The following is a 115,343-nucleotide window of genomic DNA, read 5'->3' on the forward strand; positions in this document are numbered from 1 at the left end:
TTTTAGTTTTTAATGTTGCACTTTCAGCTTCAGTGATTAATTCCCCGTTGAAACATCTGATTACATTAACATCAACTGATGACTTATCACAGGAAATTTCAAAATCTTCAGATTTCTTTTTGGAAACATCAAAAGTATTTTTGAACTCTATTTCAGCTACATCAAATAAAACATCTTTACCGTCAAAAACACATTCTCCGGCAACATATGTTTTTAAAATATTAAAATCATTTAAATTATCTACAATAACATAATCTGCCTGCATTCCTTTTACAATAGCTCCTGTGTTTAAATTATAATGTGTTGACGGATTAACTGTAACCATTTCAATTGCACTTATAGGGCTGACTTCCAAATCAATGGCTTTTTTAATGGATTCATTTAAATGACCTTTAATTAAGTCAGTGGTGTGCTTATCATCACTTACGATAAAATCAAAAATAGGCAGATGTATTCTTTTTTCCAGAACTTCATTGGGCATTTTTCCAAAACTTTCGTGATTTTTCCAGTATTCTAATCTGTCGCTAAAATCAAAAAGAGCTTCCATATTTTTAGCAGAAGACCCTTCACGAACCATTATTTTCATACCTTTTTCTTTTTTCTCAATAGCTTCTGCAAAATTGCTGCATTCATGGTCAGTAGAGATATGTTCGCCAATATATTTATCCAAATCTTTTCCAGAAAGCAGAGGCCCATGACCGTCTATAGGTTTTCCAAGTTCTTTTGCCTTTTCCAGTTTGGCCAAAACTTCCTCATCCCCATTTATCACACCTGGAAAATTCATCATTTCACCAAGTGCAACAGCTTCATCTTTTTTAAGAAGTTCTCCTATAGTTTCGCTGTCCAAAATAGCTCCTGATGTTTCAAAACAGGTTGCAGGAACACAGGAAGGAATTGAAAAATAAAAATTAAAAGGAACAGATTTTGAATTTTCAATCATGAAATCTATCCCGTCAGTACCTGCAACATTAGCTATTTCATGAGGATCACAAACAACTGAAGTAGTACCGAACCTTACAGCCAGTTTTGCAAACTGTGCAGGAGTAAGCATTGTACTTTCAATATGGATATGGGAATCAATAAATCCCGGAAGAATAATCCCCTGAATATCCAATTCACTGTCATCATTAATGACAATAGGAAGTATCTCTTTAAAAAATCCGTCTTCAACTGAAATACGTGCAGGATAAATTGAATCAGTTATAACATCTAACATATATGCACTGAATTGCATCTAATCACTTTCATGTAGGGATTCATATAAAAGAGGTAAAAATGTACCTATATCTGTTACAATACTAACTACCTGAGCACTTCCCCTGTCAGATAATTTGGTAACAGTAGCCGGATTAATATCTACACAGATACTTTTAACTTTTGAAGGAAGTAAATTACCCATAGCTATTGAATGCAACATGGTAGCTATCATAATTACCATATCCACTTCCTGAGCCTGTTTACGCATTAATTTTTGTGACTCGGCAGTGTCAGTTATTACATCAGGCAGAGGACCGTCATCACGAATAGAACCTGCCAAAACATACGGAATATCCTTTTTAATACATTCATACATGATTCCGCCAGTTAATGTGCCGTCTTCAACAGCCTGTTTAATTGATCCTGAACGGTTAATTTTATTAATGGCCCTCATATGATGAGTATGTCCATGAGCTATAATTTCTCCTGTTTCCACTTCAATACCAAGGGAAGTTCCAAAAATATTGCTTTCAATATCGTGAGTAGCCAGTGCATTACCTGCAAGAAGAGAATCAATATATCCTTCCCTAATTAAAGCCGCCAGATATTTGCCTGATCCTGTATGTACAATAGCCGGACCCCCAACAATAGCTATTTTACCGCCTTTACTTTTGATTTCTTTAATTTCCTTTGCAATTCCCCTGATTAAATTCATCAATGGTTTTTCAGAAGAAACATCACTGTTCATAAATTCAAAAGTTCCGCTTTTTTCTCTGGACCTTTGAGGTGGTGTAACTTTTATTCCGTCACGACCAACAACAATCATGTCTCCTGCCTTAATCTCTGCTATCGGTTTAACTGATGCACGAGAATTCTTTTCATCAACACAGATTAAACAATCCATCTCAATGTTTTCAACAACAATCCAATTACCTTTATAGAGAATATGAGTTGTATGATTTGAAGTAGAATAAAAACCTTCCGGAGCAACTTTATCTTTTGAAGATGCAACTAATTCAACCTCTTTTAATTCAGATATTGATGCACCTAATACTGACAATTCATCTAAAATAGAATTTAAAAGGTCGATAGACTCTGCATAAACAGCCATCTTAACCTTACTAGTATCAGTTTTTCTTTTACCTACATCAAATTCTAAGAAATCAAAATCTCCACCTTTATCCATGATAATATCCAGAGCTTTTGGTAAAGTTAATGAATCAATAACATGACCAGAAAGTTCAATTGTTCTACTATTCATAATTTTTGCTCCTAATTAATTAATTATTAATATTTTAATTTTACTTTAAGCTAATATTTAAATAATTCCATATTAATTTTTTATAAAAAAAGCAGATAATCAACTAAAAATTCTAAAAAAGGATGATGAATAAAATAATAAAAGTCAAATCAGATTAAAAATAAAAACAAGTTATCACAATAATGATAAAAAATCATAAATTATTTTTGAAGCCAGAACTGCAGTAATATCCCCTAATCTGTCACCAGCTGTTTCAACAACATCCATACCAACAACATTTTTTAAAGATAAAGTTTTGAGTATTGCTTCTATATGATCATATAATATTCCACCGGGAGTTGGATTGCCAACAGTTGGAGCAACAGACGGGTCAAAAACATCCATATCGATAGAGAGATAAATTGGAGTGTCCACAGCACTTAAATAATATTCTATATTATCAAGATGACTGAATACTTCATTACTTTTAAATGTCATAATGTTAGAGTGATTTTCAACAAAATTCTCCTCTTCCTTTGAAGCTGACCTGATACCTATCTGAATCAATTCCTTAATGCTCATTTCATGAACCCTTTTCATAACACTGGCATGAGAATATTCCTCTCCAATAAAAGTATCTGCCAGATCCCTATGAGCATCTAAATGGACAACAGTCAAATCATCATATTTTTCAGTTAATGAATTAAGAACACCAATAGTTAAACTATGTTCTCCCCCAATAGTCAATGGTTTGATTTTTAAATCAGACAGTTCGTTAACAGTATCTTCAATTATGTCACATGTTTTTTTACAGTTTCCAAAAACAACATTTACGTCTCCGAAATCGTAAAAAATATTGTCCAATTGTGTATTAAAAATAGTATTATATTTTTCAAACCCATAGGAAGCTTCTCTAACTACTATAGGTCCAAAACGTGAACCCGGATGATAAGATGTCGTACTGTCAAACGGAACACCAATTATTCCCCAAGCACCTTCTTCAAGGTTGTTAAAATCAATTTCTTCCTGGGAAAAAGCAAATTTCCATGGCTCATATGTGTTTAAAAGCATAATAAATCAAAAAAGAACTAAATAAAATTATTTAGTTCTCATAATTTTCATATTTCCTAAAGCTACGATGTAATCTACTTCAATACCTTCAGTAATTTGATCTTTTAATTCTTCAGGCATAGGTAAATCTAAAGTGTCGTAATTTTCCATATCCATTAATTGAACATTGTTACCTTGGATAGATAATACCTGACCAACCCTTTTATCGATAATTGGAATATCTACTTTAGTATCTACAGGTTTTACAATACTTCTTTTTTGGTTATCGAAAATACCTACAGCTTCTAATCTAGCTTTAGCAGCACCATGTTTACCAGGGGATGAAGTAGTTAAACTTGTGATTTTAGATGCTTCCCCACCTAATACGATATATTTACCAACTTTTAATGTTTTAATCTCTACAACTTTTGTTGACATTAATTTTCCTCCATAAATTAAAAAATAGATTTAAATAAGTAATCTATAATAAGAATTATTTTAGATTAATAATAATTCTATCCAACATTTTATATAAATTATTCGTTTTAACAAGTAGGACTTCAATAATAAATATTAAATAGAAATTACAAATTTAAAACAAAGTGATGAAAATGAAAATAGCTATTGTATCAGGAAAAGATGAGGGTCCGACAAGGTTAAATGCATTTGACAATGCATTAACTGATGCCGGAATAGGAGATGTCAATTTAATTAAAGTATCAAGTATGCTTGGAAAAAATACCAGAGTTAAAAAATTGCCAAAACTCAAAGCCGGAGCTATGGTTAATTGTGTGCTTTCTTCAGTTACCTCAAGTAAACCTGGAGATACAATAACTGCAGTTGTTGCAGTAGCTATTGGGGAAAAATTAGGCTGTGTAGTTGAAACAACTGGAACAAACAAAGACAAAGATGATTTAATCGAAGAAGCTAACTTTATGGTAAATTACATGATGGAAAAACGTGGAGTGGAAATTAAAGAGATTATAATTGAGTCAGCCAGCACAACTGTTGAAAATATAGCTTCAGTTGTAGCTTCAGTTGTTTATTTAAATGATGAAATAATTGAGGGATAAAATATGGATGCAAAAGATAAAAAAATAGCTACAGATCTTTGTTACGAGATTATAAAAGAGGTAGGCAGAGCTATTAGACCATATGTTGGAAAACCTGAATCTGGAGAAAAAGTTAAAATGGGGGCTGACGGCACTCCAACATCATATATTGATGTTATAGCTGAAGATCAGGTAATTAACATTTTAAAAAACGCTCCCATAAACTCCTATATCATCAGTGAAGAAATTGGAGAGCTGAAAGTTGGACATGGAAAAAAAGAAAGTGTTGTTATAACTCAGGAACTTAGAAGAACTGATTTAACTCCGGAGCAAAAACCTAAATTCATCTTCTTAATAGATCCGATTGACGGTACAAGCAATGCAATTAAAGAAATACCTGCTTATGGAATTTCAATAGCAGTTGCAAATGTTCCTGATGGCAGATTAGCTACATTAAATGATGTTGAACTAGGTTTTATCAGCAACTTTGGAAACGGTAATTTCTTTGAAGCTGAAAAAGGAAAAGGATGCTGGTTAAATAATGAAGAAGTACACCCTTCCAAAATTGTAAACATCAGTGACATGTCCCTCGGAGGTTTTACTAAAAGTGGAACCAAAGCCGCTTCCAAATTAGTTGATAATGCAAGACGTATGCGTGTTTTAGGTTCTGTTGTTTTAGAACTTTCATATGTGGCCAGTGGAAGATATGATGCATTTCTTGATTTGAGAGGCAGCAGAATAATAGACATTGCAGCATCTAAATTGATTGTTGAAGAAGCCGGGGGAATTATTACCGACAAATACGGTGAAAAGCTGGACAATAAATTAAGTATCTATGAAAGAACAATTGTTGTTGCAGCAAATAACAATATACTCCACAAACAGATAATCGATATCTTAAATGACAATGAAAGTGATGTTATCGGAGAAGTTGGAGTAGTGAGCCGTGTAGATGAATATCATGCAATATTATTCTCTGTAAAAATTATAGATTATCTTTTAAATAACGGTATTGATGTAGTTATTGAAAGATCATTGGCCAGAAAACTTGAAAAGCTTAAAAAAGACCCTAATTTGAAAAATATAATTAACACAACTATAAAAGAACATCCTGAGTTAAAGGACCAGTTAAAAAATTTAAACTTTAATATTGAATTTAAATTGCTCTCACGAACCATACAAGACTTTAAAAGTGATATGGCAATTATTCTCGGCGGAGACGGAACACTTTTAAGAACACAAACTAAAATGACTGAAGAAATACCAATATTCGGAATCAATATGGGTACTGTTGGATTTTTAACTGAAATTGAAGTTAATGAAACATTTGATTCACTTAAAAAAATCTTAAAAGGAGAATATTACCTGGAAAAAAGAACAAAATTAGTTGTTTCACATGAAAACCATCATTATTCTGCACTGAATGAAGTTGTTGTAATGACTGACGAACCTTCAAAAATGCTTCACTTCCAGGTACAGGTAGATGGAGAAATTATTGAAGAATTCAGAGCTGACGGTCTCATCATATCAACTCCAAGCGGATCTACAGCATATTCCATGTCTGCAGGAGGTCCAATTGTTGATCCGAATGTTGGGGGATTTATCATTATCCCAATTTGCCCATATAAACTAGGAGTAAGGCCATTTATTGTATCTGATGAAAGTGAAATTATTGTCAAATTACTTAAAAAAGGTAAAACTGCAGTATTTGTAATGGACGGTCAAATAAATGAAGAAGCAGAATACCAGGAAGAAATCAGATTCAAAAAATCAGACAAACATGTTTACTTCATAAGAAACTCAAATAAATGCTTCTATAAAAAAGTTAAAGACAAGTTAAATGAAGGAGGCATCAACAACTAATGAACAGCCTCGTAATTGACATGACACATGGCGGAGTAAAAATAGCCGTCAGCCTTGCAAAAAAAGACGAAACAGTCTATGCCTACGACATTTACAACACTTTGAAAAGTGTTGATAAAAAAATGCTAGAGGTTTATAATGTTAAAGTCATAGATTTGGACTATTTAAATAACCTAAATGGAAATTTAAGAGTAATCTATCCTGTTCATTTGCCTTTAACTAAAAGAGATATTGAAAAGTATAATCCTTCCCTAAATTATACTTTTTTAACCCATCACGAAATAATTAAAGAACTTCTGAAAAACTGGGGCAATGATATTCCCAAAATTGAAGTTACAGGAGTTAAAGGAAAAACCAGCTGTGTTTTTATGCTTAAAGAAATTTTAATTGATAAAAACCCTCTAATTTTATCCAGCTTAGGTGCATTATTATATGAAAACGGAGTGAAAAAAACATTAAAACAGAATATATCAATTACTCCTGCAAATATTAAAGAAACAATTGACCTTGCATATAAAATAGCCAACCCAATATGTGAAATAGCTGCAGGTAAATGTGATAGCCAAAATCTTAAAAAATATGGCTGTGCTATTTTTGAAAGTTCTCTCGGAGTCAGCGGAATTGGAGATGTAGGTCTTTTAACAAATATCGTTGAAAATTATCCAATAGCTAAAAATAAAAGAACTGCCAGTGCAGCTAAAAGTCAAATATTTAATTGCAGCATCGTAGCTATCCAAAAAGAAACATTAGATAAATTTTACAAAAACATCAACCATAAAAAGATAAATACATTTTCCCTAAAAAACTATGCCGATGTAACGATTAAAGACATAGAATATGATTTAGATAAAACAAAGATTAATGTAAGTTATAACAATATAATAACCACCAATAATGAAGTAATCTCTGGAGAATTTCAGATTGAAACATTTGCTCCTGGAAAACACCATGTGCAAAATGTTTTAGGAGTTATTACAACTTGTTTATCTTTAAATATTCCAAAAGAAAAAATTATTAAAGGATTAGCTAATTATAAAGGAATTAAAGGAAGAACCAATAAAAAAATCATTGAAAATTCAACAATCATAGAAGAAATAAATCCAGGAATCAATACAAAAGCTATTGAAGAGTCTATAAACATGATAAATAATTTAGATGACTATTACATTGCCATTGGTGGAGATTACGGAATAACCTGTGAAGAAATTGATGAATCTAAAGTCAGCGCCTATTTAAACACTCTTGATTACAATATCATTTTAACCGGAGAAGTAGGTGAAGGAATTTTAAAAAAAATGAATAAAAAAGTAGAATATTCAAAAAACTTCCATGATGTTTATAAACAAGCTATACACAATAATAAAAACTTGCTTTTAATTTATCGCTCAGATTATAGAAAACTTAATAAAAGATAGTAAAAAATGTAACATTAGTTTTACATAAAATTGAAACATTTAATAAATATTAGCTAAATATTATAATTTGTAATTTAATGATAGTTATAAGTTAAAATTTATTATTAAATTAGAAATAATACTTTTAAATTGGAGATTATATTTTGAATGTTGGAACAAGAGGAAGTCAATTAGCACTTGCACAAACTAATCAAGTTTGTAAAGATTTAGCATCAATTACTCATGAAAACATTGATGTTAACATAATTAAAACAAAAGGCGACAAAATAACTAATTCTCAATTATACAACATGGATGCAAAAGGTCTTTTTACTAAAGAACTTGATAAAGCATTACTTGAAGAAGAAATAGATTTTGCTGTACATAGTTTTAAAGATTTGCCAACTGAATTAGATGAAGAACTTGAAATAGTTGCAGTTCCAAAACGTGTAGCTCCAAATGAAGTATTAATCTCTAATAAAAACTGGAATGAACTAGGTCCCAAGTCCAAACTTGGAACTAGTAGCCTTAGAAGAGAAGCTTTTTGTAATTACCACAATAAAAACTTCGAACTTAAACCAATTAGAGGTAATATTGAAACCAGAATCAGTAAAGTTAATGATAGTGATTTAGATGCAACAATTATGGCTCAGGCAGGATTAATAAGATTAAATCTTACACAGCACATAAAAACAGTGTTTCCTCTAGATTATATCACTCCTGCTGCAGGTCAAGGAGCACTAGCTATTATAACTAGAAAAGATTCTGATAAAAAAGAAATTATTTCTAAATTAAATGACTATCAGTCCAGGCAAGAAGTGCTTGCTGAAAAACAAGTGCTTGAAGAACTAGGTGTAGGTTGTCAATGGCCAATTGGTGCTATAGCACAAATGAAAGACAAACAATTTTGTATATACTCAATCCTATTAACCAAAGAAGGAGAAGTTCTAAAAGAACATAGTGAAAAAGGATCAATAAGAGATGCCATCCAATTTGGTACAAAAATAGGAAAAATTTTTAAGGATTATGTTTAATTGGAGGAATAAAATTGAGAACAGTTAATGTAGGAGTTATTGGAGTAGGTGCAATGGGATACAACCATGCACGTGTATATTATAAATTAGAAGAAGCTAATTTAGTTGCTGTTAGTGATGTAAGTGAAAGAACATTAAATAAAGTAGCTAAAAAATATGATGCAAAAGGTTTCACTGATTATGAAGACTTACTCAAAGATCCTGAAATAGAAGTAGTTAGTGTATGTGTTCCAACTACCTTCCACCATGATGTTGTAATGGAAGCTATTAAATATGGAAAACATGTATTAGTTGAAAAACCAATAGCTTTTACCCTAAAAGAAGCAGAAGACATGATTTCTGCTGCAAAAGAAGCTGGAGTTATTTTAGCAACTGGACATGTGGAAAGATTCAATCCAGCTGTTCAAAAAGCTAAAGAACTCATTGACAATGATGTTATTGGAGATATTGTATCTGCATCTGCAAAAAGAGTAGGCCCATTCCCTCCAAGAATAAAAGATGTTGGAGTAACTATCGATTTAGCTATTCATGATTTAGATGTAATGAATTATTTATTTGATGAAGAGGTCATTCAAGTTTACGGTACTATGAATAGTATCTTAGAAAAATGTGAATTTGAAGACCATGCAGAAATCATGATTAACTTTAAAAATGAATCTACAGGAATTCTCGAAGTAAACTGGTTAACTCCATACAAAAGGAGACAAATTGAAATTACTGGAACTGACGGAATCATTTCAGTAGACTATATCGAACAAAGTATTGACGTATATGGTAAATTTGCTCAAGATATTGATATTAAACATGAAGAACCATTGAAAGAAGAATTAAGATCATTTTTAACTTCAGTTGTTAATGAAACTGAACCGGAAATTACTGGTGAAGATGGTCTTAAAGCACTTAAAATGGTAATAGCTGCTACTAAATCCTCAAAAGAACATAGGCCTATTAGCTTTAATGAACTTGAATAGGTGGTTTTGATGAAAGAAAAATTAATTAAAAAAGCTCAAGAGCTTAGACAACATGGTTTTACAACTGGAGAGATAGCTGACGAACTTAATGTGAGTATGGATACAGCCAGATGGTTAACTCTTCAAAAACCTGCTGAAGAAAAACCAGAAGCTCCTGTTGACTTTTTTATAAATTGGAAAAGCTTAGGTGGAAATTCAACTCGTTTAAGATATGTTTCAGGAGCTTTAAGTGACATGGCATTATCCCATGGAGAAGCTGAAGTAATACTTGGAATAGCTGTTAGCGGAGTGCCATTTGCAACTATGATGGCTGACTTTTTAGAAGATATGAGTGAAGTTGAAACCTCACTTGCAGTATACCACCCACACAAACACAGAAAAGAAAAAGATGACGGTGAAGGAGCTATAAGTACAAACTTCGGATCTGTTGAAGGTAAAAAAGTTGTAATTGTTGATGATGTTATAACTAGTGGTAAAACTGTAAAAGAAGTTATTCATGCAGTAAAAGATCATGGTGGAGAACCAATAGCTGTTACTGTACTAATTGATAAATCAGGACTTTCTGAAATTGAAGAAGTTCCTATTGAATCTTTAATTAAAGTAGGTAGATTATAAACCTACATTTTTACTATTTTTTATAAAAAAAGAAAAAGAATAGTCAAAAAGACTATTTAAATTTTAAATTATTCTTCGTTTAATTTTCTGCGTTTATATCCAACAAATATTAAGAATGCAACAATTATAATCAATATAATAGAAGCGACAATAGTATTTGAATTATCCTTTATTATATTCTTATCAATCTCATATGCTTTTTTGTTTGAAGATTGTCCGTTGTCTTCACCTACAGAACTTCCAGTACTTTTTGCATTTGATCCAGAAGAGGATTTAGTGCTACTTGCTGGAGATGGATTTCCTTCAAGACTTGGACTATCACTAGATGAAGTACTTGTATTTGTACGTACAGTACCACTATATGAGTTAGATCTTGAATCTCCACTATCTGTATTTGAAGTCAGGAAATTAATCAAAGCATTAAGCAAGCTTAAACCTAATTTGTTAGAATCTTTATCTGTACTACTAGTACCATTAGAAGGATTTTTTGAATTGCCATCATCACCGGACAAATCAGGAACATCTGTATAACCAGAATCACCATCAGGTCTGTCCGGAATATTTGAAGTTTCTTTATCAGTATCCTCATCAGGGGTTACAATAACACTACTTCCATCACCAGGTTTAGGAAGTAAAGGATTCCTATTAGGGAAACTAGGGAACCATGGTTTTATTTTTGAACCATCAACTTTATTTGTCAAATTGTTCACATTAGTAGGGCTCGTATAATTAAATTCAAAACCACCATCAACATGATTGTAAATTTCCGCATAATAATCAAATGCATTAACTACACGATTATTATAATAGGAGGTATTATAAAATTCACCTTTCGTATTGAATGCATCATAACTAGCTTTCGCATCTTTTCTAGTAGATATTAATAAATTATCAACAATAACCGAATTTACAGCACTTATTAGCGAAATTGCATATTTTGCTTCACTAGTAACTGTATTATTTTTAATTATAAAAGTATGGTTACCTTTAGTTGATTGAGAATAACTGATACCGTAAATATTATCATTATCCTTAACTTCTGCAACACTATGAACTTCAATTGTATTATTAACAATAGTATCATTAGAATCTTGAGCTTCTATACCTGCAACAAGTGCCCAACTATGATTACCTGCCAATCCAGTAATATTAATCTTATTATTTGCAATATACAACTGAGTATCACCATAATAATTTTGTGAATAAATTCCTATATTTGGCCCATTAGATACTGAATATAAATCATTATTAGTTATATTAATTCTCTTAGAAGGTCCAGTAATTTGTATAGGGTATGCAGTACCAGCAGCTAACATCCCACCAGTTGTTAAAATAGCTATATTATTAGAATCTAATGTCAAACTATTTACACGCCATACATCAATACCATAAAGATAATTATTAAGACCTGGGAAAGTTACGAAATCTTCCATATACAAAGTGTTATTTTTAATAAGACAATTATTTGAATCAGCAATGATTATGCCATCTAATGTAGGAAAAGAACTTCCTGGTCTTTTATTAACAATACTTGCAACAATATTCCCAATAAATGTTAAATTATTACTATACTCAATACCTACACTTGCTACAAAATCAGAGTCTAAAGTAGCTCCAACTGCACCAAAATTAACATCCCTCAATGGAAGTTGAGTATAAATGCTATTATTTGCAATTAATGCATTAGGACAATTACTTAATTTTAAAGCATAACAATAGGTATTTGTCTTATAATTATGACCTTCAAAATTAATTGTACAGTTAATAACTTGTAAACCACTAATTGGAGCGATTCTTCTTCCAACTGCAGAAATACCATAACCTTCAGTATCGCGAGGAACAGTATAATTTATAACACAATTACGTATACAAGTATTATCAGCCAATGTAAGAATTGAAGCACCGTCAGCATCTTTAAAATCAAATTCATTAATTAATGTGAAATTAGTTAATGTAACATCTTTACCATTAATCAAAAATGCAATATTTGTCAAGGTAAAATTATTACCTACAACAGTTACATTATTTGCTTTAATTTTTAAAAGACCTAAATTATCAAAGTTTTGAGTTAATACAAATTTAGTATTAGAATGCTCAACTCCTAAAGTACCATTAACAAAATACTCATCAATGTTAAATATAGTCAAATTAACCACATCTGAATTATTATCACCAGTTTCCGGATCATCAGGAGTAACAGGAATATCTGGAATATCCGGCACATCTGGAATATCCGGTGCATCACCAACAGTCATATTAGTTACAGTAGTATTTTCACTTAATGTTGATAAATCATTTGCAGAAACGCATCCCATAATCACGAAAAATAACATTAACAAAGACGTAATAATTATTTTTCGACTTAATTTAATCTTTTTCACCTCCTTTTAGTTTTAATAAAATCTTTTAAAACTAAAATAAGCCATCTCATAAGATTAAAAAAAACTTATTTAAAGTTCAAACTAAAAGACAATTAAGTATATGTAAAAAATAGTTTATATATTTATCTAAAAAAAATTCAAAAAGAGATTAATTAAATAACCTCTTTTTTTAAGATATTTTTATAGTATTCCCTGTTTGGAAATCATTCCAGTAGGAAGTTATAATGTATTCACCAGCCATCAGTCTGATTCCTAATTTGGCAATACCGTTATTGTCTGTGAGTTTATGGTAAAATACTCCGTTTACATTAAATGAAACATTTTGGTTAGCTAATGGATTGCCTTGACCATCTAATGTTTGTGCAGTGAAGTTGCTTCCGTCCAGGTATTTCATGTCTAAATTTTTAGTAATTAATGTCGGCAATACATTGACTTTGTTCCCTATACTTAATCCATCGACCATCGTGGTTATAATGTATTCTCCAGGTCTTAAAGAAATTCCTAAGCTTGCAACACCATTGTTATCAGTTTTTTTAGTGTAGAAAACACCATTGATGTTAAATGTTACTTCCTTATTTACAGCTAAAGATCCGTCCTTGTTGTAGATGGTTGTCTGGAATCTGGAAGCATTCAAATAGTATTTTGTTAAATCATTTTGAACAATCAGTGATTTTACAGTAATATTATTACCTGACTGCTCACCAGTAACCATATTGATTGCCGTTATAACATATTTACCGGGATTTAAGTTAATACTCATCATAGCTATTCCCTTATCATTAGTAGTTTTAGTGTAAAAGACACCATTGATATTAAACTGAACATCTTTGTTTTTAAGAGGATTACCCTGTGAATCAGTAAATATGGCATAGTATTGAGTATTGTTTCTAAACATTTTAACAACATCCAATCCTTTAACTGTCGGTTCAATAGTAACTTTCGCCTGCTTGGTTATCGGAGTATAGTTTAATAATCCTTTAAATTTAACAACAACAGAATATATTCCGCTGTCCAAGCTCAGCCCTAAACTTACAACACCTTTTTCATCTGTTGTTTTAGTATAGGTTTTCCCGTTAATTGTTATTTCAATTGCAGCATCTCTTATAGGATTTCCCTGTTTATCAGTTAAAGTAGCTATAAATCTTGTACCATCATGATAAATCATTTTAACATCAGGAGCATTTAAAATAACATTATACTCAACAGCTTTAACCTCAAAAACACCACTATCTATAGCTCTGGAAATTTTATCAGTTCCTTTATATGTTGCAGAATATGTGTACCTGCCCTCCGGAAGCTTATCAATACTTCTCATACCAGTTCCATTAACTACAACAATTTTATAAAATTCATTGTTAACTTCCAAAGTTACATTACCTGTAATTAGTTGATTATCTTCTGTTTTAAGAGTTGCACTAAATACAATGTCATCTTCACCTACTTCAACAGTTACTTTTAAAATACTTGTGGTTTGGTTTAATGAAATAACCTTACTTGTATTTGAACTTAAATAGTTATTATCCCCATTATAAGTAGCTACAACTACATATGAACCGCTGTCTAAAGGTGAGATATACCATGATGCATTACCGCCTATAATAGTTTTATTTCTTGGTGAATATAATCCCAATATTCTAAAAGTAACATTACCGGTTGCATCATCATTTACAACAGCCCAAATCCTAATATTTTTATCAAATAATATTTCACTGGTGACAATTTCAATATGGGAACTAGCTTTATTTATATTAAATGATTTTTCATCAGATGACTTTGAATAAACAGAATTTCCCAAATAATCTGCTTTAACACTATAAGTTCCAGCATTTAATTTATTGAAAGTAGCTACTGCTTTACCATTTATAATTTCAACTGTTTTAGTTAAATTTCCAATGATGAAAGTAACATTACCAGTTGCTCCAGAAGTTACACTAGCCATTACAGTTATATTTTCACCATAAACAGTGTTATTTACCTCAATGACAGTTTTTGAAAGTGAATTCTTAATACTGAATGTTATGTCCGCAGTATTGTTGTTGTAATTATTGTCTCCAGAATATATCACTTTTAAACTATGATTTCCTAAAGATAAATCAGAGATTGTAACTGTAGCTATTCCATTATTAAGTGTTTTTGTATATTTTATTCCATCTACAATAAATGTAACTTCACCTGTTGCATCATTTGGAAGAGTTAATGTGATTACTTCATCTTGTCCTGCAAGAACATCCTTAATATCCACATTTAAGTTTGGAGTAGTTTTAGATACTGTAAATGAAGTTGTTTTTGATAGTTTAGAATTATATATAGCTTCTACAGTATAAGTGCCTAATTTTAATCCACCAAAGCTATAACTAGCATTTCCAGAGATTACCTCAACAGTTTTATTTAAATGATTTTTAATTATAAATGTGATAGTTCCATTAATTAAAGCATTGAAATTAGCCTTAATAACTGCATTTTCACCATATTCAATGTTATCTACAGTCAAATTAAAATCAAGAGGTTTAACTGTAATATTATTGTATATTTTTGTATAGTCATAGGTAGCAGATATTGTGTAATTTCCAGAAGTTAAATTAAGAGGAAGTGAAGCTTTACCGACATTATTTGTAATTACATTGTATTTTTCACCATTAACTTCAATTACAACAACCACATAAGTAAATGGATTGCCCTCCAAGTCAGTTACTTTAACTGTGTATTTAGATCCATCCCCTTCAACCATTATAATATCTTCACCAGTTAAAATACATTTATCAGTTATATTTATCGTTGTATTCCATGATGCTTCATCATAATAGTCATTTCCAGGATAGTATACATAAATGTAATTAGTTCCTTTTGTAAAGTTAACAGAAATATTAGCTATTCCATTAACTAATTTTGCTTGATAAAATACATTGTTTACATAAACTCCAATAAGTCCAGTACAATTTTTAGGATTTGTTTTTATATTAACAATACCTGTAAGATTATCATTTTGAACAACATCAACAGTTAAATTACAACTTTCCTTTAAAACGAAAAATGAAGTTGATGCAGTTGAATTAGCATATTTATTATCTCCCGGATAAATAACAGTCACATTATATTTTCCGCCAGCCAGATCATGTAATGTTACATTAGTTATTTCATCTTTTAAAAATATTTTACTTTCAACACCATTTATAACAAGTATTGCTTCCCCCCTAACATCTTCAGGACTTATTTTAATAGTTATTGTTACATTTTCACCTACCTTAACATCACTAGCATTAACAGTTAAATTTGTTTCATATTTATTTACTTTCAATAATGCACTGGCTGAAGTCATTTCGTAAAGTTGCTCATCAAGTTCACCACCCCATGTTTCAACTGTAATGTTATACACTCCAGCCCCACCATAATTTTTAATTGTAACTGAAGTATTTTCCTTATTTATGACAATCATCTGTACACGTTTACCATTAATACTTAAATATGCCATAATTTGAATTTCTTTAGGAGATGCATGTATATTCATTTTTGCTATTTCTCCAACTTTAATTTCAGGAATTGAAAGGTTCAAATAAATAGGACATTTATTTACAGTGATATTTTTATAAGCAAATGATCTAAAATATTCATTATCCCCCATATAAGCAATATTTAATGTATGGTTTCCGGCAAGCAAATTAGGTATGTTAAAAGTTGATTTACCATTAACTAATCTTTCAGTGTATGTTTTTCCACCAATGATAATTGAAACATTTCCTCCAGGCAGAAGTGAACCTATACCACTTACAGTTACATTAACAACAAGATTTTCAGTATAATAAATATCATTAACACTTACAGTCATATTTGATACAAGTTTACCTACATCAACCAATACTTTCTGAGTAAAATCCCCTAAACTAATTGAAACATCATAGCTTCCTTTCTTTTGAGTCCAATTATAGTTAATAGTAGCACTTCCACCAAATAGTGTTTTTGTTATTGTTTGTGGAGTTCCATTAACCCAAGTATTAAATGAAACATCAAAAACAGGGAATAAATTAATATTAATAGGTTTTCCACTACTGGATTTCCAAATAGCTGAAATATCAGTTGATCCATTTATATCAAGAGCACTATATTCGGGAGATCCAACTAACATTAACCATGACTCCACTTTATTAACATTAGACTTATTAACTGGCTTTTCATTAGATCCCCACCAATTATTATCCAAATAAATGTTTTTACCACCATCTGCAAAGAAATCAGAATAACTTTCAGGTAATGCTTTGTTATTTAAAAATGCAGAGTAACTTATATCTATTTCCCCGACATTGTAAATATTGACAGTACCTTTATAAACCGGAATAGAGCTGTCTTTTACTCCACCATTATTTGTAAAAATACACCCAATAGCTTTTAAATTACCTTCATTATAAACAACGCCAAAAAGAGTATTAAATAAAGCTCTAGTTACAAAAGAATCTTTAATAGTGGAATTTACCATAGTACAATTTCCAGAATTATAAAGAACTGCTCCTTTAACTTGTTGATCAGTTCTACTATCAGACATTACAACCCTAGTTAATGTTAAATTACCATCATTAGAAATTGACCCACCAAATCCAAAATCTCCAATATGTGAACCTTTAAATGTAGAATCAAATATTTTTAAAGAACCATTATTATAAACATCACTTCCATGAGCATAATTCGGTGCATCAGAAGTCATTGAATTGCCAGAAAATCTGGAATTAATAATAGTCATATTACCTAGATTACTAATGGCTCCACCATAATTTGACTTACCTGTAGATTCTATATGCCCCATACGATTATTGTTAAATGTACAATTGTTAATAAAAACTGTTGCTTTTTTAACGTCCAATACTGCACCATATATGCTTTTTTTATCCTGAAGATAATCAAGCTTTTTAAATGCATTAATAAAAGTTATATTGCTAATGCTAACAGTTACACCATCAGAAATCGTGAAAAAATAGTTTTTATTCAATCCATCAAATACCGTGTTAGTAGAACCTACAATATTTACAGACTTATCTATCTTAATTTTTGAATTATCTGAACCCTTATATGTTCCATTATCAATGTAAATAGTAGTATTATCCTTAGCTAAAAACATAGCCCAATCTAATGAATTAGTAGCACTGCTCCAAGAAGTAGCATCAGCATAACTACTGCCTTTTACACTAACATAAAGAGAATTGCCATTATTTTCTTCACTAATTATTGGATTATTATTCTCACCAATAATCAGATTATTATCATCAATTACAGGATTATCCTGCAAATTCCCAATTGTTTCATTAGTTAAATCTGTAGCACTAACACTGGCAAAACTTAGCATACTACATAAGATTAACATTAACATAACAATTAACAATCTACCATGTTTCAATCTTTTCAAACCTCCATTGAATCATAATTTATTTTATATTTTATAAAATATAATTGATTAACGATAATTAAAATTATCAAAAAATAAACAAACATCTAAAAAAATTACCATTAACTAAACATTATATTCATTATATCAATATATTAAAGAATACAATTAAAGATTTAGTATAAAAATTATATAAAATTAACGATAAAAATCATGTTTAAGATTAAGCTTATTATTTTACCTGATTTTAACTAATTATTTTCCAATTTCAAGCTATAATCTTTTTAGATACTGATTTTAACATACTCCAATTTGTTTATATTGCTTGTTAAAAAATAGTTTTGATATATTTTCAACTGACAGAAATAAAAATTCACAATTTCTATTCTACAGCAGCCAAATAGTGTTTTATAAAAAAAGAAAAAAATAAGTAATGATCTATTCAGTTTGAACATTACTTGTATCAATAGACTTGATTAAAATGTTTACAGGATTACTATTATCAGAAACATCCCAATCAGAAGGAGTATTTGCAGCACAAACAATATATTGGATATTATTTACTTCACAAACATATCCATATATAGGCATTCCATCTTTATCATAAGATTGCTCAAATACTTTTATATCACCAAATCCGGAAACATCTTTTTGACTTTTAAAGGTATAACCTTTTGATTCAAGAGTTTTTTTTGCATCTTCCGGACTTTTAGCATCACTAGCTAAAACAATAATTGCAAGATTATCTTTAACTAAAGCAGTATTTCCATCATCATCAGTTTGAACTTCAAATCCATCAGGAACTACATAAGTTGCTCCATCAGGTAACGTGACATCTTCAGCAGCTACTATGCCTATAGTAACTGCAGCTACAACACAAAAAAGTAATGTAACCAATATTTTTGAATTTAATTTCATTTAAATCTATTTCTCCAAATTAATAAGATATAGCTCACTTTCAAAAAAAAGTAATCTATAGTTAATAATTTAAAAATAATACTATTTAAATTTGTATAAAATATTTCAATAAAAATATAAACAATTCAAATCCAGTAAACATTATTAAAGCAAAAATGGAAAAAAATAAATTTACAAACATTATAAATTAACAAAATAAATAAATGTTTATAAAAACCTGCTAAAAATAAACTAAAATTAAAAATAAAATATAGATTATAGTTTACTATGCCCCCAATTATTAAATAAATATGTTTTAAGACATTCTACATAAACTAAAAATATAACTTATTCACATGATTCAACCAAATACCTAAAATTTTTCAATAAAATCCAATAATCAAGTTTTACATAATCCCCCAAAAAACACCCTCATTTAAGCAATGCCAAATATCATCATTACTTTTCAAAAATAATCTCTCCATACCTGACAGACCCCATTAAACAACCATTATAATTTTTTAAATTAAATCATTGCCAAAAACATTTTAATTAGAAAATTTATTAAAAAAAGAAACAGAACAATTTTCAGCAGGATTAACATTATCTAAAAACAATAGCTTTTTTATTTAATCCTAGGAAATAAAAGCTAAATTAAAATAATTAAAAGAGTTAAGTTTAATCCGGTTAAAAACTATAATCCGTCACTTAACTCATTAAAAAAAATAAAACAGCTATGAAAATAGCTACTTAATGTACTAATAAAACATCTTTTTTAAAAGAGTGAATAACCTTTTCAGCCACACTTCCAATAAAGAATTTTGTAACTCTACCTTTACCAGATGATGCAATAGCTATTAATTCAACATCTTCATCTTCTGCAACTCCAACAATAGTTTCTGCAGGAAAACCAACAAGAACTTTAGTTGTAATATTAAGATTTGGATCAAATTTAGCTTTCATTTTATCAACATTAAATTGGGCTTCATCTAAGAAAGACTGATTTAATTTATCAATATCATCTTTACTTTGGAATTGGTGTGGAGTTAATTCAGATGCAACTGATAAAATGATGATTTCACCACCTTCAGCAAGTAAATCTCCAACTTTTTCGACTTCTTTTTCCGCAGCTTCTGATCCATCAGTAGGAACTAAAATTTTTTTATACATAATTTTTCACCTCATGAAAAATGTTTAGTTCAACATATTCAAAATATAGATAAAAATATAATTTAACTATTTAATAAATATTATGAAAATAATTTTTAGCTATAGAAGTAATTTATTATAATAAATAATAAAACCCCAAATTTGTACAATATCACAAATTAAAAGCTGGAAAAATAAAATTTAGTCAATCAAACAGATAAAAAACAATGCTGTAATGAAATTTTTATTAAAAAAAGTTTAATTACATTTCTGTTGTTATAATCCAAATTTTTTTAATGTAAACCATATACTAACCCATTTTTCAAAGAAATAATTAAAAAAAGAATAGTAAACTAAAAAAACTAATGAAATAGTAACTTTCACTATTAGCATGATAATAGCAATATATATTAATTATGTTTAACAAAATGAAAAAAGAGGATTGTTTTAAAACATGATAAATCAACTATCCTCAATATAATCAGATAAGAAAATCTAAAAAACATTGCAAAAGATGATAGCATGAAAATGAAGTTTTTTATATATCTTGGAGTTGTTACAACCATAATTTTAATAATAACTTGTGGATTTGCTTTTGCTAACGAAGATTCTAGCGAAAATAATATAAATTTTAACATTATCGGTAATTTCCCATTTGGTGATGCTATTGAAGTTAAAAATGTAGATGCAAAAGCAACAGTGTCACATATCCAAAAAAAAAGCGAAGCACATGGTATTAAAATCACAATTGAATTAATACCTAAAGAAAATATAGAACATATAAGATCAATGGAATTGCAAAATATAGAAATTCAATATGACAATGGAACAAAAGTCCAATTAAAAAATGATGCATTTACTTATGATTCATCTGATTTAGACAATAGTTATTTTGATACATTAAATAGTCTTAATAAAGATTATGATTATTTATTTACTTACAAAAGTCCAGTTTCTCATTATGATGCAAACCGTGTAGATAACGATCCAAATGCACCATACAAAATAACACATATCAAAGGAGATATTGTTGTTAACACAACAACAGAAGATAACCGTGTAATTGGCCATTTAGACAGCGATATAACTATAAATTAAAATTTTAAATAATATGTTATTATCATGCTAATATCAACATATATTAATCAAAAATAGTAAAATTAAAAATTAAAGGAGAATAAAAAAATGACAAAATGTCCCGTCTGTGGAAGTGAATCCCAAGACAACGAAGAAATTTGTAAAAATTGCGGATCCAAACTTCCAAAAAAGAAAACAGAAACAGCAACCGTTGAACAAAAAGATACAAAATTCTGTCCAAAATGTGGTGCAGAAATAAGTAAAACAGCAAATGCATGTCCAAAATGTGGTGCTAAAAGCCAATCAAATGTCACACAACAAGAACAAAAAAGTCCGTTTATCGCAGGAATACTCTCATTAATTATATTTGGTATAGGACAATTTTACAATGGACAACCTCGAAAAGGAGCTTTATTATTTATTGGAGGCTATTTTATATCAATAATATTAATTTACTTCTTTGGATATATAACATATATCATTATTGCTCTTTTCTCTGCGTATGATGCATATAAAACAGCTGAAGCTATTAATCGTGGTGAAACACCAGAAGATACATTTAACTTAAAAGAAAAACTAGACGGACTCTAAATTTGGGTGATGTAATGATTATTAGAAAATTATCATTTCTATCTCCCCAAAAAGACTTAAAAAAAGTTGAATTAAATATCTACGAAGAAAAAAATTTATCCTTAATTTATGTTGAAAATCAAGGATATGTAGTTTATACAAAAGATAATATAAATGATATGGAAAATGTTTTCTTATTAAAAAGTATATTGACACCTAAAGAATTAACTTTAGAAGAATACAACAATGAAAAAACTGATATTGCCAATATTATAGAATTATTACTAAATAAAATATATGAAAATAGCGAAATAAAAGAATATGAAAAACAACATCCAGATCATGTCCTATTACATCTTTTAGATATGTTAAACAATGAAAAACTTGAAAATATCACCAAAGAATCTCCCATCTATAAAACCATTGAAGATGGATTTATGAAATTAGATTTTGAGTTAATAAAAAATAAAACAAATTCTTAAAAAGAATTTATTTAACCATCACCATCATCCTATTTTTTTAAACTAAATTATCAAAGAATTTCTAAAAACCTAAAACAAAAATCTAACAAATGTATTGAACAATTGGAAATTAAACAATTATGCTCAAATTAAAGTTAAAAATATGAAGAATAATGCTATTATCCTGCTAATAATGTACACATATTAATAAAGATAGATAAAACTAAATTTAAAAGCATGGATGATAAAGACAAACAAAAATTAATTGAGGAAAATGAAAAACTAAAAAAAGAAAATGCCCGATTAAAAGAAATTTTAGAAGGAAAAAAAATAAAAGAGATAAATATTAAATTAAAAAAAGAAAACGAAGAACTAAAAAAAGCAATAAAAAATAATGTTAACATGCCTTTTGATATCCCATTATGTACTATTATTGAGGATGAAGAAATAAGTGATGAAGAACTTGAAAAATTACTTGATGAGCTTGAAGATTTAACTGATGAAAAACAAGATATAGAAATCATTTCTTTATTATCCCGATCTAAAAAAAGATTAGAAGTCCTGGAATCTCTAGAAAATGAAAATAAAATTCCTTCAGTAATTAGTAAAGACATAAATGACAGCAGCCACCACATCTCAAAATATCTAAAAACATTGAAAGAATATGGATTAGTGGTTTGTCTTAATGAAAATGATAAACGATACAGATATTACAGTATAACACCAAAAGGAACTAAATATCTTAATATTGTAAAAAATAAAAAATAAGAAAGCTATAGAATTAACTATAGCTAAATTAAATGAATCTAAACGATTCCTTGAGCATTCATTGCATCTACTACTTTTTCAAAACCAGCTATGTTTGCACCAACTACGTAATTTTTCTCAAATCCGTAGGTTTTAGCTGCTTCATCAACATTAGCAAAGATATTTTCCATAATGACTTTAAGTCTTTTATCAACTTTATCAAAGTCCCATGAGAATCTTTGAGAGTTTTGAGCCATTTCTAATGCAGAAGTAGCTACTCCACCAGCATTGGAAGCTTTTCCTGGTCCAAATAATACATCATTGTCTTGTAAGTATTCAGTAGCTTCAATAGAAGTAGGCATGTTTGCACCTTCAGCAACTGCAACAACACCATTAGCTACTAACTGTTTAGCATCATCTAAAAGTAATTCGTTTTGAGTTGCACATGGAAGAGCAATATCACATTTAACAGACCATACACCTTTACCTTCATGATATTCTGCACTTGGTCTTGCTTCAGCATATTCAGTTAGTCTTGCACGTTTAACTTCTTTTACTTCTTTTAATAATTCTACATCAATTCCTTCAGGATCATAAATCCAACCGGTAGAATCAGAACAGGTTACAGGATTACCACCTAATTGTTGTGCTTTTTCAATAGCATAAATAGCTACATTACCTGCACCAGACACTGCAATAGTTTTTCCTTTAATATCAATGTCATTTGCTTTTAACATTGCATCAGTAAAGTATAATAATCCGTATCCGGTAGCTTCAGTTCTTGCTAATGAACCACCATAAGATAATGCTTTACCAGTTAATACTCCTTCGGATAATCCTTTAATCCTTTTGTATTGACCATATAAGAAACCAATTTCTCTACCACCAACACCAATATCTCCTGCTGGAACATCAGTGTCTGCACCAATGTATTTGAATAATTCAGTCATGAAACTTTGACAGAATGCCATGATTTCCCTGTCAGATTTTCCTTTAGGATCAAAGTCTGAACCTCCTTTACCTCCACCAATTGCAAGGCCAGTTAAGGAGTTTTTGAAAATTTGTTCAAAACCTAAGAATTTAATAATACCTACATTTACGGAAGGGTGGAAACGTAATCCACCTTTGTAAGGTCCAATTGCACTATTGAATTGTACACGATATCCAGTATTTACTTGTACTTGTCCATTGTCATCTACCCATGGAACACGGAATTTTAATTGTCTTTCCGGGTTAACTAACCTTTCAAGAAGTGCATTCTTTTTATATTCTTCTTCATTTGCTTCAATAACAACCCTTAAAGATTCCAATACTTCTTTTACAGCCTGATGGAATTCTGGTTCAGAAGGGTTCTGTTTTACAGTTAATTCTATTACATCATCTACATAAGACATAATATTTCTCCTCCGTTAATTAAAATATATAATTACAGAATTTTCTAGAAATTGATTAAAAAATTCAAAAATCTATTTGAATAAATAATAATATTTTCTAAAAATTTCCAACACTTGTTCAGTGTATATCATTAAATAACATTCAGATTTTGACCTGGAATAACCAAGAATATTTAACAATATGATAATTACTATATATTTTCTATTATTAAAAACTTTCACTTTTCTAAATAAAAATAAAAAAATATTCAATACAATTAATAAATGAATTGGACAAAATCATATCTTTTCAAAAAAACAGTAGGTATTTATATAGTACTTTTTACATAATAATCTACGAAAACAGGTAAAAATCATTTTTTAGTAGACAAAAAATAAAAATAATGAATGATTTTTAAAGTTTTCCAAAAAATATCTTGCTAACTAAAAAAATATTCAAAAATTAAATAAAAAAAGAGAGAATCAAAATGGCTGTATATAAACCAACTGATGAATTAAAAATATCAAAATCCAAATATGACAAATTGAAAGAAGATTATTTAAAAAATCCAAAAACTACTTATTCACTTTATGCTAAATTCAATAAAGAATATCCTATGGATAAAAAAACATTTATTAAAATTATTGACAAAATTAGAATAGATGAAGGTGCAAATGCATTTAATCCAATTAAAAAAACAAAAAGAGCAAATAATCCATTTAGCTATCATGATAAACATCCAGATAGCTATATTTGTATGGAATATTCAAAATAAAACCACATAGTACTTATAATTAAATAGTGATTTTATGGCATTCATTAGATTGGGTGGTGAAAAAGTTGAAGGATTTTATTTTCATAATAACTGGAAAGTTCAAGTTGATTATGGTATGAATATGACAGAAATACCATTTTCAGATTATAATGAAATTGATGAATCATCATTACCTTCTAAAGATGTACTTTATTGTAGAGGAGGTAGATCTAGTGATTATTTTAGAATATTGAAATTATTCAAAGACGGAAAATTAATAAGTGAAGTTATAGAAAAGAATCCTAATTATGTTCCAAGAGATACTCAATTGAAAATGTTGGAAGATCATGTGATTATTGGGGAAGATGTGGAAAGAGTATTTAATTTTCCTAATGGTTATTCCGCTAAAATTGAGTATTGGATTTCACCAACAGAACGTGATTATAAACATGGATTTTACACAGCTAAATATAGAAAATTAATTTTATCGGATGATAAAGATAATATTATTTCTGATATTTTTGAAGATAATCCTAATTACCGTAGTTTTGATAAGATTTGTTGGGATTATTCTGATACTTCAGGCAGATTCTAATACTATTATTTTTTTGAACATTTCCCCCACATAAACCACCATATCTAATTCATAACCATAAAATGAAGGTTCATCATGACTGATGAAGAAGACAGCTATGTTTGTATGGAATATTCAAAATAGAACCATAATGGAATTAAAAATATTTATCCAACATGGTATCTTAAAATAGCTGCAACTCCACCAAATGCTCTTAAGAGTTGCATACCCTCTTCAGTTTCTGTAGAAATAAGTTCCACTGCAGAATTCATTTCTTCAGCTTTTTCAACAAAATCTTCAATTAAAGTTTGTGACGATTCTTCTTTTAAAGTTTCACCACAATTGGAACATGGTTTTTCAAGTTTATCTGCTTCACTCTGGGATTTGACTGTGATTTCCTCTTCACTGCCACAGCTAGGGCATTTGAAAACTTTACGCATTGAAGTTAAATCTTCAGATAACAATAATGTGTCAACTGCACCCATAATTAAGTTAGTTCTAACTTCCCTTTCACCATAAGATGCAAGTCCTTTGTCTTTAACTAGTTCATGCAAGAATTTTTGAACTACTTTTTTCTCCTGCATAACATCCAAATCATTTAGAATATCTGCAGATTTATCTATTACTTCCCTAATACCAAATTCTCCAGTATATGAAGTATCTACAGTAGCTATGATTTTATCTTTAATTTCATAGTTAAGATAATCCCCTTTTACAAATTCTTCTTTTGTAAAACCCGGACCTCCAATAATAACTCCTTCAAGTTCATCTAAAGCAAGGAAATCTTCATTCATGTGTTCCCCGATACGTTTTTTAAACTCGTGAGCAGCTAAATCAATTACACGATCAAACCTTCTTTGTGATTGACCTCCTGCTTTGTGTTTACCTGGAACACCACTAGTTAAATGATTTAAAATATTTACTTTTTTACCTCTTAAAGTAGCTATTGTAGCTTCTTTTCTGTCGATAACTGCCAAACCATAAGTTTCCCTTTCTTCAATCATGTATTCAAGAGGTTCTAAGAAAAACTCATTGTTACACTGATACCAGTAAGTTGTAATAGGTTCCGGAGGTTCAAAAACATAAGTTTCCATTTTTTCAGTTCCCGGACCACCTTTTGGAATCATACCAACAAAAAGAACCAAACCATTTTCAGGAGGTACTTTAAACAGTCTTATTCTTTGTAAAATTACTTCAATAGCCGATTGTACATTCTTTCTTGTTTGTTTACTTTTAATGTTAGCACTCTGACCGAGCTCATCCCTCATCTGTTTACCTACATCACTGAGTTGTTTATCATGAGGAATATAAACGGAAACAAGCTCTGTACCTCTACCTTTTTTCTCTGATAATTCTTTTAAAGTTTTTTTAAATTTATATAATTCTTTTGATGATACATCTGCCATTTTAATCCCTTAAATTAATATAATAATATATTTATGTAATTTCACCTTATAAATAATTAATGAAAGAACTTTAAATAGTATAAATACTAATTATTAATAACGAAGATGATAATATGGTTTTAAGAAGATGTCCAAAATGTCACTCAACATGTGATGACCAATACGGATTTTGTATCAAATGCGGATATGAATTCCCAAAAATAGCAGAAAATGAAAATGCTTGTCCTTACTGTGGATTTGCAAATCCAGATGAAGCTACATTTTGTGTTAAATGTGGTACTCCACTAATTTTCAAAAACCAGTTAAACGGAATTAACACAACATTAAATCCGATAGTTATTAAAAAAGAAATCAGCAAATCCGCCAGAGAACAAAAAGAATATAAACCTACCAGTAAAATAATCATTATTCTCGGTTATATCTTTTCTTTACTTGGGGGAATAATTGGAGTAATATTAGCTCTTTATCTTGCAACAAGAAAAGATCCGGTAGCTAAAAAACATGGATATATTCAATTAACTATTTTAGTATTATATGGAATTTTAATATTGACATTATACCTAACCGGAAATCTTGATTTAACCACTTTTAATAATGCTACACAAATGTTAAGTGGTAATTTAACCGGCATTAATCCATAATTGGCAGATACATTACCATAGCTCCATCACCATTATTGTAATAATGGGGAACTTTCCTATCTACTTCAAAATTAAATTTTTTATAAAATTCAATAGCTCCATGATTATTCTCATTTACTTCCAAAAGTATTTTATTTATTTTAAATAATGATAAAACAGTTATAGCTTTTGATAATAACTTTGTTCCTGCTTTTTTTCTTTGATAATCCTTATCAACAGCTAAAGAGATAATATGACCTTCATTTTCATATTTAATCCAAAATAAGACATAACCTACAACATAACCTTCATCTTCAGCTACCAAAAAACCTGCACCAATATCATGCAACTGTTTAAACATGCTAAGTTCATAAGACTCGTCAAAAGACATCTTTTCTATTTCACAAACACGTTTTAAATCATTCGGAACAAATTCTCTAATTATCATCTATAAACCTATAATTTAAATTAATCTTGAAAGATTATATATCAATAAATAAATATATAATTTTTGAGGTTAAAAAATGTGGAATGATTTCGCAGAGTTCATTTTAACACAGGCAACTGAAAATCCGACAAAAATAGTGGAAATCGCTGTTGGAAAATTTGACGGAGTATACCAGTATTTAAAGAGAAATGAAAATATAGAAATTATCAAAACTGATATTTCACCAGATGATGATGAAGTAATTAAAGATGACATTACAAATCCTAATTTAGAGTTATATAAAAATGCTGATATTATCTACTCTATTCGCCCTCCAAGCGAATTACAGCCACATATAGAAAAATTATCTCAAAAAGTAAAGGGAACTTTCATTATAAAACCATTATGTAATGAAGATTTAAATATACGTTCCAAAAAAGCAAAATTAAAAAATTATAAAAAAGCAAGTTTTTACATATTATAGGTGTCTTTAATGGAAGAATTTTTAAAAAAATACCATACTTCAAAAGAAGGGCTGAATTCTAGTGAAGTAACAAAACGCCAAAATCAGAATGGTCTTAATGAATTAAAAGAAAAAAAGAAAAAAAGTCCAGTTATGCTCTTTTTAGAACAGTTCATTGATGTTTTAATAGCTCTGCTTATTGTTGCGGCTATTGCTGCATATTTTGTTGGAGATGTTATTGATTCATGCGTAATTTTAATAGCTGTACTCTTAAATACAATAATCGGATTCATACAGGAATACCGTTCAGAAAAAGCAATTGAAATGCTTAAAAGTGTTACAACATCCCATGCAGTTGTTAGAAGAGAGGGACAAGTGCAAAAAATTGATGCAAAAGAACTGACTATTGGAGACATTGTAATTCTTGAAGAAGGAGATAAGATTCCCGCAGATTTAGTGCTGATTGAAACCAACAGACTGAAAGTTGACGAATCAAATTTGACCGGAGAATCTGTACCTGTTGAAAAATCTCCAAAAGAAGAAGCATATATGGATTCAAATGTAACTTTAGGAAACGGAGCGGGAATTGTAACTGCCATAGGTATGGATACATCAATAGGAAAAATAGCTGAAGTAATTCAGGAAGAAAAAGGAGCAACTCCCCTTCAAAAGAAAATGGACAAACTCGGAAAAACACTTTCAGTAATAGCTATTATTGTTTGTGTATTTATATTCATTTTTGAATTATTCAGAGGAATCCCTATTGTTGAAACATTTTTAACAGCAGTTTCACTTGCAGTAGCTGCCATACCTGAAGGTTTGCCTGCAGTTTTAACATTAACTTTAGCTTTAGGAATGCAGCAGTTAACCAAATCCAATGCAATTGTTCGCAGACTGCTTTCAGTAGAAACTTTAGGTTCATGTACAGTTATCTGCAGTGATAAAACAGGAACTTTAACTGAAAATAAAATGGCTGTTAGAGATATATTTTTTTATAATAAAAGCAAATCTTTAGAAATCAATGCACTGTGTAACAATTCCACAATTAGAGATGGTAAAACTATTGGAGATCCTACAGACGGTGCTGTTTTAAAATACAGTCAGAAAAATAATTATTTTAAAGAGGATTTAGAGGAAAAATATCCCAGAGTTAATGAAATTCCATTAGACAGTAGTCGTAAAATGATGACTACCATACATGAAAATGGTGAAAAGTATTTGGTTCTCTCTAAAGGTGCACCAGAAATCATTATTGATAAATGTAAACACATAGATAACAATGGAAGTATTGAAATTCTTGATGATTCAGTAAAGGAAACACTAACTGAAAAAATAAATGAAATGAGTGATAAAGCTCTGAGAGTTTTAGGAATTGCATATAAAAATACAGCAGATATTGAAAATAATGCAGAAAATGATTTGATATTTACAGGACTTGTTGGAATAATTGATCCTCCAAAAGAAAATGTTGATAAATCAATAGCTGCATGTAAAAAAGCCGGAATTAAAGTAAGAATGATAACAGGAGACCATCTAAAAACAGCCTCAGCTATTGCCCGCGAAATTGGAATCCTGACAGACGGAAAAGTAATTGACGGTGAAACTCTGGATAAATTAAGTGATGAAGAGTACTTTGAGATAGTAGACGACATACAAGTTTATGCAAGAGTAAAACCAGAACAGAAAATGAGAATTGTTGAAACTTTAAAACAAAAAGGCGAAATTGTTTCAATGACTGGAGATGGTGTAAATGATGCTCCTGCACTTAAAAACGCATCTATAGGAGTTGCTATGGGATCAGGTACTGATGTTGCAAAAGAATCCGGAGATATGATTATTCAGGACGACAACTTTGAAACAATAGTAACTGCCATTCGTGAAGGACGTAAAATATACGACAATATTAAAAGATTTGTCAAATTTCAGGTATCAACAAATGTAGGAGCTATTTTAACAATTGTCGGAACAAGTATTTTCATGCTTCCTGTACCATTTAACCCTGTACAACTGCTCTGGATTAACATTGTAATGGACGGACCTCCTGCCCAAACTTTAGGAATGGAAGGCAGCGAAAGAAATATTATGACAAGACAGCCTGAAACAGGAGATATTCTGAATAAAAAGGTATTGATAAAAATATTTATTGCAGGTCTTGTAATGGCAATAGGTTCAATAGCACTGTTCAGCTACAAATTGGCAATTGGCGCAAGTCAAAAGCAAGCAATGACTGTAGCATTTACTTTATTTGTAATGTATCAGTTATTTAATGCATATAATTCAAAATCCAATTCAGATAAAAAAAGCACTTATCTTTATTTGGCTATTATAGCTTGTTTCATATTACAGATATTAATTGTATACATACCTGAACTGCAACTGATATTCAGAACAACCAGCATTGGAATTACAGACTGGATACTGATATTCATAATCGCAGCTACAATATTAGTGTCCAACAAAATAGCAAACAAAATTGTGGTAGAATGAAAAAACTAAACATCCTCCTTATTGGAGGAACAAAAGACGCAAGTAACATAACCAAACACATAAAAGAAAAATATGATTCATATATTCTGACTACAACAACTACAGAGTATGGATCAAAATTAGCTATTGAGTCCGGAAGTGATGACACAATAGCTAAACCACTTTTAAAAGATGAATTCATAACACTTATTGAAACTAATGAATTCAATCTTTTAATTGATGCAACTCATCCTTACGCATCACATATCACCCAAACTACTGTTAGCCTATCCAAATTATTTAACATAACATATATTCGCTTTGAAAGACCTCCATCAAACCTTGATAATGTTGACACATCAAGAGTTCATGAAGTAACTTCCCTTGATGAAGCTGGAAAATTAATAGCTAGTGATTTTACTTCCGGAAATGTACTGCATCTTGCAGGAGCAAATACTATGGAAGCTATTTTAAAATATGTTCCGGTAAACAGATTTTATGCAAGAATTTTAAAAGTTCCCAAATCTCTGGAAAAATGCAAATTGCTGAATGTTCCTGAAGAACATATCATAGAAATGAAAGGTACCTCCAGCTTAGAAGAAAACCTAAAAATAATTGAAGAAACACAAGCAAGTGTTATAATAACAAAAGAGAGTGGTGATATTGGAGGAGTAATCAATAAAATCAATGCTGCTAATTTAAAAGATATAGGTGTCATCATGTTAAAACGTCCAAAAATCAAAGATTTAAATAAGAAAGACATTGTTTCTAATTTAGATGAATTGGACGAAAAAATAAATAACTATTTTTAAATAAAAAAGAACGCCGAGACTGGGATTTGAACCCAGGCGGAGAAACTCCACAGGATTTCAAGTCCTGCGCCTTACCAGACTAGACTATCTCGGCAAATACACTATTAAAAAAAATTAGAAAAAAATATATAAAAAGTAAAAAAGATAACGCCGAGACTGGGATTTGAACCCAGGCGGAGAAACTCCACAGGATTTCAAGTCCTGCGCCTTACCAGACTAGACTATCTCGGCATAAAAACAGAAAAATATTTAGAAAAAATCTAAATATTTATCCTTTAAGTTCTATTTCAATACTTACATTATCAGGAACATTAACTTTCATGACTTGTCTCATAGCACGTTCGTCAGCACCAATTCCAACTAAACGTTTATGAATTCTAAGTTCCCATTTTTCCCAAGAAGCTTTTCCTTCTCCATCTGGAGATTTTCTTGTAGGTACTACTAATTTTTTAGTAGGTAATGGGATAGGACCAGACAAATCAACACCAGTTCTTTCAGCGATTTTTTTAAGTTGATCACAGACATAAGCCAATTTTTCCGGATCAGTTCCTGTAAGCTTAATTCTTGCTTGATGCATTATTATCCTCCAAAAATAAAAAATAAAGAAAGGAATAATCCTTTCTTTTAATTAACTACTTATAAATCTATTTAGCTGGGGTAACGTCAATACATAATCCAGCAGCAACAGTTTGACCCATATCCCTAATAGCGAATCTACCCATTTGAGGGATTTTTTTAGCGTTTTCGATTACCATAGGTTTGGTTGGTTTAACTTTTACGAATGCTGCGTTACCAGTTTTTAAGAAATCAGGGTTTTCTTCAGCTACTTGACCAGTTGCAGGGTCTAATTTTGCAGTTAATTCTAAGAAAGTACATGCAACTTGAGAAGTGTGACAGTGGAATACAGGAGTGTATCCAACAGTGATTACACCAGGGTGTTGTAAAACAACAATTTGTGCATCAAATTCTTTAGCTACAGCAGGAGCATCGTCTACGTGACCAGCTACGTCTCCTCTTCTGATATCGTTTTTACCTACACCTCTTACGTTAAATCCAATGTTGTCACCAGGTTCAGCAGTTTCAAAGGTTTCGTGGTGCATTTCGATAGATTTTACTTCTCCGGAAGCTCCAGCAGGTTCGAAGATTACGTTTTCTCCTTTTTTCATAACACCAGTTTCTACTCTTCCTACAGGTACAGTACCTACACCAGTAATGGAGTAAACATCTTGAATAGGAATCCTTAATGGTAAGGATACAGGTTTTTCAGGAGCTGCTAAATTATCTAAAGCTTGCATTAAAGTGTCACCTTTGTACCAGGAGGTGTTAGGACTTGCATCTTTAATGTTGTCTCCTTCAAATGCAGAAACAGGGATGAAAGGAACATTAGCAGGGTTGAATCCAACAGTTTTAATTAAAGCAGATACTTCTTCTTTTAATTCGTTGAATTTTGCTTCATCATAATCTACTAAATCAATTTTGTTGATTGCAACGATTAATTGGTTAATACCTAAAGTTTTGGATAAGAAAACGTGTTCTTTGGTTTGTGGCATTACACCGTCGTCTGCAGCTACTACTAATACACCAGCGTCTGCTTGGGAAGCACCAGTAATCATGTTTTTAACGAAGTCTCTGTGTCCAGGACAGTCTACAACAGTGTAGTCGTATTTTTTGGTAGAGAATTTTTGGTGAGCAAGGTCGATAGTTACTCCTCTTTCCCTTTCTTCTCCTAATTTGTCCATAACAAATCTGAATTTGTTTTCTCCGTCATCTAATTGTTGTTCAGCGATTGCACCTGCTTTTAATAACAAGTGTCCAACTAATGTGGATTTTCCGTGGTCAACGTGTCCGATAAATGCTAAATTAATATGTTCTTTAGTTTTTGCCATAATAATACCTCTTTTCGTATAAATCGAAATAACATTCATTAAGCTTATAATTTTAGCTTAATTTAAATTTTAATTATTCACATATAAATATGTAATGTTTTTTTCGTAATTTCAAATAAAAAATATAAAAAAATTAAAAATTAAATTTTAATTATCCTACATAATGTTCAGGACCATAAGGTTCTGGAGATAAGCCTTTTCTTTGCCTAATCTCTTTAACGATTTGATTTTGCATTTCACGTGGTAATCTTTCAAATCCAGACATTTCAGTAGACCATAAACATCTACCTTCAGCAGCGGATCTGATATCTCCAGCAAAACCAAACATTTCAGCTACAGGAACTTTAGATTCAATAGTAGCCATGTCTCCTTCTTGACCCATGTCAACTATTTGACCTCTTCTGTTTTGGATTTCCCTGGTACATGGACCCATGTAATCTTGTGGAGTGTTAATGAACACTTTTTGCATAGGTTCAAGTAAAGTAGGACCAGCAGACATCATAGATGCATAAATTGCATTTCTAATAGCTGGCAATACTTGTGCAGGTCCTCTGTGAACTGCATCTTCGTGAAGTTTTGCATCGTGAAGTTTGAATTTTAATCCCATAGCTATTTCTTTAGCTAAAGGTCCGTCATTAAGTGCAGATTCAAATCCTTCAATTAAAAGCTCTTTTACTTCATCTAAGTATTGGATACCACGAGTAGCATTAATGAATAAGCTTCTGTTGTAAACATCCCATACTTTTCTTGCTTCTTCTTTATCCAAACCGTATTCCATGAAGTCATTAGCAGATTCTTTACCTTTAACTTTACCTTCTTTGAGTTTTCCTTCTTGTAATGCTTTGAAAAGTTCATCTTCTAAAGGTTCAACAGTAATGTAGAATCTGTTATGTTTGTTTGGAGATTTACCTTCAACTTGTGGAGATAATTGAGATACAGTTTCTCTGTATACAACAATAGGTTCTGAAGTTTGGATTTCCACACCTTTTTCTTTAATTCTGTAACTGATAACTTCCAAGTGAAGTTCTCCCATACCTGAAACTAAGTGTTCACCGGTTTCTTCGTTAATTTCAACTTTAATGGTTGGGTCTTCTTTAGCTACTTGCCTTAATACTTCAATTAATTTTGGTAAATCTTTAGTATTTTTAGCTTCTACAGCAACTGTAACTACAGGTTCAGAAATATGATCTAATCCTTCAAACTCTTTGATTTTATCTTCAGGAGAACAGATGGTTTCCCCAGCGATTGCACCTTTTGCACCAGCAATATATACAATGTTACCTGCAGGTACAGCATCAGTGTTAACTCTTTCAGGTCCGAAGTATACACCTACTTGCTGAACTCTGGATTTGGAATGAGATCCAACTAAGTAAACTTCAGTACCTTTTTCAATTGATCCTCCGTAAACCCTACCGGTAGCAATTTCACCAGCATGTTTATCTACAGATACATTAGTAACCATTACAGCTAAAGGTCCGTCAGGACTTGTAGTAATCATACCTTGACCTGCAGGAGATTCAATGTCACCTTCCCAGATATTAGGTACCCTGTATTCCTGAGATACTTTAGGAGAAGGTAAGTGTTCTACTACCATACCAAGCAATACTTCAGATAATGGCACTTTTTGAGCTAATTCTTTTTGTTTATCTTCATTACAGTAATCAATGATGTCTTTGAAGTTAACTCCAGTTTCTTGCATCATTGGAACGTTAATAGCCCAATTGTGATAAGCTGAACCGAATGCTACACTACCATCAGTGAAATCAACAGCCCATTCTTCTTTTTTATCTTCAGGAGCCATATTTTTGATTAATTTGTTAGCTTCCATGTAAATGTTAATGAACCTTTTTTGTAATTCATCAGGTTCTAATTTTAACTCGTTGATTAATCTGTCAACTTTGTTAATGAACAAAACAGGTTTAACATTTTCTTTTAAAGCTTGCCTAAGTACAGTTTCAGTTTGAGGCATGATACCTTCAACAGCACAAACAACAACAACTGCACCATCTACAGCTCTCATAGCACGAGTTACATCCCCACCAAAGTCAACGTGACCTGGAGTATCAATTAAGTTGATTAAGTATTCTTCATCTTTGTAATTGTGAACCATTGATACGTTTGCTGCATCAATAGTAATACCACGTGCTTGTTCTTGTTCATCAAAATCTAAAAACCTTTGATCACCCGCAAGTTCTTCGGAAATCATTCCTGCACCTGCTAAAAGGTTATCGGATAATGTAGTTTTACCGTGGTCAATGTGAGCACAGATACCAATATTCCTGATGGAATCCGGTTTATACATTAAATCCTTAATTTTTGCAATCATTTTCTCTCTTCTACTCAAAGAAATCACCTTATATAAATATGATTAGTGTGCTGCTTTTGCAACTCTTTCTTTTTCTTCTTTTTTCTGTAAAGCAAAACTTCTGGAATCTTCTTCAGAAGCAAGAATTAATTCATCAGCTAAACATTCAGCAACAGATTTTCTGTTTTTAAATGCTGATTGTAAAGTTCCTCTAGTTAAAAATCCTAATGAAAGGTCTACCCTTCTTTGTGGAGAAATGTCCACTGCTACTTGGTATCCAATACCACCGTATTTAATACGAGTAGTTTCTTCACGAGGGGAAGTATTTTCAACTGCAGTAACTAAAACTTGAACAGGGTTCTTTTTAGTTCTTTTGTTGATAATATCCAATGCATCTTTTACAATATTGTAAGCTTTGTTTTTCTTACCGGAGTTGATGTGAGTCCTCATGATTTTATTCATTAATCTTTCAATGATAGATACTTTAGATTTTGCAAACTGTCTTTTTACATGCCTACCTGAAGTGTGAGGAACAAGAGTTTCATCTAAGCAGATGTATTTTACTAAACCTAAATCTTCGATTTTGACTTCATCGAGTTCCCATTTATCAAATAATTTACTCATAAAAATACCATCCTTATCTTACAGGTTTTTCTATTTTTCCACTTACCATCTCGGATAAAGCTACGTTGTTAACTTTAGATACTTTCCAACGAACTCCAGGAATATCTCCCATAGATCTTCCAGATGGTCCACCAATTCCTTCAATCATAACTTCATCGTGCTCATCGATAAATCCAATAGCTCCGTCACCTGGTGCGAAAGCAGTTAATTGTTTACCGTTTTTGATTAATTGAACACGAACACATTTACGTATAGCAGAGTTAGGTTGTTTTGCTTCTATCCCTACTTTTTCGATTACAATTCCTCTAGCTTGAGGAGCTCCTTCGAGTGGATCTGCTTTAACATCTAATCTTAAAGCTTTCCTTTTGTAATCTACATCTTTCCACTTAAAATTTTGTCTATTTTTTTTAAGTTTTTTTGCAGCAAAAAGTCCTGGCATAATATTTCCTCTAAACTTTTATTAAACATATCTAAGAATCCACCGCTGCGATTTATACAGCTAAAAATAGCTAATACAATCTAAATTCAAAGATATAACTAGTTAATAATATAATAATTAATTAGACAATTAAATTATCTAAAAATGAAGATATCATGATCTTTTATTGGAAGCATAGTAAAAAGCACACACAACTATGTTCCATTAATTGTCGATATCTTATGATGATTTATCTTTTTTAACATTAATAAAGGTATCTATTTTGACTTGTTGAAAGTCAGTTTTGATTAAATAAAAAAATATTTCAAAGATTATTTGAATATTATTTCTTTGTTTTTATTGCTTATATTAGTTTTCATCTACATACAAAATAAACTCTATACTCTGTTTTTTAGAGCAGGTATTTTTGTTGTAACAAAAACATGAAAACTGAATTTTGCAATAGCTAATTTCAAAATTAAGATAAAGAAAAAACAATAAAATTAAAGTAAAAAAGAAAGAATGGGATTAACAATTGATTGTCATGAAAGAGAAATAAGAACATGTAGGAAAATGAAAAAAGCAGTAAAAAAAAACAATGATGAATCATTAAATTACATTTTAAACAATAAAAAACCAAGTAAATCAACAATTTCTAAATTCAAAAATGAAAATGAATTATTGATTTCAGAATTCTTCTATTTTACAGTTAAAAAAGGACAAGAACTAAATTTAATATCAAATAAAGTAATTGAAATTGATGGAACTTTTTTAAAAGTAAACGCTGGAATAAACAATCGAGCCAGTTAAAAAGAAATAAAAATTATTGGAAAAAACAAGCAAAAAAATTCACTTCAAAAAGACCTTAAAAATTACTTTGAAAATAAAATTAAGACATCAAAAATCAATAAAATACTTAAAAAACTAAATAATCCCGCAAAAAAATTATTAGAACAAATCATAAATAAAAGACATGTATTAGATTTTTTAAAAGAAATACAGACTTTTTACTCCTTAAAAACCAATTATGACATCAATTTAAGAGATCCTGAATCCAGATTCATAAATGATAAAAAAGGAATATATTGTTACAATTATAATTATCAAGTAGCAACAGACTCAAAAAACCAAATGATAATGTATAACACCGCAAATATTCAAAATAATGATTATGTACCATTAATAAACATGAATGAATCATCAATCATGAGTTTGGAAACAAAACCAGAATTTTTCACCATAGACAATGGATATTATACAGATAAGGCATTAGAATACTGTTTTAAACACAATATAAAAATAATAATTCCCGATAGAACTGAAGCAGAAAGAAAAAGCAATAGGCCAAAAAAGAAATATGCAAAATGCAAATTTACAGAAAATAGGGTAGAAAACTACTTCATTTGCCCAGAAGGAGTAAAATTACCTTTCAAAAATTATAGAAAAATAAATGAGCAATTACATAAAATATATTCAACAACCAAATGTAAACAATGCCCAAAACTAAAATCATGCACTTTTAGCAGAGTTAAAGAAATAACTGAAGTAGTAGACCCATATAAAGAAAAATTAAAAGATGATTACTTCTCTGATTATGGGCAAAAAATTTACAAAAAAAGAACACCCATAACTGAATCAATATTTGGCGTTTTAAAAACAGGACGAAATTACAACGGTTTAAAAAGATTGGGAAAACAAAAATGTATTATAAATTTAAATATTGAAACAACAGCCCATAATCTCAAAATAATTCATAAAAACATCATAGAAAAAAATTAAAAAAATGGGAGTTTTAGGACACATCCAAATAGTATTATTTTTGTTAAAAGTATTACTTTTTTAAATATAGGAATAAAAATAATAAAAATAATAAAAAACATGCAAAATTATTTTTAAAGAAAAAATAAGTAATTTAAATTGATTATTTTCTAAAATAAGTATATTTCAATTAAACCCATTAACTTTAATGAAAAAAAAAACAATCAAAACATAATTTTAAAATATTAACAAAACTTTTCTAAATGATAAAATCAATTGAATTAACTTAAAACTTGTTTAAATTTATATAAACATTAAATAAAAAATTATAAAATAATTAAATTTAAAATAAAACTATAATAACCTTGTTCATCTATACTAACAATTATATAGTTATTACTCTTTACTATCATTTAATTAATTATCATTCTTAATTAAACAATCAGTTAATCAAATAATGATTTGTTAAATGAAAAATAAATTATATTCCATTTAATACAAAATAAAGCTAATATATATTATTATGCGAATAGTAACATTGTTAGAAGCAAATAATAACTAAAAAATGAGTATTGTTTCCCCAATATTCATTTAAATTACATATTAGTTACAACTTGGTAATTAATAAAGCCAATTCTAGAACATTGTGTAGATTTATGAGCTGAAATTATGGTTAATAATTTTCTTAAAAATAATTTAGCTATTTTATTTGGAAATGTATTTTTTAAAATAGGTGGATACATATACAAATTTTTAATGGTTTATCTTCTAAACAACTATGCTTATGGTATTTTAACAATTATCTCTCCTTTTCAAAATATATTGCAAACATTAGCAGCAGGAGGATTGCCTCCAACCATAAGTAAATATGTGTCAGAATATAATGCTACAAATCAAAAAGAAAATTCCTATAAACTCATATTAGTTTCTATAAAAATTGCAATCTTATTAGGAATAACTTTTGGACTATTAATGATTTTTTTTATAGCACCTTTACTTGTTAAAATTTATAATAACAAATCACTATTACTACCTTTACAAATTATAGGTTTAATCGTCCCATTTAGTGCTATTGTAGGTGTATTTAGAGGAATATTTCAAGGAACATATGAAATGACACATATATTAACTAGTCGAGCTATTGAACAGATCACTATGATTTTATCAGCTATCGTATTAATTATACTTGGTTTTTCAGTTGTAGGTGCCATATTTGGTAGTGTAATTGGTTTTTTCTCTTCATTAATCTCAGTTATTATAATTTTACATAAATATTTTTTAGACGTCTTCCAAGGAATGTTAAAATTAAAAATGGATTTTAAAGAAGAAATAAAAATTGCTTATAAAATAATCTCATTTTCAATTCCAGTTATTTTAACTGCAATTTCAGAAATAGGAATATACAGTATGACCACCACAATAATGCCTTTATTCATTACGATCTCTGAAGTTGGATATTTTGGAATAGCAGAACCTATTGCAAGACTACCCCTGATGATTTCTAATTCTTTAGCTACTACAATATTACCTGTAACATCTGAAATGTTTGCATCAAAAAATACAAATATACTTAAAAAATATATGTTTAATGCTTTAAGATATAACTTAATCATAATGGTACCAATATGTTTATTTATAATGATTTTTTCTAAAGAAGTATTGTTAGTGATGTTTTTCACCAAACCATTTTATTCAAAAGGTGCAAATGTTTTAACAATTTTAACATTAGGAATGTTTTTTTATTCCATATTTGCAATAACTTCAAGTATGATTCAAGGTGCAGGTAAACCAAAAAGTTCAATGTATCTTTTAATTGGAGGTTTTATCCAAATATTACTTTTAAGCTTTATATTCATCCCTTATTTTGGGGTAAATGGTGGTGCTATCTCCACTACATTAACAACAGCAACAATGACATTAATTTCATTAATCTATTTAAATAAACACATTTCCTTAAAATTTAACATGGGCCATTATTTAAAAATATTATTTGCTGGAATAATAATCACTATATTTTTATTAATTTTACCCAAAAACTTAATTGGATTCTACATAGGATTATTATTTTTATTCCCCATTTATTTAATCACATTAATGATTATAAAAGGATTTACAACAGATGATTTAAACATATTAATGAAAATTGAAAATAAAATACCATTTAAATTAACAATTATTAAAAAAATGATAATTAAAGGAACGGAAGTGAATTTTAATGAATATAGAAAATAAAATAATAACTACAATTGAAAATGCTAAACAAAATGTAGTTAAAATCACGACCTCAAAAAAGAAAGGTTTTTTAAAAAAAACAACAACAAATAAACTATGTGGTAGTGGCTTTTTTTAAAAAATAATTATATTATAACAAATACACATGTCGTAGAAAATACGGATAATTTAAAAATCGAATTAATAAATGGAAAAAAATACTCTCCCACAATTATTGGTAAAAATATCGATTATAATATTTGTATTCTAAAAATTAAACCATTTAAAATTGTTAAATTATTAAAATTTAATTCAAAAGATTTAAAAACAGGAAAAATAGTCATATTACAATAAAAAAGCAAAATAGATTTTCCATCTCATTTTTAAAAAAGTAAAAATAAATAGCTAAATATAGCTATTTTAAAATAATATTGTTTATATTGTGTTGTCTTTTTGCAATTAACTTAGCTCTTTCAATATTGACACCGTTTTTACCGATAGCAATACGTTTGTTGGTATTATCTGCTGTAACAGTAGCTATTTTTTCACCTGATTCTTTCTGAAGTACTTTAACACCTTGTACTTCTGCAGGGGATAAAAGATTTTTAATAAATTGAATCGGATCGTCGGATAATTCAACGATTTCAATTCCTTTATCTACTGCTCTTTGAACTTTGGAAACAGTGCTTCCGCCTTTTCCAATAGCTAATCCCATATCACCGTTTTTCACGACAAATGTGACTTTACCATGTTCATCATCGATAATACAATCTTTAACCATTGCTCCAGTCATGTTTTCAAAAAGAGCTATGTATCTAATTTCATTTGCAGTGAATTTAATAGACATATGAATCTACCTCAAATCATCTAATATAGTAGAATCTCCTGGATCGTTAACGATTAATGTAGCAACTGTAAATGGTTTACCACAGACAGAACCCAATTCTACACTTGAACCTTCGTAAGTGTATGATGGGATATCTGAAAGATTTGTATAATATTCAACATCTTCAACAATATCTTTAGGAGTGTTTGCAGCAACAATTACAAGCTGACCTTTTCCTAATTTTAAAGATTGAATTGATTTTTCAGAGCCTAATGTCACATCACCAGTATCGACAGCTACCCTGATACTTCTATCTACGTCCATCATCTAGCCTCCTATTCATTTTTATTTGCCATTTTGACACCGATTGAACCGGTACCAAGAGGTATTGGTTGTCCAATAATAATATTTTCGATGATACCAGTTAAATCATCAACTTCACCGCGAATACTTGCACGAAGTAAATGTTTACCAGTTTCTTCAAAAGCTGCACGAGCTAAAACGCTTGATTTTTCACCACTAATACCATGTCTACCAATGGATTTTACTTCTCCTTCAGAAGTCATAATATCTGCAACTAACATAATGTGTCTAACATCAACACTAAGACCTTGGTTTTCAAGAGTATTTCTTGCTTCATTAATAATTGATTGACGAGCTGCTTCAATACCCAATACAGTTTCTATCTCATGAATGTCATTTGTAGTAGTTCTGTATGTGTCAATACCGTCCATAGAGAGAATATCCTTAAGATTAGAACCTTCAGTGTGCATAATCCATTCTCTTTCATCTTTACGGATAATGACTTTTCCAATGTCTTTAATACCACTTATCTGTAAATCACGGAATTTGTCTGCTAAAAGACGAAGCTCCCTAATTTCACGTTTTGGCGGTTCGACAACAATCTTGAGATTATCCTTTTTAATATCAGCTTTTTTAAAGTTTTTCTGAATTTTAGCAAGAATTTCCTCAAGATCAAGTCTTTTATCTTCAATTTTTCTTTCGTCTAAAACTGCTTCAACTTTCATATCCGCATAATTTAAACTGAAATCACTGAGAACATCGTTTACAGTACTTTTACCAATTTTATTAGCTAAAGTTTTAACGAATTCCTCATCCTGACGTTTTTCTTCAGTAAAGTAAATATCCATTGTTGGAGTAGCTATTTTTTTTCTTGCATCCACGATTTCAATAAGTCTTGGAAGACCTAATGTTACGTTTAATTCCATTACCCCTGCATAGTGAAAAGTACGCATAGTCATCTGAGTACCTGGTTCACCTACAGATTGTGCAGCTACTGTTCCAACAGCCTCACCAGCTTCAACATGAGCTCGTTCATAGGCAGTTTTAAGCTCCCCAATAAGCATATCTAACTCATCGTCAGATAAATGTCTGTTAACATAAGCAGATGCTAAATCATCCACATATTTTTCAGGGAATTTTACACGACTTGACGGGTCAACAATTCCGTTTTCAACAAATCTTGCATCAAAGTTTATTTCAGCTTTAAGTAAAGCATCTTCCACTTTTTTAATTATTGCATCATCCATAGTTACACCTATTTACCCTCTTGTTCAACACCTGAATCATAGTTTGGATTAGCATCTCCTAACCTATTTTCATCTATGATTTTATTTAAGTCAGCTGCTTTACCAAAGTCACTTTTAGCCGGATCTACTCCGTCTTCACCAAACATAAGTTGAATAACCATTCCCTGGTTATCAGTAACAAGTCCGGATGGTTTAACTTGTAAATCCTGAAGTGCATTTACCAGTCTTCTTTGCATATAACCGGATTGTGCTGTACGAATCGCTGTATCTACAAGACCTTCTCTTCCTCCCATAGCGTGGAAGAAGAATTCAATTGGATCCAAACCTTTTTTATAACTGGAATGTACAAATCCTTTTGCTTTTGCACCTAACTCATTTTTACGGAAGTGAGGTAAAGTCCTGTCAATATAACCCCTGTGGATACGGCCACCACGAACAGACTGTTGTCCTACACAGGAAGTAATCTGAGTAAGGTTCAACATAGATGCCCTAGCACCGGTACGTGCCATAACTACAGAATGGTTGTGTTCCATAGTAAGGTAGTTTTCTGCAATTTGACCAGATACATCCCTAGCTTCCCCAAGCACTTGCATAATCTTCATCTCTAAAGTTTCTTCAAGGCTTCTACCAGGTAAAGCTTCAAGATAATCATTTTCATATGCTTCAACTAATTTATCTACCTTATTTTCAGATTCTCTTAAATGCTCATTAATCCTTTCCTGAGCTTCTTCAGGAATTTCCTCATCATTGGTACTTGTGGTAATTCCTGTTTTCATAATTCCACAGATAGCCAAATCAGTAGACCTGTCTAAGAATTCCCTAGCTCTAGCAGGACCGTACTCTTTAACGATTTTATCTAAAATACGTCCTGAGAAAGAACCATAAGCTTTTTCATCAATAACACCATGTTTAAGTTCACCATTTTCAATTACAACATAAGCATCAATGTCACAAGCTTCCTCTTTACAAACATCACATTTCTGACAAATCTCAGCCTTATAAACAAGATTCAAATCATCAGGCAGTAATAAAGAGAATAACTCTTTACCTGTCCAGTTTTCATGTTTACGTTTTAAGTGTTTAGGATCAACATTTTCATTGTTGAATAAATGTGATTTTCTGATTATCTGCAGTGCCTGTTCTTCGCTAAATTCAGATCCTGGTTTTGTTAAAAGATATGCTCCGGAAATGTGGTCGTGAATAGCACCAATAATAAGTCCACCAAACCTTGGAGATAAAATATGTTCCTGTACACGCATTAAAGACTTAGCCTCAGCACGGGACTCATCAGTTTGGAAAACGTGCATGTTCATTTCATCCCCATCGAAATCTGCATTGTAAGGAGGACATACACATAAATTAAGACGGAAAGTCTTATAAGGTAAAACCCTTACCTCATGAGCCATCATAGACATTCTGTGAAGAGAAGGCTGACGGTTGAATAAAACCATATCCCCATCTTTCAGATGTCTTTCAATAATATAACCAGGCTCCAACTTCTCTAAAATCATGTCTTTAGTTTCATCGTAAACCCTGATTTTCCTTCCGTCAGTTCTTATAACATAATTGGCTCCAGGATGAACATTAGGACCGTTTTCAATATAGGTTCTCATTTCATCCATGTTCCAGTCATTTACATAAGCAGGTACAGTAACCTCTTTTGCAATCATTTCAGGAACACCAACTTCATTAATACTGATGTTTGGATCTGGTGAAATTACAGTACGTGCAGAGAAATTAACCCTTTTACCAGACAAATTACTTCTGAACCTACCTTCTTTACCTTTTAACCTTTGAGCTAAAGTTTTTAAAGGTCTTCCAGACCTGTGTCTTGCAGGAGGAACACCACTAGCTTCATTATCAAAGTAAGTAGTTACATGGTACTGCAATAACTCCCATAAATCTTCAACAATAAGTTGAGGAGCACCTGCTTCCATATTTTCAATTAATCTTTGATTAATACGTAAAATATCAACAAGTTTGTGAGTTAAATCATCTTCAGACCTTTCACCAGTATCTAAAGTAATAGAAGGCCTTACAGTAACTGGAGGAACAGGTAAAACAGTTAACACTAACCATTCAGGTCTAGCTACTTCCGGATTAACACCTAAAACAAAAGCATCTTCATCAGAAATCCTTTCAAGCCTTTCACGAACTTCACTAGCAGTTAATTTATAATCCTCACCCTCCATTTTCTGAACAATGGAAACCGGCTTATCAATAGTAATATCATCCTGAGCTGCTTCACAGTGAGGACAAACATCACGACGAGCCTCATTATAAATATCTTTTAAAAGTTTAGTTAAATTTTCATGATGATTCTGAGCATCCTTAATCTTTTCAGTGAATTTAAAGATTTCATCATCAGTTAATAAAACACGACCACACTCATTACATGTTGAACGTAAAATCTTATGAATCACATCACCAAAACCAACATGAATAACAGGCCTAGCTAACTCAATACTACCAAAGTGCCCTTGACACTCTCCACCTCTATAACCACAAGACCTACATTTTAAACTTGGATCAATAACCCCTAAATGAGGATCCATTAAACCATTCTCAATAGGATAACCATCCTCATCGTAAGTATCAGGAGTTTCAATTTTAACTACTGACATTTCACGAATATCCTCAGGAGACATAAGCCCAAAGTTAATTTGTTTGATTTTTTTTATAAATCCTTTCAAAATATTGACTCCTTCATATTAATATAATTATGTTTTGTCTCCTAAAACTAATTTAGGGAAAATACATAAACTCTTAAGTTCATCTAATAATAATTTAAATGCGTATGAAATTTCTATCGGATAAGTTTCAACATCTCCACAAATTGGACAGTATTTTTTATTTTTATTCTTATCATATACTGCTAACATACCACAATTTTCACAGACAATAGCTTCATATTTGTCAGACTCATCTAAAAGCCTTTCTTTTAAGGTAAGAGCTGCACCGTGTGCAATAAGACAATCTCTTTCCATTTCTCCAAACCTTAAACCACCTTCACGAGCTCTTCCTTCAGTAGGCTGACGGGTAAGAACTTGTACAGGACCTCTTGAACGAGCATAAACTTTATCAGTAGTCATGTGGTGTAATTTTTGGTAATATGCAACACCAACAAATATTTCAGCTTCGATTCTTTCTCCGGTTACACCATTATATAATGATTCACAACCTGCAGATTCAAATCCGTGATTTTTAAGTTGCTGTTTGATTTCTTTTTCAAGTTCTGTGTTAAATGGAGTTCCGTCAACACGTTCACCTTCAAGACAGCCTGCTTTACCAGCTACCATCTCAAGCACTTGTCCTACAGACATCCTGGAAGGAATAGCGTGAGGGTTAACAATTAAATCAGGAACAACACCAGATTCTGTAAAAGGAACATCTTCAGGAGATAATATTAAACCAAGAACCCCTTTCTGACCGTGCCTTGATGCAAATTTATCCCCGAACTCAGGTTGCCTGGTATCCCTCACCCTGATTTTAGCCAATCGGCTTCCTTCAACAGTTTCAGTTAAAAGAACAGCATCGACAATACCTTTTTCACCGTGTCTGACTGTTACAGAAGTTTCTCTTCTTTTTTCAGCTACAGTACCAAATTCATCTATTTCTTCCAAGAATCTTGGTGGTGAAGTTTTACCGATTAATACATCACCAGATTCAACATATGATTCAGGGTTAACAACACCATCATCATCTAAATGCCTATAAGCATCTTCGGAACGGTAACCTTTAATGTTTTTGTCAGGAACCTCAAATTTATCCTCTTGTCCACCAGGATACCTTTTTTCAGCAGTATCATAAGCTCTGAAAAATGAAGACCTAGCTAATCCTCTTTCAAGAGAACCTTTGTTAATAACCATTGCATCTTCCATGTTGTATCCTTCGTAAGACATAAGAGCTACAACAAAGTTCTGACCTGATGGTCTTTTGTCATAATTAGTTGAATCAATAATACGTGTTTTTACAATAGGAGTTTGCGGATGGTGTAATAAGTGAGCCCTTGTATCTGTACGTAATGCATAGTTAGAAACATATAATCCTAATGCTTGTTTTGTCATACCTGCTTCCATAGTATTCCTTGGTGAAGAATTGTGATCGGAAAACGGAATAATACCTGCACAAATTCCAAGCATAGTAGCCGGGTCAATTTCCAAATGAGTATGTTCTTCATTTAAATCAGCAATACTCATAGCAATATAGGAGTTTTCTTCCTCTTCGGCATCCAAGTATTCAATGAAACCATTGTCTATTAAATCGTCCCATTTTAATTCACCTTTAGCTACTTTCTCTAAATGTTTATCTGTGAGAACTGGTTTGCCATCTTTTACAATGATTAACGGCCTTCTTGCCCTACCAGGGTCATTGAATATATAAATCTCATTATTTTTATCATAATAAGTAATATTCATTTCATGAGAAACCTTACCATTTCTCCTTTTTTCTCTCATTTCATTGGTGAAACTTTCCGGATCTTTACAGTATCCTAAAAGCTCCCCATTAATATAAATCTTAGCACTATCCATATTATCTTTCCCTTAATCATCTAAAACATTCATTTTTTTAATAACATCAATGATTTCCTGTTCATCAGAACCTTCAGAAATATTACACATTAAAGCTAAATTCTTTACCAGACCACAGTTAGGACCCTCTGGAGTTTCATTCGGACAAATTTTACCGAATTGTGTTGGGTGCAAATCTCTTGCTTCAAAGTGAGGTTGACTTCTTGTTAAAGGAGATACAACACGTCTTAAATGAGAAAGAGTACCCATATAACTAGTTCTATCTAATAATTGACTTACACCAGCTCTTCCACCAACCCAATTACCAGTTGCAATAGCATGTTTAATATTTTCAGTTAAAACATCACTACGAACTGCCTGTTTGATGGAAAGCTCTTTACCACGGGAGATACTTCTTTCAAGTTGATAACTCATATCTCTAGTTAAACTTGTAAAAGCAACTCTAAATAAATCTTCCATTAAATCTCCAGATACTCTAAGTCTTTTATTTGTATAATGATCCTTATCGTGAGGTTCTCTTTGCTCATCAATAACCTGAAGTAACATTTCAGTCATTTCAGCTAAATAAGTAGCTTTAGCTTCACGTCTTTCTGATTCAATACCCATATGAGGCAATAAGTAACGATTAATTACATCTTCAGCACGTTTAACACGGTATTCCTCAGTCATACCTTTAGCTACACGGTTACCTATGTATTTAATAGCTGCTAATTGTAAATATTGTCTTCTTTCTTCCTTAGTCATGCCATCCATTTCTTTTTGATCTAATTTCAACTGAGAAAGGGATACCTGAATATCATCTGCAATAATCATTTGGAAATTTGGATCATTGGAAATTGCAGTAATAATTTCTTGATCTGTAGCTAAACCAAGAGCTCTTAATAAAATAACAAGTGGAATTTCCCCTGGAACATAAGGGAAAGAAATTCTTAAAAATACACCGCTTTTACGTGGTTTTTTATATTCAAGAGAAATTCTTGCTCTGAAACCACTTTTAATAGAGGTTACAATAGCTTTAGCTCTTCTATCTTCAACTTCACCAATACGCTCAAGAATAATTTTATTTGGTGCAATTTCCTCCATTGTTACAACAGCTCTTTCAGAACCATTTACAATAAAGTAACCACCTAAATCTTGAGGGTCTTCACCTTGTTCAATTAATTCTTCATCACTAAGACCATGAAGATGACAAATATCAGATTTAAGCATTACTGGTAATTCTCCAATATACACTTTTTCTAAAGGATTATCTTCCCCTTCTTCATTTAATGCCATCTCAAGATACATATGTGCAGAATAATTTAAATTTCTAAGTCTTGCTTCCGCAGGATAAATCATACTTTTAGAACCGTCTGCCTCTTTAGTGAATGGCTTTTCAATAAAGAGTTTACCTGTTTTTAAAGTATATTTACCATTTTCTAAAGTAATAGGTTCAGTAATATCTATGATATTTTGAATCCCATTATTTATAAAATCGTTGTATGATTTAATATGATGGTCAACTAAATCATATTTATCAAAAAATGCATCAACTAATTTCCAGTTATTCTCTGTCATGGACTTCCTCCAGCATTCTATAAAACACCATAAAAATAATTAACTAATAAAAATAAGATTAGGAAACCTAATTAAAATTCTTCATTTGATTATTATTCTTAATTTACTCCTAACTATCTCTATTAAGATAATTCCTCTCAAACTAAGTTCAAATTTATTATAATGAATTTCCAAAAACAATAAAAAAATACAGAAATAAACTTATTATACTAAATTTTACTATTCTAACATTATAACTAACTTTTTACAATACGATAAGTAACAAAAGTACCTGCAGTATCACTCTCACGAGTAATCCTTAAAATATCATGTTCTTTAGCACCAATAGCTTTTACAACAGGATCATCAACTTTAATTCTAGGAAGATTTTCAATATCATAGTCAGCACTATTTTTTAAATCTTCAATTTCAGAATCAGTCATTATTTCATGCTTAGGTACAAGCATATGTTCTTGAATATTAATTGTCAATATATAATTCCTCCAGCTAGAAAAGTTAAAATATAAAATTAGAAAACGGGCCCGACGGGAATTGAACCCGCGGCCGCTTGGTTAAAAGCCAAGCGCTCTGCCAGACTGAGCTACGGGCCCTCACATACAACATTTAAATATTAAGCGCCTTGGCCGGGATTTGAACCCGAGTCGCGGGCTCGACAGGCCCACATGATAGCCCCTACACCACCAAGGCAGGAAATACTTAAAATACAGTATAGCTAATCAAACAGTATTAACCATACACCATTAATTACTATATTTAGTATCATATATAAAGGTTTCGGAAAAATTAATTTTCCACAACCATAAATATAATCAATTTAATAAAGTAATCAAATCCCGCCTGCCGGACTTGAACCAGCAACATTTGGATCTACAGTCCAACGCTCTGCCAAATTGAGCTAAGGCGGGACATGAAATGGGACCGCCCGGATTTGAACCGGAGTCTCAGGCTCCCAAAGCCCAAAGGATCGACCAAGCTACCCTACGGTCCCACTTAATACAAACTAGATGCATAACAATACATCATACATTACCTATTTTATACCTCATAGTATATAAATGTTATTGATTACAATATTTTGAAAAAAATGTAATCATAATATGTGTACTAAAAAACACAAAATAGAAAGCCCCGAACGGGAATTGAACCCGCGACCACGAGATTACAAGTCTCGCGCTCCACCAGACTGAGCTATCGAGGCATAATGAAATTAATGTAACAAATAAACTTTTGTATAAACTTATTTAAATACTTTTCTAATACTCAAAAAATAATGAAATTAAACAATGAACTTTTAAAAATAATGATAACTGTTCAATAAAAAACAAAAAATACTCCCTAAATTAAACTTAATTCAAAAAATACACACATTAAATATTATATACTAAAAGTTTTATAATTATAAATCATGATAAATAAAGAAGAATTACTTCAAAAAATACCAAAATTATTAGATGAATTAAAAAACAAAAATCCATTAACTCACTGCATAACTAATTTTGTAACTGTAAATGATTGTGCAAATGCAGTATTGGCTATTGGTGCTTCTCCAATTATGTCTGAAGATATTGAAGAAGTAGCTGAAGTTGTCTCAATATCTGATGCTTTAGTAATAAATATTGGAAAATTAAGTCATGAACAAGTTGAAGCTATGAAAGTTAGTTCTGCTCAAGCAAATAAAATAAACACCCCAGTTATTCTTGATCCAGTTGGAGTAGGAATAAGTCAATTAAGAAATAAAGTAACATTAGAACTTATTGAAAATTATAAATTAACAGCTATTAGAGGAAATATAACTGAAATAAAAACAATAGCCAAATTAACTGGAATAATTTCCGAATCAAATACTGCAAAAGGCGTAGATGTATCTGAAAGTGATATTATAACTAAAGACAACTTAAATGAAAATGCTAAAATCATTTCTAAACTTGCAGCTAACTTGGATACAGTAATATTAGCCAGTGGCCCAATAGACATTTTATCTGATGGTGAAACTACAATAGCTATTGACAATGGTGATGAAATGATGCCTCAAATTACAGGCAGTGGCTGTATGCTGTCATCTATTGTAGGAAGTTGTATTGGAGCTACTAATCCTCTTGAAGGAACATTACTTGCAGCATTATTAATGACAATAGCCGGTGAAAAAGCAAGAGCTAAAGTAGACAATGAAAATGCAGGAACAGGAAGCTTTAGAGCTTATTTAATAGACTATTTATATAAATTAGATGGTCAAACTTTAATTAACAAAAGCAACATTGAGATATTATGAACAGCCTGAACTTATCACTTTATCTTGTAACCAACAACAGTGAAGATGAAGAAAAATTTTTAAATATTATAGAAGAATCATTAAAAGGTGGAGTCAGTGTAGTTCAACTTAGAGAAAAAAAAGCTGAAACATTAGACTTCTATAATTTGGCTTTGAAAGTTAAGGAAATTACACAAAAATATAATGTGCCTCTAATAATCAATGACAGAATTGATATTGCTCTAGCTATTGATGCTGAGGGCGTACACATCGGACAAAGTGATATGCCTACACAGATAGCAAGATTACTGATTGGCAAAGATAAAATCTTAGGAGTATCTGCTGCAAATATTAAAGAAGCTAAAAAAGCTCAGAGGGACAGTGCAGATTACATAGGTGTTGGTGCAGTTTATCCGACAAATACAAAAGACGATGCGACATCAGTATCTAAAAAAGAGTTAAAAGAAATAGTAAAATCTGTTGATATTCCTGCTGTAGCTATTGGAGGAATCACTCAGGAAAATGCACATGAATTAAATGACTGTGGAATTGATGGAATATCTGTTGTCAGCGCCATCATGAATTCTCAAAATCCAAAAACAGCTAGTGAAAATTTATTAAAAGAATTTAAAGCGAAAAATAGTTAATTTTTACTATTTTTTGCTGAATCCCTTAATGCCTGAACAGCAGCCAGTTTTTTACCTGCAAGCATGCTGATGCAAGCTCCACCTCCGCTGCTTAAATGACTCATTTGGTCTTCATAACCTAAAGCTGAAGTAGCTGCAGCAATATGGCCACCACCAATCAGTGTAAATGCATTTGATTTAGCCATAGCATTAATTAAATCTTCAGTTCCCATTGCAAATTTAGGATCTTCAAATACTCCTGCAGGACCATTTGCAAATACTGTTTTAGAATCACGGATTATTTTTGCATAATAACTAATTGTTTTTACACCAATATCAAAAATAGCTTCATTAGGAATATTATCACAATCAACATCTTTTCTTTCGCCATCTTTTTCAATAGCTACATCAATAGGATATTTTACTTTATTTCCAAATTTTTCAATAAGATTTCTGGCTTTTGAAACCATTGATTCATATCCTTTACTTATTATAAAATTCTTGTTTACTTCACAGATGTCTACACCTGCAGCCCAAAGAACAATGTTTCCTACAATACCTGTTGTTAAAATAGAATCTGCAGTACCGTTACTTAATACATTTTCCATAACATCTATTGAATCATCAGGTTTCATTCCGCCAAGCAGGAATACACAGGGATGTTCCACATTATCCAAAGCACTCTGAATTACAGTCAGTTCTTTTTCCATTACCCGGCCTGCAGCTGAAGGAGTGTTAACAGTAAAACCTACTAAAGATGCCTGAGATCTATGAGCTGCTGCAAATGCATCATTAACAAAATAATCAATTACCGGAGACAATTGCCTAACCAGTAATGTTTCTGCCTGAGCTTCAGCAGATCTGGATAAAGATTCTTCAGAAAAGAACCTTACATTTTCAAGTAAAAGAATTTCATGTGGTTTTAGTTGTTTAATAGCTTGTTTTGCAGATTTTGAAAAGATAGAATCTATATATTTCACTCTTAAATTCAAAAGATCAGATAATGCATCAGCATGCTGAGATAAATCTGTGAAATCTTTTTTACCTGGACGGCTTTGATGAGCAAGCAATACAACTTTAGCTCCTTTATTAGATAATTCTTTAATTGTTTTAGCATGCAATTTTAATCTTGTATCATCTAATATAATCCCAGAACTAGGATCAACTGGAGAGTTAATATCAATTCTAACTAACACAGTTTTATTTTCAACATCAAAGTCGTCAATTGTATTAAATTTATCAGCCATCATTTCACTCAAAATATTAAATATAAATAAATTTATAAAAATACAAGTTTTTATAATTTACTAACTAAATCCAATAAAGCTTTTTTAGGATTTTCAGCTTTAACAATTCCGGAAGCCAGTAAAACTCCATCTGCACCTAAATCCATTGCAGCTTTCATATCCTCTCCAGTAGATATTCCTGCACCACACAAGACTTTGATTTTTTTATTGATTGATTTGACTCCTTTAACAGAGTCTTCTACAACTTCTGGTTGTGCCTGAGATACTGGAATTCCACTACCAATAAGTTCTGGAGGTTCTACAGCTACTGCATCAGGATTAAAAGTAGCTATTGCTTTACTTGTTGCAATATTATTTGTACAGACACAGGATTCAATATTATGTTGCTTACACAATTGTATAACTTCATCAATATCAGCTAATTTCATCCTGTTTTCAGAATGGTTAATTAAACTACCGTTAATGCCTGCTTCAATTAAAGTTTCAATTAAATTAGAACCTGTATGTCCTCCAGGAGTAATTGGATCAATGTGCTGTGCAAAAATAGGTAAAGAAATTTGATCGTGAACCCTATAAATATCAGCTGCCTGTGGAGCTGCAACCATAGTGATACCTGATTCTTCTGAAGCACTTTTTAATGCACGAGCTAACTCCAATGCATTTTCCCCACTAGATTCTAAATAAGTTTTATAATTTAATATTACAATTGGCGTATTCATAAATAATTCCCCAAATCATTAATTTAATTAATATTTTTGATTTAAAATCATTTAAATTTAACCAAAATACTTTTAGATAATATCCATATATACACAAAATATATATCTTTCTAGATAAAATTAATATATATGAACAAAGCATCCAAACTTTGTATAATTTTAGTTATGATTATCTGCTTATTTGCCATTATAGCTTATGAATCAAAGACCTCAACTAAAGAGGATACTTTAAATTCAAGTTACGAATATCTGCCACCTACAACCAACATCAGCGACAGCTATCTAAACAGCAGCGAAGATAAAAAAGAAAATAACCACCATACCACAAATCCGATACATCACACCACAACCAGCTATTCTTATGACTACGATGATTCATATGATGATGCTGTAGGTGATGATTACTATTACGATGACGCATACTACGATGACAGGTACGCAGACAGCTGGGAATATGATGACGAATAGCAGCTCAAATTATTGAGACTGCTAAATAGTATGTCCGCTATATGTTCTCCCATCACCCCTATCTTCCCATACGTGTTTTCCATTATACATTATTCCATTATCCCCTCTTTCACCGAATCTCTCAAATAATTCGCCGTCAGACATTTCAGGATATTTGGCTTTTAATTGTTCACAGGACAAATGATCATCTTCATAATAATTACTTTGAGAAGAAGATGATTTTTGATTAGATGTATCTTTAAATCCATTATTTCCATCCTGAACTACATTAGCAATAACACTTACATTTTGAGTTACATTAGTACTTTTATAGTCCCTGTCCCCATCAAAAACACAACCAATAGAATAATTACCAATACCAGTTATATTAAAACTAATTAATCCATCCCATCAGTGATATATTCAAAATTAGATTTTGACCCGTTTTCATTAGTTAAAGTTACATTAACTGTTTTATTAGCTATTCCAAGACCATTTTCATCAGTTAACTTAACAGTACAATTATCCCCATCATATAAAGTTGCATTACTTGTAATTGTTAAAGATGATTCTTCCTGCGGATTTATAAAAACAAAAGCAGAAACAAAAGCTGCTAAAATTAGTATAACTGCACAAACAAGAACTAAAATTTTATTATTCATAATAAATAATATAAATAAAACAATTATTAAAACCTAACCATTCAACAATTTACTTTTTGATATGCGTGAATTAAAAATTTAGTCAACAAACAATAATATTAAATTAGTATAATGCTCTAAAATAAACTCATAGCATTAAGGATTTTTAAGATTATGTCATTAACTAGAACACAAGTAGAAAAATTAGAGTCAAGCGGATACAGATTTGTTGGTAGCCACAACCACGCAGCTGCTAAAATATGCCACTGGACCAAACAAAGTATTTTAGACAGAGGAGTCTGTTATAAAGAAAAATTTTACGGTATTGAAAGCCACAGATGTCTTCAGATGGCTCCTGCAGTACCTAACTGTCAGCAAAAATGTGAGTTTTGCTGGAGAGATTTGTCATATACCCAGACCCAATGGGAAGGGGAATACGATGATCCTAAAACTATAATTGATGAAGCCATTGAAGCTCAGAATAATTTACTTTGCGGTTTTTTTGGAAATGACAAAGCAAATAAAGAAAAATTAGAAGAATCCAAAACTCCTACAAATGCAGCTATTTCACTAGCTGGAGAACCAATGTTATATCCCGAAATTGATGAATTAATAGCTGAATTTAACCGCCGTAATTTCACAACTTTCGTTGTCAGCAATGGCCAGTGTGTTGATAAATTAAAAAACTTAGAAAATGAACCTTACCAGCTATATCTTTCCTTAGATGCTCCTACTAAGAAAATATATAATGAGGTTTGCCAACCTCAAATTAGTGAAGGATGGGATAATTTAAACCAGTCACTTGATACACTAGCTAGTTTTAACTCCCGCACATGTATAAGAACAACATGCGTTAAAGGAAGAAACATGATTAATCCTGAAAAATACGGAGAATTAATTAAAAAATCAAATCCTGATTTTGTAGAAATAAAAGCTTACATGTGTGTCGGATCATCAAGATACAGATTAACCCCTGACAATATGCCAACATTTGATGAAGTTAAAAGTTTTGCCCAAAAAATAGGAGAAAATTGTGGTAAAAAAATAGTTAACGAATCTGAAGTCAGTCGTGTTGTTTTGCTCCAATAGCTATTTTTTCTCCTAATTTAAATGCATTTTCCAAATCAATTGGAAACTGTGTTTTACGTGTTTTTAATTTTTCATCTTCAGTAAAAAGTTCCATTTTATACTTGGAATAATCAAACTGATAGGTGTCGTAAGAATAAAGATGAATAGGCTTTGTAAACATTTTTTCCAAAACAAATTCATTTTTATCGAATAAATCATGGTAGCCCAATTGTCTTGCAGTTTCCTCATCAAGATTCATAGTGTAAATACAACCAATAGCCATCTTTTTTGGAGCTAAGCTAGTCATATCCTCATCATAAACAAAGAATGGAAAGATAAAACGCTCTAAAAAGCACCTCATTACTCCACTTACATCGCCAAAGTAAACTGGAGATCCCAGTATTACACCATCTGCCTGAACAATTTTTTCCAGAATCGGTTTGAAGTCATCTTTATAAACACATTTTCCATAATGACGACCATTAATCTTTTTACATGCAAAACAGCTTTTACAACCATTAAAAGGAATATCATATAAATTAACTGATTCAATTTCTGCATCACTGCAAACTGAGTGTATTCCTTCCAAAGCTTTTTCTAAAAGCTGAGCAGTATTTCCATCTTTTCTATGACTACCATTTATAGCAAAAAATTTCATTCTTCAGCCTTAATTTTATTACAAAGCTCAACAGCTTTTTTAGCTGCTTTTTCCATTGAAATTTCATATGGAATTCCTGCTTCTTCAAGTATTCTTTGACCTTCCTCTTCATTAGTACCTGTTAACCTAATTACAATTGATACTAAGCTTTTAGATTCTCTAATAGCATCAACAACACCATGAGCAACATCATCTGCTTTAGTAATTCCTCCTAAAACATTTAAAAACACTACTTTAACCGGTTCATAATTTAATACTATGTTAAGGGATTTTTTAATACTTTCTTCTGAAGCTCCCCCACCAATATCTAAGAAAGTAGCTGGCTCTCCACCGTGGAATTTAATCATGTCCATACCAGTTAATGTTAAACCTGCACCATTACCAATAACTGCAATATCTCCATCTAATTTAACAAAATCGACTGCTTTTTTCTTATAACGTGCAAGTTTTACTAATTCCGGATGTCTGTACAATGAATCATTTTCCACAACGAATTTTGCATCAGCAGCTATTAATCCTTCATCAGTCAATACTAATGGATTGATTTCGGCGGTTTCTGCATCATATTTCTCAAATAATTTATATAATTTGTATATTACATCACCCATTTGAGATATTAAATTTGATGGAACGCCCATTTTACGAGCTATTTCACGAGCTTCATATGGTAAAAATTCAATTAAAGGATTTGGATGATATTTAATTATCTTTTCAGGGTTTGTTTTAGCTAAATTTTCAATTTCAACCCCACCTTCATTACTTACCATAATAACCGGTCTTTTATTGGCTCTGTCAATGGATATGCTTAAGAAAAATTCTTTAATAATATTTGCTTTTTTCTCAATTAAAAGCTGATGTACTCTTTCGCCATTAATTGTAGTGCCAATCAATGAATCAGCAACTTTATATGCTTCACCAGGGTTATCTGCAAATTTAATACCACCTGCTTTACCTCTACCACCAACTAATACCTGAGATTTTATTGCAACAGGCACTCCCATGTCTGATGCAATAGAAGTTGCTTCTTCAGCAGAATTAGCAACATGTCCTTCCAAAATTGGAATTCCTTCCTCATTAAAAATTCTTTTTGCCATATATTCGAAAAATTTCATTATAACACCTAATTAGAAATTATATCCTGCTTCAAAAGCAGCTATGTTTTTATCTTCAGTTCCTGCAGGAACACTAGCTTTAATTGATTCGATAGCTGCATCTTTAGATATAACTTCTGTAATTTTTGTAATAGCTCCAACCATAACAATATTGGCCACAATTTTAAGACCAATATCATCCATTGCTGTTTTGGTTGCCGGAGCATTATAAACTTTAATATTATGTTCATCAATAAAATCCTGAACATCTTCAATAGTTGTTGTTCCAGGATCAACAATTAAAACCCCATTATCCTTCAAATCAACAATATATTTAAGTAATGCTTCATGAGACATTGCTACTAAAATATCCGGACTTTGAACTTTAGGATAATCAATTTTTTTATCACTAATAACAACTTCACATTTAGAAGCTCCCCCACGAGCTTCAGGACCGTAAGACTGAGTTTGAACTGCTTCATTTTTATCAAAAAGACAAGCAGCTTTTCCTAAAATAATTCCTGCAAGAATTACTCCTTGTCCTCCAAACCCACCTATTCTCAATTCTTTTCTCATATTATCCTCCAGTTTATAAATCTGTTTCATATGCAGAATCAACAAGAGTTCTGCCACCTGATTTGTCTTCGCTTAATTTTTCAATATTTTCACAAAATTCAGGTCTTGATTTGTTAGCAAATTCACCAGTGACAATTTTCCCAATTAATTCATCATCACTCATACCTTCAGCATCTTCTTTTGACAAAGTATTTATTTTCATAGTTACTGCCATAGCTGTTGGGGTTCTAAGTTTGTTTTTACGACCATAATAAGTTGGACATTGAGAAACAACTTCAACAAATGAAAATCCAGGATTTTTTAAAGCTGTTTTAATAGAATCTACCAATTCATCAACTTGAACAGTTGTCCATCTTGCAACATAAGTTGCACCAGCTGCTGCAACAAGTTCGGCTAATTTAAACGGATAATCACCATTTCCATAAGGTGCAGTTGTTCCAAAACTGCCTTTTGGAGAAGTAGGGCTAATCTGACCACCAGTCATTCCATAGATATTGTTGTTAATACAGATAACAGTTAAATTAATGTTTCTTCTAGCTGCATGGATTAAATGGTTACCTCCAATAGAAGCAGCATCACCGTCTCCAGTAAATACAACAACATCCAAATCAGAGTTAGACACTTTTAAACCAGTTGCAAAACTAAGTGCCCTTCCATGAGTTGTGTGCAATGAATCACATTTAACATAACCTGGAATCCTTGAAGAACATCCAATACCTGAAACCATAGCTATATTATCAAAATCCATTTCAGCTTCTTCCATTCCCTTGAAAAAAGCATTCATAATACTACCATTTCCACAACCTGGACAAAAGATATGAGGAAGCCTGTCTTCCCTCATATAAGGAATAAATTTGTTTCCATTGGGATCTTTTTCGATTGACATTTAGTTTCCTCCGATTTCTTTAATTTTTGATAAAATTTCTTCAGGAGTTGGCAATAATCCTCCAATAACACCTAAAAGATGAGTATTAGCTGTAGCATTAACTGCTCTGTCTACTTCATAATACATTTGACCTAAATTCATTTCAACAACTAAAACATCACTTGCATTTTTAGTTAACTGTTTTATCTGTTCATCAGGGAAAGGCCATGGAGTATCAATTTTAATATAACCTACTTTTTTGCCGTTAGCTCTAGCTTCTTTAGTAGCAGTTATAACAGACCTGACCGGAGCACCATAAGATACAATAACAATGTCAGCATCTTCACAATTTTCACTTTGAACAGAACAAATTTTATCTTTATTTTTTAACACTTTATTGCATAAACGTTTAACAAGAGTTTGATGAGTTTCCGGAGAGTTGGTGTCTGGATAACCTCTTTCATCATGAGTTAAACCTGTTACATGTATATTGAATCCTGCTCCAAAAGAAGGCATTGGATTGATACCATCGACATTTTCAAATGGTAAAAAGTCATCTTTATCTTCAGGCATTTCCCTGGAAATAACTTCAATATCATCTTCAACAACAATTTTTTCCCTCATGTGCCCAATAACTTCATCAGCTAAAACAAATACAGGAGTTCTGTACTGTTCAGCTAAATTAAAAGCTTTTATAGTGAAATCAAAAAATTCCTGAACACTTGATGGAGATAAAGCTATCGGCTCATAATCACCGTGAGATCCCCAACGGGCCTGCATCATGTCTGCCTGAGCAGCCATTGTTGGCTGACCAGTAGACGGAGAACCTCTTTGAACATTAACAATAACAATCGGAGTCTCTGAAATAAATGCATAACCTATATTTTCTTGCATTAAAGAAATACCCGGTCCGGAAGTAGCAGTCATTGATTTGGATCCTCCCCATGAACCTCCAATAATAGCACCTGCTGATGCAATTTCATCTTCCATTTGAACAAAAGCTCCCCCAACTTTCGGAAGTTCACGAGCTAAAGTTTCAGCTACTTCAGTAGATGGGGTAATAGGATAACCTGCAAAAAATCTGCAACCTGCCTTCAATGCACCTTTTGCACATGCTTCATTTCCTTGAATAAAAAATTCTTCTGACATGATAAATCCTCCTATTTACCCTCTAAATCATTTACTGTGATAGCTTGATCAGGGCAAGCTATTTCACATTTACCACATTTATCACACCTATCTCCAAAATTAACATACGGCAATTGTACGCTTTTTTTATTAGGTTCAGAAGATATTGCGTAAACATTCTGTGGACACATATATAGACAAAGGTGACACCCTTTGCATAAATTTTCGTCAATAATAATCATTCACAATCTCCTAAAAAATTATAATAAATTAAAATAGATTATGTATTATATATGTTTTAATACATTTAAAAAGTTTATTATAAATCATGATAATTTATAGGAAAATAAAAAATAAAGTAGAAACTAAAAATAAATTGATAATTAAACAAACAAGTGTTAATTAAGAAATTTTAAAGTAAATTTTGAACAAAGACAAAATTTAAGACTATTAAATTGTTTAAAATTATAAAATTGTGAGAAATATGAAAAAAATAAAAACACCAACAAATGACGAAGAAATAAATAAACTTCAAATAGGAGATAAAATTTCAATATCTGGAGTAATATATGCCGGAAGAGATGCTGCACTGCCACAACTTGCAGAGCTAATAAAAAAAGAAAAGTCCCCTATCGATACAAATGGGATAGCTATAATGCACACTGCAGTTAGTGATGCAGGAATAGCTCCAACAACAAGTAATAAAGAAGAAATAGAATCTACAATTCCTTTTTTAAGTGAAAATGGTGTTAAAATCCATATTGGTAAAGGAATGTTAAATGATGAAACTAAAAAAGCATTAAATAAAAATAATTCTATTTTTGTAATAACTCCACCAGTAGCTGCACTGCTTACAAGTAATGTTTTAGAAAAAAAGTGTGTTGCTTTTGAAAATGAAGGCATTGAAGCATTATATGAATTAAAAGTAGAAAATATTCCCGGAATAATAGCTATTGCCCATGGAAAAAGTATTTAGAAGAAGAATTATTCTTCTGCTTCTTCTTCATCTTCTTCTTGTTTTTTCTCAAAGGAATCAACAAAGTTGACTTTTTCAAAGTCCATGTTTTCCCAGATGTCTTTAGCTATTCTGAATCTAGCGAAAGTTACATCCATATAGGATTTTTGATCAAATTTAGTAACATCATCTAAAGTTATATTTACAACATCACCGTCAATATCAATTACAGTATTGTCAATATCCATATTAGAAGCTGCATAATGTAACTCAATCATACTTTTAATTTTGTCTTCGTCATTGTCAATGATTTCAGTAACATCAACATCAAAAATTAAATCTTTACCTGCTAATTCATGGTTGAAGTCCACTTTTACTCTTCCGCCGTTAACAGTTAAGATTTTACCAGTGCTTCCTTCAGAAGTAATTTTCATACCAGGTACAGGAGTCATACCTTGTCTTTTGAATTCTTTCATTGGGATTAATTGGATTAATTGTTTGTTTCTAGGTCCAAAAGCATTTTCACTATCAATTTCAATAGTTTTAGAATCTCCTTCTTCTAATCCAACAATAGCTTCTTCAATAGCTGGTAATAAATGATTTCCACCTACAACAATTGGAATAGGTTTGTATTCTTTGTTTTCATCAAATAAATCTGCTTCTTTAGCTACATCTTCAAAAGTAGTATCAAATATTTCATCGTTTTCTTTAATTTTTCCAGTAAAATTTAATCTTACAAAATCTCCGTTATTAATAGCCATAATAAACGCTCCTAAATAAATTTTAATATGTAAACTATGTTAACATTATAACATCTATTAAATTTATAAATAATACTTTATTAATGTTTTCATAAACCTATCAGTATTAGTTAACAAATGCTCTTATAAAACTTATTTAATACACTTAAAATTAAAAATATAAATCATGCAAAGAAAAGGAGCTGTCAATTTACCACTTCATGGAGGTCATCCGCCAAAATGGCTGTTTTCAAGAATGGTTAAACTGTCCGGTGCAATTACAGAAGTTATTCTTGATGAATACGGACCTCATGAATTTTTAAATAGAATATCCAATCCATATTGGTTTCAGTCATTTTCCTGTGTATTAGGATTTGATTGGCATTCATCAGGAACAACTACAACAACTCTCGGAGCTCTGAAACAATCTATTAAACCCGAAGAACATGGATTGTATCTTAGCGGAGGTAAAGGAGCAAAATCCCGTAAAACTCCTGAAGGAATACAAAGAGCTGGAGATATATTCAATTTAAAAACAAAAACTGTTGAAGATATGGTAAAGGGAAGTAAATTATCTGCTAAAGTAGATAACTCCTGTATTCAAGACGGATACACCTTATACCAACATAATTTCTTCATTACAGAAAAAGGAGATTGGGCTGTTGTTCAGCAAGGCTTAAACACCAAAAACAAATATGCCCGACGTTATCATTGGATGAGTGATACTGCAATTGATTTTTTAGAAGATCCCCACAGTGCAATTTCCTGTGATGTTAAAAATCCTGAATCTTTAAATATGACAGATAAAAAAAGTAAAGAAGCTCAAAAGATTAGTGTTGATTTAATTAATGATAATCCTGAACATTTACGTAGCTATTTTAAACGAAAGGATAATCAGATGCTATTAACAGATTTTACAATGCCTTCACATCATCCAGTTCTGGATATGGACATTTCGGATAAAGAATTTGAAGTTCTTAAAAATGCCTGGGAAATTCAGCCTGAAAACTATGAAGAATTAGTTTTGCTTAAAGGAATTGGCCCTAAAAAAATAAGGGCATTAGCTTTAATTTCAGATTTGGTTTTTGGAGAAAGTGCAAGCTGGGAAGATCCTGTAAAATACAGCTTTACTCATGGAGGTAAAGACGGATTTCCATACCCTGTTGATAAAGAAGTTTATGATAATTCAATAAATACAATGAGAGATGCTATCGATCAAGCTAAATTAAAAAAAGATGAGAAAATGAAAGCCATCAAGAGATTAGATGACTTTATTAGTTAATATTATCTGTTTTCATCATGAATATTGACATTTTTACCATGTGCTGTCGGAATAACTTCAAATACAGGATTTTCAAATTCCAAATCAAATTCCTTACCGTCCATCAGCAAATGCTGGAAAACAGCAAGAGATGAAACTTCAGAGTGAGGCTGTGTAGTTACTGAAACATTCCAATCTGCACTTTTATATACTTTTCCAGGAACTTTAGCTCCACCAACAACGATTAAAATGTCAGCACCAGATTCCTGAACCTCTCCAACAATTTCATGAGCCTGAGAGCCGTACATGGTTAAATGAACTACTTTTCCACCATTGTCTTTCCATTTATTAATAACACTCATATAGTTTTTAGCATATTCAATTTCAAAATTTCCTCCCCACCTATCAGCAGTGTCCCTAACATTTTCCATAAGTTTATGGTCTTCTTCACCACTTAAATAGATTTTACTAGCTCCAAAAGCTCTAGAAGTTAAACATACATGAGTTGTTATACGTGTATCCCTTCCAATTCTATGATCCAATCTTAAAACATTTACATTCATCATATCACTTCATAAAAAGAACAAAGCTACTGACATAAACAACAATGCCATTAACCTTCCAACTTCATTAGACATTCCTAAAACATCACCATTAGCTATAATAAAATTACGTTTAGCAATAAATGCTATTAAAGCTCCTGCAACAACAGCTCCAACTAAACCTATAATTCCAATAATATCTCCAACCAAATATGCAATAACAGCTACAATAACTGTAGAAAGTATATAATTGAATATATTAGTTGAATAAATAAAATAACATCCAATACCATTATTTGAAGGAGTTGAAAGTAATGATGTTGTTAAAAGTGAAGATTTAGCCACCATTTCACAAATAATTATTCCAGCTATACATTCATAATCCAAGACACTATAAATTCCCGCAATTGTTAAAACAGCTACTAAAAATAAAGTTGCAACTCCACCAGCACCTACTGATGAATCTTTCATAACACTTATTTTTCTTTGAGGGTCACCTTGAACCATAACACCATCTGCCATGTCCATTACACCATCTAAATGATTATATCCTGTTATCAACATTAAAAATGCATAAATAATTACTGATGTGAAAAATGGATTTAAATGTAATACATCTGCACAAATTATACCGCAAACAGCTGCTAAAATACCAACAATCAAATGAATAAAAGGCCAACACCAAACTAACCTTGTCATGTATTCTATTGAAGTATACTGCTTAACTGGAATAATCGTTGAAAAAGATAAAAGCCCTAAAAGAGATTTAATCGGTGAAAATCTCTCATCATTATTATTTTCCATATTTATTTACTCCTCAAAAATTTTTGACATACATCCTGCAATTAATCCTGCAAATATGTCATCGACCATAGGTCCTAAACCACCAATAATCCCAGGTTTTGCTTCATCATAGCGTTTAAAGTTAAATGTTGCTTTAGTTCCAGCAATCTGATTAGAAATAGCTAATCCCAACACTTCATCTGTGTAGAGATATGCCGGATCATCACTTACATCAACTTCCCTTATTCTTCCGCCAGTAAAATCATCTTCAGTTCTAATAGCTGCCATCAATAAAGCAATAACATTAATATCACATAAGGATTTTAGGATTTGTGCTTCAAGCTTTTCTGAAATTTCTTCAGTAACTTCCACACCTGCAACAAGTGCCAGACCTGCTTCCACTAAATCTCCCAATAAAATACCTTCCGATACAAAGTAATCCAATATTCCAAAGGACAATCCGAGTTTTTCTATCGCATCTTCACAGCTAATTATGACTGCTTCTTCAATTGATGTTGCAAGCTCTTCAAAAACAAACTGATCATCTTCATAATCGTTATTTACAATATCTACACTATCTTCATCAATTAAACTGGTTTGAGCCACATTAGCAAGTACAGCTAAAAAATCATTTTTGTTTAAAATATTTTCTATATGTCTAGGTAAACAAAGACTGCGTAAAAACTCTGCTTTAGCTTTAACAACAGTTTTATAAATTTTTAATAACATTCCTGGAGATAAAGTTTTATCAATATATAAAACATGATTTATATCAATTCTAGCATCAACAAAACCCTTAGGAGAATTAGCTACTTTAAGATTTTCAGTGAAATCTTCAATAACCACATCATTAGCCATAAAAGTGAATAATGTTAAATCCCCATAAGTATTTGAAAAATAATCAATTGAATCAACTGCCTGTGCAATATATGAACCTTCAGAGTGATTGAAAGCTTCTGCTTTTTTAGCAGTTTTCTCAAAATCATTTTTACTTTTTAAAATATTGACATTTTCAACAATGTCAATACCATCACTAACAGTAAAGTCACTAAATGCTAGAAAATAATCGGAATTGTTAATACATATTCCATAATCTTTAGTGATAATGTTCAAATTAGTATTTTCCATGATTTAACCTGTTATTATTTATATGTAGTATATGGTATATAGTAATTCTTAATATAAATTTTTTAATAATAAAATAAATAAGAATTATAGAGGAAAAATTATGACACTTATTATCGACCCACAAACTGGAGGAATAGCTGGAAATATGATTATAGGTGCTTTAGTTGACCTGGGAGCTAATCCTGAAGAACTTAAAAAAATTATGGAATCAGTTACCACCCAATTTGGAAAAGTAAAAGTGAACTTTAATAAAGTAAACAAATGCGGAATTGATTCAACCTATTGTAATGTGGAATTGCTAAGTGAAAACAAACACGTCCATTATAAGGATTTAATAGCTAAAATCGACAGTTTAGAATTAGATGAAAAAGTAAAAGAAACTTCCAAAAATATTTTTAAAAGAATAGCCATTGCAGAATCAAAAGTTCATGGTAAAAACTTAGATGAAATTCATTTTCATGAAGTCGGAGCCAGTGATGCAGTAGCTGATGTTATAGGTTCTGTTTATGCATATTATAGTTTAAATTTGGATAAAGAAGAAGTGATTGGATTACCTGTAGCTTTAGGTGGCGGACGAGTTAAAACAGCACATGGAATATTACCTGTTCCAGCACCTGCAGTTTTAGAGATTCTAAAAGACATCAATTGTATTGGAGGGCCTGTAGATAGTGAACTGGCTACACCAACAGGCTGTGCAATTTATGCTGAGCTGTGCAGTGAATTTAAGAAATTTATCCCACCATGCAAAACCTCAAAAGTAGCTTACGGAGCTGGAAAAAAAGATTTTGATTTTCCTAATGTATTAAGAGTAATCAAAACTAAAGAAATAACTGAAAGTGACCAGATAGATGTTATTGAAACAAATATTGATCACCTGACTGGTGAAGAAATAGGCTATCTATTTGACAAATTACTTGAGGAAGGGGCATCTGATGTGTCTGTTACTCCAATTATAATGAAAAAAAATAGGCAGGGAAGTCTTTTAAAAGTAATAGCTAATCGTAACAAAAGAAATCACTTAATTGAAGTGATGTTTAAAGAAATTGGTACATTAGGTATTCGAATAGCTCCAAATTTACATAGAGGAATAGCTAAACGAGAATTTATTAAAAAATCTGTTGAAATTAATGGAGAAAGATTTGATGTAACCTTTAAAGTTGCATATGTAAACGGAGAAATTATTTCCAACAGACCAGAATACGAAGATTTATTAAAAATAGCCAATAAAACAAATATACCATTAATAGAAGTAAAAAAGATAATAAGTGATTATAATGACTAAAAAAGCAATAGCCGTTTTGTCCGGAGGGCTGGACTCCTGTGTAGCAACATGTGTCTATGCCAAAGACTATGAAATTCATGGAATAACTTTCAATTATGGGCAAAAAAGTTTTAAACAGGAATTAAAAGCATCAAAAGAAATTTGTGAAAAAATGGGCTTTACCCATGAAGTTATTGACCTGCCATGGCTTAATAAAATAAGCAATTCTTCACTTACAAGCGATAATGAAATTCCAACTTTAACTGATGAAGAATTAGACGATTTGGACAAATGTGAAGACACGGCAAATAGTGTTTGGGTTCCTGGAAGAAATATTGTATTTACCTCAATAGCTACAGCATATGCTGAAAGCATTGGTGGCGACATAATAATCGTCGGCTGGGACAAAGAGGAAGCTGCAACATTTCCTGATAACTCCAAAGAATTTTTAGAAAGTTTTAATCATATGTTAAATGTAGGTTCACCTCAAAACATTGAAATTAAAGCACCTGCAATTGATTTGAATAAAGATGAAATTGTAAAATTAGGAGATGAAATTAACGCCCCTATGGAACTGAGTTATTCCTGCTATAGCGGAGATGAAAAACACTGTGGTGTCTGTGAAAGTTGCATGAGAAGAAAAAGAGCTTTTAAATTAGCTAATGTTAACGATCCAAGTGAATACAATGAATAAGATAGCTTTATTAATTCAGGAACTAATTAAATACAATCATGGAGATAAAAAAAGAATCGGCCATGCTCTTAAAGTTCACAGTTATGCTAAAACAATAGCTATTTTAGAAAAAGTTAATGAATATGATTTATTTAATTTGGAAAGTGCAGCTATTTTACATGATATTGGAATTAAAGTCTGTGAGGAAAAATATAACTCAGCTAATGGAAAATTGCAGGAAAAAGAAGGTCCGGCAGTTGCAAGAGAAATATTAGAAAGCTTGGACTATAAAAATATCAATAGAATATTGTTTTTAATAGGGCACCACCATACATATACTAATGTTGCCGGCATGGATTATCAGATACTAATTGAAGCTGATTTTTTAGTTAATTTTGAAGAAGAAAACACAGATACTGAAGCTATAAAAAAAGTTTATAAAAATATTTTTAAAACAAAAACTGGAAAAGAATTTTGTAGAAATATATTTGATATTTCTCCTTAAATTGTATGAATGTCAAAAGTGAAACCGTCTGGCTTTTGAGGAAGTTTTGTAGTAGTATTTACACTGAAATCTTTAAAACTGTCACCAGTTACTACTGTATCATTAGTTCCAATTAAATTGCCATCTTTATAAAAAGCTAATGTAACTTTTAAAGTATCATAACTTCTGTCATCATTTGAAGCAAAATTCTGAAATACCTTGTATTCATGTGTTGTATCATTCCAATCTATTTGAGAATCTCCAACAAGGTTAAAATTACCATTGATTATTATTTTATCATTATTAGAATTCATAACTGCAAATCCTGCTACAATTAAAATCAGAATAGCTATTACAATTCCAACAATTAACCTTTTATCCACACATCTCACCAAATAAAATTATTTCTTATTAAGTATATAAATATTCCTATTTAGTGAATTAATAAAAGAAAAAAAATTAAATAGTTATCTTATTCGATAACCATTAAAATGTCGCCAGAATTAACTGCATCTCCAGCTTCTACAAAGATTTCTTTTACAACCCCTTCTTCTTCAGCCTGAATATCATTTTCCATCTTCATAGCTTCAATAACAGCTACAGTTGATCCTTTAGTTACTTTATCTCCAACATTCACATTAAGTTTAATAATCATACCCTGCATATTTGAAATTAAACCTCCTTCAACAGGAGTAAATGGTCCTTTTTCAGTTTCTTCAACTTCCATAAATCCGGTAGGCATGATTTTAACTTCATATACATCCCCATCAACTTCAACATTATATTGAGTTGGAATTCCAATTTCATTTTCACTTGGAAGAGCTACACTTTGAAGTTCTTCTTCAACTGCTTCACCTTTAAGGAATTTTGGAGCAATAGATGGATATAATGCATAAGTAAGTGCATCTTCATCAGATTTGACAAAACCTTTTTGTTCCCCTTCTGTTTTATATTTGTCAAATTCATCTTCAAGTAAATCTGCAGGTCTGCAAGTAATAACTTCTTCATCACTAATGATTTTTTTAGCTATTTTAGCATTAACTGGTGCAGGAGGTTTGCCGTAGAAACCTTTCATATATTCTTTTACTTCATTAGAAACTGTTTTGTATCTTTCTCCACCTAATACATTCATTACAGCTTGAATACCTACAATTTGACTAGTTGGAGTTACAAGAGGTGGGTAACCCATATCTTTTCTTACACGAGGCATTTCATCAAGAACATCATTATATCTGTCTAAAGCATTTTGTTCTTTAAGTTGTGAAATTAAGTTTGAAAGCATTCCACCGGGAATTTGATACATTAAAACATCAGTATCAACACTTTCAGCAATAGGATCAATTAAAGCTAAGTATTTTTCTTTAATTTGATCAAAGTATTTTTTAATAGCAGTTAATGATTTTAAATCCAATCCTGTATCATATGGAGTTCCTTGTAATGCTGCAACCATACTTTCAGTAGGAGGCTGACTTGTTCCTCCAGAAAGAGGAGAAATAGCTGTGTCTAAAATATCCACACCCGCCTGACAAGCTGCATAATAACTAATTTGAGTCATTCCACTAGTACAATGACAATGTAAATCTACTAATAAATCAGTTTCTTCTTTTAATTTAGTTACTAACTCATAAGCAGCCGCAGGAGTTATTAAACCCGCCATATCTTTAATAGATACTGAATCACACTCAAGAGCTTCAAGTTCTTTAGCCAAATCTACAAAATCATCTAATGAATGAACCGGACTTAAAGTATAGCTTATAGTTCCTTGTACATGAGCTCCTTGAGCTTTAGCAACTTTAATTGTTTGTTTCATGTTACGAACATCATTTAAAGCATCAAAAACTCTAAATATGTCAACACCATTTTCATAGGATTTTTCTACAAATTTTGTAACAATATCATCAGGATAATGTTTATATCCGACTAAATTTTGCCCTCTAATTAACATCTGAATTGGAGTTTTGGTAAATTCGGATTTTAAGCTTCTTAACCTTTGCCATGGGTCTTCATTCAAATATCTTATACATGTATCAAAAGTAGCTCCACCCCATGCTTCAACAGAGAAAAAACCTATTTTATCCATTTCTTCAGCAATAGGAATCATGTCCCTAGTTCTCATCCTAGTTGCAAGTAAGGATTGGTGAGCATCACGAAGTGCAGTTTCGGTAAATCTTACTTTAGTCATAGATTAACACCTCTCATTAATGTTTTTTTATAAATCAATAAATAGAATAAATTATACCAAATATTATATATTATTTTAACTAGTATTAATATGTTTGTTTAAAAATAAAAAAAAGAAAAAGAAAAATTATCTTTCTAAATCGCCAGAAATAAATTTTTCAACATTTTCATAAGCTTCATCATCAGTAACTTGAACTGGAGGGTGTTTCATTACATAAGAAGAAATAGAAGTTAACTGACCACCAATACCTCTTTCTAAACCAAGTTTACAACACCTAATGGCATCAATAACACAACCTGCAGAATTCGGAGAATCTTCAACACTTAACCTAAGTTCAATATTCATTGGAACATCCCCGAATGTGCGGCCCTCCATTCTAAGGAAACATAATTTATTATCATTTTGCCATGGAACATAATCACTAGGCCCAATATGAATATCCCTATCATCCATTCTTTCAGCTACAACAGCCTGAACAGCTTCAGTCTTAGATTCTTTTTTAGAATCCAATCTGTCTCTGTTAAGCATATTTAAAAAGTCAGTGTTTCCACCAGTGTTAATCTGATAAGTTCTATCTAATTTAACTCCCCTATCTTTAAATAAATTAGCTAATGTTCTGTGAGTTATTGTAGCTCCAATTTGTGCTTTGATATCATCCCCAACAACAGGAATTCCTTTTTGTCTGAATTTAGCATCCCATTCATCATCACTTACAATAAAAACAGGCATACAATTCACATAAGCAATTCCTGCATCAAGAGCACACTGCGCATAGAACCTAGCTGCTTTTTCAGATCCGACAGGCAAATAATTCACTAAAATCTCAGCACCGCTTTTCTTTAAAACTTCAACAACATCAACTGGTTCTTCATCACTAACAACAAAAGTGTAATCCTCTTCATAATTAGACATATGTGGTGCAACACCATCTAAAACATGCCCCATACTTACACAAACATCATATTTTGGGATTTCTTCTTGAAAAATAGTTGTACAATTTGGTTTTGCAAAAATAGCTTCATCAATGCTCTTACCTACTTTTCTAGCATCAATATCAAAAGCTGCAACAACATCAATATCTGAAGGTGAATATCCCCCAATATCCCAATGCATCAATCCTATTGCTTCATCAGGATTTTTTCCATCATAATAATGTATTCCTTGAATAAGAGAACTTGCACAATTCCCCATCCCTACAATTGCTATTTTAATTTTATTCACAATAACACCGGCCTATTTTAATTAACCATAAATATTAATATAGTTATTTTACCTTAATATAGTTTATAAAAGTATTTATTAAAGAGGAAAAATTATGAACCCCTATGTTGAAATAATCCGTCCGGGAAATGTAATAATGGCGATAATCGCAGTTATTTTAGTAGCTATTCTTGAAAAAAGCATTGATGTTCCTATCATATTAGCTATGTTAGCTGTATTTTTTGCTATGAGTGGTGGAAATGTGATTAACGATTATTTTGACTATAAAATAGATTTAATCAACAAACCTCAAAGACCAATTCCTTCTGGAAGAATTTCACTTAACAATGCAAAAAACTATGCATACCTTTTATTTATTGTTGCAGCAATTATCGGGTTTATAATATCATATTTAGCTGATACTTGGATTCCATGTGGAATCGTAATATTTTCAGACATTGTACTCTACTTATATGCATATAAATTAAAATCCACACCATTAATTGGTAATTTAACTGTGGGATTTATGACAGGATTATGTTTTATATTTGCAGGATACACTTTTAATGAAGGATTAATAATTTACGAATCTTATTTACTTGCATTTTTTGCATTAATAATGACTACTGCCCGAGAAATAACAAAAGACATAGAAGATATAGAAGGAGATAAATTAGAAGGAGCTAAAACATTCCCAATAGTATATGGCTCAAAAATATCTGCAATTATTGCAATTAGCTTAATAATCATTGATTGTGCATTATGTCCTATACTTTACATTTATCACATTTTTAACATTAATTATCTGATTGTTGTAAGCATAGCTGTGTTAATATTTCTTTATGGTGCCATATCACTTAGAAAACAGGATTCAAAAACAGCAAATAAAGTTTCAAAATACCTGAAAATTGGAATGTTAATTGCATTTATTGCATTTGCTATTGGAACATTTACAATAACTTTTTAAAAAATAAATTATAAAAAAATTATTTAATGATTTTTAATGATTTAAATTTGAAAAGTAATGACATTAAGTTTATATTAGTTGTCCTTATAATTAGTTCATTATTAGTTGCCCATTACATTCAATTTACAGAATCAATCGGAATATACTGTTCTGATGTTTTTGTTTATTTATTAAATGCACTATATTACTCTGGAGCCAATATAAACTCCACATCAACAATTTACCTATATCCTTTAATCTCTTTTATAACATCATTATTATTTGATTTGGGATTTAAAAGCGAACTTTCTATTTATTTAGTTACTGGTGTATTCGCAATACTTGGAAATATTGGATTTTATCTTTTGCTTAGAACCAGATTTAATGAAGTATTGAGTTTAACTGGAACTATAATGTATGCTACTTTTGCACTTAATTTAGCATGGTTAGCTAATGGAACTTTGGATATTCCGGCAGTAGCTGTAACTATATGGTGTGTTCTTATCTCATATATGGCTATTAAATTAAATCCAAAATATTATATTATAGCTATGCCTCTTTTTGTAATCTGTTTATTTACAAGATATACTGCAGGATTAATCTTACCCGTTTTAATATTATACTATGTTTATGAAAAAGGATTTAAAATAACACCTGAAGACAAACCATACATTATTAAAGGAATATTATATTCCATTGGCCTTTTTGTTGTTGTTTTAATTATATTAACTATAATGAGTAATTTTGAATTGCCATTAATTCATGAAACTGCAATCAGAGTAGAAGGAAAACGTGGAATGACCGTGAATCAGGCATATAATCCAGATATGAAATACTACTTTACCAATTTCCCAGAATTCATTTCTGCTTCAAAAACCACATTTGTAAATTCTACCCCTCTACTTGAAAACTCAACAATAATTTCATGGATAACTCTTGGATTATTAGCTATTGGAACTATTCTTGGAGGAATGAAACTAAGAATCAAACGCAATAAAGAAAGCATTGGTGCAGCAATTGCATTTTTAATATCTATTGCAACATTCACCCATGTCAGTTCCATTGTTACAATAATAATTACATTTGTTGGCCTTTATTTAATTGGTAAAGACTCCAAACATAAGGAATACCTTGCAATGTTAGGATGGATATTGTCATTTTACATATTCTTTACTTATTTCAATATTAGAGTTAACAGATATATTATTCCAGCCATTCCTCCAATAATATACTTTATTATGCTTAGTATAGAATTAATTCATGAAAAAATCACAATCAATAAAAATATAATTCCATTAGTTTTAATTATAATGTTTGTAATTCAAGGATTTGCTTTTACATCAACTTACGAAGACATTCCAAATTTTAAAGGTCCTGAAGAAATATCAAATTACATAATTCAAAATAATCCAGATTATGAAAACCAGTCAATTGGAGTTTATAATTTAAGACCTTATAGCTGGTATTTACAAACAGATGTTGAAGGAATTCCAACAAGCAATATTACATACATAGATCAGTCTAATGTAACATATTACATTTCCAATAAAGAATTAAGTAATTTAACTAATTATACCCAAGTAAAAAACATAGATGACCTGTATTTATATGAGAAAAATAAGTGATAATTGCTGCAAACTGAGAAATATTAGAAACATATATAATAAAATAATTATAAAAATTAACACAATAAAATAAGGCAAAGCAAAGAGGATAATATGAAAGTTGTATGCTGTAAGAACTGTGGTGCTAAATACCAACTCGATGATGATGACGACATAAGTGCATTCGAGTGTTCTTCATGTGCAGGAGACTTAGAATTCACTGAAAAATATTCTGATGACGGCAATTCCTCAAAATCTACAATTTCAACTTCACAAAAGTATGATGATTCTTATATTGTCCAATGTAGCGAATGTGGATTAAAATATAAAATAAATAAAAACGACAACATACTTGATTACGAGTGTGATAGTTGTGGAGGGTCTTTAAGATATTTAGATGAAAATATGAATAAAGAAGTAGACAAATATCTTGAAGAGAAAAAAAAGGAAGCTCCTGAAACAGTTTATGAAGAAACTAAAAGTGCTGATGAATACACATCTACTGAAAAGAATACAATAACACCTATACAATCAGTTACACATAAAATAGAAAGTTTTTTCTCAGAAGATCAAATGCAAAAAATTGCAGATGAAGAACTAGAAAAAGAAATGGAACAAAAACCAGCTCCAAGAACTGCAAGAACTACTATACCTCAAGCAGTTCTATCTAAGTTTGGAAAAGAATTTTCTATTCCTAAATCAAATGATTATAATGTTTTGAAAAAATATCTTAAAGATGAATTTTTCAAAGGAATGGAAAAGTATTATGTGGACAACCCAGAAACTGAAAAATCCCATAAGTTTTTAGAAAAAATAAGTGATAAATTAACAATAAAGGAACCTGACACTAACATCACATCTGAAACTGATGAAAATATTCAAATAAATGAAATTAAGAATTATAGTAACACCAACAATATCCTAATTGCAATTGGATCTATAATCTTCGTTTTAAGTATCATAGAAATATTAACTATAGATAGCGGATTTGGTATATTTACATTATTAATTAGTGTGATAGTATTATGTTATGGAATCTATAAAACTAGAGACACTAAAGAAACAGAAACTAGAACTAGAATTATCAGAGAACACTTATTAACTCTTCCAGAAGAGTATTATGTTTTCTATAATGTAAAAATACCTGGATCATCTATAGGTATAAATCATGTAGTTATAGGGCCTTCAGGAATTTATGCGCTTATTTCACAAAAATACAAAGCAAAAAATAAACTAGATTCAGAAAATGAAAATCTAAATTTAATTGATTCTATTGAAAATGATGAAAAAATAGAAGAAATTAACTCCAGTTATGGTAGACGCTTTAAGTATACAACCAAACAAGCAAAATTCTCACAGGACAATAAAATAAAACAAAAATCATTAATACTAGGTGAAAACCTAATTAATTTCCTTAATGAAAACAATATAAGACACTGTTTTGTTGAACCTTTAGTCGGTTTCATAAATCATGAAGTTGTTGTAATAAACACCCCATTAACTGATGAAGATTTATTTATGGAAGAATTATTACATAAAATTGAATATGGTTCTACTAAATTAAATTCTGAAACAATAGACAAATGTGCAGTTTTACTTAACAAATATTCTGCAGATTGTTCTTCAGAATTTTAACTTTTTTATTTTTTAAGGGGATTGTCAATAATACAGATTATTGATAGCTTTTCTAATTTTTCTTATTTTCATATTAAAATAGTCATTATTTCTTATTTTAAGTCTGTCAAATGGTTGCTTTTTCATGTATTTTTGATGGTTTGTTGTGGATGAAAAAATCAAAAAATACCAAAACAAAAATTCTCAAAAAAAATTAAAAACAAGATTTCTAAAAAGAATAAAAGAAAAATAAAAGATAAATTAATGACTAAACAGCAAAAATAAGTAAAATTATCAAATAATAAATTATTGACAAAGTCCTTAAAAAAAGAATTTAAAAGAATTTATTTAGAATTATCTAAATTAAATTCCCTATATTTAGATTTAACAACACCCCAAACTTCTTCAAAACCATGTTTTAAATCAATTTCCAACATTTTGTTATTCATTGCTTGTCTAAGTTCAAAATCATTAGCTACAATATTGAATTGTTCTATAATATCTTCTTGAGATAAATAAGATCCCATTCCCATATTCACAAATCCATGTTCAGGACTTCCAAAGAGAGTTCTTTCCTCTCTTTCATCCTTACATATAACAATACATGGAACGCCTAAAGAACAGACCTGATACATAATTCTCCCACCAGAAGTGAAAATAATATCTGCAGAAATCATAAAGTCACTAATAGACTCCACAGTTGTATAAAATTGAACATTTTTCATAAATTCATATTTAGATACTAATTCATCATAATTTTCATGTCCTGAACCTAAAATAACATTAATTCTGCCGGAAAAACCACTAGCTAAAAGAGCATCTAAAACTTTTTGAGATAAATTAAGTGTATCATTTGGAGCAAAATCAATCAAAACATTCCTAACATCATTTGTAATTATTTTTGGCTGATGCAAATAAAATTCATCTTTTAAAATGTAGTATTCATGCCCTACAAAGAATTTATCATCACTTTCATGCTCATATAATGAATCAAATACTAAATCTGCAAGATCAGAACCACTTCCAAAATCTTCAAAATTGATTATATAATAACCTCTACTTGTTAAATCCACCATATAATCATAAGAAGTATTTCCTACATCATTGATGACGATTTTTGGATTGAAATGTTCAAACAAACCCAGTAATTCAGATTTACCCTCGTATGTTTGATATTTGTAATTATAACCTTCAATAATGTCAATTCCTAACTGATGGTTTCTGTTAATAAAGAATACCACATCATGGAATACAAGTTTTGATGCCATTGACAAACAACGATACATATGTCCAGTTCCAATCTGATCATAAGCATCGACAACAAAAGCTATTTTCATTTTTCTAAGGTAATTATTTGCAATCCACCAATCTTCATAAGTATTTATTTCAACACTTTCTTCACGAGAAATCTCAATTAAATCTATATTCAAACCTAAACGTGATGTTTCAGTTACAAAATTACGGCGAGTAGCTAATATACCGCCAGTTTCTTTAAAAGTTTTAGGAAGTAAATCCCTATACAATCTTTCAGAATAAAATGGAAAATACCTCCTATTTTCATCATCAAATCCCCATCTTAAATTTTTATCATCAACAACAGAAATTACACTATCAATATTAAAATCAGCGAATTTTTCAATAGCTTTATCTAATGTTTCAGTTTTTAATAACGGAGAAGAAGGTTGAATTGTAATTACAATATCATATTCATCAAAAGCCTGTTTTTCTTTTTGTAACATTGCACCATAAATAACAGTATCCAATAATGTTTCATCAGTAGCTAATTCTACAGGACGCTTCACAACACTAGTACCATACTTTTCAACAATTGATGCAATTTCAGAATCCTCAGTAGACACTATCACATCATCAACATATTGTGATGCTTTTGCTATATCTATTGAGTAATAAATAAGAGGTTTTTCACCAAGCAAACGTAAATTTTTACGAGGAATATTTTTTGAATACCCCCTAGCGGGAATCACCACCAATATCTTATTATTTTCAAACATATATATCCCTAAATTACAAAATTTATTTAAACGTTACTAAATAATATAATAATACTAATATTAAATCTTTTAGGTGTTAATGAATGAAAAATATGACAAAAGAGTTGTTAGACAAAATAAATGAAATAGCTACTCCAGTAAAAATAATGCATGTCTGTGGTTCACATGAACATGCAATTATGGAAAATGGAATAAGGTCTTTACTTCCCCCAGAAGTAGAAATTATTGCGGGGCCTGGTTGTCCTGTATGTGTTGTACCTTCCCGTGAAATTGATGAATGTTTAGAATTAGTCGACAAAGGAGTTACAGTAACTACTTTTGGAGATATGTTAAGAGTTCCAGGTTCTGAACGTTCTCTTGCAGAAGCAAAAGCAGAAGGCGGAGATGTAAGAGTAGTATATGGAATCAATAAAGCTATTGAAATAGCCAAAAAAGAAGACAATGATGTTGTATTTATGGCTGCCGGATTTGAAACCACCGCACCAACAACTGCTGCAGAAATTTTATCCAAACCTCCTGAAAATTTTTCAGTATTATCCTGTCACAGATTAATACCTCCAGCTATCGATTATTTAATAAATTCTGGAGAAACTAATCTTAATGCATTAATTGAACCCGGACATGTTTGTACAATTATTGGAACCAAACCTTTTGAATATCTCTCAACAGATTACGGTATACCTCAGGCAGTTGCCGGATTTAATCCATTAGACATTTTAATGTCTGTTTATATGATTTTAAGGCAAATACGTGATGAAACACCTAAAATAGATAACGAATACCATAGAGCAGTTAGAGATGAAGGAAATGTAATAGCTCAAAAAGTTATCGACCAAGTATTTGAAGTAGGCAGCAGAGAATGGAGAGGATTTCCAAAAATACCTAATTCCATCTTAGAAATTAAAGATGAATTCAGCCAGTATAATGCAAGAGTCAAATATGACATTGAAGTAAAAGATGTTAAAGAAGCTCCTAAAGGATGTATTTGCGGACCTATTTTAAGAGGATTGGCCAGACCTGAAGACTGTAAATTATTTAGAAAAACCTGCAATCCACTCCATCCAATTGGGGCATGTATGGTCAGTAAAGAAGGAACCTGTAACATAGCTCACAGATATTCAAGGGATTAAGATGAATATAGACGCAATAGCTGTAGATATTGATGGAACAATAACTGATAATAAAAGAAGACTTTGTTACTCAGCTATGGAATCTATACGAAAAGCAGAAGATGCAGGAGTTCCTACAATTATCGTAACTGGAAATATTGTAACCTATGCTTATGCAACATTAGTACTCCTTGGAGCTAGTGGAGGAGTAGTAAGTGAAAATGGTGGCGTAATATTCAAAGAAAATTACAACAACAACCAGATAAAAACAATAGTTGATAGAACTTATGTAACTGCTGCTGATGAACACTTAAAAGAAACATTAGGTCCGAAATTTGATAAACACATTTCAAATGACAATATGTACAGGTTAACTGAAAGTGTATTTTACAAAACTATAACTAAAAAAGAGCTTGAAGAAGGTTTGGAAGGCTTTGAATATTTAGATAAAATAGAATTATACGATAGCGGATTTGCCCTACATGTTACAGACAAAAGAGTAAATAAAGGAAGTTCCCTAAAGTATCTTTGCCATGAAATTGGCATTGACATGAATAATGTAATGGCTATGGGAGACAGTGAAAACGATGAAGCATTTCTAAAAGAAGCAGGCATGAAGGTAGCTGTTGGAAATGCTGAAGATTCCTTAAAAAAAAATAGTGATTACATCTGCACAAACAGCTATGGTGATGGTGTAAAGGAAGCTATTGAAAAATTTGTATTATAGAGCTGATAAAATGATATATGAAATAGCTGAAAAATGTGAAAAAGAAGTTAAAAAAATCTGTGATGATTATGAAGTATATGTCAGTACAGGAAAAACAATAGAACTTGATTCTAAAAACGATGAATTAAATTTTGCAAAAGAAGAAATTACCCAAGGAATTGGAATTAGAATATTAAAAGACAATAAAATGGGCTTTGCATTCACTTCAGATTTAAATAAAATTAACCAAACTGCTCTGCAAGCTCTGGAAAATACCAAATTAAATAATCCTGATAAAAATTATGCATTTTCACAGGAAGAAAAAGTAAATGAAATTGATAAACTATATGATAAAAAATTTGAAAATTTAGACTTGGATGAAACTATTGATTTTCTGAATAATATCATAACAAAAGCTAATGAAACCAAATGTGAAGTAACTTCAGCAGGATTTTCAGCAAGCCGTGGAGAATCAATTATATTGAATTCAAATGGAGTTTCAATTGCTGATAAAAGCACTGGATTTGGTGCTGGATTATCTGTAAATATTGAAGAAAAAGGAAATGTAGCTACAGCATATGATTCTGTCTCTTCAAGATTTTATGATCTGGATGGTGACAAATTAGCTGAAGATGTGTGTAAATTAGCTATGGAATCTGTTGATACAAAATCTGTTGAAACTAACGATTATGATGTGGTTCTTGATTATTATGCTGCTACTGGTCTTTTATCTACTTTTTTAGCAGCATTCAATGGAGAAAACGTTCAAAGACGAAGATCCATACTTCATGACAAAATGAATAGTGAAATTGTAAGCCCTAACTTATCAATAACAAATGATGCCACTTTAGAAAAAGGAATGTATTCTGCAAAATGTGACGGTGAAGGAACTGTATCCAAAAAAACCAACCTTGTAGAAAATGGTGTTTTAAAATCATTTATGTATGATATTTACACAGCAAATAAAGAAAATACAACAAGTACCGGAAACGGTTATAGAAACTCATACCTATCTACACCATCAGTCAGTCCGTCAAATATAATTCTTGATTTTGATGAAAAAATAGGAATCGGCGAAATAGCCCAAGGAGTTTTAACTACCAGTGTTTTAGGAGCACATACTGCAAATCCTATTTCCGGTGATTTTTCCGTAGAAGCAAGTAATGCTTTTAAAATAGAAAATGGTGAGATTAGCTACCCTATAAATAAAGCAATGATTTCTGGAAATATATTTGAAATATTGAAAAAAAGTGAAGGTGTCAAATCCGAAATTAAACAATACGGACCATTTATCCTTCCAAAAATCTTAGTCCACAACTTAAGAGTTGTTGGACAACATTAAATTTTTTTTAATTTTCGTCTGTAATTATCAATAGTAGATGAAGAGTAATCTGTTGACAGGTATTTACCTACTAACTCTTTATTTTTATCAAAGTCATTAAGTTGAGTTTGAGAAGCTTTTTCAATTTCTCTTTCTAAATTTTTAATCCTGTTATCAAATGTTCTTTCAGATTTAAAGACATCCACATTAGTTTTACGAGAAATTCTTTTAATTTCTTCATCTATATCTATTTCTTCATTATTTTTAGCCATAATATGACCTACATTTTAATGATTGGCAATCTTATTTCAGTGACATATTCCTCTTCACTGTCAGCATTGTGAATATTTTTTATTAAAACTTCAGTAGGTGAACCAATAATATCATAATTGTTTTCTTGAGCTACTTTAACCATTGTATCATAGCTATCTAAAATATTATCAATAGAACCTTCATGAATTCCGCTTAAAACACCATGTTCGAATAAATCTGCAGTTTTAATAATGTCTTTTGCTTGTGCATCACCTTCAATAGCTATACCTACATCAAACACAGCATCTCCTTGATTTACACTATGTCTTGGAGAGTAGTAAATTATAAAAGGTTCTCCAATGGTTTTAATTTCTTCTGTTTCAACCCAGTCCATCAATTTAGAAAGCAATATTTCTAAATCGGAAATTGGTCCTTTATAATTAATAACAGCTATTTTTTGATCAGGAATAATTTTATCTTGAATTTGCATTTGATTCACCTTTTTTATTTAATATTTTTAATTTATGTTAAATAAATATACCTCAACTTCTTCTCCTTCATCAAGAAGTTCAACAGATTTTGGAACTTTTACATAACCGTCAGCAGTAGATAGAGAAAATATAGCTCCAGAGTCTTTAAATATCGGCTGAATATCTTCACCATCAACTTTCACCAATTGATACTGCATCCTGCCAACTGGAGAATGTATTCTTCTAGTTAGTTTGCCTTTAACAGTACTTTTTTCGAAATTTTTATCAATACCTGCCAATTTTGTTAAAGGAGGAGCTACAAATGCATTAAAAATCATTAATGCAGACACAGGATTTCCAGGCAATCCAATTACGATTTTACCGTCAACAATGCCTATAATAGTAGGTTTTCCCGGTTGTACAGAGATTCCATGGATATAAACCTGACCTAATTCATCCAAAACATGTTTCATTACATCTCCAAGACCTGCAGAAGTTCCTCCGGATCCGATTAAAATATCCACATCATCTAAAGATTCCTGAATTTTAGCTTTAAGTTGATTATAATCATCCTTAACAGTTCCTAAAAACTTAGCATTGGCTCCACAGGATATTGCATCATTTTTAATCATGTTTCCATTGACATCATAAATTTTACCATATGGCAATTCATTACCCTGAAGAGTGATTTCATTTCCGGTGGATATAACACCAACAGTAGGTTTTTTATAGACTTCAATTGTTTCAAATCCTTGAGAAAGTAAAACACCAATCTTACCTGGAGTTAAAACATCCCCTTTTCTTAAAATTAATTTAGATTCTTTAGTATCAGAACCTTTTTTAGCTACATCCTGAGTAGGAGTAACAGTAGTCAGTATATTAACATTAGAATCCATTTTTTCACAGTATTCAACCATTACAACTGCATCTGCTCCTTTAGGCATAGCTGCACCAGTACTTATTTCAACACATTTGCCTTCCTCAACAGTTTTATCAGTTGTTGAACCTGCTTCTAAAAAATCAATAACTTCCAAAGTTTTTGGAGATTCTTCACTAGCTCCAAAACTATCCTGTGAAAGAATTGCAAAACCATCTTTTAGGGCTTTATCAAATGGAGGGAAATCCATCCTACTATATACATCACCAGAAAGTATTCTGCCGTATGCATCTTCAACAGCTATTTCCTCACTTTGAAGAGTGTAATATTTATCAAATAATTTTTGAATAATTTCTAAAGCATCTTCAGATTCTTTAATTTTTAAAAATTCAGTTCCCATATTATCCCCTTTAATGAATACATTAATATATTAATAAAAGTAATATATAAATAGTTTAATTTATCATCAACAAAATGGAAAATATAAACTATATTGAGGAGGAGAGTACTTGTCAAAACCAAATAATAACAATAACTCACAAGAATTTAGAAGAGTAAGAACACCTAAAAAAGGGGAAATTCCAGGAGCCGTAGAACAAATTATGGGTCACGGTAAATTAAAAGTTAGATGTGCTGATGGAAACATTAGAATGACTAGAATCCCGGGAAAAATGAAAAAACGTATTTGGATTCGTGAAGGAGATATCATTCTTGTAAAACCATGGGATTTCCAATCAGATGAAAAAGCAGATGTAATCTGGAGATATACCAAAACTGAATCTAACTGGCTTGAAAGAAAAGGCTATTTAAAAATGTAAATACCCTTTTACCCCCTTATTATTTTAACTGATTTTAATGGATTCAAAAATCAATAAGGCTGATGCAAAAGTCCAAAAAATACGAGAACGTAAAAGACGAAAAGGCAGTGAAGACCGAAAGGTCGGAAGCGAAGTTTTTGACAAAATAACTTTAGAAACATTATACAAATTAGCTAAACAGGATTATATTGATATTTTAAATGGTGCTATAAGTACTGGAAAAGAAGCTAATGTTTTAAAGGGAATAACTAAAGATGAAACTTATGTAGCTGTTAAAATTTACAGAATAGCTACTTCTGATTTTAAAAAAATGGATTATTATGTCCATGGAGACCCAAGATTTAATGTTAAAACTAAAAATAAAAGACAGCTGATTTATGCTTGGGTAAGTAAAGAATTTAAAAACCTTAAAAGATTACATAATGCAGGAGTTAATGTTCCTGAACCTTACATCAGCTCAAATAATGTTTTAATAATTGAATTTATTGGTGATGAAAAAGGAAATCCTGCACAGCCTGTCAGAAACCAGCCTCCAAAAAATCCTGAAGAATTTTTCAATAAGCTTTTAGTGCAGTTGAAAAAGTTTGTACATGAAGGAAAATTAGTTCATGGAGATTTATCCAATTATAACATCCTTAATCAAAATGAAGAACCGATTATCATTGATGTTTCACAGTCTGTTGTTTTAGACAACCCTATTTCTCATGAACTGCTTCAAAGAGATATAAAAACATTAGTTAATGAATATAAAAAATTAGGTGTAAAAACAAGTTATGATGAAGTATACGAATATGTAGACTTCAAACTTTAACTTCTTCTTTTTTATGTGGTTTGCATAAGATTACCAATGCAACAATAACGATTACCAAACCACAAAGCATTAAAAATGTTGGAATTTCAAAATAACAGACAATACCAAATATTAATGCTGCAATAGGTTCACATCCAGACAGCAATATTGATGCCACACCAGATTCCACATAATTTAAAGCAGTTGTTAAACAGATGTATGGCAAAGCAAATGAAATAAATGAATGCAATATTAAAAACAGCACATTTGAAACTGGATTAATACTGACATAATGATTTATCTGACCAAAATCTGTAAAAGGTAACAGTATCATTACAATCAAAATTAAAGAGTAAAATAAAATACTGTATGTATGGCATCCTTTATTAATCACTTTTGTTGAATCTAATGTATAAACAGCACAAAATATCGCAGCTCCAACACCACCTAAAACTCCGATTAATGAAATTGAACCAATACTGCTTTCTAAAAATCCGCTAGCCAATATACATCCTACAATTGCCAGAAGCATTGATCCTACTTTTTTAACTGTTATTTTTTCACCTAATGTAAAATAAGCACCGATTATAACAAAAATTGGTGAAGTGCCTAATAATACTGCTGCAAGAGACAGATGAATTGAATTCATAGCCTCATTATAACAAAGATTCAATCCTACAATACTAATAGCTGCAATGATAAAATAAGGCAAATACTCCTTTTTGATTTTAAATAATGATTTGTCAGTCAATAACACACAAACAAACATTACCAGAGCAGCTATTGAAAATCTTAAAAATAACAATGTTGTTGGATCAATTCCGTTTTCAGTTAAAGTTCTAACAAAAATTCCACTTGATCCAAACATCATCCCCGCTAAAGCAGGCAATAAAAAATAAATCTTTTTCATAATAATTCCTTTAATTTTTCGTACATCCATAATTTTTATCAAAACATCTATTAAAAAGTATGTCATCTGAAAAATTTTAGAAATTATTAAATAAAACAATACAAATAACTTATATTACTTATAAAAGGTGATAAGTATGCCAGAAACAGATTATTTAAAAATACCTCAAAATAGAATTGGGGCACTAATTGGAAACAAGGGAGATGTAAAAAAATCAATTGAAAAGGCTACTGAAACAATCTTAGATATTGATAGTGAAGACGGAACTGTTTACATCACCCCACAAGAAAACATGAGCGATCCACTTGGCGTATGGAATGCAAATCACATTGTAAAAGCAGTAGCTCGCGGATTTAATCCGGAAGTTGCTCTTAACTTAGTTAATGATGATATTTATTTAGAAGTCATAAAATTGCCATTATACATTGGAAAATCTAAAAATGCACTTTCTAGATATAAAGGGAGAATAATTGGGCAAAATGGAAAAACACGTGAAATAATTATGGATATGGCTGACGTGCAAATGGCCATCTATGGAAAAACCGTTTCATTAATTGGTGAAATGGACAACATCATGATAGCTAAAGAAGCTATTGAAATGATTTTAAAAGGATCAAGACACAAATCAGTCTATTCTTTTTTAGAGCGTAAAAAAGATGAATTGAAACTTAAAGAATTTAAAGATCTTGTTGGAATCAAAGATGATGAAATCGAATTCAAAGACGGAATCGACTTTGATGAAGAAATGATGAAATAGTAACATTTTTATTAATGTTACTTAACTTTTTTTTACAATGATTTAGAAGCATTGCAATATTTTATTTTGAAGTCAAAAATTTCAAAACAAATAGCAAAATATTATATACTTTACTTAGCATATATAGATAGTGTAATGAAAATATCATGTTTTCTACAATAAAATTATTATTTTTTTATCTATAACTTAATCATAACAGATAGAGTACTCTAAAAATATTACTTTGAAAATGCTCTCTGACTTGATTTAAATAAAGAATAGATTCATAAATAAATTATAAAATTTTAAGGAGGAAAAATTTGTCTCAACAAGCAAATGAACTCTTTGACAATTTCCAACAATTGACACCATCAGAGTTCTTTAGAAAAAACAAGCAAATGTTAGGATTCACTGGTAAAATCCGCTCATTAACAATTGTTTTTCACGAATTAATTACGAACAGTTTTGATGCGGCTGAAGAAGCAGGTATCCTTCCAGAAATCAATATTGAATTAAAAAGAATTGATAAAGAACATTACATTCTCAGACACTCCGATAACGGTCCGGGAATTCCTGAAGACTTTGTAATGCAAGTATACTGTAGTATGTTTGCAGGATCCAAATTCAGAAACATCCAGTCAAGAGGACAACAAGGTTTAGGTTGTAGTGGTTGTGTACTTTTATCACAGATGACTACTGGTGAACCTGCTCGTGTAATCTCCTGTTATCAGGAAGGAGATAAACTTAAAGGAGTTAAAATGAAGTTCAAAATGGATGTTAAGAAAAATAAAGGTATGTTAATGGAAAGAGAAGATTTCCCTGCTGAACATACTGGAGTCTGTATCGAATTACAATTTAAAGATGTTTCTTACTCCATGGCAGAACAAGGTGCTTTTGAATACATCAGAAGAACCATGATTGGAAACCCTCATGCAAAAATTACCTTTAGAGATCCAAGTGGACACAAATATATTTTTAAAAGAGCGGCAAATATTGTTCCGATACTTCCAAAAGAAGTTTTACCACATCCAAAAGGAGTTAGTGCAGATGATATTCTATTTATGGCAAAACATACTGATAAAAGACGATACAAGAGTATGTTAACCAGCTCACTTTCCAGAATGTCCAATAAAAGAGTAAACGAAATTGAGGAAATGACTGGTATTGACATGAATAAACGTCCAAAGGATATGACCTGGGCTGAAGCAGAAGCTATTGTAAACTGTTTCAAAAAAATGAAATTCATGGCTCCTCCAAGTAACGGACTCATACCTATCGGATCAGAACAAATTGAAAAAGGTATGAAACAAATTCTTAAACCTGAATTCATAGCTACACTTACAAGAAAACCTGTAACCTATGGAGGAGGTGTTTCTTTCATTATTGAAGCAGGAATTGCTTATGGTGGAGATTCCGGAAGAGTTGTAAATGAACAAAGAAAATCAGAAATTATGAGATTTGCAAATAGAGTTCCATTAACATTTGATCAAGGAAGCTGTGCAATTACCGAAGCACTAAAAAGTATTGATTGGAAACGTTACGGAATTAAAGACTTTGACAATTCCCCAATTACTTTATTTGTAAACATCATTTCAACACAAGTTCCTTATCTTTCTACCGGAAAACAAAGTGTATCTCCAGAACCTGAAATTGTTCATGAAATAAGACAGGCAACTATGACTTTAGCCCGTAAACTTCAAAAACATTTAAGAGCTAAAAAAGCTGCAAAAGAAAAAGCAATGCGTTCAAAAGTATTCGAAGATTATCTCCCAGTCATCATTGAAGAAGCTGCAAAATTAGGAGAAACTGGAATACCTGAATATAATCAAGTTTTAGCTAAAGTAACTAAAAGGGCACTTGCAGAATTACTTGGTGAAAAAGTTGAAGAAGAGGAAGAAGAAGTAGAAGAAGACGCATTAATTATGGAAGAACTTGATGAATTTGGATATGCTGTTGACGATGACCACAGTAATCTTAAAAACATTGAAGAGGAAGTTCCAGAATATGAGGAAGAAGAATAAACAGGTGATTTAAATGTCTGATGAAATAAAACAAAACCCAGAAGGTAAATCACATAAAGAACTAAGAAAAGAATATACCTTCAACAAATTAAAAGGATTAGGTCAGGAAATTATTGAAGAAATCGAAAAACAAAAAGTTCCTTCTATAAAAGTTCCTTCACGTGGTACCTCAAATATTGTTTATGATGAAGCAAAAAGATATTATGTTTTAGGAGACAGATACGGTAGAAGATCTCTTGGTAATGTAAAACAAATCAGAAAATTAGGGCAAATGGTTTATGTAGCTAATTTCTGTAAAGATTTAGTTCAAAGAGAAAAAACAGCTACAATCAGGGAAATGTATTATGTTTCTGAAGGTTGGGGAATCAGTTTTAAAACACAGCAGGAATCAAACATTGTTGGAGAAGATTTAGAAGTAACCTTAGGAACAACAAGGGAAGATTTAGGATTAATGCCAGAGGAAGATGGTGCCTCAGTATATGGTGATTTAACCTTAAAAGATGGTGATGTTGAAATTAATGCTTTAAAAGCTGGAAAATCAGGATATACTATTTCACCAACAATTGATCAAGTAGATTTCTTAGATTGTAATGTAGATAGAGTTATTGCTGTAGAAACCATGGGAATGTTCCACAGGATGGTTCAGGAAAAAGCATATGACAGATTTAATACCTTAATTGTAGGACTTAAAGGACAAGCAGCTCGTGCTACAAGAAGATTTATTAAAAGAGTAAATGAAGAATTACACTTGCCTGTTTATATCTGTAACGACGGAGACCCTTGGGGATTTCATATTGCACAGGTGATTATTTCAGGAAGTGCAAAATTAGCTCACGTTAATCATGATTTAGCTACTCCTGATGCAAAATTCATGGGAGTAACAGCTAGTGACATTATCAATTATGATTTGCCAACAGATAATCTTAAAGACGTTGATGTTATGAGATTAAAAGAGTTAGCTAAAGACCCAAGGTATAAAAGTGATTTCTGGCAAACTGAAATTAAAAAAATGCTTAAGATTGGTAAAAAAGCAGAACAGCAATCTTTCTCAAAATATGGTCTCGAATATGTAGTAGATACATATTTCCCAGAAAAACTAGAGGCTATGGAATAGATTTATTCCTTAAACTTCAAGCAAATTTTTTTAATTTGCTTTTTTCTTATTTTTTAATTTTCGTAATTTCACAACATAATAGCTATTTTTAAAAATTATTATCCTTTAAGTATGTATTATTAAATATTAACTCCATTTCATATTTAGAAAGAAAATAATCAGTATAAATTTACAAGACGCTCTTTTAGACATTATTTTAAAGTTTTATCGAAAGTTTATCATTTTATATCATCCTATGTTTTATTTATCATTATTTTTTATTTTTTTATTAAAAAGACAATAATAAGTTTTAAATGATACTGAAGAATATTAGCTCTTAAAACAAAATATAAAAAAGAAATGAATTTCAGAAGCATATAACATCAAAAATAAACAGAAAAAGTGTTATTTTTCCTAAAAAGTTTATATAATGAAGTACAAATTGGTTATAGTGTTGTCATATGAAAAATTTAATATTTAAAAAACAGTTGATAATTCTAATATCAGTTTTTATATTGATAGCTGGAATTTCTACTGTAAGTGCAAATGAAAATACTACTGATTTACATCAAAGTATGGAAACATATGATAATAACGTTATTAACACTGATTTAGAAGTTGATGATAATAATATTATCCAACCAAATACCACTGATGTTAAATCCGATGTTAGTATTGACATACATGACTTTGAAATGTACTATAAAAATGGTACAAAATTAAGTGGAAAATTATTAGACAATAATAGTAACCCTATAATTAACCAAACTGTTAGTATTAATATTAATGGTATGAGTTATAATAAGATTACAGATAGCAATGGTACATTTGGAATGAATATTAATTTAGATCCGAATGTTTACAATTTCACAGTAGCTTATAATGGTTCAGATATTTATAATCCTGCACTTAAAAATGCAAAAGTTACAATTTTATCTGTTATTGAATCAAATGATTTAGTTAAGTATTATAGAAATGAATCCCAATACTATGCTACTTTCTTGGATGAAAAGGGAAATCCAATAGCTAACAATACAGCAGTTACATTTAATATCAACGGTGTTTTCTACACACAATACACCAACGAAAACGGTACTGCAAAATTAAACATCCAACTTTATCCTAAAAAATATATAATTACAGCTATACACCCTAAAGGTGAAAAAAAAGGATATAATATTGATGTTTTGCCTACAATTGTTTCCAAGGACTTAGTTAAGTATTATAAAAATGAATCCCAATACTACGCTACTTTCTTGGACAAACAAGGAAATCCAATAGCTAACAATACAGCAGTTACATTTAATATCAACGGTGTTTTCTACACACAATACACCAACGAAAACGGTACTGCTAAATTAAACATTAACCTTAATCCTGGAAATTATATTATAACTGCTATGCATCCTGACGGATTGCAAACAGGAAATAATGTCTTTGTAAATAAAACTTTAATTACATATGACATTAGTCAGCCATGTAACAAAACAGGTACTGCAACTTTTACTGCAGAAGTTTTAGACGGGCAAGGCAGACCACTGGGTAATGCTTCTGTAACATTTCTTATTGCAGGTAAAGTTTTAACTAAAATTACTGATGAAAAAGGTATTGCTTTTATTAATATTAAAGCATACCCTGGAGTTTATACCATTACAACAACTTACAACGGTTATTCTGTAGGAAAAACTTTAGAGATTTATAATAATGAAACCGGATTTAAAAGGTATAATTTAGGTTCAAATGAAAATGGTACTGTCTATTTATATAAATCAATAGGTAATACCAGCTCAAATGTGAGAATAGCTTATATTATTGGTGTTCATGTAACTGAAAATGCTGTTCACAAAGCATTATTTGATGAATTAACAAAAAAATCCGGTGAATTAAATTACTGTTATGATATTTATAAAATAAATGTAACACCAATTGGTAAACCTATTGATGATATTAATAGAATGAGAGGACAACTTTTAGGACGTGATTATGTAGTTCCTGAAGCTATAAAAAACAATTATTCCCTTGTAGTTGATGTACATTCCAATCAAGGTGGAGCATATGTCATTACTAACTTTGCTTTTGCTCCGGCACAGGATAATGTATCAAAAGCCATAGCTACTAAAATAATCAATGATAATCCTGGTTTAAAGGAATATTTCCCTGCTTCACAAACAAGTCCACCATATGTAACTCTCCCTATACAAAAATCAGGTACTCCTACTGTACTTTATGAAACATATAAATACGAAGATTATAATAATGTAACTGTACCATATGTTGATTTATTAATTGAATCAGTTGATACTATATTTGACTATATATCATCTGATAATAAACTAAAAATGGAGAGATAAATTGCAGAAAAATAATCTTATACTTGCAATTATTATTGTTTGTATTATCCTCATTGGGTTAGTCTTTTATGCAACAAACATTACCAATTCATCAGATAATACAACTGAACATGATAATAATTCTACAATTAATTTAACTAACAATAGTACTTTATCTGATCAAAGCAGTTCCAGTTCTGATTCCAGTTCATCTGGAGGAAGTTCTTCAAGTTCTGATTCCAGTTCCAGTTCAACAACTGGAAGCTCTTCAAGTGGAAGTTCAAGCCATCAAAGTGGAACAAGCCACAGTGAAAGCTCTTCAAGTGGAAGCTCTTCAAGTGGAGGGTCTTCAAGCGGAGGTTCAAGCCACAGCGGAGGGTCTTCAAGCGGAGATTCAGGATCAGGCAGTAGTTCTGGTGATGGATCAGGTATTATAGATGTAACCTAAATGTTTACATCATTTTCTTTTTTTTCTTTTTGTAAACTCAACAACTCAAAATATTTATATACAACAAGTAAATATATACCCTACTAGGTATAGGTTGTGTTATTTTGAAAAAATGTATGGATTCTGAGAATCTTCACAGAAGATTAAAAAAAATAATAGGTCAACTAAATGCAATTGACCGTATGATTGATGAAGATGTTCCTTGTGAAAATATTTTAATGCAAATAAATGCATCAAAATCAGCACTACACAAAGTAGGACATATAATTGTTGAAGGACATCTTGAACATTGTATTAAAGAAAGTATGGAAAAAGGAGATACTGAAGAAGCATTAGCTGATGTATCTACAATTTTAGAATATTATTCCAGAATTTAATTTTTTTTAAAATAATTTTATACCTATAGGGGTATACCTATACTTTAGGTGATTAAATGAATATTAAAAATTGGCTAGGAAAAGATGAATTAAAAGAAATAATATTAATGGTTATTTCAGCTATCTCATTAATAACAGGTTTTATAAAACCAGACTTATTATTCTTTGATTTATCATGGATAGCAGTTATATTATGTGGTTTACCCATAATCAGAGAAGCAATAGAATCATTAATACATGGAAAAGACATAAAAGCAGATTTACTTGTTTCAATAGCTATCATATCATCAATAATAATTGGTGAAGTATTTGCTGCAGGAGTAATTGCTTTAATCATGACTATTGGAGGATTTTTAGAAGAATACACTGTAAGCAAAACTCAGAATGGAATTAAACATTTAATTGACATTACTCCCACAACTGCAACAATAATAAACAGTAATGTGGATGAAAAAGAAATAGCTGCTCAAAATATCAGAATAAACGATATTATCAAAGTATTGCCTGGAGAAATAATTCCCGGAGATGGAGTAATTATAAAAGGTGAATCTTCAATAAACCAAGCAGCATTAACTGGAGAGTCACTTCCTGTGGATAAAACTGTAGGTGATGAAGTATACAGCGGTACAATAAACTTATATGGTTCAATAATCATCAAATCAACAAAAAATGGAGAAAACAGTTCAGTAAACAAATTAATAAAATTAATTGAATCTTCAAAACCTGAAAATGCAAAAATCGTAAAAGCAGCTGACAGATGGGCAACATGGATTGTTGTAGTTGCATTTATCTGTTCAATAGGAACATGGATTATAACTCATGAAATTTTAAGAGCAGTTACAATACTTGTAGTATTTTGCCCATGTGCATTAGTTTTAGCTACGCCAACAGCAATTATGGCAGCTATTGGAAATTTAAGCAAAAAAGGAATTCTTGTTAAAGATGGAGAAACTCTTGAAGAGCTAGCTAAAGTAAATAGTATAATTTTAGACAAAACCGGAACATTAACTTATGGAGAACCAGAAGTAAATCAAATAATCCCATATGATAAGAAATACACTAAAAATGAAATAATGCATATTCTTGCATCACTTGAAAATAAATCAGAACATCCTCTTGCTAAAGCAATTGTGAAATATTATAAAATCCGTAAAAATCCCCCATTGAAAGAAATAAATGATTTTGAGATTATTTCTGGAAAAGGAGTTAAAGGAAAAATTGGAAATAATGAAATAGTAGCTGGAAACAAAAAGCTTCTAAATGAAAACTATAAAGAATTTGAAAAAACAAAAGTTCAGCCTCATTTAGATGCTGGAGCAACTGCAATTTATCTTTGTATGAATAATCAGTTAATTGGAGCAGTATTATTATCGGACATTTTAAGAAATAATGCAGTTGATGTTATTCTTAATTTAAAATCAATGAATGTTACTCCGGTACTTATGAGTGGAGACAATCAAAATACAACTCAAACTATTGCTTCGAAAGTCGGGATTGACAATTACAAATATAACTGTTTACCAGAAGATAAAAGTAATTACATTAAAGAATTACAATTAAAAAATAATAAAGTAGCTATGATTGGAGACGGATTAAATGATGCTCCCTCTCTTAAACAAGCTAATGTAGGAATTTCAATGGGCAGCATCGGCAGTGACATTTCAATTGAAGCTTCAAATATTACTTTAATCCATGACAATATCCAAGACTTGCCCCATTTATTTAAAGTATCTAAAAAGACTTTAAGAACCATTAATGCCGGAATTGGATTTGCATTAACCTTAAATTTAATAGCAACAGTTTTAGCTATGCTTGGATTATTAAATCCTATTGAAGGAGCATTTGTACATAACATTGGTTCAGTTATTGTAATTGTTTATGCATCACTACTTTTAAATTACAGATAGATATTTTGGCATGACTAAAAGTTTATATATAGTTTCTGGCCAAATACTTAAATATAAACAATTAAGGAGAAAAAATTATGGCAACTGAAGAAAAAACTATTAATGTTGTTGGAATGCACTGTCCATCTTGTGTAGCAGCTGTTGAGCTTTCCATAAAAGATTTAGATGGTGTAGAAGATGCTAAAGCTGACTTAGAAACTAATACTGCAAAAGTTACATTTGATTCCGATAAAGTATCTGATTCTGATTTAGCTGAAGCTGTCCAAGAAGCTGGATTTAAGGTAGAATAAATCTCCTACCTTTGAATCTTTTTATTGCTCTTTTTTATTAATTTTAAAATATCAAATTTTATATAATTTAACTTACAAATTTTAATCCATATAACAAATTTTTTTAAAAATTTAATATTAAAATTAGGGATTAAAATGAAATCTGTAGCTATAAACGGATATGGAACCATAGGAAAAAGAGTGGCAGATGCAGTAGCTGCTCAAGATGATATGAAAGTAATTGGTGTAAGTAAAACTAGACCTAATTACGAAGCAAGAACTGCAGTTGAAGAAAAAGGTTATGATTTATACATTGGAATTCCTGAAAGAGCCAATCAATTTAAAGAAGCAGGAATTGAAATAGCTGGAACTGTAGAAGACATGATTCAGGAAGCAGATGTTGTTGTAGACTGTACTCCTGGAACTATCGGTCCTCAAAATTTAGAAATGTATAAAAAAGCTGGAGTTAAAGCAATTTACCAAGGTGGAGAAGACCATGAATTAACCGGTCTTTCATTTAATGCTATTTCAAATTATGATGACTCTTACGGTAAAGATTACACCAGAGTTGTTTCATGTAACACCACAGGACTTACACGTACATTAAGTACTATTGACCCTATTGCAGATATTAAAAAAGTTAGAGCAGTAATGGTTAGAAGAGGATCTGACCCTTCAGAAGTTAAAAAAGGACCTATCAACTCCATTGTGCCAAACCCTCCAAAAGTACCGTCCCACCACGGTCCTGATGTAAAAACGGTTATGGAAGGTATTGATGTAACAACAATGGCATTACTTGTTCCTACAACTCTTATGCACCAACACAACATAATGGTTGAAATAAATAATGAAATAGAAACTCAGGAAATTATTGATGCTTTAGAAAAACGTTCCAGAGTTCTTGTTGTAGATGCCGGTGAAGGTTTAGGTTCAACTGCAGAACTTATGGAATATGCTAAAGAACTTGGAAGAAACAGAAACGATTTATATGAAATTCCAGTTTGGAGAGAATCCATAAATGTTGTAGGTAATGAATTATACTATATGCAAGCTGTTCACCAAGAATCAGATGTTGTTCCAGAAAATATTGATGCAATTCGTGCATTACTTGAAATGGAATCAGATAATGAAAAATCAATAGCTAAAACCAACAAAGCAATGGGAATTTTATAATTTCCATTTAACACTTTTTTTGATAAAGATGAAAAATAATGTAATGTTTGGACCTGCCGGAAGTCCTGTTAATTATAAAGGAGCTGCTTACAAAGCACCGAAATATATTAAAGAAGAAGGTCTTGATTCCTACGAATATCAATCCCCTTATGGTGTAAGAATTGGTGAAAAGTCAGCTAAAATTCTAAAAGAAGAATCCGAAAAACATGACATTCTCATTTCAATGCATGGACCATACTACATAAATTTATGCTCTAAAGAAGAAGAGAAAATTAAAAAAAGTCTCAACCATCTAATTGCAACAGCCCGTGCCGGAGAATGGATGGGCGCATACAGATTAGTGTTTCACCCTGGTTTTTATTCAAATAGAAAGCCTGAAAAAGCAATGGAAATTTCTAAAAATACCATTAGTAGATTATTTGAAGAGCTGGAAGCTGAAGGTATTGAAGAGTTTACTTTTGCACCGGAAACCACAGGGAAACGTTCACAACAGGGAAATGTTTCAGAGATTGTTGAATTATGTGCAAGTTTTGATCATTTTGAACCAACAATTGATTTTGCCCATGTTCATGCACGTGGAAGAGGATTTTTAAATAAAAAAGAAGATTATAACTGCATTTTTTCACAACTGGAAGATAATTTGGGTATTGATATCCTTCATTGTCATTTTACAACAATAGAATATGGCAATGGTGGTGAAGTAAAACACCACACTCTTGCTGAAAGTAACGAATATGGACCTAACATTGAGGATTTACTTTCAAATCTCATAGACAATGGCTGGAGAGCAAATATTATTTGTGAAACTCCTCTAAGAGATGAAGATGCTCTGAAAATGAAAGAGCTTTACGAAACCATGATTTAAACTTATTTTTTTCTTAATTTTAATATAACCAATTCTGAATCAGTTCCCCACCTCATAGGAGTGTCCATTGAACCTACCCCAGTAGTGACTGACAGATAATTACCATTTTCTTCAAATATTCCCTTATTGTATTTAAACATCAATTTACAAAACAGATTCATTGGATAAAATTGTCCACCATGAGTATGGCCAGACAACTGAAGATTGTAACCTAATCGGGCAAATAAATCCCAAGCATAAGGAACATGATAATTTATAATATTTACGGTATCATCATCAGTAGCCTGTTTTAACTGTTCATTAGATACATCTTCCTTATCTCCAAAAGTAAAAGACAATCCAAAGATATTCAATCCTTTAAATTCCATTTTTTCATCATCTAAAACAATTATTCCAGCTTTTTTGGCTGCCCTGCAAACATTTTCAATTCCAGGATAGAAATCATGATTTCCAGGTGTAAACAGAATTGGCATATTTACATTCTTAAATGCATTAAAATCATCGTCTTTAACCCCACAAGATCCGTCAGCCAAATCTCCAGAAATAATAGCAATGTCACAACTGTCAGACAATTCATTTAACTTATTAGCTACCTGATTAATTATTTTTTTATATCTTACAGCACCAAAATGTATATCTGACAAATGGACAATATTAACTTCTTCCTTTAAATTTTTGAATTCTAAAGTATGTTCTTTAACTATTAATTTATGAGCATGATAATAATTATAAACACCTAAAATCGGCACAACAGCTAATAAAATACATACAACACCAAATGGAATGTCAATAAATTGTTTTATTACATAAATAACAATCAGATCTATTAAAATCATCAGCATTGACCATTGCCAAATCCCAAATATTTCTGTAAAAAATCTTCCGGCAGCAGTTGATTTTTGCTCTTCAAATATCATGGGGATACATTGAAGGCCACCTAAAAGTAAAGTAGCTATAAACAAATAAACATCCTTAACTCCACCAAAGAGTAAAAATAAATATTTCAACAGGAAAAATTCAAAAAGCATATAAAATGGAGTTGCTATAAAAACTCTCTTTGTTCTAAAACTCATTTTTTCATCTCAAACAACTAATTAGTTGATTTATTTTAAAATTATTTAAAGCTTTAGTCAGGATTATAACGAAATTAATAATAATGATGATTTCTTAATTATGAAACATAGGATATTAATATGTATCCAATAGAGGTGTAAAAATGAATATGAAGAAAATTGTAGTAGCAGGTGGTGGAGTACTAGGTAGTCAAATTGCTCTTCAATCTGCTTTTTGTGGCTTTGATGTAACTATATGGTTAAGAAGCGAAGGATCAATTGAAAGAGCACAACCTAAACTTTTAAGATTAAAAGAAATTTATTTAAACACTCTTGAAGCAATGAAAACAAACCCCACAGCATATTGTAGAGGATTCAGCTGTGAAAGTGAACTGTCTGCAGATAAAATCAACGACCTTAAGCAAAAAGTTGAAGATGCCTATGACAGCATAACCTTAACAACAAGTTATGAAGAAGCAGGAAAGGATGCTGATTTAGTTATTGAAGCTATTGCTGAAGATCCTGAACAAAAAATAGCATTTTATCAGGAATTAGCTAAACATCTTCCTGAAAAAACAATAATTGCAACTAATTCTTCCACAATGCTTCCAAGTGCATTTGCCAAGTACACAGGACGTCCTGAAAAGTATCTTGCACTCCATTTTGCAAATGAAATCTGGAGAAACAATACTGCAGAAATTATGGGCCATTCAGAAACTGGTCAGGAATATTTCAATGCAGTATGTGAATTTGCTGAAAATATCAATATGATTCCATTGAAACTTAAAAAAGAACAACCAGGATACATCCTTAATTCAATGCTCGTTCCATTTTTAAGTGCTGCAGAAGCATTATATGCAGGAGGAGTTGCTGATTTTGAAACTATTGACAAAACATGGATGTTAGCTACAGGTGCTCCATTAGGTCCATTTAGAATACTTGATGTTGTAGGTTTAACTACTGCATATAATATTGGTATGATGAATCCAAAAGCTAGCGATCCAGACACCATTGAGGGAAAAGTAGCAGCTATGCTTAAAGAAAAAATAGATGCTGGAAAAACTGGTATAAACTCAGGTGAAGGTTTCTACAAATATTAAAATAAGAATTTAACCATTCTTATTTTTTTAAAATCTTACTTTTTTTCATCACCGCAATATCTGATAAAACAAATGCAATAACCACATTAACAATATTTATTATATTTTTATATAGTAAAACAAATAAAATACATAGTTAATTAAAAACAACTGTTACAAGTTGGTGACTAAATGAAAACAAACAATAAAACCCATGAAACAAAACCATCTAACCCAAAATCAAAACCCGCGCAAAAAGAAAACACTCCTTTTGCTGAATGTATAGTTTTAAAACCTGTAGGTTATCCTTTTGATTTTGCAATGATGGAAAATAATCTTGAAATTATTGATAAAGCATTATTCGAAGAGTATGCTCGTGAACAATGGTTAGGGTTAGTTGTAAAAGAAAATTCCTATCTTTTCGATCAGAAAATAATTCCTGATTACGGTTTTCAAATAGTATCTCTCAACCCCAATAACTCAATAATCTCTGAAAACACTAAAATTAAACTTTTAGATATTGGAGAAAATACTTTGGATACTGTTAAACGTGTTAAAACAGATGTCAAACTTTCAGATGTTGTAGGACAGGAAAATGCTAAAAATAAAACTAAAGTTTTAATCAAATATCTTGAAAATCCTGATAAATTTGGTCCATGGGCTCCAAAAAACATTTTATTTTATGGATTTCCAGGTACTGGTAAAACAATGCTTGTAAAAGCACTGGCTAATGAACTTGATGTTCCATTGTATTTAATAAAAGCCACTTCATTGATTGGAGAACATGTTGGTGACAGTGCATCTAAAATACAGGAATTATTTGAAAAAGCTCAAAAAACAGCACCATCTATAATATTTATTGATGAAATTGATGCAATTGCACTTCACAGAAGTTTCCAGTCACTTAGAGGAGATGTTGCTGAAATTGTAAATTCCCTTTTAACTGAAATGGATGGAATTAATGAAAATAAAGCAGTGATGACAATAGGAGCCACCAACACTCCAAATTCAATTGACTATGCTGTAAGAAGCAGATTTGAAGAAGAAATTGAATTTGTTTTACCTGATGACAATGAGAGAAAAACTATCTTTGAAAATAATCTTAAAACATTTCCACTTGAATATGAATTGAATATTGAAAAGTTAGTTAAAATTAGTAAAAATATGTCTGGAAGAGACATTAAAGAAAAAATTCTAAAAACAGCACTTCACCATGCAATTTCACATGACAAGGAAATTGTAGATAAAAAAGATGTGGAATATGCTTTAAAAGCAAGTAAAATTAAAAATAGTGAAGTAAAAGGAATGTTTGAATAAAAAACATTCTTTAATTATTCTTCAAACATGAATTCAATAGCTCTAATTAATTCTTCATCATTTTCATGAGCTGCCTGTTTGATTTTTTTAGAAATATCAAAAAATATTTTATTAACAATAGAATTTGTTAAATTATCTACTATTTTAGCATTTGCATCTACATCAGAAAGTTTAGCAATTGCTTTCTTAGTTTCTCTTTCTCTTATCTTTTCCATAGATACTCTTAAATTAGCAATAATATCTTCAACACCAATTAGCTTAAAGGATTCTTTAAGTAAAGTGAACTCCTCATCGATGATATTTTCAGCTTCTGCAAATTCCTTTTTTCTGAGTTTAGTATTTTCATCTGCAATCTCACGTAAGTCATCAATATTGAATAATTTAACTCCCAATTCACAGACATCCTGACAGATATCTCTCGGATTAGCTATATCAATCATAAGCAAGTCTTTAAAATCTCCATCAGTCTTTTCCAAACGTTCTTTATTTAAAATATAATGCGGAGCACCAGTTGCACTTATTATTAAATCTGCTGTTTGAACATACTTGCCCAATTCACTGAAAAGAACAGCATGACCGTTTAAATCATTAGCCAGTTCAACAGCAACATAATAAGTTCTGTTTGCAACAAAAATTGCATTTAAATTTTTTTCAGCCAAAGCTTTAGCCACCAGTTTACCCATCTTTCCAGCACCAATAACTAAAACAGACTTATTTTCAAGATTTCCCAAATGCTTTTCAGCCAGATCAACAGCTGCAGAGCCGATAGAAATTGAACCTTTGTTAATATTAGTTTTGTTTCTTACTACACGACCTACGTGGATAGCTTTAGTAAAAATAGAATCTAAAATCTTGCCGCAATGACGTTCTTTAAATGCCTTTTGCTTAGCATCACTAACCTGGCCTAAAATTTGGTCTTCACCTACAATCATAGACTCCAAACCAGAAGTCATACGAAAAAGATGCTTAATGACATTATCTCCATAATCAATAATAATGCTTTTATTTTCATGAGATAAAAGAGAATCTGAAGCATCTATATTATCATTATGAATATAATATTCCTTACGATTACAAGTAGATATTTCCACATATTCCACAATTGAGTACTTTTCCTGCAGTTCCAAAAACAGCTGATCCATTTCTTTTGCAATATTTTCCATAGCATCAATATTTGCAATTTTATGGTCAACCCTTAAATTAAGTATCATCAAATCCCCTTATTAAATCATCGATATACTTTTTAGCTTCATCTATTTCATTGTTATCAAGCAAATCCTTAATATTTTCATTACTGAAAATTTCATAAAGATACTGCCTTCTTTTTTTCTGGTCAGATATCTTGGATTTAAGCAATTTACGACTATAATCCTGAAGTTCGATTTTTAAGATATCTTCCTTCGTAATGATGGATTGAATTTTTTTTCTTAATTGGCGAGCCATCAATGGACTTTTTCCATTTGTAAAAATAGATATTTCGACATCGCCAATATTAAAACTTGTAGGAACAATAATATTTCCATTATCTGGAAAATCAGCCCTATTTAATAATTTATCCCCAGCTATTTTACCAACATAATCAGACAGTTCCCTATCACCGCTAGCTATTACAACTAACTCAGACCATTGAACTAATTTATCTACATCGTCAACTGAAGCTAAAACCGCTCCTTTATTAATTAATTCCTTATCTAAAACATCTCCTGCTAATTTAACATTAGCTCCATGGTCAAGAAATTTATTTGCTCTTCTTGTAGCTACTTCACCAGTACCTAATATAAATACATTTAAATTGGCTGTTTTAAGATATAGGGAAGTCCAATCCATATTAATCAGCATTTCCTAAGGATTTAACACGCAATAATTTTACAGCCATTCTTAAATCATTATTACAATCATTTAAAACATTCATAGCTTCCCTTTCACCAATATTGAAAGTTTCAGCCAATACTTTTACACTTTCATCAGGATCAGGTTTATCAGCACCAACCAATCTTTCGGACAATTCCTTTTTCAAGTCCAGATATTCATCATGAGTCATTCCAATATTTCTTAAAGTAATATCACGTAATGGACATGGTTTAGATGGTTTACAACACCATACTAATGATCCGAAACAAGTTCCAGTTCCTTCACCTAATTTAGTTTCTTTTGCGAATTCCGTTTTAATATCAATATATTCTTGAGGAGTTAAGTTAACTTCATCCAAAGCATTTAATATTGGACAAGGTTTAACTGGAGGGCAACAAAAAGCCAATCCCCTTTTATCTCCACCTCTACAGATATGAGATGGCGCATCTTCCCAAGTCATAATTAACCTCCAAATTAATAATCATTTCTCATGAAATAATTTATACAGATATAATTTATTTTAGTTTATATATAATCTTTTTTATGAAAAAACATTGCTGTCAAGCTAAGCTTTTTTTGATTTTTAGTTTTTTTTCATTTAATTATTCTTATTTTTTGCTTATTTATTTTATAACTTGTTATATTCTTTTTATTTTAATTGTATCTATTTTTATTTTAATTATATTTAATTTTAAGTATTTTTTATAGTTAATTTTATTTATTAGTAATTATATATATTTATTTAAGTATGTTAGTTTATTTTAGTTTGATATAGTTAAATTGGAGTTGATTTAGGCATGTTTTTAAGTAGGATAGTTTCAGATGAATTCGGAAATTTTAATAATTTTGTTGAACGAAAATATGTATTAAGTGATGTTGCTTTTACTCGAAAAGGAAAATTGAGTTTAGAGTCAATTATTAAATATCCATTGTGCAATAATAAAAAAACAACATCTATTGAGATTAATCGTTTTTTAAGAAACGAATTGAACGATAGAGGTGTTAGAATTACTAAACAAGCAGTTTCTGAAAAAAGACAATTTATTGATCCTCAAGTTTATATTGACATGAATGACAGCTTAATTTCAAAAATATATGCTCATAAAGACGAAATGACAACTTTCAAAGGTTTTAACGTCTATGCAATTGATGGATCAATTGTTGAAATCCCAAACACAAAAATAACAAGAGAAGAATTTGAAATTCCAGAAAAAACTGAACTAAATAAAGATACATCAACTGCAAGAATCTCTTGCATGGCCGATACAAAATGGGACTTCATAATCTCATCAAACATAACCAATAAAAGCACCAGCGAAATAGAACACGCATTAATGCACTTAGACGATGCAAAAAATAAAATAGACCTCACAAAGACAATAACAACCTATGATAGATTCTATAACTCCATAGAAATAATGTTCAAAACCATGCTATTAGACTCTTACTTCATAATACGTGGAAAAACACACACATTTAAAAAACAACAAAATAAAATGAAAAAAGAAGGAAAAACCGACGAAACACACGAAATCAACATAAAAAAAGCACAAATCAACAATTTTTTCACAGAAGAAGTAAAAAAATTCGCAAGAAAAACACGAGAAATAAAAGTCAGAATAGTATTCGTAAAACTCAAAACCGGAGAAACAGAAACACTATTTACCAATTTACCCAAAGAAATAGCAACACCAGAAGAATTAAAAGAATTATATGGCACAAGATGGACAATAGAAAAAAACTACGACAGATTAAAAAACAAACTCCACATTGAAAAATTCACAGGAAAAAAGAAAATAATCATCGAACAAGACTTCTACAGCCACATATACCTATTAAATATACTAATAGCACTCAAACATGACGCAGAAGAAGAAATAACACGAAAACCAAAAGAAACAACAAAATACAAATATGTTTACAAAAGCAATGTAAACACACTTATCGGAAACATAAAAGAAGAAATGCCCCGGCTCCTAACAGACGATAAAGAAGAAATAAAACAAATAGTAGAAGAAATACTAGACATAGCAAGAAAAGACCTAGTATACACAAAAATCAAAGCACCAACAAACAAAGAAAGAGATAAAAAGAAATATTATCACAAAAAATGCAAATCAAACATCCAAAACAGCTTTTAAAAAAATGCAAAACCTTAACTTGACAGCAATGATGAAAAAATAATCTGATTAATATTCTATTGTATGACTGATACATTTAAATACATTGCCAAAATCATCTAAATAAGTTTCATCCTTAAGTAAATTGAAATATTTTAATGTTAAAGGAGATAATTTATGAAATACCTGATATTTAGTCAGATTATTTTTAAAATCCTCAATAACTACATCATATACTCCTGCTTTAGGAACAAAACAAATACTGTATTTAATATTATCAGAAAGAAGTACAGTTTCTTCAAATAAAACTGCATTTGAATCATAAAGTTGTTTAATTTTTCCTTTTGATTCCTCTGTTTTTTCAATAATCGCCAATCAAATCACCTAAATCTAATTAAAAAAAAGAATAGAAAAAATATAATTTAATGTTACTTAAAACTGCTCATACTAATTCTTTAGCAACATCAAATGTAAACCCAGCTAGCTTTAAACTAACAAAAAAGTGTTTAATAAAATAAAAGAGGATGGGAAAAAATTAACTTTTTGAGTTGATTTGTTTTTTAATATTTTTTGGTATTTGATTGTTTTACTATCTTAAATTCTTTTATTTTTCGTTAATTGTTTTGTTATTTTTGTATTGGTAAAATAAGTTTATATCAATTGTTATATTTTTATTTGATAGTTGTTTTAGGGTTATTTTTATCCATTGATTATGTTTTTTTTTAATTTTCGGTTATTTTGTTGAATATTTTTTTGAGGTTTATTGCTATTATAAGTAGTGTTAGTTCTGTTTTGACGTTTTGTAGTCCGTATGAGTTTGTTTGTCTGTATTCTAGGTTTTTTATTAGGTTTCCAAAGACTATTTCTATTGTGCTTCTTTTTTTGTAGGTTTCTTTTTCTTTTGGATCTTCGAATTTAATGGCCATGTTTTTTCTTGATTCTGTTCCATATTCGGTTATTGTTTTGTATTGGTTGTATCCTGCACATTTTGTTTGATTGTGACAGTATTTGCATTCTGTTGTGTAATATAATTTTTTAGTTGTGCCATTAGAGAAGTATTCTTTTTGAAATGGGAGTATTTTGTTATTTGGGCATATATAAGTGTCTTCTTCTGCTTTGTATGTGAAGTTTACTTTTCCAAATGGTTTATTTTCTTTGTTTTTTGATTTTACTTTCATTGATTGTGTTCTATTTGGTATTATTGCTGTTAGATTGTGGTTTTCCATGTAATCAAGTGCATATTCTGAGTAATATCCATTATCTGCTAGTATTACTGTGTTTTTGAGTGTGATGTTTAAATTTTTTTGAACATTGTTTATTTCAGGTATTAATGAGTTTAAATCTATGGGGTCTCGTATTAAGTTTATATCTATTATTATTCCTGTTTTTGTGTCATTTACTGATTGTATGTTGTAATTGAAGTCCGTTCCTCCTTTTTTATTTAGCATCCAAAGTGCTTCTTTGTCTGTTGTGCTTATGCTTCTTTGTTTGCTTTTAGTTAAAATTTGCTCCATTTCATCTAATTCGATTATTGCATGTGTGTAATGATTTATTGATTTTATTGCTTTTGTAAAATAGTTTATACAGCCTTTTCGTACTTTCTTTTTTTGTTTTGAGTTGTTTTTGTTTATTTCTTTTTTAGTTTCAATTAAATATTTTTGTGCTTCTTTTATTAATTTGTCTTTTCTTGAAATAGTGTGTGATTTTTCGATTTGATTGGTGAATTGTTGTGTTTTTTCTTGTTTAAAGATATATTGGAGGAAATAGATGTCTTCCATTTTTAATATTTTTGATTTTGATGCATTGGCCCGTATTTTACTTCCATCAATTGCAATAGTTGATAAATCTAAGAATTGATAATATTGGGCGAATTTAACGCAGTCAACAAATAAATCACTTATGATTTGATGTGATTTTCTTTTGAAATCATTTATCAAATGATAAGATGGTGTTTCATAGTTCATTAGCTTTTGATATCTTGTATCAAATAATAATTTCGTGTTTATTTTTCTTCCACTTGTTATGCCTTCGCTTGATGCCAAAATAAGCACTTTACAAAGTGAAATTTCACTATATCTTGGTCGGCCAATTTTATTGGTTCGTTTTTCAATATCATGATTGTTGAAAAACCAGTTTACAAAGTAATCAATGAAAAATACAAATTTTTCATGCTTTGTTTTTATATCTTCAAAATCTAATAACTTTTTAAGTTCATTTAAATCCATTGAATTATTAATAATGTTATTTAAATACATTATATTAACCTATCTTTTTATACTAATATATTTATACTTCATACTATAAATATTAAACTAATGACAAACCAAGAACAAATACCCATTGAGAGAAAAATAACTCAAAAAGAACTTACACAAAAAATAAAAGATTTAGAAAAAGAATTAAAAGTATTAGAACGCTTAAAATTTATTAATTACAGATATCAAGGAAAAAGTGTAGATGAAGCAGTAGCCCTAATTGGTGTTACTAAACGAGTCGGATACATATGGCAAGAGCGATGGAACAAAGAAGGCATTGAAGGCTTAAAACCAAGATATAAAGGCGGAAAACAATCAAAAATATCTTCAGAACAATTAGAAGAACTAAAAAAATACTTAATAAAAAACAATATAACAAACACAAAAGAAATAAAACAAATAATAGAAGATGAATATCAAGTAAATTTTTCAGAAAAACACGTAAGAACATTAATACACAAAATGAATCTAAAATAAACAAAAAAATAAAAACAAAAGTATGTGAAAAATAAGATCAAATTACTTTCTTCCCACCCTCTAAAAATAAAAAAAAGGAATTAATTTTTAAACATTCCTTCTTTTTCATCTGCAGTTAACTGTTTAACTATTTCATCAGGAGTTCCTACATCAAGGATTTTTCCACCTCTCATTAAAGCAGACCTGTCACAGACATCCAATACAAAGTCCATATCGTGAGAAATGATAATAAAGGTTTGCTCCAATTCTTTTCTAGCTTTTAAAATAGAATCAGTTACAATTACACGGGTGATTGGATCCATTGTACCTGTCGGTTCATCTAAAATAATTATTTTAGGTTCTTTAATAAGAACTTGTGCAAGAGCTACTCTGTGTTTTTCCCCGACACTTAATTCATCAGGATATTTATCAAGTAAGCATTCAGCTACATTTTCATCAAAACCGACAGTAGTCAATACATGAATAGCTTTGATTTTTGCAAATTCTGCAGGCAATTCCAAACTAATAGCATCAGTCAAGTTTCCTAAAATAGTTCTGTGAGGATATAATGAATATTCCTGATGTAATAATCCCATATATGGAATTACACGACCCCTATTAAGAGGACCGCTTTTACTCATGTCAACCCATTCATCACCAAGTTTTACTTCAATTTTACCGCTACTTGGTTCAGTCAGCCCTATTAACATTTTAGTAAGTGTTGTTTTTCCAGCACCACTTAAACCTACAATACCAAAGATTTCTTCCTTGTTTATGGCTAAATCAATTCCATCAACAGCTTTAACTACTCCCCTTTCAATTGAATAGTAATGTTTTTTAACATCATCCATTCTAACTTCAGGAGCCCCAATTTCCGGATTTTCTACTTTTTCAGGTACTGGAACAGTATCAAGAAAATGATTCACAACATTTTCAGGTTCTCCTTCCTCTTTAATTTCTCCATGTTCCAACCAGATAACATGATCTGCCAGATCATTCATGATTTCAGGCCAGTGAGAGGTGATTAGCATAGTGATTCCTTTATCTTTTACACCTTCAATTAATGTATTGTGAAGTTTTTCAGCAGTTTGAGGATCAAGAGTACCTGTTGGTTCATCAGCTAAAAACATCATAGGCTGTTTTGCTAATTGTCTTGCAAGTACAACTCTTTGTTTTTCTCCACCACTTAAGTCACGTGCAACATGAGTAATTCTGTGGTTCATCTGAACCATTTCCAACAAGTCTAAAGCATCATAAAGATTGTCTTCATAATCATATTCATCACTCATTGCCCTCATAACATTTTCAATTACAGTTTCTTCATCGTATAATGCAAAGTTACGTTGCAACATGATAGCTATTCTTCTTTTAATACTTGCAAATTCTTTTCTTTCAGCATTGAAGAAATCAACTTCTTTTGCTTCGTAAGTTCCACCACAGGAGCATTTTTCCCCTGCATGAGATGGAGATTCAACAGCCAAACAATCTGGACAAATAGCAAGATTAAAGATAACCTGACCTTTATCAGGTTTGTAATCCAATGTACCTCTAAGCATGTTAATTAATACAGATTTTCCACTACCACTACGTCCTAAAATACCTAAAGTTTCCCCTTCTTTGATTTTCAAATTAATATTTTTAAGAACATCAACACCATTAAATGTTTTTGTAATATTCTTAAGAGTAATAAAATCCATGAAATCACCTTTTATAAAATCAGTATTTATTTATCTTTTAAACCATTTATAATATTTTCTAATAATTATTGTTATATAATGGTGTTATATATTTAAAAATTAGATATATTAAAGTTCAATTTGCCAGAAATAAGTGCCCTAGCTATTGAAAAGCCATAAACTCCTGTTTTAAGCATCTTTTCAATTTTTTGTTCGCTGTCTATAGAATTATTTCCAATAACTTTAATATTAGTATTAGAACAAATTTCAGTTAACAAATCATAATCAGCATCAAAAATTCCTGCTTTCATTGCATCAATATGCAAATAGTCAGCTCCTGCGTTTTCAATCAGTTTAGCTATTTTTAAAGTGTCACTACCTTCAACATTAGCTCGAATCTTAACTGAAACCTCACAAGAAGCATTGTCAACAACATCCTTAATATAATCAGCCAAATCCTCTCTTTTTAACATATTCTGACCACAGCCAATAGCTAAAATTTCTTCCTGGCGACAATGACAATTAATTTCAACAATATCCAAATTGTCTATTTTACTTACTTCAATAATAGGCTGTGGAGTAGTTGACCTGACATTAACTGAGACTTTAACATCAGGATGCTGTTTTTTAATTAAATTAACTTCTTTTTTAATATGGTCTATAATTTCATCCTGAAGAAAATGAAACTCATTTCTTCCTCTTTTGATTATTTTTTCACTGGCTTCTATTGTTTCAGCATCTAAACTGTAACCGCCTAATGTGGCCGTGTCAAATCCAAATGGAATAACTTTATTTAAAAATTCAGCATCTGTTATTCCTGCCATTGGAGCTATGACTTTAATTTAGAAGCCCCCTTAATATTCTTTTTCAATAACCCATGTCCACATTCCGTTGTCATGTTCACGGATTTCTTCAAGTCCTAAATCTGCCATATATGCAGCATCTTCCATATTACGGCCAATACCGATACCTGCTTTAAGACCAATTCCAATTTCATCATTAATTTCAACTAAAATATCTTCAATGTCCTTTTCAGACAATCCGTTACATGGAGCCATAAAGTTATCTCCACCAATGAAAAAGAGTAATGCTCCTTTTTTAATTAATTTAGTCATTAAATAATGCTGTGCTTTATTAACCATGAAATTAGTATCAAATGCAGATTCAATATCAGTTAATGTTTCTGTAACACTATTAATATCAATATGAGCTGCCTGAACTAAATTATCTTCATCTGCAGGAGCTAAACTATCAATAGCTAAAATTTCTTTTCTTTTTGAAGATTGAGCCCCACCTTCTTTTTGTAAGGCAATAGTAGCTAATTTTTGAGCTTCATGAGGAGTTTCAGCTGCTCCAACACCCATACTGATAGTGATTGGATACCTATTTCTAATGGATCTCTGAATTCTCAAGTGGTCTTCCTCATCAATACCATTTGTAACAGCAAGCAAATTATCAAATCGGGTAAAGAAAACCAAACCTTTTTTATTTGCAAATTGTCTTTCCAAATCTGCATATAATTCTGCTTGTAAAATTTGTAAATCTGATTCATTACGTGGTCTTGGAGTCACAGTCCATGGACCATAATTATCAATTTGTATTAAAGTCATTTGTATCATTTAAGCCACCATTTCTCTAAGAAATATCATTTAATATTATTTTAGCTAATTTTTTCTTATCATCTAAAGTTTTCATAATTGTATTTGTAACAATTACTTCACTAACAATTTTTTCTAAATCATCCTTTAAATTATTATCTTTTTTATCAATAACTATTGTATCTAAAAAACTTTCATATAAAGAAGCTACACCTACTGATGAAACTTCAATTCCAAGTGCATTCATAAATTTACTGGCGGGACCACTTACAGAATCAGTACCTATAATTGGAGAAACTGCTATTACATGAGTATTTTTTAAAGCTTCCTTAACACCATCTAAAGATAATATTGGAGATATTGAAGTTATCGGATTAGACGGGCCAATAATAACTGCATCTGAATTATTAATAACTTCAATAATTCCTTTTGCAGGAGTTACTTTGGAAAATCTGACATCCAAAACTTCAGGTTTGCTCTGATGTTTTATTAAAAAGTCATGAAATTCCAGTTCCCCCATATCTGTAATGATTTTAATATCTGAATTTTCATTACTCATAGGCAAAATTTTAGAACTTATATGCATATTGCTTGCCTGAATATCAACAGCTTCAGCAAGTGAATGATTTTCCATCAACAGAGTCTTTTGTATTTTAGTAGCCCTATCAATATCCCCTATTCTAAGCAACTCTGGAGTGCCTAATTCATCAAGCCTTTCATGAGTGATAAATGTATCATTTTTAACACCATACCAGAACTCTTCATTAATCATGTCTGCCATAGTGTATAACACAGTGTCAATGTCTGCTGATACATAAACACCTGAAAAGTATTCATTTTCTAAAGTATTGACAATAATAGTCATATCTTTAGGATCAATAACTTCTTTTAAACCTTGCAACAATTTTGGAGTGCCAGTTCCCCCAGATAATACAGTAATCATTTTAAGTTAGTCTCCAGATTAATTTCTAAATACATCAAATTCTTTTGGTCTGAGCAACGGATTGATTCCAGTATCAGTGTCTCTTAGCTTATCAAAATTATCAAATCCGCGAATAATAACAACAGGAAGGCCCTCATCAGCCTGACCCATAACAAGAGATGCTGCTGCAGCAAGTTCATCACCAGTAGCTACTTCACTAGTCTGAAGTTCGCGACCATATAAATCCTTTTCACCAGCCCGTTTCCATAACGGATTAATTCCAGAGCATCCAATAGCCACACCAACAGCACCATTTCTAAATGCTCTTCCCTGAGTATCAGTAATTAAAACTGCAATTTCCTCATCAAATTCATTTTCCAAAAATTCTCTGATTTGTCTTGCAGACTTATCAGCATCTTCAGGCATGGGAGTAGCTAGCCCTTTATCAACATTAGACTCATCAATACCTGAATTTGCACAGACAAAACCCTGTTTAGTTTCAGTAATAATGAAATCAGGACCAACAGCAACCACTTCTCGGGATTCATTTATAATAGCTTCAACCAATTTAGAATCTTTTTTAGACTGTTTAGCAATAATTATGGATTCTTCAGATGGAATTATATCTCCTAATTTGATAACATTTCCTTCTGCTTTTGAAATTAAAGTTTCAGCTATTAAAATAATATCTCCATGTTTTAATAAACAACCCTGTTTTTCAATTGCATCTTTAATTATTTGACAAATATCATCATTAGGTTCAACTAATGGAATATTGTCTAAACCAATTAATTCTATTGACATATTAATCATCTTAAAAAAAATAAAAAATTAAGGATTGAAATTGCCTATATTCCATTCCCCATCAAAAACAGCTGCACCTGCAGTTACTGCTTTTTTATAATTGGCAAAAATGCCTCCGTCAAAAATAAATTTTGCAGCATCTTCAGCTGTTTTTGCATCAAAATCTACTGAATCATAGAACTGACTTCCATATGTGGAAATAAATACAGCTTCGCCATATGGGATTTTGTCAACCAATAATTTTTCATCATTAGCTATTCCCACATAGCAGATATAATCATCCTTTTTATTTGTAGATGTAACAACTCCTGCAATACGTGGAGTATGATAATCATCTTTCTCATAATCCAAAGTAAGCAATGAATAAGCTATTGCATCTTTAATATTCATCCCCAAAGCTATTTTATCAGCTATTACATCTGTATGTGAACCATTAGATACAATAGCCATATCTTTTACAATGCGTATACAATTATATGTAATGTAAGTATTTTCAAAAATATCTTTTTCAAAACCTTCCTTTGGCACGATAGATGCTCTATTATCAAATTTTAAACATTGCCTATTAGGAAATGACCTACTAGATACTCTATACGCCACAAAAGGTTTACCATCACAATTCATACCAATAGATAAAATTCTCCCCGTATACATTTTTCAACCTCTTAAGTAGTATTTGGACTTCTAACAGCATCTTCAGGAGACACACCTGCAGGAGTAGTTATAATAATCTCTCCAGGTTTTATTTGTATTTGTCCCTCATCGATAACATTAGCTTTAACACCAATAGCATTTTGCGATATTAAATCAGACATGTCTTTACCATCAACAACAACTTTATGCAAATTAGCTACAGGCACAACATAATATTCAGCATCTCCAGAAACATCAGTTACATTTGGTTTGCCTGTTCCTGAGTCAGTAGAAGATGCATCATCAGCAGACATATCTGATGCTGAGAAATTACTTGTCACAACCAAGAAAATCATAATTGTAAATAAAATATCTATAAGTGGAACTAAGTTAATAGACGGTTTCCTGTTAAGAACCTTCTCTTTATATGATTTAACATCAATTCTCATAAAATCACTTATTGTCTCAATTTACTTTCAATTATTTCAGCATTAACATTGCACTTTTCCAATATAATATTCGAAATACTTTTATCTAACATACTAGGTTTAAATGAAACCTTAATGTTTGCATAAGGATCAGAAATTAGTCTAGTATTAACAACACCTTCGGCTTCTTGAAGAGCTTCTAATGCACATTCAACATTAGCTTCAACTCTTATTTTAACTACTGCATAACCCCAATTAGTCATTTTAGTAGCCAATTCAATTTTATCCATTTCATTTTCAACTAAACCTTGAATATAAGTATGAATCGGCAACATGATAATAGCTACAAGCAAACCTACAATAGTTGTTGTTAAAGCTACATAAATACCTTCTGCCATAGCTGCAGAATTAGGATTAACTCCTAATGCTTTAAAAGTCATCCAGATACCAATTACAGTACCTATCAAACCTAAAAATGGAGCCAATTCAATAATTGTTTTAATTGAATTTAATCCTTTAGTCATTTTACTTACTTCAACAATGAAAATTTGTTCCATACTTTCTTCAACTTCAGTTTTGTTTTTATAACCGATTTTTAAAGTTTCAGAAATAATTTTAGAAATAGGATTTTTAAAAGAATTAATTTGTTTTAATGCTTCAACTGCTCCCCCTCTTTCCATAGAAGCAGAAACAATACCTAAAATTTCAGTTGTATCTACCTTACTAATTTTCTTAAGATACACAATTTTTCTTAATGAAACAAGAAGACCATAAATACCAATAAAAAGAATTATATAAGTAATAATTCCCCCCTGAGTAAGTATCTCCATGATATTTTCGAAAAATTGAGTCAGATATTCAACTATCATTTTTATCCTCAATATAATATTTTTATAAAAATAATTTATTTAACCATATACTTAATAGTTTTTAAAAAAATAGCTATTGAGAATTTTTCATTTTCTCAACAGTTGCCCATGATTTCCTAACAAAATCAGGCATTTCATCATATGTAAAATTAGTTAAAAATTTTTTAGTGGTGGGATCAGAAGGATAGCCCGAACCAATTCCACCTATTTTAATATAATCTTTATTGATTTCATTTATATGTGAATCCCTTTCTTGTTTAGCTATGATAGAAGCAGCACTAACTTCAATATAATTATCATCCGCTTTATGTTCAGCTACAACATTCACTCCGGTGTCATTTGCAAGCTTGTTTTGAAAACGTTCTGCTTTAATATCAACTGCATCAACAATAGCTTTTTCAGGATTTAAATTAGAAAGAATTTTCTCCATCCCAATTCTTTCAATTTCATTAAGATTAATTCCCTCTGCCCTCATATTATCAATGTCTTGAGCAGAAATTACTACCAAATCATATTCGAACATTTTTTTTAATTTACGAGACAGAATTGTTCTTCTATTAGGAGTCAAACGCTTAGAGTCCTTTACACCCATTCTTTCTAAAACTTTATCCATTTTTTCAGGGACAATAACTCCTGCAATAACTAATGGTCCTAAAACAGATCCCCTACCAGCTTCATCAATTCCTAATACATCCATAAAAATCAGCAAAAAAAGTTTAAAAAAAAGAAATAATTAAAAAAATTATTTCATAGCTCTAAGACGAACTTCAGGTTCTAATGCAAGAGGTTCTGCAGCAACAATAGCTGTACCTTTTGCTACAACAGTCATAGGATCATCAGAAACTTCAATAGGAATAGATATTTCATCGAAAACTCTTTCTTTTAATCCACGAAGTCTTGAACTTCCTCCAACTGCTACTGCATTATTATAAACTCCCATCATTAATTCAGGAGATAATCTTTCTAAAATCACATTTAAACCATCTACAATTTCTTGCATAAATGGTTCTACAGCATCAGCAACTAACATTGAATCAATAACAACTTTTTTAGGCCTGTTGGTTTCTAATGATTTACCAATAACTTCAACACTTAAATTTTCAAGTTGTTCACTGCAATGAATCATACCAACTTCTATTTTTGCAGCTTCTGCATCATGAATACCAATAGCTACATCGTATTTTTCTGCAACTAATTCAACGATTCTGTTATCAACATCATCTCCACCACACCTAACTGTTTCAATATCGTTAATACCACCGAGAGAAATAATAACAATATCAGTTGAACCTGCACCAATATCAATAACCATAGTTCCATTTGGTTCTGCAATAGGTAAACCAGCACCAATAGCTGCTGCCAATCCTTCACTAATTACAAGAATGTTTTCTGCTCCAGCTTTTCTACCAATTTCTTCAGCTGCATTTTTTTCCACTTCAGAAGAATCTCCTGGAATACCTATAACAATTCTTCCAACACTTTC

General features: G+C 30.7%; 112 protein-coding genes and 7 tRNA genes (2 of these 119 running past the window's edge). 51 read left to right on the forward strand and 68 right to left on the reverse strand.

Features of this window, described 5'->3' with window-relative positions:
• The 4 genes from ade to ACMC9J_RS02645 form a co-directional block, all read right to left on the reverse strand.
• Positions 1-1,234, reverse strand: the 5' portion of a protein-coding gene (gene ade, locus ACMC9J_RS02630) for an adenine deaminase (protein ID WP_427003505.1). Its footprint begins 482 nt before the window's first position; the window shows 1,234 of its 1,716 coding nt (coding positions 1-1,234); it begins with the start codon at positions 1,232-1,234; its stop codon lies off the left edge, out of view.
• Entirely contained in the window at positions 1,235-2,458 is a 1,224-nt protein-coding gene (locus ACMC9J_RS02635; protein ID WP_011954141.1) for a TIGR00300 family protein, read from the reverse strand. It lies immediately after the preceding gene.
• Between the two features lie 174 nt (positions 2,459-2,632).
• Positions 2,633-3,508 (reverse strand): agmatinase, encoded by an 876-nt coding sequence (gene speB, locus ACMC9J_RS02640; protein WP_250415835.1) that lies wholly within the window; start codon positions 3,506-3,508, stop codon positions 2,633-2,635.
• A gap of 27 nt (positions 3,509-3,535) precedes the next feature.
• Positions 3,536-3,925, reverse strand: coding sequence for a translation initiation factor IF-5A (locus ACMC9J_RS02645; protein WP_004033052.1), 390 nt, complete (start codon positions 3,923-3,925; stop codon positions 3,536-3,538).
• A 173-nt stretch (positions 3,926-4,098) separates the two neighbouring features.
• On the opposite strand from ACMC9J_RS02645, the gene ACMC9J_RS02650 reads away from it, so the two are divergent.
• The 6 genes from ACMC9J_RS02650 to ACMC9J_RS02675 all read left to right on the forward strand — a co-directional run bounded on the left by ACMC9J_RS02650 (position 4,099) and on the right by ACMC9J_RS02675 (position 10,416).
• Positions 4,099-4,560 carry a pyruvoyl-dependent arginine decarboxylase gene (locus ACMC9J_RS02650; RefSeq protein WP_250415833.1) on the forward strand — a complete coding sequence of 154 codons (462 nt, stop codon included), beginning with the start codon at positions 4,099-4,101 and terminating at the stop codon, positions 4,558-4,560.
• A gap of 3 nt (positions 4,561-4,563) precedes the next feature.
• Entirely contained in the window at positions 4,564-6,402 is a 1,839-nt protein-coding gene (locus ACMC9J_RS02655; RefSeq protein WP_427003506.1) for a bifunctional NADP phosphatase/NAD kinase, read from the forward strand.
• Positions 6,402-7,817 carry a coenzyme F430 synthase gene (cfbE, locus tag ACMC9J_RS02660; protein ID WP_427003507.1) on the forward strand — a complete coding sequence of 472 codons (1,416 nt, stop codon included), beginning with the start codon at positions 6,402-6,404 and terminating at the stop codon, positions 7,815-7,817. The genes ACMC9J_RS02655 and cfbE overlap by 1 nt, the downstream gene beginning before the upstream one ends.
• Positions 7,818-7,960: 143 nt before the next feature.
• On the forward strand, positions 7,961-8,830 hold the full coding sequence (hemC, locus tag ACMC9J_RS02665; protein WP_019266629.1) for a hydroxymethylbilane synthase: 870 nt from the start codon (positions 7,961-7,963) through the stop codon (positions 8,828-8,830).
• A gap of 14 nt (positions 8,831-8,844) precedes the next feature.
• Positions 8,845-9,801, forward strand: a complete 957-nt coding sequence (locus tag ACMC9J_RS02670; RefSeq protein WP_019264784.1) for a Gfo/Idh/MocA family protein — start codon at positions 8,845-8,847, stop codon at positions 9,799-9,801.
• Positions 9,802-9,810: 9 nt separating this feature from the next.
• Positions 9,811-10,416, forward strand: coding sequence for an orotate phosphoribosyltransferase-like protein (locus ACMC9J_RS02675; protein WP_019264785.1), 606 nt, complete (start codon positions 9,811-9,813; stop codon positions 10,414-10,416).
• Positions 10,417-10,484: 68 nt separating this feature from the next.
• On the opposite strand, the gene ACMC9J_RS02680 is transcribed toward ACMC9J_RS02675, so the two are convergent.
• The 4 genes from ACMC9J_RS02680 to ACMC9J_RS02695 all read right to left on the reverse strand — a co-directional run bounded on the left by ACMC9J_RS02680 (position 10,485) and on the right by ACMC9J_RS02695 (position 20,232).
• A complete protein-coding gene (locus ACMC9J_RS02680; RefSeq protein WP_019266631.1) occupies positions 10,485-12,731 on the reverse strand; it encodes a hypothetical protein in 2,247 nt (748 codons plus the stop codon).
• Between the two features lie 235 nt (positions 12,732-12,966).
• The gene (locus ACMC9J_RS02685) at positions 12,967-18,177 is read right to left on the reverse strand and encodes an Ig-like domain repeat protein (RefSeq protein ID WP_427003508.1); all 5,211 of its coding nucleotides are present in this window, start codon (positions 18,175-18,177) and stop codon (positions 12,967-12,969) included.
• A gap of 426 nt (positions 18,178-18,603) precedes the next feature.
• A complete protein-coding gene (locus ACMC9J_RS02690; protein ID WP_019266633.1) occupies positions 18,604-19,083 on the reverse strand; it encodes a hypothetical protein in 480 nt (159 codons plus the stop codon).
• Between the two features lie 729 nt (positions 19,084-19,812).
• Positions 19,813-20,232, reverse strand: coding sequence for a universal stress protein (locus tag ACMC9J_RS02695; protein WP_019264790.1), 420 nt, complete (start codon positions 20,230-20,232; stop codon positions 19,813-19,815).
• A 501-nt stretch (positions 20,233-20,733) separates the two neighbouring features.
• Between ACMC9J_RS02695 and ACMC9J_RS02700 the strand changes: the two genes are divergently transcribed.
• From ACMC9J_RS02700 to ACMC9J_RS02715, 4 genes are all read left to right on the forward strand, one after another.
• A complete protein-coding gene (locus tag ACMC9J_RS02700; RefSeq protein WP_427003509.1) occupies positions 20,734-21,309 on the forward strand; it encodes a hypothetical protein in 576 nt (191 codons plus the stop codon).
• A gap of 87 nt (positions 21,310-21,396) precedes the next feature.
• Positions 21,397-21,879: a double zinc ribbon domain-containing protein gene (locus ACMC9J_RS02705; RefSeq protein WP_427003510.1), complete on the forward strand. Its 483-nt coding sequence runs from the start codon at positions 21,397-21,399 to the stop codon at positions 21,877-21,879.
• Between the two features lie 14 nt (positions 21,880-21,893).
• Positions 21,894-22,340, forward strand: coding sequence for a hypothetical protein (locus ACMC9J_RS02710; protein WP_427003511.1), 447 nt, complete (start codon positions 21,894-21,896; stop codon positions 22,338-22,340).
• Positions 22,341-22,556: 216 nt separating this feature from the next.
• On the forward strand, positions 22,557-23,087 hold the full coding sequence (locus ACMC9J_RS02715; protein ID WP_427003512.1) for a winged helix DNA-binding protein: 531 nt from the start codon (positions 22,557-22,559) through the stop codon (positions 23,085-23,087).
• Positions 23,088-23,125: 38 nt separating this feature from the next.
• Here the strand turns inward: ACMC9J_RS02715 and gdhA are convergent, their stop codons facing one another.
• On the reverse strand, positions 23,126-24,460 hold the full coding sequence (gene gdhA / locus ACMC9J_RS02720; RefSeq protein ID WP_019264794.1) for an NADP-specific glutamate dehydrogenase: 1,335 nt from the start codon (positions 24,458-24,460) through the stop codon (positions 23,126-23,128).
• 467 nt (positions 24,461-24,927) lie between these two features.
• Here gdhA and ACMC9J_RS02725 point away from each other — a divergent pair, with 467 nt between their 5' ends.
• Positions 24,928-25,215, forward strand: a complete 288-nt coding sequence (locus ACMC9J_RS02725; protein ID WP_427003513.1) for a hypothetical protein — start codon at positions 24,928-24,930, stop codon at positions 25,213-25,215.
• Between the two features lie 34 nt (positions 25,216-25,249).
• Positions 25,250-25,789, forward strand: a complete 540-nt coding sequence (locus ACMC9J_RS02730) for a hypothetical protein (RefSeq protein WP_400252922.1) — start codon at positions 25,250-25,252, stop codon at positions 25,787-25,789.
• Positions 25,790-25,935: 146 nt separating this feature from the next.
• On the opposite strand, the gene prf1 is transcribed toward ACMC9J_RS02730, so the two are convergent.
• Positions 25,936-27,174 (reverse strand): peptide chain release factor aRF-1, encoded by a 1,239-nt coding sequence (gene prf1, locus ACMC9J_RS02735; RefSeq protein ID WP_019264796.1) that lies wholly within the window; start codon positions 27,172-27,174, stop codon positions 25,936-25,938.
• A 113-nt stretch (positions 27,175-27,287) separates the two neighbouring features.
• On the opposite strand from prf1, the gene ACMC9J_RS02740 reads away from it, so the two are divergent.
• Positions 27,288-27,815, forward strand: coding sequence for a zinc ribbon domain-containing protein (locus ACMC9J_RS02740; protein WP_019266635.1), 528 nt, complete (start codon positions 27,288-27,290; stop codon positions 27,813-27,815).
• Here ACMC9J_RS02740 and rimI read toward each other — a convergent pair.
• On the reverse strand, positions 27,805-28,242 hold the full coding sequence (rimI, locus tag ACMC9J_RS02745) for a ribosomal protein S18-alanine N-acetyltransferase (protein WP_250415823.1): 438 nt from the start codon (positions 28,240-28,242) through the stop codon (positions 27,805-27,807). The two genes, ACMC9J_RS02740 and rimI, sit on opposite strands and share 11 nt — an antisense overlap.
• Positions 28,243-28,318: 76 nt before the next feature.
• On the opposite strand from rimI, the gene ACMC9J_RS02750 reads away from it, so the two are divergent.
• Genes ACMC9J_RS02750 through cobK form a run of 3 tightly spaced genes read left to right on the forward strand, consistent with a single transcriptional unit; the run spans position 28,319 to position 31,962 of the window.
• Positions 28,319-28,705: a UPF0146 family protein gene (locus ACMC9J_RS02750; RefSeq protein ID WP_019264799.1), complete on the forward strand. Its 387-nt coding sequence runs from the start codon at positions 28,319-28,321 to the stop codon at positions 28,703-28,705.
• 9 nt (positions 28,706-28,714) lie between these two features.
• Positions 28,715-31,171 (forward strand): calcium-translocating P-type ATPase, PMCA-type, encoded by a 2,457-nt coding sequence (locus ACMC9J_RS02755; RefSeq protein ID WP_427003514.1) that lies wholly within the window; start codon positions 28,715-28,717, stop codon positions 31,169-31,171.
• Entirely contained in the window at positions 31,168-31,962 is a 795-nt protein-coding gene (gene cobK / locus ACMC9J_RS02760; RefSeq protein ID WP_019267856.1) for a precorrin-6A reductase, read from the forward strand. The genes ACMC9J_RS02755 and cobK overlap by 4 nt, the downstream gene beginning before the upstream one ends.
• Positions 31,963-31,973: 11 nt before the next feature.
• Here cobK and ACMC9J_RS02765 read toward each other — a convergent pair.
• The 7 genes from ACMC9J_RS02765 to ACMC9J_RS02795 form a co-directional block, all read right to left on the reverse strand.
• Positions 31,974-32,056: transfer RNA gene (locus tag ACMC9J_RS02765), tRNA-Ser, on the reverse strand.
• A 54-nt stretch (positions 32,057-32,110) separates the two neighbouring features.
• Positions 32,111-32,193 (reverse strand) — tRNA-Ser (locus ACMC9J_RS02770).
• A 37-nt stretch (positions 32,194-32,230) separates the two neighbouring features.
• Positions 32,231-32,539, reverse strand: a complete 309-nt coding sequence (rpsJ, locus tag ACMC9J_RS02775; protein WP_004033033.1) for a 30S ribosomal protein S10 — start codon at positions 32,537-32,539, stop codon at positions 32,231-32,233.
• A 67-nt stretch (positions 32,540-32,606) separates the two neighbouring features.
• Positions 32,607-33,848 (reverse strand): translation elongation factor EF-1 subunit alpha, encoded by a 1,242-nt coding sequence (gene tuf / locus ACMC9J_RS02780; protein WP_427003515.1) that lies wholly within the window; start codon positions 33,846-33,848, stop codon positions 32,607-32,609.
• Between the two features lie 151 nt (positions 33,849-33,999).
• Positions 34,000-36,192 (reverse strand): elongation factor EF-2, encoded by a 2,193-nt coding sequence (locus ACMC9J_RS02785; protein ID WP_019264803.1) that lies wholly within the window; start codon positions 36,190-36,192, stop codon positions 34,000-34,002.
• Between the two features lie 24 nt (positions 36,193-36,216).
• Positions 36,217-36,777: a 30S ribosomal protein S7 gene (locus tag ACMC9J_RS02790; RefSeq protein WP_004033030.1), complete on the reverse strand. Its 561-nt coding sequence runs from the start codon at positions 36,775-36,777 to the stop codon at positions 36,217-36,219.
• A gap of 13 nt (positions 36,778-36,790) precedes the next feature.
• Complete coding sequence (locus tag ACMC9J_RS02795) at positions 36,791-37,216, reverse strand: 30S ribosomal protein S12 (protein ID WP_004033029.1); 426 nt, start codon at positions 37,214-37,216, stop codon at positions 36,791-36,793.
• Positions 37,217-37,717: 501 nt separating this feature from the next.
• On the opposite strand from ACMC9J_RS02795, the gene ACMC9J_RS02800 reads away from it, so the two are divergent.
• The 4 genes from ACMC9J_RS02800 to ACMC9J_RS02815 all read left to right on the forward strand — a co-directional run bounded on the left by ACMC9J_RS02800 (position 37,718) and on the right by ACMC9J_RS02815 (position 41,518).
• Positions 37,718-38,005: a hypothetical protein gene (locus ACMC9J_RS02800; protein ID WP_019265978.1), complete on the forward strand. Its 288-nt coding sequence runs from the start codon at positions 37,718-37,720 to the stop codon at positions 38,003-38,005.
• A gap of 378 nt (positions 38,006-38,383) precedes the next feature.
• Positions 38,384-38,974, forward strand: coding sequence for a transposase (locus tag ACMC9J_RS02805; RefSeq protein ID WP_427003516.1), 591 nt, complete (start codon positions 38,384-38,386; stop codon positions 38,972-38,974).
• 648 nt (positions 38,975-39,622) lie between these two features.
• Entirely contained in the window at positions 39,623-41,185 is a 1,563-nt protein-coding gene (locus tag ACMC9J_RS02810; protein ID WP_019264804.1) for a flippase, read from the forward strand.
• A gap of 174 nt (positions 41,186-41,359) precedes the next feature.
• Positions 41,360-41,518: a hypothetical protein gene (locus ACMC9J_RS02815; RefSeq protein WP_427003627.1), complete on the forward strand. Its 159-nt coding sequence runs from the start codon at positions 41,360-41,362 to the stop codon at positions 41,516-41,518.
• Positions 41,519-41,579: 61 nt separating this feature from the next.
• Here ACMC9J_RS02815 and ACMC9J_RS02820 read toward each other — a convergent pair whose 3' ends face one another.
• The 12 genes from ACMC9J_RS02820 to ACMC9J_RS02875 all read right to left on the reverse strand — a co-directional run bounded on the left by ACMC9J_RS02820 (position 41,580) and on the right by ACMC9J_RS02875 (position 50,827).
• On the reverse strand, positions 41,580-42,011 hold the full coding sequence (locus ACMC9J_RS02820) for a NusA-like transcription termination signal-binding factor (RefSeq protein ID WP_004033026.1): 432 nt from the start codon (positions 42,009-42,011) through the stop codon (positions 41,580-41,582).
• Between the two features lie 6 nt (positions 42,012-42,017).
• Entirely contained in the window at positions 42,018-42,317 is a 300-nt protein-coding gene (locus ACMC9J_RS02825; RefSeq protein WP_004033025.1) for a 50S ribosomal protein L30e, read from the reverse strand.
• 8 nt (positions 42,318-42,325) lie between these two features.
• A complete protein-coding gene (gene rpoA2 / locus ACMC9J_RS02830) occupies positions 42,326-43,540 on the reverse strand; it encodes a DNA-directed RNA polymerase subunit A'' (RefSeq protein WP_019264806.1) in 1,215 nt (404 codons plus the stop codon).
• 8 nt (positions 43,541-43,548) lie between these two features.
• On the reverse strand, positions 43,549-46,233 hold the full coding sequence (locus ACMC9J_RS02835; RefSeq protein WP_427003517.1) for a DNA-directed RNA polymerase subunit A': 2,685 nt from the start codon (positions 46,231-46,233) through the stop codon (positions 43,549-43,551).
• A gap of 27 nt (positions 46,234-46,260) precedes the next feature.
• The gene (gene rpoB, locus ACMC9J_RS02840; RefSeq protein WP_019264808.1) at positions 46,261-48,072 is read right to left on the reverse strand and encodes a DNA-directed RNA polymerase subunit B; all 1,812 of its coding nucleotides are present in this window, start codon (positions 48,070-48,072) and stop codon (positions 46,261-46,263) included.
• A gap of 12 nt (positions 48,073-48,084) precedes the next feature.
• A complete protein-coding gene (locus ACMC9J_RS02845) occupies positions 48,085-49,629 on the reverse strand; it encodes a DNA-directed RNA polymerase subunit B'' (RefSeq protein WP_019264809.1) in 1,545 nt (514 codons plus the stop codon).
• Positions 49,630-49,865: 236 nt separating this feature from the next.
• Positions 49,866-50,099, reverse strand: a complete 234-nt coding sequence (locus tag ACMC9J_RS02850; protein ID WP_304129887.1) for a DNA-directed RNA polymerase subunit H — start codon at positions 50,097-50,099, stop codon at positions 49,866-49,868.
• A gap of 46 nt (positions 50,100-50,145) precedes the next feature.
• Positions 50,146-50,219, reverse strand: a tRNA-Lys gene (locus ACMC9J_RS02855).
• A 25-nt stretch (positions 50,220-50,244) separates the two neighbouring features.
• Positions 50,245-50,316: transfer RNA gene (locus tag ACMC9J_RS02860), tRNA-Asp, on the reverse strand.
• 144 nt (positions 50,317-50,460) lie between these two features.
• Positions 50,461-50,534, reverse strand: a tRNA-Tyr gene (locus tag ACMC9J_RS02865).
• An 8-nt stretch (positions 50,535-50,542) separates the two neighbouring features.
• A tRNA-Pro gene (locus ACMC9J_RS02870) sits at positions 50,543-50,617 on the reverse strand.
• A 136-nt stretch (positions 50,618-50,753) separates the two neighbouring features.
• A tRNA-Thr gene (locus ACMC9J_RS02875) sits at positions 50,754-50,827 on the reverse strand.
• Between the two features lie 207 nt (positions 50,828-51,034).
• Between ACMC9J_RS02875 and thiM the strand changes: the two genes are divergently transcribed.
• Positions 51,035-51,898, forward strand: coding sequence for a hydroxyethylthiazole kinase (thiM, locus tag ACMC9J_RS02880; RefSeq protein ID WP_427003518.1), 864 nt, complete (start codon positions 51,035-51,037; stop codon positions 51,896-51,898).
• A complete protein-coding gene (gene thiE, locus ACMC9J_RS02885; RefSeq protein ID WP_427003519.1) occupies positions 51,895-52,524 on the forward strand; it encodes a thiamine phosphate synthase in 630 nt (209 codons plus the stop codon). The genes thiM and thiE overlap by 4 nt, the downstream gene beginning before the upstream one ends.
• Here thiE and ACMC9J_RS02890 read toward each other — a convergent pair.
• Positions 52,521-53,753, reverse strand: a complete 1,233-nt coding sequence (locus ACMC9J_RS02890; RefSeq protein WP_019267868.1) for a phosphoglycerate kinase — start codon at positions 53,751-53,753, stop codon at positions 52,521-52,523. The two genes, thiE and ACMC9J_RS02890, sit on opposite strands and share 4 nt — an antisense overlap.
• Before the next feature lie 47 nt (positions 53,754-53,800).
• Positions 53,801-54,469: a triose-phosphate isomerase gene (tpiA, locus tag ACMC9J_RS02895; protein ID WP_019264814.1), complete on the reverse strand. Its 669-nt coding sequence runs from the start codon at positions 54,467-54,469 to the stop codon at positions 53,801-53,803.
• 129 nt (positions 54,470-54,598) lie between these two features.
• Between tpiA and ACMC9J_RS02900 the strand changes: the two genes are divergently transcribed.
• Positions 54,599-54,937 (forward strand): hypothetical protein, encoded by a 339-nt coding sequence (locus ACMC9J_RS02900; RefSeq protein ID WP_019266647.1) that lies wholly within the window; start codon positions 54,599-54,601, stop codon positions 54,935-54,937.
• A gap of 21 nt (positions 54,938-54,958) precedes the next feature.
• Here the strand turns inward: ACMC9J_RS02900 and ACMC9J_RS02905 are convergent, their stop codons facing one another.
• Positions 54,959-55,117: a hypothetical protein gene (locus tag ACMC9J_RS02905; RefSeq protein ID WP_427003520.1), complete on the reverse strand. Its 159-nt coding sequence runs from the start codon at positions 55,115-55,117 to the stop codon at positions 54,959-54,961.
• Between the two features lie 197 nt (positions 55,118-55,314).
• Positions 55,315-55,578: a type IV pilin gene (locus tag ACMC9J_RS02910; RefSeq protein WP_427003521.1), complete on the reverse strand. Its 264-nt coding sequence runs from the start codon at positions 55,576-55,578 to the stop codon at positions 55,315-55,317.
• Positions 55,579-55,731: 153 nt separating this feature from the next.
• Between ACMC9J_RS02910 and twy1 the strand changes: the two genes are divergently transcribed.
• Positions 55,732-56,646, forward strand: a complete 915-nt coding sequence (twy1, locus tag ACMC9J_RS02915) for a 4-demethylwyosine synthase TYW1 (RefSeq protein ID WP_427003522.1) — start codon at positions 55,732-55,734, stop codon at positions 56,644-56,646.
• Here twy1 and ACMC9J_RS02920 read toward each other — a convergent pair.
• Genes ACMC9J_RS02920 through ACMC9J_RS02945 form a run of 6 tightly spaced genes read right to left on the reverse strand, consistent with a single transcriptional unit; the run spans position 56,621 to position 61,185 of the window.
• Positions 56,621-57,283 (reverse strand): flavodoxin family protein, encoded by a 663-nt coding sequence (locus ACMC9J_RS02920; RefSeq protein WP_304129877.1) that lies wholly within the window; start codon positions 57,281-57,283, stop codon positions 56,621-56,623. The genes twy1 and ACMC9J_RS02920 overlap by 26 nt on opposite strands.
• Positions 57,280-58,395, reverse strand: coding sequence for an ADP-forming succinate--CoA ligase subunit beta (gene sucC, locus ACMC9J_RS02925; protein WP_019266650.1), 1,116 nt, complete (start codon positions 58,393-58,395; stop codon positions 57,280-57,282). The genes ACMC9J_RS02920 and sucC overlap by 4 nt, the downstream gene beginning before the upstream one ends.
• A gap of 12 nt (positions 58,396-58,407) precedes the next feature.
• On the reverse strand, positions 58,408-58,950 hold the full coding sequence (locus ACMC9J_RS02930) for a 2-oxoacid:ferredoxin oxidoreductase subunit gamma (protein WP_250415803.1): 543 nt from the start codon (positions 58,948-58,950) through the stop codon (positions 58,408-58,410).
• Between the two features lie 13 nt (positions 58,951-58,963).
• Complete coding sequence (locus ACMC9J_RS02935) at positions 58,964-59,836, reverse strand: 2-oxoacid:ferredoxin oxidoreductase subunit beta (RefSeq protein ID WP_019264821.1); 873 nt, start codon at positions 59,834-59,836, stop codon at positions 58,964-58,966.
• Positions 59,837-60,964, reverse strand: coding sequence for a 2-oxoacid:acceptor oxidoreductase subunit alpha (locus ACMC9J_RS02940; RefSeq protein ID WP_427003523.1), 1,128 nt, complete (start codon positions 60,962-60,964; stop codon positions 59,837-59,839).
• An 11-nt stretch (positions 60,965-60,975) separates the two neighbouring features.
• The gene (locus ACMC9J_RS02945; protein ID WP_019264823.1) at positions 60,976-61,185 is read right to left on the reverse strand and encodes a 4Fe-4S binding protein; all 210 of its coding nucleotides are present in this window, start codon (positions 61,183-61,185) and stop codon (positions 60,976-60,978) included.
• A gap of 242 nt (positions 61,186-61,427) precedes the next feature.
• Here ACMC9J_RS02945 and ACMC9J_RS02950 point away from each other — a divergent pair, with 242 nt between their 5' ends.
• On the forward strand, positions 61,428-61,919 hold the full coding sequence (locus tag ACMC9J_RS02950; protein ID WP_019264824.1) for a fumarate hydratase C-terminal domain-containing protein: 492 nt from the start codon (positions 61,428-61,430) through the stop codon (positions 61,917-61,919).
• Positions 61,920-61,927: 8 nt separating this feature from the next.
• Here the strand turns inward: ACMC9J_RS02950 and ACMC9J_RS02955 are convergent, their stop codons facing one another.
• Entirely contained in the window at positions 61,928-62,659 is a 732-nt protein-coding gene (locus ACMC9J_RS02955; protein ID WP_427003524.1) for a peptidylprolyl isomerase, read from the reverse strand.
• 166 nt (positions 62,660-62,825) lie between these two features.
• On the opposite strand from ACMC9J_RS02955, the gene ACMC9J_RS02960 reads away from it, so the two are divergent.
• Positions 62,826-63,920: a DUF763 domain-containing protein gene (locus tag ACMC9J_RS02960; RefSeq protein WP_304147550.1), complete on the forward strand. Its 1,095-nt coding sequence runs from the start codon at positions 62,826-62,828 to the stop codon at positions 63,918-63,920.
• Between the two features lie 2 nt (positions 63,921-63,922).
• Here ACMC9J_RS02960 and ACMC9J_RS02965 read toward each other — a convergent pair whose 3' ends face one another.
• From ACMC9J_RS02965 to ACMC9J_RS02975, 3 genes are read right to left on the reverse strand one after another with little or no spacing between them, the layout of a single operon-like run.
• Positions 63,923-64,465, reverse strand: a complete 543-nt coding sequence (locus tag ACMC9J_RS02965; protein WP_019267875.1) for a tRNA methyltransferase — start codon at positions 64,463-64,465, stop codon at positions 63,923-63,925.
• A 6-nt stretch (positions 64,466-64,471) separates the two neighbouring features.
• A complete protein-coding gene (cobS, locus tag ACMC9J_RS02970; RefSeq protein ID WP_427003525.1) occupies positions 64,472-65,245 on the reverse strand; it encodes an adenosylcobinamide-GDP ribazoletransferase in 774 nt (257 codons plus the stop codon).
• A gap of 6 nt (positions 65,246-65,251) precedes the next feature.
• Positions 65,252-66,352 carry a phosphatidylglycerophosphatase A gene (locus ACMC9J_RS02975; protein WP_019264829.1) on the reverse strand — a complete coding sequence of 367 codons (1,101 nt, stop codon included), beginning with the start codon at positions 66,350-66,352 and terminating at the stop codon, positions 65,252-65,254.
• A gap of 100 nt (positions 66,353-66,452) precedes the next feature.
• On the opposite strand from ACMC9J_RS02975, the gene larC reads away from it, so the two are divergent.
• From larC to ACMC9J_RS02990, 3 genes are read left to right on the forward strand one after another with little or no spacing between them, the layout of a single operon-like run.
• Positions 66,453-67,634, forward strand: a complete 1,182-nt coding sequence (larC, locus tag ACMC9J_RS02980) for a nickel pincer cofactor biosynthesis protein LarC (RefSeq protein ID WP_019264830.1) — start codon at positions 66,453-66,455, stop codon at positions 67,632-67,634.
• Positions 67,618-68,307 carry a 7-cyano-7-deazaguanine synthase QueC gene (gene queC / locus ACMC9J_RS02985; RefSeq protein ID WP_019264831.1) on the forward strand — a complete coding sequence of 230 codons (690 nt, stop codon included), beginning with the start codon at positions 67,618-67,620 and terminating at the stop codon, positions 68,305-68,307. Before larC ends, queC begins: the two co-directional genes overlap by 17 nt.
• Positions 68,300-68,791, forward strand: a complete 492-nt coding sequence (locus ACMC9J_RS02990; protein ID WP_019264832.1) for an HD domain-containing protein — start codon at positions 68,300-68,302, stop codon at positions 68,789-68,791. Before queC ends, ACMC9J_RS02990 begins: the two co-directional genes overlap by 8 nt.
• Here ACMC9J_RS02990 and ACMC9J_RS02995 read toward each other — a convergent pair.
• The 3 genes from ACMC9J_RS02995 to ACMC9J_RS03005 form a co-directional block, all read right to left on the reverse strand.
• The gene (locus ACMC9J_RS02995) at positions 68,788-69,153 is read right to left on the reverse strand and encodes a hypothetical protein (RefSeq protein ID WP_304147539.1); all 366 of its coding nucleotides are present in this window, start codon (positions 69,151-69,153) and stop codon (positions 68,788-68,790) included. The genes ACMC9J_RS02990 and ACMC9J_RS02995 overlap by 4 nt on opposite strands.
• A gap of 89 nt (positions 69,154-69,242) precedes the next feature.
• Positions 69,243-70,952, reverse strand: coding sequence for a sodium-extruding oxaloacetate decarboxylase subunit alpha (gene oadA / locus ACMC9J_RS03000; RefSeq protein WP_427003526.1), 1,710 nt, complete (start codon positions 70,950-70,952; stop codon positions 69,243-69,245).
• Between the two features lie 126 nt (positions 70,953-71,078).
• Entirely contained in the window at positions 71,079-72,173 is a 1,095-nt protein-coding gene (locus tag ACMC9J_RS03005) for an inositol-3-phosphate synthase (protein WP_427003527.1), read from the reverse strand.
• Positions 72,174-72,267: 94 nt separating this feature from the next.
• On the opposite strand from ACMC9J_RS03005, the gene ACMC9J_RS03010 reads away from it, so the two are divergent.
• The 3 genes from ACMC9J_RS03010 (at position 72,268) to ACMC9J_RS03020 (ending at position 76,337) form a co-directional block, all read left to right on the forward strand.
• Complete coding sequence (locus tag ACMC9J_RS03010) at positions 72,268-73,119, forward strand: UbiA family prenyltransferase (RefSeq protein ID WP_250415793.1); 852 nt, start codon at positions 72,268-72,270, stop codon at positions 73,117-73,119.
• Between the two features lie 26 nt (positions 73,120-73,145).
• A complete protein-coding gene (locus ACMC9J_RS03015; protein WP_019266656.1) occupies positions 73,146-74,723 on the forward strand; it encodes a glycosyltransferase family 39 protein in 1,578 nt (525 codons plus the stop codon).
• A 93-nt stretch (positions 74,724-74,816) separates the two neighbouring features.
• Positions 74,817-76,337, forward strand: coding sequence for an NERD domain-containing protein (locus ACMC9J_RS03020; RefSeq protein ID WP_427003528.1), 1,521 nt, complete (start codon positions 74,817-74,819; stop codon positions 76,335-76,337).
• Positions 76,338-76,660: 323 nt separating this feature from the next.
• Here ACMC9J_RS03020 and ACMC9J_RS03025 read toward each other — a convergent pair whose 3' ends face one another.
• The gene (locus ACMC9J_RS03025) at positions 76,661-78,328 is read right to left on the reverse strand and encodes a cytidylyltransferase domain-containing protein (protein WP_427003529.1); all 1,668 of its coding nucleotides are present in this window, start codon (positions 78,326-78,328) and stop codon (positions 76,661-76,663) included.
• 83 nt (positions 78,329-78,411) lie between these two features.
• On the opposite strand from ACMC9J_RS03025, the gene hypD reads away from it, so the two are divergent.
• From hypD to ACMC9J_RS03040, 3 genes are read left to right on the forward strand one after another with little or no spacing between them, the layout of a single operon-like run.
• Positions 78,412-79,458 carry a hydrogenase formation protein HypD gene (hypD, locus tag ACMC9J_RS03030; RefSeq protein ID WP_019267883.1) on the forward strand — a complete coding sequence of 349 codons (1,047 nt, stop codon included), beginning with the start codon at positions 78,412-78,414 and terminating at the stop codon, positions 79,456-79,458.
• Between the two features lies 1 nt (position 79,459).
• Entirely contained in the window at positions 79,460-80,164 is a 705-nt protein-coding gene (locus ACMC9J_RS03035; RefSeq protein WP_250415790.1) for a phosphoglycolate phosphatase, read from the forward strand.
• 10 nt (positions 80,165-80,174) lie between these two features.
• The gene (locus ACMC9J_RS03040) at positions 80,175-81,485 is read left to right on the forward strand and encodes a TldD/PmbA family protein (protein WP_427003530.1); all 1,311 of its coding nucleotides are present in this window, start codon (positions 80,175-80,177) and stop codon (positions 81,483-81,485) included.
• Here ACMC9J_RS03040 and ACMC9J_RS03045 read toward each other — a convergent pair.
• Genes ACMC9J_RS03045 through ACMC9J_RS03055 form a run of 3 tightly spaced genes read right to left on the reverse strand, consistent with a single transcriptional unit; the run spans position 81,482 to position 83,463 of the window.
• Positions 81,482-81,736, reverse strand: coding sequence for a hypothetical protein (locus ACMC9J_RS03045; RefSeq protein ID WP_250415787.1), 255 nt, complete (start codon positions 81,734-81,736; stop codon positions 81,482-81,484). The genes ACMC9J_RS03040 and ACMC9J_RS03045 overlap by 4 nt on opposite strands.
• A gap of 8 nt (positions 81,737-81,744) precedes the next feature.
• A complete protein-coding gene (locus ACMC9J_RS03050; RefSeq protein WP_019267886.1) occupies positions 81,745-82,206 on the reverse strand; it encodes a GyrI-like domain-containing protein in 462 nt (153 codons plus the stop codon).
• 27 nt (positions 82,207-82,233) lie between these two features.
• Positions 82,234-83,463, reverse strand: a complete 1,230-nt coding sequence (locus ACMC9J_RS03055) for a molybdenum cofactor synthesis domain-containing protein (protein ID WP_019267887.1) — start codon at positions 83,461-83,463, stop codon at positions 82,234-82,236.
• Positions 83,464-83,572: 109 nt separating this feature from the next.
• Here ACMC9J_RS03055 and eif1A point away from each other — a divergent pair, with 109 nt between their 5' ends.
• Both eif1A and ACMC9J_RS03065 read left to right on the forward strand, forming a co-directional pair.
• A complete protein-coding gene (gene eif1A / locus ACMC9J_RS03060; RefSeq protein WP_029143199.1) occupies positions 83,573-83,881 on the forward strand; it encodes a translation initiation factor eIF-1A in 309 nt (102 codons plus the stop codon).
• Between the two features lie 37 nt (positions 83,882-83,918).
• Complete coding sequence (locus ACMC9J_RS03065; RefSeq protein ID WP_019264847.1) at positions 83,919-84,692, forward strand: serine protein kinase RIO; 774 nt, start codon at positions 83,919-83,921, stop codon at positions 84,690-84,692.
• Here the strand turns inward: ACMC9J_RS03065 and ACMC9J_RS03070 are convergent.
• On the reverse strand, positions 84,682-85,611 hold the full coding sequence (locus ACMC9J_RS03070) for a DMT family transporter (protein WP_427003531.1): 930 nt from the start codon (positions 85,609-85,611) through the stop codon (positions 84,682-84,684). The two genes, ACMC9J_RS03065 and ACMC9J_RS03070, sit on opposite strands and share 11 nt — an antisense overlap.
• 106 nt (positions 85,612-85,717) lie before the next feature.
• On the opposite strand from ACMC9J_RS03070, the gene ACMC9J_RS03075 reads away from it, so the two are divergent.
• From ACMC9J_RS03075 to ACMC9J_RS03120, 10 genes are all read left to right on the forward strand, one after another.
• On the forward strand, positions 85,718-86,338 hold the full coding sequence (locus ACMC9J_RS03075; RefSeq protein ID WP_019264849.1) for a KH domain-containing protein: 621 nt from the start codon (positions 85,718-85,720) through the stop codon (positions 86,336-86,338).
• A 299-nt stretch (positions 86,339-86,637) separates the two neighbouring features.
• Entirely contained in the window at positions 86,638-88,338 is a 1,701-nt protein-coding gene (top6B, locus tag ACMC9J_RS03080; RefSeq protein ID WP_019264850.1) for a DNA topoisomerase VI subunit B, read from the forward strand.
• 13 nt (positions 88,339-88,351) lie between these two features.
• Positions 88,352-89,452, forward strand: a complete 1,101-nt coding sequence (locus tag ACMC9J_RS03085) for a DNA topoisomerase IV subunit A (protein ID WP_019264851.1) — start codon at positions 88,352-88,354, stop codon at positions 89,450-89,452.
• Positions 89,453-89,892: 440 nt separating this feature from the next.
• The gene (locus ACMC9J_RS03090) at positions 89,893-91,782 is read left to right on the forward strand and encodes a carboxypeptidase regulatory-like domain-containing protein (RefSeq protein ID WP_427003532.1); all 1,890 of its coding nucleotides are present in this window, start codon (positions 89,893-89,895) and stop codon (positions 91,780-91,782) included.
• A gap of 1 nt (position 91,783) precedes the next feature.
• A complete protein-coding gene (locus ACMC9J_RS03095; RefSeq protein ID WP_427003533.1) occupies positions 91,784-92,209 on the forward strand; it encodes a 1,4-beta-cellobiosidase in 426 nt (141 codons plus the stop codon).
• Between the two features lie 104 nt (positions 92,210-92,313).
• Positions 92,314-92,586 (forward strand): metal-sensing transcriptional repressor, encoded by a 273-nt coding sequence (locus ACMC9J_RS03100; protein ID WP_019264854.1) that lies wholly within the window; start codon positions 92,314-92,316, stop codon positions 92,584-92,586.
• Positions 92,587-92,642: 56 nt separating this feature from the next.
• Positions 92,643-94,493: a heavy metal translocating P-type ATPase gene (locus tag ACMC9J_RS03105; protein WP_427003534.1), complete on the forward strand. Its 1,851-nt coding sequence runs from the start codon at positions 92,643-92,645 to the stop codon at positions 94,491-94,493.
• 77 nt (positions 94,494-94,570) lie between these two features.
• Positions 94,571-94,783: a heavy-metal-associated domain-containing protein gene (locus ACMC9J_RS03110; protein WP_019264856.1), complete on the forward strand. Its 213-nt coding sequence runs from the start codon at positions 94,571-94,573 to the stop codon at positions 94,781-94,783.
• A gap of 135 nt (positions 94,784-94,918) precedes the next feature.
• Positions 94,919-95,935, forward strand: coding sequence for a phosphorylating glyceraldehyde-3-phosphate dehydrogenase (locus ACMC9J_RS03115; protein WP_094516315.1), 1,017 nt, complete (start codon positions 94,919-94,921; stop codon positions 95,933-95,935).
• A gap of 28 nt (positions 95,936-95,963) precedes the next feature.
• Positions 95,964-96,800: a TIM barrel protein gene (locus ACMC9J_RS03120; protein ID WP_427003535.1), complete on the forward strand. Its 837-nt coding sequence runs from the start codon at positions 95,964-95,966 to the stop codon at positions 96,798-96,800.
• A gap of 2 nt (positions 96,801-96,802) precedes the next feature.
• Here ACMC9J_RS03120 and ACMC9J_RS03125 read toward each other — a convergent pair whose 3' ends face one another.
• Positions 96,803-97,873 (reverse strand): metallophosphoesterase, encoded by a 1,071-nt coding sequence (locus ACMC9J_RS03125; protein WP_427003536.1) that lies wholly within the window; start codon positions 97,871-97,873, stop codon positions 96,803-96,805.
• 143 nt (positions 97,874-98,016) lie between these two features.
• On the opposite strand from ACMC9J_RS03125, the gene ACMC9J_RS03130 reads away from it, so the two are divergent.
• Positions 98,017-98,952, forward strand: coding sequence for a 3-hydroxyacyl-CoA dehydrogenase (locus ACMC9J_RS03130; protein WP_019264860.1), 936 nt, complete (start codon positions 98,017-98,019; stop codon positions 98,950-98,952).
• Positions 98,953-99,123: 171 nt separating this feature from the next.
• On the forward strand, positions 99,124-100,248 hold the full coding sequence (locus tag ACMC9J_RS03135; RefSeq protein ID WP_331865136.1) for an AAA family ATPase: 1,125 nt from the start codon (positions 99,124-99,126) through the stop codon (positions 100,246-100,248).
• A gap of 14 nt (positions 100,249-100,262) precedes the next feature.
• Here the strand turns inward: ACMC9J_RS03135 and hemA are convergent, their stop codons facing one another.
• From hemA to ACMC9J_RS03150, 3 genes are read right to left on the reverse strand one after another with little or no spacing between them, the layout of a single operon-like run.
• Positions 100,263-101,459: a glutamyl-tRNA reductase gene (hemA, locus tag ACMC9J_RS03140; RefSeq protein ID WP_019264862.1), complete on the reverse strand. Its 1,197-nt coding sequence runs from the start codon at positions 101,457-101,459 to the stop codon at positions 100,263-100,265.
• Positions 101,449-102,075 (reverse strand): precorrin-2 dehydrogenase/sirohydrochlorin ferrochelatase family protein, encoded by a 627-nt coding sequence (locus ACMC9J_RS03145; RefSeq protein WP_019264863.1) that lies wholly within the window; start codon positions 102,073-102,075, stop codon positions 101,449-101,451. The genes hemA and ACMC9J_RS03145 overlap by 11 nt, the downstream gene beginning before the upstream one ends.
• A gap of 1 nt (position 102,076) precedes the next feature.
• On the reverse strand, positions 102,077-102,559 hold the full coding sequence (locus tag ACMC9J_RS03150; RefSeq protein ID WP_019264864.1) for a methanogenesis marker 9 domain-containing protein: 483 nt from the start codon (positions 102,557-102,559) through the stop codon (positions 102,077-102,079).
• Between the two features lie 337 nt (positions 102,560-102,896).
• Between ACMC9J_RS03150 and ACMC9J_RS03155 the strand changes: the two genes are divergently transcribed.
• Positions 102,897-104,240, forward strand: coding sequence for an IS4 family transposase (locus ACMC9J_RS03155; protein WP_427003342.1), 1,344 nt, complete (start codon positions 102,897-102,899; stop codon positions 104,238-104,240).
• Positions 104,241-104,288: 48 nt separating this feature from the next.
• Here ACMC9J_RS03155 and ACMC9J_RS03160 read toward each other — a convergent pair whose 3' ends face one another.
• Together ACMC9J_RS03160 and ACMC9J_RS03165 are read right to left on the reverse strand one after the other, a co-directional pair.
• On the reverse strand, positions 104,289-104,594 hold the full coding sequence (locus ACMC9J_RS03160; RefSeq protein ID WP_019267896.1) for a hypothetical protein: 306 nt from the start codon (positions 104,592-104,594) through the stop codon (positions 104,289-104,291).
• Between the two features lie 347 nt (positions 104,595-104,941).
• A complete protein-coding gene (locus tag ACMC9J_RS03165; protein ID WP_427003217.1) occupies positions 104,942-106,474 on the reverse strand; it encodes an IS1182 family transposase in 1,533 nt (510 codons plus the stop codon).
• Positions 106,475-106,534: 60 nt separating this feature from the next.
• Here ACMC9J_RS03165 and ACMC9J_RS03170 point away from each other — a divergent pair, with 60 nt between their 5' ends.
• The gene (locus tag ACMC9J_RS03170) at positions 106,535-106,951 is read left to right on the forward strand and encodes a helix-turn-helix domain-containing protein (RefSeq protein ID WP_177812763.1); all 417 of its coding nucleotides are present in this window, start codon (positions 106,535-106,537) and stop codon (positions 106,949-106,951) included.
• 80 nt (positions 106,952-107,031) lie between these two features.
• Here ACMC9J_RS03170 and atwA read toward each other — a convergent pair whose 3' ends face one another.
• The 10 genes from atwA to ACMC9J_RS03220 all read right to left on the reverse strand — a co-directional run.
• The gene (gene atwA, locus ACMC9J_RS03175) at positions 107,032-108,627 is read right to left on the reverse strand and encodes a methyl coenzyme M reductase system, component A2 (protein WP_427003537.1); all 1,596 of its coding nucleotides are present in this window, start codon (positions 108,625-108,627) and stop codon (positions 107,032-107,034) included.
• A 92-nt stretch (positions 108,628-108,719) separates the two neighbouring features.
• A complete protein-coding gene (locus tag ACMC9J_RS03180) occupies positions 108,720-109,430 on the reverse strand; it encodes a tRNA-dihydrouridine synthase (protein ID WP_019267897.1) in 711 nt (236 codons plus the stop codon).
• 30 nt (positions 109,431-109,460) lie between these two features.
• A complete protein-coding gene (locus ACMC9J_RS03185) occupies positions 109,461-110,225 on the reverse strand; it encodes a GTP cyclohydrolase III (protein WP_019264868.1) in 765 nt (254 codons plus the stop codon).
• Between the two features lie 16 nt (positions 110,226-110,241).
• Positions 110,242-111,147 (reverse strand): 2-phospho-L-lactate transferase, encoded by a 906-nt coding sequence (gene cofD, locus ACMC9J_RS03190; protein WP_019264869.1) that lies wholly within the window; start codon positions 111,145-111,147, stop codon positions 110,242-110,244.
• An 18-nt stretch (positions 111,148-111,165) separates the two neighbouring features.
• Positions 111,166-111,939: a coenzyme F420-0:L-glutamate ligase gene (locus ACMC9J_RS03195; protein WP_019264870.1), complete on the reverse strand. Its 774-nt coding sequence runs from the start codon at positions 111,937-111,939 to the stop codon at positions 111,166-111,168.
• Between the two features lie 18 nt (positions 111,940-111,957).
• Positions 111,958-112,584 (reverse strand): IMP cyclohydrolase, encoded by a 627-nt coding sequence (locus ACMC9J_RS03200; RefSeq protein ID WP_019267898.1) that lies wholly within the window; start codon positions 112,582-112,584, stop codon positions 111,958-111,960.
• Positions 112,585-112,595: 11 nt separating this feature from the next.
• Positions 112,596-113,012, reverse strand: a complete 417-nt coding sequence (locus ACMC9J_RS03205) for an ExbD/TolR family protein (RefSeq protein WP_019264872.1) — start codon at positions 113,010-113,012, stop codon at positions 112,596-112,598.
• Between the two features lie 8 nt (positions 113,013-113,020).
• Positions 113,021-113,860 carry a MotA/TolQ/ExbB proton channel family protein gene (locus tag ACMC9J_RS03210; RefSeq protein WP_427003538.1) on the reverse strand — a complete coding sequence of 280 codons (840 nt, stop codon included), beginning with the start codon at positions 113,858-113,860 and terminating at the stop codon, positions 113,021-113,023.
• A 73-nt stretch (positions 113,861-113,933) separates the two neighbouring features.
• Entirely contained in the window at positions 113,934-114,557 is a 624-nt protein-coding gene (rnhB, locus tag ACMC9J_RS03215) for a ribonuclease HII (protein WP_019264874.1), read from the reverse strand.
• Between the two features lie 45 nt (positions 114,558-114,602).
• Positions 114,603-115,343: the 3' portion of a rod shape-determining protein gene (locus tag ACMC9J_RS03220; RefSeq protein WP_019264875.1), read on the reverse strand. 333 nt of this gene lie beyond the right edge of the window; only the last 741 of its 1,074 coding nucleotides appear in the window; its start codon lies beyond the right edge, outside the window; the stop codon is at positions 114,603-114,605.

Source organism: Methanobrevibacter intestini (genome assembly GCF_047402955.1).
GTDB classification, from domain to species: Archaea; Methanobacteriota; Methanobacteria; order Methanobacteriales; family Methanobacteriaceae; genus Methanocatella; species Methanocatella intestini.

Coding starts and splice junctions, on each gene's coding strand:
- ACMC9J_RS03195 (WP_019264870.1), bottom strand. CDS start 111,939: ATGATTAATATGTCAATAGAATTAATTGGTTTAGACAATATTCCATTA.
- ACMC9J_RS02690 (WP_019266633.1), bottom strand. CDS start 19,083: ATGAAATTAAATTCAAAAATATTGGTTACATTACTTTTTTGTGTTGTA.
- hypD (WP_019267883.1), top strand. CDS start 78,412: ATGAAAAATATGACAAAAGAGTTGTTAGACAAAATAAATGAAATAGCT.
- ACMC9J_RS02680 (WP_019266631.1), bottom strand. CDS start 12,731: ATGGGATGCGTTTCTGCAAATGATTTATCAACATTAAGTGAAAATACT.
- atwA (WP_427003537.1), bottom strand. CDS start 108,627: ATGGATTTTATTACTCTTAAGAATATTACAAAAACATTTAATGGTGTT.
- ACMC9J_RS03050 (WP_019267886.1), bottom strand. CDS start 82,206: ATGCAAATTCAAGATAAAATTATTCCTGATCAAAAAATAGCTGTTATT.
- ACMC9J_RS03090 (WP_427003532.1), top strand. CDS start 89,893: ATGAAAAATTTAATATTTAAAAAACAGTTGATAATTCTAATATCAGTT.
- ACMC9J_RS02750 (WP_019264799.1), top strand. CDS start 28,319: ATGTGGAATGATTTCGCAGAGTTCATTTTAACACAGGCAACTGAAAAT.
- thiM (WP_427003518.1), top strand. CDS start 51,035: ATGATAAATAAAGAAGAATTACTTCAAAAAATACCAAAATTATTAGAT.
- rpoB (WP_019264808.1), bottom strand. CDS start 48,072: ATGGATAGTGCTAAGATTTATATTAATGGGGAGCTTTTAGGATACTGT.
- ACMC9J_RS02655 (WP_427003506.1), top strand. CDS start 4,564: ATGGATGCAAAAGATAAAAAAATAGCTACAGATCTTTGTTACGAGATT.
- ACMC9J_RS03110 (WP_019264856.1), top strand. CDS start 94,571: ATGGCAACTGAAGAAAAAACTATTAATGTTGTTGGAATGCACTGTCCA.
- twy1 (WP_427003522.1), top strand. CDS start 55,732: ATGTCATTAACTAGAACACAAGTAGAAAAATTAGAGTCAAGCGGATAC.
- ACMC9J_RS02935 (WP_019264821.1), bottom strand. CDS start 59,836: ATGTCAATCGAAAAAGATCCCAATGGAAACAAATTTATTCCTTATATG.
- ACMC9J_RS03070 (WP_427003531.1), bottom strand. CDS start 85,611: ATGGATGTACGAAAAATTAAAGGAATTATTATGAAAAAGATTTATTTT.
- ACMC9J_RS02805 (WP_427003516.1), top strand. CDS start 38,384: ATGAATGAATCATCAATCATGAGTTTGGAAACAAAACCAGAATTTTTC.
- ACMC9J_RS02920 (WP_304129877.1), bottom strand. CDS start 57,283: ATGAAATTTTTTGCTATAAATGGTAGTCATAGAAAAGATGGAAATACT.
- ACMC9J_RS03205 (WP_019264872.1), bottom strand. CDS start 113,012: ATGAGAATTGATGTTAAATCATATAAAGAGAAGGTTCTTAACAGGAAA.
- ACMC9J_RS03025 (WP_427003529.1), bottom strand. CDS start 78,328: ATGTTTGAAAATAATAAGATATTGGTGGTGATTCCCGCTAGGGGGTAT.
- ACMC9J_RS02795 (WP_004033029.1), bottom strand. CDS start 37,216: ATGCCAGGACTTTTTGCTGCAAAAAAACTTAAAAAAAATAGACAAAAT.
- gdhA (WP_019264794.1), bottom strand. CDS start 24,460: ATGTCTTATGTAGATGATGTAATAGAATTAACTGTAAAACAGAACCCT.
- ACMC9J_RS02910 (WP_427003521.1), bottom strand. CDS start 55,578: ATGAATAATAAAATTTTAGTTCTTGTTTGTGCAGTTATACTAATTTTA.
- ACMC9J_RS02635 (WP_011954141.1), bottom strand. CDS start 2,458: ATGAATAGTAGAACAATTGAACTTTCTGGTCATGTTATTGATTCATTA.
- ACMC9J_RS02650 (WP_250415833.1), top strand. CDS start 4,099: ATGAAAATAGCTATTGTATCAGGAAAAGATGAGGGTCCGACAAGGTTA.
- thiE (WP_427003519.1), top strand. CDS start 51,895: ATGAACAGCCTGAACTTATCACTTTATCTTGTAACCAACAACAGTGAA.
- rimI (WP_250415823.1), bottom strand. CDS start 28,242: ATGATAATTAGAGAATTTGTTCCGAATGATTTAAAACGTGTTTGTGAA.
- ACMC9J_RS02730 (WP_400252922.1), top strand. CDS start 25,250: ATGGCATTCATTAGATTGGGTGGTGAAAAAGTTGAAGGATTTTATTTT.
- ACMC9J_RS03075 (WP_019264849.1), top strand. CDS start 85,718: ATGCCAGAAACAGATTATTTAAAAATACCTCAAAATAGAATTGGGGCA.
- ACMC9J_RS03045 (WP_250415787.1), bottom strand. CDS start 81,736: ATGGCTAAAAATAATGAAGAAATAGATATAGATGAAGAAATTAAAAGA.
- sucC (WP_019266650.1), bottom strand. CDS start 58,395: ATGAAATTTTTCGAATATATGGCAAAAAGAATTTTTAATGAGGAAGGA.
- ACMC9J_RS02825 (WP_004033025.1), bottom strand. CDS start 42,317: ATGATGGACGTAGATAGAAGTATCAGGGTAGCTGTCGATACTGGTGAT.
- speB (WP_250415835.1), bottom strand. CDS start 3,508: ATGCTTTTAAACACATATGAGCCATGGAAATTTGCTTTTTCCCAGGAA.
- ACMC9J_RS02930 (WP_250415803.1), bottom strand. CDS start 58,950: ATGAGAAAAGAATTGAGAATAGGTGGGTTTGGAGGACAAGGAGTAATT.
- ACMC9J_RS02960 (WP_304147550.1), top strand. CDS start 62,826: ATGCAAAGAAAAGGAGCTGTCAATTTACCACTTCATGGAGGTCATCCG.
- ACMC9J_RS03130 (WP_019264860.1), top strand. CDS start 98,017: ATGAATATGAAGAAAATTGTAGTAGCAGGTGGTGGAGTACTAGGTAGT.
- ACMC9J_RS03020 (WP_427003528.1), top strand. CDS start 74,817: ATGAAAGTTGTATGCTGTAAGAACTGTGGTGCTAAATACCAACTCGAT.
- ACMC9J_RS03185 (WP_019264868.1), bottom strand. CDS start 110,225: ATGATACAAATGACTTTAATACAAATTGATAATTATGGTCCATGGACT.
- ACMC9J_RS02975 (WP_019264829.1), bottom strand. CDS start 66,352: ATGGAAAATACTAATTTGAACATTATCACTAAAGATTATGGAATATGT.
- ACMC9J_RS03055 (WP_019267887.1), bottom strand. CDS start 83,463: ATGGGAACTGAATTTTTAAAAATTAAAGAATCTGAAGATGCTTTAGAA.
- ACMC9J_RS03180 (WP_019267897.1), bottom strand. CDS start 109,430: ATGGCAGGAATAACAGATGCTGAATTTTTAAATAAAGTTATTCCATTT.
- ACMC9J_RS02820 (WP_004033026.1), bottom strand. CDS start 42,011: ATGTCTATTAAATTCACTGCAAATGAAATTAGATACATAGCTCTTTTT.
- ACMC9J_RS03165 (WP_427003217.1), bottom strand. CDS start 106,474: ATGTATTTAAATAACATTATTAATAATTCAATGGATTTAAATGAACTT.
- tpiA (WP_019264814.1), bottom strand. CDS start 54,469: ATGAATACGCCAATTGTAATATTAAATTATAAAACTTATTTAGAATCT.
- cobS (WP_427003525.1), bottom strand. CDS start 65,245: ATGGAAAATAATAATGATGAGAGATTTTCACCGATTAAATCTCTTTTA.
- ACMC9J_RS03150 (WP_019264864.1), bottom strand. CDS start 102,559: ATGACTTGGGAAGATGCGCCATCTCATATCTGTAGAGGTGGAGATAAA.
- ACMC9J_RS03120 (WP_427003535.1), top strand. CDS start 95,964: ATGAAAAATAATGTAATGTTTGGACCTGCCGGAAGTCCTGTTAATTAT.
- ACMC9J_RS02710 (WP_427003511.1), top strand. CDS start 21,894: ATGATTATTAGAAAATTATCATTTCTATCTCCCCAAAAAGACTTAAAA.
- ACMC9J_RS03145 (WP_019264863.1), bottom strand. CDS start 102,075: ATGGATTGGACTTCCCTATATCTTAAAACAGCCAATTTAAATGTATTT.
- ACMC9J_RS02715 (WP_427003512.1), top strand. CDS start 22,557: ATGGATGATAAAGACAAACAAAAATTAATTGAGGAAAATGAAAAACTA.
- ACMC9J_RS03040 (WP_427003530.1), top strand. CDS start 80,175: ATGATATATGAAATAGCTGAAAAATGTGAAAAAGAAGTTAAAAAAATC.
- ACMC9J_RS02675 (WP_019264785.1), top strand. CDS start 9,811: ATGAAAGAAAAATTAATTAAAAAAGCTCAAGAGCTTAGACAACATGGT.
- rpsJ (WP_004033033.1), bottom strand. CDS start 32,539: ATGCATCAAGCAAGAATTAAGCTTACAGGAACTGATCCGGAAAAATTG.
- ACMC9J_RS02900 (WP_019266647.1), top strand. CDS start 54,599: ATGAACAAAGCATCCAAACTTTGTATAATTTTAGTTATGATTATCTGC.
- ACMC9J_RS03035 (WP_250415790.1), top strand. CDS start 79,460: ATGAATATAGACGCAATAGCTGTAGATATTGATGGAACAATAACTGAT.
- tuf (WP_427003515.1), bottom strand. CDS start 33,848: ATGGCAAAAACTAAAGAACATATTAATTTAGCATTTATCGGACACGTT.
- ACMC9J_RS02725 (WP_427003513.1), top strand. CDS start 24,928: ATGGCTGTATATAAACCAACTGATGAATTAAAAATATCAAAATCCAAA.
- ACMC9J_RS03115 (WP_094516315.1), top strand. CDS start 94,919: ATGAAATCTGTAGCTATAAACGGATATGGAACCATAGGAAAAAGAGTG.
- ACMC9J_RS02945 (WP_019264823.1), bottom strand. CDS start 61,185: ATGATTATTATTGACGAAAATTTATGCAAAGGGTGTCACCTTTGTCTA.
- ACMC9J_RS02955 (WP_427003524.1), bottom strand. CDS start 62,659: ATGGCTATTAATAACGGAGATTTTGTAAGATTAAATTTTACTGGAAAA.
- ACMC9J_RS02705 (WP_427003510.1), top strand. CDS start 21,397: ATGACAAAATGTCCCGTCTGTGGAAGTGAATCCCAAGACAACGAAGAA.
- rpoA2 (WP_019264806.1), bottom strand. CDS start 43,540: ATGGATGATGCAATAATTAAAAAAGTGGAAGATGCTTTACTTAAAGCT.
- ACMC9J_RS03125 (WP_427003536.1), bottom strand. CDS start 97,873: ATGAGTTTTAGAACAAAGAGAGTTTTTATAGCAACTCCATTTTATATG.
- ACMC9J_RS02965 (WP_019267875.1), bottom strand. CDS start 64,465: ATGATGAATGTAAATGTTTTAAGATTGGATCATAGAATTGGAAGGGAT.
- ACMC9J_RS03155 (WP_427003342.1), top strand. CDS start 102,897: ATGTTTTTAAGTAGGATAGTTTCAGATGAATTCGGAAATTTTAATAAT.
- ACMC9J_RS03065 (WP_019264847.1), top strand. CDS start 83,919: ATGGATTCAAAAATCAATAAGGCTGATGCAAAAGTCCAAAAAATACGA.
- rnhB (WP_019264874.1), bottom strand. CDS start 114,557: ATGGATGTATTAGGAATTGATGAAGCTGGTAGGGGATCTGTTTTAGGA.
- ACMC9J_RS03170 (WP_177812763.1), top strand. CDS start 106,535: ATGACAAACCAAGAACAAATACCCATTGAGAGAAAAATAACTCAAAAA.
- ACMC9J_RS02990 (WP_019264832.1), top strand. CDS start 68,300: ATGAATAAGATAGCTTTATTAATTCAGGAACTAATTAAATACAATCAT.
- ACMC9J_RS02810 (WP_019264804.1), top strand. CDS start 39,623: ATGGTTAATAATTTTCTTAAAAATAATTTAGCTATTTTATTTGGAAAT.
- ACMC9J_RS02790 (WP_004033030.1), bottom strand. CDS start 36,777: ATGAGTAAATTATTTGATAAATGGGAACTCGATGAAGTCAAAATCGAA.
- ACMC9J_RS02755 (WP_427003514.1), top strand. CDS start 28,715: ATGGAAGAATTTTTAAAAAAATACCATACTTCAAAAGAAGGGCTGAAT.
- oadA (WP_427003526.1), bottom strand. CDS start 70,952: ATGACTAAAGTAAGATTTACCGAAACTGCACTTCGTGATGCTCACCAA.
- ACMC9J_RS02940 (WP_427003523.1), bottom strand. CDS start 60,964: ATGTCAGAAGAATTTTTTATTCAAGGAAATGAAGCATGTGCAAAAGGT.
- ACMC9J_RS02645 (WP_004033052.1), bottom strand. CDS start 3,925: ATGTCAACAAAAGTTGTAGAGATTAAAACATTAAAAGTTGGTAAATAT.
- ACMC9J_RS03085 (WP_019264851.1), top strand. CDS start 88,352: ATGTCTGATGAAATAAAACAAAACCCAGAAGGTAAATCACATAAAGAA.
- hemA (WP_019264862.1), bottom strand. CDS start 101,459: ATGATACTTAATTTAAGGGTTGACCATAAAATTGCAAATATTGATGCT.
- ACMC9J_RS03105 (WP_427003534.1), top strand. CDS start 92,643: ATGAATATTAAAAATTGGCTAGGAAAAGATGAATTAAAAGAAATAATA.
- ACMC9J_RS02740 (WP_019266635.1), top strand. CDS start 27,288: ATGGTTTTAAGAAGATGTCCAAAATGTCACTCAACATGTGATGACCAA.
- prf1 (WP_019264796.1), bottom strand. CDS start 27,174: ATGGCAGATGTATCATCAAAAGAATTATATAAATTTAAAAAAACTTTA.
- ACMC9J_RS02695 (WP_019264790.1), bottom strand. CDS start 20,232: ATGTATAAAAAAATTTTAGTTCCTACTGATGGATCAGAAGCTGCGGAA.
- ACMC9J_RS02800 (WP_019265978.1), top strand. CDS start 37,718: ATGGGATTAACAATTGATTGTCATGAAAGAGAAATAAGAACATGTAGG.
- ACMC9J_RS03200 (WP_019267898.1), bottom strand. CDS start 112,584: ATGTATACGGGGAGAATTTTATCTATTGGTATGAATTGTGATGGTAAA.
- ACMC9J_RS03015 (WP_019266656.1), top strand. CDS start 73,146: ATGATTTTTAATGATTTAAATTTGAAAAGTAATGACATTAAGTTTATA.
- ACMC9J_RS03210 (WP_427003538.1), bottom strand. CDS start 113,860: ATGATAGTTGAATATCTGACTCAATTTTTCGAAAATATCATGGAGATA.
- ACMC9J_RS03010 (WP_250415793.1), top strand. CDS start 72,268: ATGAACCCCTATGTTGAAATAATCCGTCCGGGAAATGTAATAATGGCG.
- larC (WP_019264830.1), top strand. CDS start 66,453: ATGACACTTATTATCGACCCACAAACTGGAGGAATAGCTGGAAATATG.
- ACMC9J_RS02890 (WP_019267868.1), bottom strand. CDS start 53,753: ATGATGGCTGATAAATTTAATACAATTGACGACTTTGATGTTGAAAAT.
- cobK (WP_019267856.1), top strand. CDS start 31,168: ATGAAAAAACTAAACATCCTCCTTATTGGAGGAACAAAAGACGCAAGT.
- ACMC9J_RS02950 (WP_019264824.1), top strand. CDS start 61,428: ATGAAAAAAATAAAAACACCAACAAATGACGAAGAAATAAATAAACTT.
- cofD (WP_019264869.1), bottom strand. CDS start 111,147: ATGATTACTGTATTATCTGGGGGAACTGGCACTCCAAAATTGTTGCAA.
- cfbE (WP_427003507.1), top strand. CDS start 6,402: ATGAACAGCCTCGTAATTGACATGACACATGGCGGAGTAAAAATAGCC.
- ACMC9J_RS02845 (WP_019264809.1), bottom strand. CDS start 49,629: ATGACAGAGAATAACTGGAAATTAGTTGATGCATTTTTTGATAAATAT.
- ACMC9J_RS03135 (WP_331865136.1), top strand. CDS start 99,124: ATGAAAACAAACAATAAAACCCATGAAACAAAACCATCTAACCCAAAA.
- ACMC9J_RS02700 (WP_427003509.1), top strand. CDS start 20,734: ATGAAAATGAAGTTTTTTATATATCTTGGAGTTGTTACAACCATAATT.